At 63.8% G+C, this 102866-nt stretch carries 90 protein-coding genes, 1 tRNA gene and 3 pseudogenes; 53 read left to right on the top strand and 41 right to left on the bottom strand.

Annotated features, from left to right (window positions below; all coding sequences use genetic code 11):
• Nucleotides 1–235: 235 nt before the first annotated feature.
• The 4 genes from F1735_RS06105 to F1735_RS06090 all read left to right on the top strand — a co-directional run bounded on the left by F1735_RS06105 (nt 236) and on the right by F1735_RS06090 (nt 5349).
• On the top strand, nt 236–694 hold the full coding sequence (locus F1735_RS06105; RefSeq protein WP_167236093.1) for a hypothetical protein: 459 nt from the start codon (nt 236–238) through the stop codon (nt 692–694).
• A 12-nt stretch (nt 695–706) separates the two neighbouring features.
• Nucleotides 707–2485, top strand: coding sequence for a PAAR-like domain-containing protein (locus F1735_RS06100; RefSeq protein WP_167236092.1), 1779 nt, complete (start codon nt 707–709; stop codon nt 2483–2485).
• 26 nt (nt 2486–2511) lie between these two features.
• Nucleotides 2512–3486 carry a hypothetical protein gene (locus F1735_RS06095; RefSeq protein ID WP_167236091.1) on the top strand — a complete coding sequence of 325 codons (975 nt, stop codon included), beginning with the start codon at nt 2512–2514 and terminating at the stop codon, nt 3484–3486.
• Between the two features lie 504 nt (nt 3487–3990).
• On the top strand, nt 3991–5349 hold the full coding sequence (locus F1735_RS06090) for a hypothetical protein (RefSeq protein WP_167236090.1): 1359 nt from the start codon (nt 3991–3993) through the stop codon (nt 5347–5349).
• Between the two features lie 394 nt (nt 5350–5743).
• On the opposite strand, the gene hemL is transcribed toward F1735_RS06090, so the two are convergent.
• Both hemL and thiD read right to left on the bottom strand, forming a co-directional pair.
• On the bottom strand, nt 5744–7033 hold the full coding sequence (gene hemL / locus F1735_RS06085; RefSeq protein WP_167236089.1) for a glutamate-1-semialdehyde 2,1-aminomutase: 1290 nt from the start codon (nt 7031–7033) through the stop codon (nt 5744–5746).
• Nucleotides 7030–7866 (bottom strand): bifunctional hydroxymethylpyrimidine kinase/phosphomethylpyrimidine kinase, encoded by an 837-nt coding sequence (gene thiD, locus F1735_RS06080; protein WP_167236088.1) that lies wholly within the window; start codon nt 7864–7866, stop codon nt 7030–7032. The genes hemL and thiD overlap by 4 nt, the downstream gene beginning before the upstream one ends.
• A 108-nt stretch (nt 7867–7974) precedes the next feature.
• Here thiD and F1735_RS06075 point away from each other — a divergent pair, with 108 nt between their 5' ends.
• The 6 genes from F1735_RS06075 to F1735_RS06050 all read left to right on the top strand — a co-directional run bounded on the left by F1735_RS06075 (nt 7975) and on the right by F1735_RS06050 (nt 17828).
• The gene (locus F1735_RS06075) at nt 7975–8127 is read left to right on the top strand and encodes a rubredoxin (RefSeq protein WP_054268606.1); all 153 of its coding nucleotides are present in this window, start codon (nt 7975–7977) and stop codon (nt 8125–8127) included.
• 105 nt (nt 8128–8232) lie between these two features.
• Entirely contained in the window at nt 8233–8634 is a 402-nt protein-coding gene (locus tag F1735_RS06070; protein WP_126076625.1) for a response regulator, read from the top strand.
• Nucleotides 8635–8649: 15 nt separating this feature from the next.
• On the top strand, nt 8650–9021 hold the full coding sequence (locus tag F1735_RS06065; protein ID WP_166871988.1) for a response regulator: 372 nt from the start codon (nt 8650–8652) through the stop codon (nt 9019–9021).
• A gap of 3 nt (nt 9022–9024) precedes the next feature.
• On the top strand, nt 9025–9558 hold the full coding sequence (locus tag F1735_RS06060; RefSeq protein ID WP_368737892.1) for a chemotaxis protein CheW: 534 nt from the start codon (nt 9025–9027) through the stop codon (nt 9556–9558).
• Nucleotides 9559–9602: 44 nt separating this feature from the next.
• Nucleotides 9603–11924 (top strand): methyl-accepting chemotaxis protein, encoded by a 2322-nt coding sequence (locus F1735_RS06055; RefSeq protein ID WP_229505647.1) that lies wholly within the window; start codon nt 9603–9605, stop codon nt 11922–11924.
• 27 nt (nt 11925–11951) lie between these two features.
• Entirely contained in the window at nt 11952–17828 is a 5877-nt protein-coding gene (locus F1735_RS06050) for a hybrid sensor histidine kinase/response regulator (protein WP_167236087.1), read from the top strand.
• A 120-nt stretch (nt 17829–17948) separates the two neighbouring features.
• On the opposite strand, the gene F1735_RS06045 is transcribed toward F1735_RS06050, so the two are convergent.
• Nucleotides 17949–19397 (bottom strand): cryptochrome/photolyase family protein, encoded by a 1449-nt coding sequence (locus F1735_RS06045; RefSeq protein WP_167236086.1) that lies wholly within the window; start codon nt 19395–19397, stop codon nt 17949–17951.
• 191 nt (nt 19398–19588) lie between these two features.
• Here F1735_RS06045 and F1735_RS06040 point away from each other — a divergent pair, with 191 nt between their 5' ends.
• The 6 genes from F1735_RS06040 to F1735_RS06015 all read left to right on the top strand — a co-directional run bounded on the left by F1735_RS06040 (nt 19589) and on the right by F1735_RS06015 (nt 24302).
• Nucleotides 19589–20245: a YqgE/AlgH family protein gene (locus F1735_RS06040; RefSeq protein ID WP_167236085.1), complete on the top strand. Its 657-nt coding sequence runs from the start codon at nt 19589–19591 to the stop codon at nt 20243–20245.
• A gap of 89 nt (nt 20246–20334) precedes the next feature.
• Nucleotides 20335–20676 (top strand): Holliday junction resolvase RuvX, encoded by a 342-nt coding sequence (ruvX, locus tag F1735_RS06035; protein WP_222852953.1) that lies wholly within the window; start codon nt 20335–20337, stop codon nt 20674–20676.
• Nucleotides 20660–21196, top strand: coding sequence for a bifunctional pyr operon transcriptional regulator/uracil phosphoribosyltransferase PyrR (gene pyrR, locus F1735_RS06030; RefSeq protein ID WP_167236084.1), 537 nt, complete (start codon nt 20660–20662; stop codon nt 21194–21196). Before ruvX ends, pyrR begins: the two co-directional genes overlap by 17 nt.
• Nucleotides 21189–22154: an aspartate carbamoyltransferase catalytic subunit gene (locus F1735_RS06025; protein ID WP_167236083.1), complete on the top strand. Its 966-nt coding sequence runs from the start codon at nt 21189–21191 to the stop codon at nt 22152–22154. Before pyrR ends, F1735_RS06025 begins: the two co-directional genes overlap by 8 nt.
• 2 nt (nt 22155–22156) lie before the next feature.
• On the top strand, nt 22157–23467 hold the full coding sequence (locus tag F1735_RS06020) for a dihydroorotase (RefSeq protein WP_167236082.1): 1311 nt from the start codon (nt 22157–22159) through the stop codon (nt 23465–23467).
• A gap of 94 nt (nt 23468–23561) precedes the next feature.
• Entirely contained in the window at nt 23562–24302 is a 741-nt protein-coding gene (locus F1735_RS06015) for a lysophospholipid acyltransferase family protein (RefSeq protein ID WP_167236081.1), read from the top strand.
• Here F1735_RS06015 and F1735_RS06010 read toward each other — a convergent pair.
• Nucleotides 24299–25144 carry a symmetrical bis(5'-nucleosyl)-tetraphosphatase gene (locus F1735_RS06010; RefSeq protein ID WP_167236080.1) on the bottom strand — a complete coding sequence of 282 codons (846 nt, stop codon included), beginning with the start codon at nt 25142–25144 and terminating at the stop codon, nt 24299–24301. The genes F1735_RS06015 and F1735_RS06010 overlap by 4 nt on opposite strands.
• A 282-nt stretch (nt 25145–25426) precedes the next feature.
• On the opposite strand from F1735_RS06010, the gene rfbC reads away from it, so the two are divergent.
• The 8 genes from rfbC to F1735_RS05970 all read left to right on the top strand — a co-directional run bounded on the left by rfbC (nt 25427) and on the right by F1735_RS05970 (nt 33020).
• Entirely contained in the window at nt 25427–25972 is a 546-nt protein-coding gene (rfbC, locus tag F1735_RS06005) for a dTDP-4-dehydrorhamnose 3,5-epimerase (protein WP_167236079.1), read from the top strand.
• Nucleotides 25969–26859 (top strand): dTDP-4-dehydrorhamnose reductase, encoded by an 891-nt coding sequence (gene rfbD, locus F1735_RS06000; RefSeq protein ID WP_167236078.1) that lies wholly within the window; start codon nt 25969–25971, stop codon nt 26857–26859. The genes rfbC and rfbD overlap by 4 nt, the downstream gene beginning before the upstream one ends.
• 219 nt (nt 26860–27078) lie before the next feature.
• Nucleotides 27079–28173: a glycosyltransferase family 4 protein gene (locus F1735_RS05995; RefSeq protein ID WP_166887087.1), complete on the top strand. Its 1095-nt coding sequence runs from the start codon at nt 27079–27081 to the stop codon at nt 28171–28173.
• An 81-nt stretch (nt 28174–28254) separates the two neighbouring features.
• Complete coding sequence (locus F1735_RS05990; protein ID WP_166887084.1) at nt 28255–28563, top strand: H-NS histone family protein; 309 nt, start codon at nt 28255–28257, stop codon at nt 28561–28563.
• A 206-nt stretch (nt 28564–28769) separates the two neighbouring features.
• Complete coding sequence (locus tag F1735_RS05985; RefSeq protein WP_167236077.1) at nt 28770–30152, top strand: phosphomannomutase/phosphoglucomutase; 1383 nt, start codon at nt 28770–28772, stop codon at nt 30150–30152.
• A gap of 22 nt (nt 30153–30174) precedes the next feature.
• Nucleotides 30175–31155 carry a lipopolysaccharide heptosyltransferase I gene (gene waaC, locus F1735_RS05980; protein ID WP_167236100.1) on the top strand — a complete coding sequence of 327 codons (981 nt, stop codon included), beginning with the start codon at nt 30175–30177 and terminating at the stop codon, nt 31153–31155.
• Nucleotides 31155–32417: a lipid IV(A) 3-deoxy-D-manno-octulosonic acid transferase gene (gene waaA / locus F1735_RS05975; RefSeq protein ID WP_167236076.1), complete on the top strand. Its 1263-nt coding sequence runs from the start codon at nt 31155–31157 to the stop codon at nt 32415–32417. The genes waaC and waaA overlap by 1 nt, the downstream gene beginning before the upstream one ends.
• Before the next feature lie 45 nt (nt 32418–32462).
• On the top strand, nt 32463–33020 hold the full coding sequence (locus tag F1735_RS05970; protein ID WP_229505646.1) for a YcxB family protein: 558 nt from the start codon (nt 32463–32465) through the stop codon (nt 33018–33020).
• A gap of 18 nt (nt 33021–33038) precedes the next feature.
• On the opposite strand, the gene F1735_RS05965 is transcribed toward F1735_RS05970, so the two are convergent.
• The 11 genes from F1735_RS05965 to miaB form a co-directional block, all read right to left on the bottom strand.
• Entirely contained in the window at nt 33039–33971 is a 933-nt protein-coding gene (locus F1735_RS05965) for a M48 family metallopeptidase (RefSeq protein WP_167236098.1), read from the bottom strand.
• A gap of 14 nt (nt 33972–33985) precedes the next feature.
• Nucleotides 33986–34726: a lysophospholipid acyltransferase family protein gene (locus tag F1735_RS05960; RefSeq protein ID WP_167236075.1), complete on the bottom strand. Its 741-nt coding sequence runs from the start codon at nt 34724–34726 to the stop codon at nt 33986–33988.
• Nucleotides 34727–34757: 31 nt separating this feature from the next.
• Complete coding sequence (gmhB, locus tag F1735_RS05955; RefSeq protein ID WP_167236074.1) at nt 34758–35330, bottom strand: D-glycero-beta-D-manno-heptose 1,7-bisphosphate 7-phosphatase; 573 nt, start codon at nt 35328–35330, stop codon at nt 34758–34760.
• A 9-nt stretch (nt 35331–35339) separates the two neighbouring features.
• Nucleotides 35340–37427 (bottom strand): glycine--tRNA ligase subunit beta, encoded by a 2088-nt coding sequence (glyS, locus tag F1735_RS05950; RefSeq protein ID WP_167236097.1) that lies wholly within the window; start codon nt 37425–37427, stop codon nt 35340–35342.
• Nucleotides 37428–37444: 17 nt separating this feature from the next.
• Nucleotides 37445–38356: a glycine--tRNA ligase subunit alpha gene (gene glyQ / locus F1735_RS05945; RefSeq protein WP_167236073.1), complete on the bottom strand. Its 912-nt coding sequence runs from the start codon at nt 38354–38356 to the stop codon at nt 37445–37447.
• Between the two features lie 104 nt (nt 38357–38460).
• On the bottom strand, nt 38461–40017 hold the full coding sequence (gene lnt, locus F1735_RS05940) for an apolipoprotein N-acyltransferase (protein WP_167236072.1): 1557 nt from the start codon (nt 40015–40017) through the stop codon (nt 38461–38463).
• Complete coding sequence (locus tag F1735_RS05935) at nt 40017–40895, bottom strand: HlyC/CorC family transporter (RefSeq protein ID WP_166887064.1); 879 nt, start codon at nt 40893–40895, stop codon at nt 40017–40019. Before F1735_RS05935 ends, lnt begins: the two co-directional genes overlap by 1 nt.
• Nucleotides 40896–41135: 240 nt before the next feature.
• Nucleotides 41136–43430: a hypothetical protein gene (locus tag F1735_RS05930; protein WP_167236071.1), complete on the bottom strand. Its 2295-nt coding sequence runs from the start codon at nt 43428–43430 to the stop codon at nt 41136–41138.
• A gap of 149 nt (nt 43431–43579) precedes the next feature.
• Entirely contained in the window at nt 43580–44044 is a 465-nt protein-coding gene (gene ybeY / locus F1735_RS05925; RefSeq protein WP_167236070.1) for an rRNA maturation RNase YbeY, read from the bottom strand.
• Entirely contained in the window at nt 44028–45077 is a 1050-nt protein-coding gene (locus F1735_RS05920; RefSeq protein ID WP_167236069.1) for a PhoH family protein, read from the bottom strand. Before F1735_RS05920 ends, ybeY begins: the two co-directional genes overlap by 17 nt.
• Nucleotides 45074–46435 (bottom strand): tRNA (N6-isopentenyl adenosine(37)-C2)-methylthiotransferase MiaB, encoded by a 1362-nt coding sequence (gene miaB, locus F1735_RS05915; protein WP_167236068.1) that lies wholly within the window; start codon nt 46433–46435, stop codon nt 45074–45076. Before miaB ends, F1735_RS05920 begins: the two co-directional genes overlap by 4 nt.
• Nucleotides 46436–47041: 606 nt before the next feature.
• Between miaB and F1735_RS05910 the strand changes: the two genes are divergently transcribed.
• The gene (locus F1735_RS05910; protein ID WP_167236067.1) at nt 47042–47383 is read left to right on the top strand and encodes a hypothetical protein; all 342 of its coding nucleotides are present in this window, start codon (nt 47042–47044) and stop codon (nt 47381–47383) included.
• Between the two features lie 204 nt (nt 47384–47587).
• On the opposite strand, the gene F1735_RS05905 is transcribed toward F1735_RS05910, so the two are convergent.
• A complete protein-coding gene (locus F1735_RS05905; protein ID WP_167236066.1) occupies nt 47588–48430 on the bottom strand; it encodes an HDOD domain-containing protein in 843 nt (280 codons plus the stop codon).
• The gene (locus F1735_RS05900) at nt 48427–48768 is read right to left on the bottom strand and encodes a hypothetical protein (protein ID WP_167236065.1); all 342 of its coding nucleotides are present in this window, start codon (nt 48766–48768) and stop codon (nt 48427–48429) included. The genes F1735_RS05905 and F1735_RS05900 overlap by 4 nt, the downstream gene beginning before the upstream one ends.
• 171 nt (nt 48769–48939) lie before the next feature.
• Between F1735_RS05900 and F1735_RS05895 the strand changes: the two genes are divergently transcribed.
• From F1735_RS05895 to F1735_RS05885, 3 genes are all read left to right on the top strand, one after another.
• Nucleotides 48940–50505, top strand: a complete 1566-nt coding sequence (locus F1735_RS05895; protein WP_167236064.1) for a sensor histidine kinase — start codon at nt 48940–48942, stop codon at nt 50503–50505.
• 123 nt (nt 50506–50628) lie between these two features.
• Nucleotides 50629–51237: a glutathione transferase GstA gene (gstA, locus tag F1735_RS05890; protein ID WP_167236063.1), complete on the top strand. Its 609-nt coding sequence runs from the start codon at nt 50629–50631 to the stop codon at nt 51235–51237.
• Between the two features lie 7 nt (nt 51238–51244).
• Nucleotides 51245–51799 (top strand): DUF1697 domain-containing protein, encoded by a 555-nt coding sequence (locus tag F1735_RS05885; RefSeq protein WP_167236062.1) that lies wholly within the window; start codon nt 51245–51247, stop codon nt 51797–51799.
• A gap of 74 nt (nt 51800–51873) precedes the next feature.
• Here the strand turns inward: F1735_RS05885 and F1735_RS05880 are convergent, their stop codons facing one another.
• Together F1735_RS05880 and F1735_RS05875 are read right to left on the bottom strand one after the other, a co-directional pair.
• Nucleotides 51874–52137 (bottom strand): PEP-CTERM sorting domain-containing protein, encoded by a 264-nt coding sequence (locus F1735_RS05880; RefSeq protein ID WP_167236061.1) that lies wholly within the window; start codon nt 52135–52137, stop codon nt 51874–51876.
• A gap of 249 nt (nt 52138–52386) precedes the next feature.
• On the bottom strand, nt 52387–52524 hold the full coding sequence (locus F1735_RS05875) for a hypothetical protein (RefSeq protein WP_167236060.1): 138 nt from the start codon (nt 52522–52524) through the stop codon (nt 52387–52389).
• Nucleotides 52525–52977: 453 nt separating this feature from the next.
• Between F1735_RS05875 and F1735_RS05870 the strand changes: the two genes are divergently transcribed.
• On the top strand, nt 52978–54939 hold the full coding sequence (locus tag F1735_RS05870; RefSeq protein ID WP_167236059.1) for an AAA family ATPase: 1962 nt from the start codon (nt 52978–52980) through the stop codon (nt 54937–54939).
• Nucleotides 54940–55056: 117 nt separating this feature from the next.
• Here the strand turns inward: F1735_RS05870 and ybaL are convergent, their stop codons facing one another.
• Together ybaL and F1735_RS05860 are read right to left on the bottom strand one after the other, a co-directional pair.
• Nucleotides 55057–56781 carry a YbaL family putative K(+) efflux transporter gene (ybaL, locus tag F1735_RS05865; RefSeq protein WP_167236058.1) on the bottom strand — a complete coding sequence of 575 codons (1725 nt, stop codon included), beginning with the start codon at nt 56779–56781 and terminating at the stop codon, nt 55057–55059.
• Nucleotides 56782–56844: 63 nt separating this feature from the next.
• Entirely contained in the window at nt 56845–57480 is a 636-nt protein-coding gene (locus F1735_RS05860) for a TetR/AcrR family transcriptional regulator (RefSeq protein ID WP_167236057.1), read from the bottom strand.
• 102 nt (nt 57481–57582) lie between these two features.
• Between F1735_RS05860 and F1735_RS05855 the strand changes: the two genes are divergently transcribed.
• From F1735_RS05855 to F1735_RS05840, 4 genes are all read left to right on the top strand, one after another.
• Entirely contained in the window at nt 57583–58767 is a 1185-nt protein-coding gene (locus F1735_RS05855) for a lipid-transfer protein (protein ID WP_167236056.1), read from the top strand.
• The gene (locus F1735_RS05850; protein WP_167236055.1) at nt 58767–59921 is read left to right on the top strand and encodes an acyl-CoA dehydrogenase family protein; all 1155 of its coding nucleotides are present in this window, start codon (nt 58767–58769) and stop codon (nt 59919–59921) included. Before F1735_RS05855 ends, F1735_RS05850 begins: the two co-directional genes overlap by 1 nt.
• 9 nt (nt 59922–59930) lie before the next feature.
• Nucleotides 59931–61082 (top strand): CaiB/BaiF CoA transferase family protein, encoded by a 1152-nt coding sequence (locus F1735_RS05845; RefSeq protein WP_167236054.1) that lies wholly within the window; start codon nt 59931–59933, stop codon nt 61080–61082.
• 89 nt (nt 61083–61171) lie between these two features.
• Nucleotides 61172–61504 carry a putative signal transducing protein gene (locus tag F1735_RS05840; RefSeq protein ID WP_167236053.1) on the top strand — a complete coding sequence of 111 codons (333 nt, stop codon included), beginning with the start codon at nt 61172–61174 and terminating at the stop codon, nt 61502–61504.
• Nucleotides 61505–61513: 9 nt separating this feature from the next.
• On the opposite strand, the pseudogene F1735_RS05835 reads toward F1735_RS05840, so the two are convergent.
• Nucleotides 61514–62118 (bottom strand): annotated as a pseudogene (locus F1735_RS05835) (substrate binding domain-containing protein).
• A 118-nt stretch (nt 62119–62236) separates the two neighbouring features.
• Between F1735_RS05835 and F1735_RS05830 the strand changes: the two are divergent.
• On the top strand, nt 62237–62440 hold the full coding sequence (locus tag F1735_RS05830) for a hypothetical protein (RefSeq protein ID WP_187364164.1): 204 nt from the start codon (nt 62237–62239) through the stop codon (nt 62438–62440).
• Nucleotides 62441–62497: 57 nt separating this feature from the next.
• Nucleotides 62498–62710: a hypothetical protein gene (locus tag F1735_RS05825; protein ID WP_167236052.1), complete on the top strand. Its 213-nt coding sequence runs from the start codon at nt 62498–62500 to the stop codon at nt 62708–62710.
• Nucleotides 62711–62795: 85 nt separating this feature from the next.
• Here F1735_RS05825 and F1735_RS05820 read toward each other — a convergent pair.
• The 5 genes from F1735_RS05820 to F1735_RS05800 form a co-directional block, all read right to left on the bottom strand.
• Nucleotides 62796–62872, bottom strand: a tRNA-Met gene (locus F1735_RS05820).
• A gap of 51 nt (nt 62873–62923) precedes the next feature.
• Nucleotides 62924–63868 carry a tRNA (adenosine(37)-N6)-dimethylallyltransferase MiaA gene (gene miaA, locus F1735_RS05815; protein ID WP_167236051.1) on the bottom strand — a complete coding sequence of 315 codons (945 nt, stop codon included), beginning with the start codon at nt 63866–63868 and terminating at the stop codon, nt 62924–62926.
• A 16-nt stretch (nt 63869–63884) separates the two neighbouring features.
• Nucleotides 63885–65111: a multidrug effflux MFS transporter gene (locus F1735_RS05810; RefSeq protein WP_167236050.1), complete on the bottom strand. Its 1227-nt coding sequence runs from the start codon at nt 65109–65111 to the stop codon at nt 63885–63887.
• On the bottom strand, nt 65108–66976 hold the full coding sequence (gene mutL / locus F1735_RS05805; protein WP_167236049.1) for a DNA mismatch repair endonuclease MutL: 1869 nt from the start codon (nt 66974–66976) through the stop codon (nt 65108–65110). Before mutL ends, F1735_RS05810 begins: the two co-directional genes overlap by 4 nt.
• Nucleotides 66977–67246: 270 nt before the next feature.
• A complete protein-coding gene (locus F1735_RS05800) occupies nt 67247–68179 on the bottom strand; it encodes a peptidylprolyl isomerase (protein ID WP_167236048.1) in 933 nt (310 codons plus the stop codon).
• 184 nt (nt 68180–68363) lie between these two features.
• Between F1735_RS05800 and F1735_RS05795 the strand changes: the two genes are divergently transcribed.
• Both F1735_RS05795 and F1735_RS05790 read left to right on the top strand, forming a co-directional pair.
• The gene (locus F1735_RS05795) at nt 68364–69008 is read left to right on the top strand and encodes a VTT domain-containing protein (RefSeq protein WP_167236047.1); all 645 of its coding nucleotides are present in this window, start codon (nt 68364–68366) and stop codon (nt 69006–69008) included.
• A 109-nt stretch (nt 69009–69117) separates the two neighbouring features.
• Complete coding sequence (locus F1735_RS05790; RefSeq protein ID WP_167236046.1) at nt 69118–70179, top strand: carbonic anhydrase; 1062 nt, start codon at nt 69118–69120, stop codon at nt 70177–70179.
• A 4-nt stretch (nt 70180–70183) separates the two neighbouring features.
• Here F1735_RS05790 and F1735_RS05785 read toward each other — a convergent pair whose 3' ends face one another.
• From F1735_RS05785 to tsaE, 3 genes are read right to left on the bottom strand one after another with little or no spacing between them, the layout of a single operon-like run.
• The gene (locus tag F1735_RS05785; RefSeq protein ID WP_229505645.1) at nt 70184–71002 is read right to left on the bottom strand and encodes a D-hexose-6-phosphate mutarotase; all 819 of its coding nucleotides are present in this window, start codon (nt 71000–71002) and stop codon (nt 70184–70186) included.
• Entirely contained in the window at nt 70999–72483 is a 1485-nt protein-coding gene (locus F1735_RS05780; protein WP_229505644.1) for an N-acetylmuramoyl-L-alanine amidase, read from the bottom strand. The genes F1735_RS05785 and F1735_RS05780 overlap by 4 nt, the downstream gene beginning before the upstream one ends.
• Nucleotides 72483–72968, bottom strand: a complete 486-nt coding sequence (tsaE, locus tag F1735_RS05775; protein ID WP_167236044.1) for a tRNA (adenosine(37)-N6)-threonylcarbamoyltransferase complex ATPase subunit type 1 TsaE — start codon at nt 72966–72968, stop codon at nt 72483–72485. The genes F1735_RS05780 and tsaE overlap by 1 nt, the downstream gene beginning before the upstream one ends.
• A gap of 160 nt (nt 72969–73128) precedes the next feature.
• On the opposite strand from tsaE, the gene queG reads away from it, so the two are divergent.
• Nucleotides 73129–74226, top strand: a complete 1098-nt coding sequence (queG, locus tag F1735_RS05770; RefSeq protein ID WP_167236043.1) for a tRNA epoxyqueuosine(34) reductase QueG — start codon at nt 73129–73131, stop codon at nt 74224–74226.
• A 95-nt stretch (nt 74227–74321) separates the two neighbouring features.
• On the opposite strand, the gene F1735_RS05765 is transcribed toward queG, so the two are convergent.
• From F1735_RS05765 to F1735_RS05750, 4 genes are all read right to left on the bottom strand, one after another.
• The gene (locus tag F1735_RS05765) at nt 74322–74696 is read right to left on the bottom strand and encodes a DUF3052 family protein (protein ID WP_167236042.1); all 375 of its coding nucleotides are present in this window, start codon (nt 74694–74696) and stop codon (nt 74322–74324) included.
• A gap of 33 nt (nt 74697–74729) precedes the next feature.
• Entirely contained in the window at nt 74730–75197 is a 468-nt protein-coding gene (locus F1735_RS05760) for a DUF2061 domain-containing protein (RefSeq protein WP_167236041.1), read from the bottom strand.
• Nucleotides 75198–75316: 119 nt separating this feature from the next.
• Nucleotides 75317–75901, bottom strand: coding sequence for a response regulator transcription factor (locus F1735_RS05755; RefSeq protein WP_167236040.1), 585 nt, complete (start codon nt 75899–75901; stop codon nt 75317–75319).
• Nucleotides 75902–75926: 25 nt separating this feature from the next.
• Complete coding sequence (locus tag F1735_RS05750; protein ID WP_373888478.1) at nt 75927–77915, bottom strand: sensor histidine kinase; 1989 nt, start codon at nt 77913–77915, stop codon at nt 75927–75929.
• A gap of 126 nt (nt 77916–78041) precedes the next feature.
• Here F1735_RS05750 and F1735_RS05745 point away from each other — a divergent pair, with 126 nt between their 5' ends.
• The 6 genes from F1735_RS05745 to F1735_RS05720 all read left to right on the top strand — a co-directional run bounded on the left by F1735_RS05745 (nt 78042) and on the right by F1735_RS05720 (nt 83084).
• The gene (locus F1735_RS05745; RefSeq protein WP_167236038.1) at nt 78042–79034 is read left to right on the top strand and encodes a TRAP transporter substrate-binding protein; all 993 of its coding nucleotides are present in this window, start codon (nt 78042–78044) and stop codon (nt 79032–79034) included.
• An 87-nt stretch (nt 79035–79121) separates the two neighbouring features.
• A complete protein-coding gene (locus F1735_RS05740; RefSeq protein WP_167236037.1) occupies nt 79122–79691 on the top strand; it encodes a TRAP transporter small permease in 570 nt (189 codons plus the stop codon).
• The gene (locus F1735_RS05735; RefSeq protein WP_167236036.1) at nt 79688–80968 is read left to right on the top strand and encodes a TRAP transporter large permease; all 1281 of its coding nucleotides are present in this window, start codon (nt 79688–79690) and stop codon (nt 80966–80968) included. Before F1735_RS05740 ends, F1735_RS05735 begins: the two co-directional genes overlap by 4 nt.
• 316 nt (nt 80969–81284) lie before the next feature.
• The gene (locus tag F1735_RS05730; RefSeq protein WP_167236035.1) at nt 81285–81806 is read left to right on the top strand and encodes a methylated-DNA--[protein]-cysteine S-methyltransferase; all 522 of its coding nucleotides are present in this window, start codon (nt 81285–81287) and stop codon (nt 81804–81806) included.
• Nucleotides 81779–82684: a site-specific tyrosine recombinase XerD gene (gene xerD / locus F1735_RS05725; RefSeq protein WP_167236034.1), complete on the top strand. Its 906-nt coding sequence runs from the start codon at nt 81779–81781 to the stop codon at nt 82682–82684. The genes F1735_RS05730 and xerD overlap by 28 nt, the downstream gene beginning before the upstream one ends.
• Nucleotides 82685–82919: 235 nt before the next feature.
• Nucleotides 82920–83084, top strand: a complete 165-nt coding sequence (locus F1735_RS05720) for a hypothetical protein (protein WP_167236033.1) — start codon at nt 82920–82922, stop codon at nt 83082–83084.
• A 93-nt stretch (nt 83085–83177) separates the two neighbouring features.
• On the opposite strand, the gene F1735_RS05715 is transcribed toward F1735_RS05720, so the two are convergent.
• The 3 genes from F1735_RS05715 to F1735_RS05705 all read right to left on the bottom strand — a co-directional run bounded on the left by F1735_RS05715 (nt 83178) and on the right by F1735_RS05705 (nt 88097).
• A complete protein-coding gene (locus tag F1735_RS05715) occupies nt 83178–83636 on the bottom strand; it encodes a nuclear transport factor 2 family protein (protein WP_167236032.1) in 459 nt (152 codons plus the stop codon).
• A gap of 95 nt (nt 83637–83731) precedes the next feature.
• Nucleotides 83732–86857 (bottom strand): efflux RND transporter permease subunit, encoded by a 3126-nt coding sequence (locus F1735_RS05710; protein WP_167236031.1) that lies wholly within the window; start codon nt 86855–86857, stop codon nt 83732–83734.
• Between the two features lie 4 nt (nt 86858–86861).
• A complete protein-coding gene (locus F1735_RS05705) occupies nt 86862–88097 on the bottom strand; it encodes an efflux RND transporter periplasmic adaptor subunit (RefSeq protein ID WP_167236030.1) in 1236 nt (411 codons plus the stop codon).
• Nucleotides 88098–88438: 341 nt separating this feature from the next.
• Here F1735_RS05705 and F1735_RS05700 point away from each other — a divergent pair, with 341 nt between their 5' ends.
• Nucleotides 88439–90916: a sensor domain-containing protein gene (locus F1735_RS05700; RefSeq protein ID WP_167236029.1), complete on the top strand. Its 2478-nt coding sequence runs from the start codon at nt 88439–88441 to the stop codon at nt 90914–90916.
• Here F1735_RS05700 and F1735_RS05695 read toward each other — a convergent pair.
• Nucleotides 90913–91884 (bottom strand): endonuclease/exonuclease/phosphatase family protein, encoded by a 972-nt coding sequence (locus F1735_RS05695; protein ID WP_167236028.1) that lies wholly within the window; start codon nt 91882–91884, stop codon nt 90913–90915. The two genes, F1735_RS05700 and F1735_RS05695, sit on opposite strands and share 4 nt — an antisense overlap.
• 38 nt (nt 91885–91922) lie before the next feature.
• Between F1735_RS05695 and F1735_RS05690 the strand changes: the two genes are divergently transcribed.
• Nucleotides 91923–92414 carry an aminoacyl-tRNA deacylase gene (locus F1735_RS05690; protein ID WP_167236095.1) on the top strand — a complete coding sequence of 164 codons (492 nt, stop codon included), beginning with the start codon at nt 91923–91925 and terminating at the stop codon, nt 92412–92414.
• Nucleotides 92415–92654: 240 nt separating this feature from the next.
• Nucleotides 92655–95099 carry a M66 family metalloprotease gene (locus F1735_RS05685; protein ID WP_167236027.1) on the top strand — a complete coding sequence of 815 codons (2445 nt, stop codon included), beginning with the start codon at nt 92655–92657 and terminating at the stop codon, nt 95097–95099.
• 188 nt (nt 95100–95287) lie between these two features.
• On the opposite strand, the gene F1735_RS05675 is transcribed toward F1735_RS05685, so the two are convergent.
• Nucleotides 95288–96538, bottom strand: coding sequence for a TerD family protein (locus tag F1735_RS05675; protein WP_167236026.1), 1251 nt, complete (start codon nt 96536–96538; stop codon nt 95288–95290).
• 273 nt (nt 96539–96811) lie between these two features.
• Here F1735_RS05675 and plsY point away from each other — a divergent pair, with 273 nt between their 5' ends.
• The 6 genes and pseudogenes from plsY to F1735_RS05650 form a co-directional block, all read left to right on the top strand.
• The gene (gene plsY, locus F1735_RS05670; RefSeq protein WP_167236025.1) at nt 96812–97429 is read left to right on the top strand and encodes a glycerol-3-phosphate 1-O-acyltransferase PlsY; all 618 of its coding nucleotides are present in this window, start codon (nt 96812–96814) and stop codon (nt 97427–97429) included.
• 60 nt (nt 97430–97489) lie between these two features.
• The gene (locus F1735_RS05665; protein WP_167236094.1) at nt 97490–98164 is read left to right on the top strand and encodes a DsbA family oxidoreductase; all 675 of its coding nucleotides are present in this window, start codon (nt 97490–97492) and stop codon (nt 98162–98164) included.
• A gap of 1 nt (nt 98165) precedes the next feature.
• Complete coding sequence (locus F1735_RS05660) at nt 98166–98456, top strand: DUF427 domain-containing protein (RefSeq protein ID WP_167236024.1); 291 nt, start codon at nt 98166–98168, stop codon at nt 98454–98456.
• A 204-nt stretch (nt 98457–98660) separates the two neighbouring features.
• Nucleotides 98661–99308 (top strand): annotated as a pseudogene (locus F1735_RS36365) (CmpA/NrtA family ABC transporter substrate-binding protein); the annotation flags it as partial.
• A complete protein-coding gene (gene ntrB, locus F1735_RS35480; RefSeq protein ID WP_373888479.1) occupies nt 99288–100058 on the top strand; it encodes a nitrate ABC transporter permease in 771 nt (256 codons plus the stop codon). The pseudogene F1735_RS36365 and the gene ntrB, both read left to right, overlap by 21 nt.
• A gap of 1 nt (nt 100059) precedes the next feature.
• A pseudogene (locus F1735_RS05650) lies at nt 100060–100678 on the top strand (ABC transporter ATP-binding protein); the annotation flags it as partial.
• A 29-nt stretch (nt 100679–100707) separates the two neighbouring features.
• Here F1735_RS05650 and F1735_RS05645 read toward each other — a convergent pair.
• Together F1735_RS05645 and tsaD are read right to left on the bottom strand one after the other, a co-directional pair.
• Entirely contained in the window at nt 100708–101553 is an 846-nt protein-coding gene (locus F1735_RS05645; RefSeq protein ID WP_167236022.1) for an endonuclease/exonuclease/phosphatase family protein, read from the bottom strand.
• Nucleotides 101554–101660: 107 nt separating this feature from the next.
• Nucleotides 101661–102701 (bottom strand): tRNA (adenosine(37)-N6)-threonylcarbamoyltransferase complex transferase subunit TsaD, encoded by a 1041-nt coding sequence (tsaD, locus tag F1735_RS05640; protein WP_167236021.1) that lies wholly within the window; start codon nt 102699–102701, stop codon nt 101661–101663.
• Nucleotides 102702–102866 lie beyond the last annotated feature (165 nt).

The raw sequence follows: 102866 nt of genomic DNA, 5'->3' as shown, positions 1-102866 counted from the left end.
ACCGCCGGCTCTGCCAACCGAAGCCGGAATCAACATGCCCAAAATGGACATTGGCACCAACGAGCAGACCGAAGAATGCTCCCTAAACAATCTGTAAATACTGTCTCAAATAGTTTGACACGCTCCGGATTCTCTGCTCGACGCTGGCGCGATTGAGCAGTATCTCGCGGATGAGCGCATTTCCACTAAGGACAATGCTGACGGTTTTATTCCTGCCGAGGGAGCGGGTGCGGTCTTGCTCAGTCGCGATGCGAGCGACGCGCCAGGCCTGTGGATTGAAGCGGTCGCAACCGCTCAAGAGCCCTGGCGCTTCGAATCCGATTTGCCTGTCCGCGCACTTGGCCTGACCCAAGCGATCCGCAGTGCAGCACAAGCGGCCGGTACGGAAATCGCATCGCTCGACTTCCACGCCAGCGGGATGACAGGCGAGGGCTGGTACGCCAAGGAAGTTAATCTGGCACTATCGCGCTGCCTGGAACGCAAGAAGTCTGATTTTCCGCACCTGATCGTTACCCGTAGCGTGGGCGAAACCGGCGCTGCTGCGCCCTTGTTGTCGCTCGCGTGGCTGGCAGCGCTGATGGGTCGTACCACGACAGGGCCTGGCAGCGCCGGACTACTCCATTTCGCTGGCGATGACGGGCAGCGCTCGGCGCTGGTCGTACGCCACCGCACAGCTTCTTCTCTCGCGAAATAGACAGGAAAATTCATGCAAACCCACGTTTATGCGAACGACCAGGAGATCGCGTGTAAAGCAGCCGGTCAAGACGGTATCTCGCCACAAGCTTTCCCCGATCCATGCTGGAGTCCAGCGGGGCCGCCCGCCGGGCCGGTCGTCATTCCTTATCCAAATACGTGTTTTGCTGAAAGCATTTCCAATGGCACCAGCACGATCCGCATCTGCGGCAAGGAAAGTGCTATCGAAGATCATTCGTATTTTGCAACCAGTACCGGAAATGAACCGGCGACCCAGGCGTTTGGCAAGGGTGTGGCTACCAGTGTAATCACTGGCAAAGCGTATTTCACGCAATGGTCGTTCGATGTGGTGTTCGAAGGGTTTGGGGTGCCCAGGCACACCGACATGGTGAGTCACAATCACGGGTCAATGCCAAGCAATACACCGCTGTTTCCCTACTTGTCGCGCAGCTGGGGAGGGCATGCTTGCGATGACGAACAAGACCGTATTAAACGCGCTTGCCGGCCTGAAAAAGATGAGTCGGAAGCGAAGAGAGAAATCAAGGGGAAAAGCAAGCTAGGTGGACTTCTCAAAGACGCCAGAAAGGCAAGCAAAATCAGAAAGGAGCTAGCCAAAGCGGCGAAGGCCAAAAGCAAACTCGACAAGGAAAAAAACAATCCCAAAGACGGCAAAAAAACGGCACCCGTCAAAGAAAAGGAAAAGGTGCGCGACAAGGATGGATGGCATTGGACCGACGATCATTGTGATGGTCTGGATACTGCTATCCCCAGCCTGGAAGAAGGCGTGGCTTATGCCAAAGAGATGGAAAAGGTGTTTGAAAGTTTGCCGAGCGAACTGAACATTCTTAATGGACTCAAATCGCAACTGCAGGAAATGGTGACCGATGCGGCGGGCAAGGCGGCCGGGAAGTGGCTTGGCAAGGCAGCGTTAAAACAGGCTGGCGGAAGCGCTGTACCGGCCGTAGGTAACATCTTGATGGGAATTTGGTCGGTTGTTGACGCCGCCGTGGCAGTTGGTGACATTATGGAAATCAAGAAGGTTGCCACTGAATCGCTCGCGAAGCTCGACGTGTTGAAAGCCAAGCTGGACGATTTGAAAAGCTTGACTCAAAGGTTTGCCGATTTCAAGAAGCTAAAACCCGAGGAACAACTTAAAATTGGCCAACGCCTCGCAAGCGATGGTCAAGACATGCTGGCAACGGTGAATGACTGCACACGTGCCCGCAAGTGCAATCTCGTCCCCTATTCCGGGGAAGGATTGGGCAACACGTTTCGCGTTGAGGAAGTAGTTAAGCAGAAAGGGAAGCCGCCGATTGAAGTAGTCAACCCAGAGACGCGTATCGTTCGCGTCACCGCCAAAAAACATCCAAACAAGGTGGAGCCATCCGATAATGGCGGGTGCTGCGACGGTCAGACTGGGCATCATCTGGTATCGGGGGCTTCGGTAAAGGCAGACTGTCCGGCCTATGACCACGATGCGGCGCCGACAGTCTGCGCTGAGGGGACGAGCCAACATATGGGTAGCCATGGTCGTGTACATGATGAACTTGCTCGTGCACACAACGTGTTGGATAAGAAAGGCAAAGTAGCAGGCGATGGTACGATGAGCATGAGTGACGCTTTGGACAGCGCAGCCGATTCTCATGAAAAAGCATTTCCGCTCTCGAAATGTTCAAAAAAATGCATTCGGGCCCAATTGGAAGCCTACTATCAGGCTTGCAAAAATACCCGTCCAAAGATGGTGGACAAAAATGCCACGCCGGTCAAAATGCCGAATACTGGACGAGAATAATCACCTCAGCTTATAAGGAGTTAATTTTGGCACCATTTTTAGATAAAGAACGTTGGGTCGAAGTATTCGAAGGGTTTGTAATCGTCGACTTGGCAATTCAAGAAAAAGGCGTGTTGAAAATATGTGCTAGAAAGGATATCCCTCAGCGTGAGGCATCATTGATGTTCGATGCAGACATCCCTACGCGCATTATCGGCCTGTTCACTGAATTCCCAGCCGGAGACAATTGTGGTTTCCAAGAGTTAGAAGGGATGACGTTACCGGTTGTCGGTGTATCGCGTGCGCCATTTTCGCACCCCACCGGCTTGGTCGCTTCAAAAAACAGAAATGGCGATGTTTGGCCGCGTGGCAATGGGAATGGTCCGATGGAGCATATTGCGCCTGGCATGTCCCCGTTCCCTGAGAAACTTAAGTGTATTGAAGGAACTACGTATTCGGTTGGTGCTTGCCGTTGTATATACAAGCGCGTTGAAGCCGGAAAATGGGTGCCATTTCAAGATGGTTTCCCGACGGTCGAGCCTTCCACGAATCTAGGTTTCCGTGATCTAGACGCGTTTTCCCCCTCCGACATGTATGCAGTCGGGGGCCATGGCGATGTGTGGCACTATGACGGCACGCAATGGCGTCAGATGGGCTTTCCCAGCAATGTGCAACTTGCTACTGTGACTTGTGCGGGCGACGGCAACGTTTACATCTCTGGCGAAGGTGGAAGTCTGTGGGTGGGCGAAAAATCGACCTGGAAATCGATCTACCAAGGTACCTCTAGTATTCATTGGAATGATGTGTTGTGGTTCCAGAACCGGCTTTGGTTATCCTCCGATTATCAATTCCGCCAGTGGCATCGCAACAAACTCATTCCTGTCGAGCACGAAGGGAAAATCGTCCCGATTGCCGGGCATATGGACGCTTTCGATGGCTTACTTGCCATCGCGAGCCTGGATTCAGTCATGAGCTTCGATGGTCAAAAATGGACTGATCTTGTGTCGCCCTATATTGACTAAGCTCACAGGCGGGTGATGCACGTCTGACGACGTTGCCGATTCCCGTTTTTTTCGGGCATTACGTTGGCAACAAGCTAGCAGCGTCGTACTACAGGCCTAATGCCGGCTAGTTAACCGCGAATGAGCCAGAATGCCGAGCCCATTTGCCGATTAGCGCGCCCTCACCGCTCCGGATTTAGCGCCTGAAATCAGTCATGAAATTCGATTTTCAGCAATCGTCCAAATTGGTTTTTCTGCATGAATAAGCGCACCTACCCATCGGCCGATTCAGGGCTGCCCTATAAAGCCCTGGCATTGTTGTTCAATTATCCGAGGGTTTAGTGAAGATGTCGCGTTTTCGTGCAAAACTGTGGACGAGAATGCTTCTCCTGCATCGTCAGGTACTGAACCGTAATTATCTCATCAGCCATCGCGAATCCCTATTCTGTCAAGAGCTTCGACGGCCAGAAATGGTCTACTTTGGTTTCTCCCTATGACTAAGCACATTTACCCGTCGGCCAATTCATGACTACCCTGTCCATTCCCAGGATCATTGCTCCACTTATTCGACGGCATAGCGAAGATGCTGCGTTTTATTGGGGGTTGATTGATGCCTCCATCAATGCCCCACGCCTGAGTTTGGATACTGTGGCCCGGTTTGGGGACATGCTCGACGCCCATCTCGAAGGCTTGAAGGTGGCCGGCCCTGACGGCTGGGGACCGTGCCTGGCATCCCTGGAACGGTGGCGAAAGCCTGCGGATGCGTTCGTTTGCGCTCATCAGGCATTTACCTTGGGCGACGCTGCGGCGATCGATGCATTGCTGATGCAGATTCGCCAACGTCCAGATGAACTGCTACGCGGCGTTATCAGCGCTCTCGCCTGGCAAGCGCCGGTGCACGCAGCGGCAATCATCCGCCAATGGACCGGCACCAATAGTGAAATTATCCAGCAAGTAGCGGCATTACGGGCGGCGGCACTGGTCGACACCGATGCTGCGGGTTTGCTCGGCCAACCGATCGAGCATTTTCTGGACAGCCCGGATAGCCATGTCCGTACGGCTGCATGCCGTTTTGCTGCTACAGTGCCACCCGGTGTCGCGCCTGACGTGGCATTGACCCGATGCTTGGCCGATTCCGCCGTTATTGTCCGGGCCGAGGCATCCATCGCGCTCCACGCGCTCGGCCGCCAGAAAGCCAAAGTCGACGAAGAAAAAGGCATCGACCTCGCAAACACCCTCTGGCAGTGCGTGGTCGGTCAGGTCACTGCGGTGAACGAATCCACAGGCTGGTACCGGCACCAGGCTGTACGCAGGCTCCAGCGCTGGGTGCGCAATCTGGCGACAATGGTCCCGCTTGGGCACGACAAAATTTCCGAGCTGCTGGACTTCGTGCCAGCGCGGATCGGCTTGCGCTTTATCGCCTGCCACGGCGACCCGGCATACCTGCCTTACGCAATCGCGCGCATGGCGAACCCGGACACCTGCCGTTACGCGGGCTGGGTATGGGAGACCATCACCGGCATTGATCTCGAATCGGCAGCGCTGAGTTTGCCTGAGCCTCCGCTGGCGCCGGAAGACGATGGAATAAGCGACGCGCGTGTCGATGCCGATCATGATTTGCCGCTGCCAGACATGGATGCAATCGCACGCTATGCGACGGCGCATCTGGCGCCCGGCCAGCGTACGCTGGCCGGGCAGGCCTTGACACCGGCATTTGCCGTCGCCGTGCTGGAAACAGCGCCGCAGGCCACGCGCAGTCTGGCTTGCCAGTTCCTCCGTCTATCCTATCCGCAGTTAAAACTGTCGTCCCGGGCTCAGATCGGGGTTCAACGCGCCGCCATCGAGCGGTTGCGGCGCGTGTTAGTCGAAGAGGCATTGCGCTGAGCCCTGCACTTTATCCATTGGGCGACGCGAGCTTGTTGGCCAAGCGCATACGGTGCCCCAAGGCCCGCGTTCACATTTTTATCGGTGCGACGCAATGGTGCGCTCGCAATTCGGCCATGATGCCGGCAATGCACTGCTCAACCTCGAGCTCGATTGAGGGCTTGGCCACCCTTGGCCCTGCCCCTGAAGGTCGCCTCTGCCTTCTCCCCGGTCTGGTATTTCCAAGGCGCGGCTGGCGCAAGTAGGGTGGGCACCAGTGCCCACCTGCACAGTCCGGGACGCGGCGCGGGTACGCTGATGGGCAAAATTGCCCACCCTACGTCGGGCATGTATCAGCGTCGGGTGGGCGGGGCCGCTGCGGCACGACGTGCCCACCAGCATAGCCCGAAACTTCTCAAGCCAGCTTGGCAAACACCCGGCGCGCCGCCGCGATGGTTTCTTCGATCACCGCGTCATCGTGCTGCGCCGACACAAAACCCGCCTCGAACGCGGCCGGCGCAAAGTACACGCCTTCGTCGAGCATCGCGTGGAAAAACGCATTGAAACGCGTTTTGTCGCCCGCCATCATCTCGGCATAGCTGCCCGGCACTTCTTCGCTGAAGTAAATCCCGAACATCCCGCCCACCGCATCGGCGCAGAAAGTCACGCCCGCCTCCTTGGCCGCTTGCGCCAGTCCGGCCGCCAGCTTTGCCGTCTGCGCCGTCAGCTTCTCGTAGAAACCCGGCTGCTGGATCAGTTTGAGGGTGGTCATGCCGGCCGCCACCGCCACCGGATTGCCCGACAAGGTTCCGGCCTGGTACACCGCCCCGATCGGCGCCATGTTCTGCATCAGTTCGGCGCGACCGCCGAAGGCCGCCACCGGCATTCCACCGCCGATGACCTTGCCCAGCGCGGTCAGGTCCGGCACGATGTCGTACAGCGCCTGCGCCCCGCCCAGCCCGACGCGGAAGCCGCACATGACTTCGTCGAAAATCAAGACCGCGCCATGCTTGGTACACAGCGCGCGCATGGCCCGCAGGAACTCCGGCGTGGCCTTGATCAGGTTCATGTTGCCGGCCACCGGTTCCACGATCACGCAGGCGATGGTGTCGCCCATCGAGGCGAACGCGTCTTCCAGCTGGGCCACATTGTTATAGTCGAGCACCAGGGTGTGCTTCACAAAATCTTCCGGCACGCCGGCCGAGGTCGGGTTACCGAAAGTCAGCAAGCCGCTGCCGGCCTTGACCAGCAGCGAGTCGGCGTGGCCGTGGTAGCAGCCTTCGAACTTGACGATCTTGTCGCGCCCGGTGGCGCCGCGCGCCAGGCGCAGCGCGCTCATGGTCGCCTCGGTGCCGGACGAGACCAGCCGCACCTGCTCGATCGACGGCACCAGGCGGCAGATTTCTTCGGCCATCAGGATTTCGCCTTCGGTCGGGGCGCCGAACGACAGGCCGCGCGCGGCCGCGTCCTGCACCGCTTTGACCACGTCCGGATGGGCGTGGCCGACGATGGCCGGCCCCCACGAGCCGATGTAGTCGATATAGCGCTTGCCGTCCGCGTCCCAGAAGTAGGGACCTTCGGCGCGGGTGATGAAGCGCGGCGTGCCGCCCACCGATTTAAAGGCGCGCACCGGCGAATTGACGCCGCCGGGAGTGGTTTTCTGGGCGCGCGCGAACAGCGTGTTGTTCAGGGAGTCTGTGGTCATGGCTTGCTCGATAAGGAAATGGGGTGGGCGAAAAATTTGTTGGGCACCAGCTTGCCCATGCCGAAGCGCTGCGCGTTGGCCAGCGCGCCGACGGTGAACTCCTGGGCCGCCTGGATGGCGTCGATCGGTTCGAACTGGCGCGCCAGGAACGCGGCCAGCGCGCCCGACAAGGTGCTGCCGGCGCCGACAAACGGGCCGGGAAAATGCTGCCAGTTGAAGGTGCCGATCACGCCGTTCTCGTCGAACAGGGTGTTGGCCAGCTGCGCCCCGGCGCCCGTGCCGCTGGTGCCGGTACACTTGACCAGCACGTACTGGCAGCCCATGCCGGTCAGTTCCAGCACGTCTTCCTTGAGCATGTCGCCGCCGCCGTCGCGCCAGGTCTCGGCCATGCGCGCCAGTTCCACCTGGGTGAGCAGCAGCACGGTCGCCTGCGGCACCAGGATCTGGCGGATCGCGCCGAGCATGTCGTCGTCGGCCAGGCCCGAATCGGGCAGGCTCGACAAGAACGGGTCGAGGATCAGCGGCACGTCCGGATAGTCGGAGACGATTTCGGCAATCGCCGAGGCTTGCTCGATGCTGGTCAGCGCCCCCACCTTGAAGGCCGCCACCGGCATGTCTTCGAGCACCACGCGGGCCTGGTCGCAGACCCAGTCGGCGTCGACTTCCTGCACGTCTTCGACCCGCGCGGTGTCGGAAATGAGAATGCCGGTCATGACCGACAGGCCGTGGCAGCCGAGGGCCGAAAAACACGCCAGGTCGGCCTGGATGCCGGTAGCGCCTATGGGGTCGGACACGCCGAACGTTAAGATCAGAGGAGAAGTTTGGATTTGCACGGCCGGTAGATTAAGATGCCTGATTCGGCATTTTACTAGATAGAAGGGTAGTCCAACGTGAGCAGCAATGAATCAACCGGCGCAGCAGGCGCCGCTTTCCAGACCTGGATGTGCCTGATCTGCGGCTGGGTCTACGACGAAGCCGCCGGCATCCCCGAAGAAGGCATCGCCCCCGGCACCCGCTGGGCCGATGTGCCCATGAATTGGACCTGCCCCGAGTGCGGCGCCCGTAAAGATGACTTCGAAATGACAGTTATCTGATTGGCATGAGGCTTATTGCCGACACATGTTGATCAGCCGCAACATTAAGGGGACAAAAGGGTTGCCCTATGATATCGTTCATGCTCATGCCGAGTGAAACTGAATATGACGACATTGCCGCAACCGAACGTACTGAAAATCATGGTGATCGACGACAGCAGCACGATTCGTCGTTCGGCCGAGATTTTCCTCACCCAGGCGGGCTATCAGGTGGTGCTGGCCGAAGATGGCTTCGATGCCCTGGCCAAGATCAACGACCATCATCCGTCGCTGATCTTCTGCGACATCCTGATGCCGCGCCTGGATGGCTACCAGACCTGCGCGCTGATCAAGCGCAGTGCGCGTTTTCACGCCACCCCGGTGTTGATGCTGTCGTCGAAAGACGGCCTGTTCGACCGGGCGCGCGGCCTGATGGTCGGTTCCTCCGCCTACCTGACCAAACCTTTTAGCAAAGACAGTCTGCTTAGCGCGGTGCGCGAGCACACTGCCGATACCGTTTCAAAATAATTACTGGAGCCTCCCGTGGCCATACAAAAAATCCTGATCGTTGACGATTCCCCGACCGAGCGTTACTACCTGACCGACATCCTGGTCAAAGCCGGCTTCACCGTGACCACCGCCGAAAACGGCGAGGAAGCGCTGCTCAAGATCAAGGACGACAAACCTGAACTGATCCTGATGGACGTGGTCATGCCTGGCGCGAACGGCTTCCAGGTTACCCGCACCATCGCGCGCGACCCTGAGCTGGGCGACGTGCCGATCATCATCTGCAGCAGCAAGAACCAGGAAACCGACCGTGTCTGGGGCCTGCGCCAGGGCGCGCGCGACTACATGGTCAAGCCGGTCGACGCCGAACTGCTGCTGGCGAAGATCGCCGCCCTCGGCGGCGCCTAAACCGTGAGCGACGTCGATTTCGCCCCAGTCGCCTCCGCGCCTACCGATGGCGCCGGCCGCCGCACCCGCCTGCGCCAGTACCAGGTGCAGCTGCTCGAACGCATGCAGGCGGCCCGTACCAACAGTGGCGCGCGCGTCAACCAGCTGGGGGTCTTGATCGGCGCCGAGCGCTTCCTGCTCGACCTCACCCAGGCCGGCGAAATCGTGCCGGTGCCGCCGGTGACGGTGGTGCCGCTGACGCAGCCGTGGTACCTGGGCCTGGCCAATATCCGGGGCAATCTGGTTGGGTTGATCGATTTCGCGCGCTTCCAGGGAGGCTCCGAAACGGTGGCCGGCCCGGACAGCCGGATCGTCACCCTGGCCACCCACCTGGGCTTTAACTGCGGCCTGCTGGTGGCCCGCGTGTACGGCCTGCGCCACGCCGGTGACATGGAAGTCACCGGCGACAGATTACGCGATACCGACGCGAACGAATGGATCCCGCTCGACCTGGCGGCCCTCGTCACCGATGCGCGGTTTTTGCACGTTGGATTTTAAGCCGCAGTCATAAGTGGCCATACCTTAAGAAACTGGGAGCTGGAATGGGATTTGCATGGAAGAGTACGCCAAAGGGTGAGCCGGTACCGGATACTGAATTCGGTCCCGACCTGGAGGCTGCGGCCTTGAACAAGGACGATGCGCCGGCGCTGGCCGGCGCGCAGAACGTGATCGACGACAGCCATCGCGCCGAACTCGATCAGCACGACGAGCTGCGCCTGGCCAATATCATGGGCCGCAAGCGACGCGACGACGATGACGACGGCGAGGTCGAAGCGCGCCTGCCGCTGATCGGCCATTTGTCGTTGCCGCGCCAGCTGCGTATCTTGCTGATGGTGTTCGTGGCCGGTATTCTGGTCACCGTGGTGGCGCTGTGGCGCAACGCGGCCAGTAGCTCCGACGCATCGGCCCAGACGCAGATCGCGTCGGACGCCCTGATGCACTCCCAGCGTATCGGTAAAGCGGCGCCTAACGCGATCCAGGGTAACCAGGAAGCGTTCGTGCAGCTCGAGCAAAGCCGTGGCCAGCTCAAGGCCGACCTGGACGCGCTCCAGCGCGGCGGCAAGATCGGCGGCGTCCAGCTGCCGACCCCACCGGCCAGCATGAACCGCTTGATCAGCGCGGCGAAAACCAAGTGGGTCAGCACCGACAACGCCGCCGGCACCATCATGCGCATGAAGCCGGAATTGACGGGCTTTGAAAAGACCCTGCGCCAGCTCGACACCCTCTCGCCAGAGCTGTTGACGATGACCGAAGAACTGCTCAACGACAAAGTCCAGCGCGGCGGCACGCCCCGTGAACTGGCGGCGATCGGCCGGTTGATGATGCTCACCCAGCGCCTCTCGCGCAGCGCCAGCGAGTTCCTGACCTCCGGCGGTATTCGTCCTGAAACCGCGTTCCAGCTGGGCCGCGACACCACGACCTTCCGTACCACGGTCGAAGGCTTCCTGAACGGGAACGAGGCGATGCAACTGGCGGCAACGAAGGATGCGGAACTGCGCGTCAAGCTCGAACTGATCAAGTCGAAATTCGACACCTACCAGAAACTGGTCGCTTCGATCCTCGACAACCTGCCGAAATTCACAGCCGCCAAGGGCGCCGAACAGTCGATCTTCTACGAAAACGAAGAATTCAAATCGCTGCTGACCAAGGTGCAGGTGGGCTTTCGTAACGAGCAGGATTCGAACAACGTCTGGTTCTGGGTAATGGCCCTGGCCACCATGTTCACGCTGGGCGTCGGCGTCAGTATCGCCCGCGTCATGCTGCAAGACTCGCGTACCCGGGCTCGCGGCGCCGATGTGCGTCGCCAGGAAGCGGAATCGATGCGCCAGCTGGCGCAGACCAAGGAAGAAGAAGCGAAAGCGACCAACGACCAGAACCAGGCAGCTATTTTGCGCCTGATGAACGAACTTCAGGAAGTGGCCGATGGTGACTTGACCGTACACGCAACGGTGTCGGAAGACATTACCGGCGCGATTGCCGACTCGGTTAACTATACGGTGGAAGAGCTGCGCGGGCTGGTGGAACGCGTCACGACGACGGCCGAACAGGTTACGTCGGCATCGACCAACGCACAGAATATTTCGACCGACCTGCTGGCGGCGACCGAACAGCAGTCGCGCGAGATTCAGGAAGCGTCCGAGACGGTTCTGAAAATGGCGAACGAAATTACCGACGTATCGAAGTCGGCGAATGAATCGGCAGAGGTTGCGCGCCAGTCGGTTGCGGCGGCATTGCAAGGTTCGACGGCGGTGGAAAACTCGATCAAGGGTATGCACGAAATTCGCGAGCAGATCCAGGAAACCTCGAAACGAATCAAGCGACTGGGCGAATCGTCCCAGGAGATTGGCGAGATCACGGAACTGATTTCCGACATTACCGAACAGACCAACGTACTGGCGCTGAACGCGGCGATTCAGGCGGCATCGGCCGGCGAAGCGGGTCGCGGCTTCTCGGTGGTTGCGGAAGAGGTCCAGCGACTGGCGGAACGTTCGGCGGAAGCGGCAAAACAGATCGGCGCGCTGGTGCGTACCATTCAGACCGATACCCACGACGCGGTGGCCGCTATGGAAAAATCGACGCAGGGTGTGGTCGAGGGAGCCAGGCTGTCCGATGCCGCGGGTGCCGCACTGTCCGACATTTCGCGCGTTTCGAACCGTCTTGCGGAACTGATTCAGGGCATTTCGTTTGCAACCGAGCTGCAGGCGACATCGGCGAATGATGTGGCGCACAACATTCAGCACATCCTGTCGGTGACCGAAAATACCCAGGACGGTACGCAACAAACCGCCCAATCTATTCGCCAGCTGTCGCTGCTGGCGCAGGAACTGAAAAACTCGGTATCGCGCTTCCGCGTGGTGGCTTGAGAACCCGGTTGATTTATCAAGGTAAGCATGACCACTACTGACAATTCGCACGTGCCGCAGTTCGACACAGGACCGCTGTCCTGGGTCATGAGCGAGATCCGCGATGCGCTGGGCCGCTCCAACACCGCGCTGTCCGAGGCGGCGGAGCATACGGCGGAAGCCCAGGCAAGTTCGCTCAAACATGCGAAAGCCTATCTGCACCAGGCGCATGGCGCCTTGCAGATGGTCGATGTCGATGGCGCCGGCGCCATGACCGAAGCCGCCGAGAGCGCGCTGGACCGCTTCAAGGATGGCCTGCTCGACTGCACGCCCGAACGCGCGCAAGTCATCGCGCACGCATACCAGGCGGTGATCGAGTATCTCGAAGAACTGCTTTCGGGCGCGCCACAGCAGCCGGCGCGCCTGTTCCCTTACTATCGCGCGCTCAAGGAAATGCTGGGGGCCGACAGGATTCACCCGGCCGACCTGTTTTTCGCCGACCTGTCGGCGCCAGTGTCGCTCAAGCGCCACGTGGCGACCGACGCGGAGCCGGACTACGCGGCCTGCCGCACGCGCTTCGAAAAAGCGCTGCTGCCGTTCCTGAAAAGCGCCGACAAGGCCAGCCAGCAGCAGCACGCCCAGGTGTTGCTGGACGCGATCGCCCACGTGGCCGACGCCCAGGACCAGCCTTTGCCGCGCACCTTCTGGATGGCGATGCAGGGCTTCGCCGAACTGGTGGTCCAGGGCCACCTGGCCAGCGACCTGTATGTCAAGCAGCTCTTCGGCCTGATCAATCTGCAGATCCGCCGCCTCTCGCAAGGCCAGGTCAGCCTGCCCGAAACGATGCTGCGCGACGCCCTGTTCTTCATGGCCGCCGTGCCCAATCCACCGCCGACGGCGCTGGCCCTGCGCCGCGCCTATCATCTGGACGGCATGGTGCCGGCCGATTACGATACGCGCCGCTACGGCCGCATCGACGCCGACGCGCTGAAAACCGCCAAGGAAGCCCTGGCCAAGGCCAAGAGCCACTGGGACCGTCTGTCGGTCGAACCGCTGCCGGCGCTGGAAGCCGAATTCGTCGAACTGCTCGGCACCATGGCCGCCGCGGGCGACAAGCTGGGCGCCCCGGCGCTGGCGCGCCTGCAGCGCCAGATGGTGCATGTGGCCACCGCCACGGCGGCCACAAAGCACAACAGCGTGTTCAGTCTCGAAATGGCGACCGCCATGCTGTTCATCGAGAACAGCCTGGATAAGATCCGCCAGTTGCCTGACGATTTCGACGCCCACGCCGACATCATCGGCGCGCGCCTCGGCGCGATTGGCGCCGGCGAAACGCCGCCGGAAGCGCCGCAATGGCAGGGCGAACTGTCGCGCCGCATCCAGCACGAGCAAACCGTCGCCGTGCTGGCCGCCGAAATGAAAAATGGCTTGCGCCAGGTCGAAAAAGTCCTCGACGACTATTATTCCGACACCAGCAAGCGCGCCACCCTGGCCCAGATCGATCCGGTCCTGCACCAGTTGCAGGGCGCCGTCGCCATCCTCGACCAGGAAGACGCGATGCGCGCCGCCCTGCACGTCAAGGATGCGGTCCGCACCCTGGCTGCGGCCGAAGGCAATCCGGAACACGAAACGGCCTCGCTGCAGAACATCGCCCAGAACATCGGCGCGCTGGGCTTTTTTGTCGACATGCTGGCCAAGAACGTCGACGAGGCGCGCGAGCGCTTCACCTTCGACAGCGTCGAGGGCATGTTGCGCGCCGTCCCGTTCGAAAAACCGGCGCACGGCGAATCGCAGTTCGACCAGGAACCGGTGCTCGAGATCGAGCCGGTCCCGATGATCGACCCGCCTGCGCCAGCCGCGCCGGTGGAGCCGGAAGCGCAAGTCAAGGCGCCAGTCGTGGTGGTGGCAGCGCCCGCGCCGCCGGGCGACGACGAAATCGAAGCCGAACTGCTCGAAATTTTCATCTCCGAAGCGCAGGAAGTGCTGGCCTTCGTCGGCTCGACCCTGCCGGCGGCGCAAAGCATGCCGAACAACCTGGAGACGCTGACGATGTTGCGGCGCTCCTTCCACACCCTCAAGGGCAGTGGACGCATGGTCGGCCTGAACAACTTCGCCGAAGGCGCAGCCGCCGTCGAAAAAGTGATGAACCTGTGGTTGTCGGAAGAACGCGCGGCCGACGCCAACCTGCTGGCGTTGCTCACGCGCTCCACCACCGACATGACCGCCTGGGTCGAGCAGCTTGCCGCCACCGGCAGCTCGCAGCGCACCAGCGACGCGCTGGTCGCCGCCGCCGAACGCGTGCAGCATGGCGAAACCTTCGCCATGGATGCGGCGCCGGACGACGCGCCAGCGGCGCCAGTGGTCGAGGAAATCGTGGCCGCCGCTCCCGTGGACGAGCATCACGACGACCACTTTGCGATCGACGATTCGTTCGAACCGATGATCCTCGACGACATCATCGCCCTGCCTGCGACCACAAGCGCAGCGCCTGGCAATGTGATCGAGTTCCCGGTTCCGGGCACCATCGCCGCGGCCGACGACAACACCAAGCGTATTGGCGAACTCGAAATCCCGCTGCCGCTGTATAACATTTACCTCGCCGAGACCGACGAACTGGTTCGCCTGTTAAGCCAGGACTTCGCCGAATGGCGCCACGAACCGCAGCGCCAGGTCACGCCGGCAGCCGAAAAAGCCGCGCATACCCTGGCCGGCACCTCGGCCACGGTGGGCTTCCACGCCCTGCGCGAAATCGCCTACGAAGTCGAAATGGTGCTCAAGAGCCCCGCGCCGGTGTTCGACGAAGCCCAGCGCGACCTGCTCGACGAAACCATCGAGCGCGTGCGCCACATGCTGCAGCGCTTCGCTTTGGGCGAGCTTGCGCCGGCCGAGCCAGGCCTGGTGGCGCGCCTGCACGTTCTGCGCGAGCAGCTTGCGGCGCAGGAAGCGGCCGCCGTGTTTGCGGGCGCCGACGAAGACCTGGCACGCCGTCTGGACGGCCTGTTCGCCGAAACGCTCGACGAGCTGGTGGCATCGCCGCCGGTGATGCCGGAACGCGAAGCGGCCGTGGCCGACGCCCGGTCCGAACCGGAAATCGACGCCATCGACGCCCTGTTCGGCGAGGACGATCCGTTCGATATTCCACTGCTGGATAATCCTGAACCGGCGCAGCCGGTGGCGCAAGACGCGCAGCAGCCATTGCTCGAAGCTGAAGAAGTCATCGAAGCTGAAGAAATCATCGAAGCCGAAGCAGTCATCGAAGCTGAAGCAGTCATCGAAGCTGAAGCAGTCATCGAAGCTGAAGCAGTCATCGAAGCTGAAGCAGTCATCGAAGCCGAAGAAGTGATCGAGGCCGAGCCGGTATTCGAAGAGCCAGCGCTGGAAGCCGAGCCAGTGGCCGAAGAAACGGTCATCGAAGCCGAACCGGTTCTTGAAGCCGAGCCAGTCATCGAAGAACCGGTATTCGAAGAGCCAGTGCTTGAAGCCGAGCCAGTCGTTGAAGAACCGGTCATCGAAGCCGAACCAGTGCTTGAAGCTGAACCAGTGCTTGAAGAACCGGTTGTCGAAGAGCCGATCGCCGCAGCCGCGCCGGAACCGGCGCCTATGCAGCCGATGACGGCGCACGTGCCGCTGCTCGAAGCGTTGCTGCAGCCGGAGTCCGACACGGCCGCCGTGCCGGTGGCGCCGGAAACGGCCTTCGCCGATGACCTTGACGTCGACTTGCTGCCAGTGTTCCTGGAAGAGGGTACCGACCTGCTGCCGGAAATCGGCAACAACCTGCGCAAGTGGCAGCAAAATCCGTCCGATACCAGCCCGGTACAGCAGCTGTTGCGTACCCTGCACACGGTCAAGGGCAGTGCGCGGATGGCCGGTGCGATGCGCCTCGGTCAGCACACCCACGAGATCGAAACGCAGATCGAGAACATGGTCCACGCCGGAACGTCGACGCCAGCCGCGTTCGACGAACTGATGGCCAACTACGATCACGCGCTTCTGCTGTTCGAACAACTGCAGCAGCCTGCCCTCGGCGTCGTGCCGGTGCCGGGCCTGGCCGCGGCAACCGCCGGCAGCGTGGACGATGCTCACGCAGCCCAGACCCGTACGCCGTTGGTGCGGGTACGCGCCGACATCCTGGACCGCCTGGTCAACCAGGCAGGTGAAGTGTCGATCACGCGCTCAAAACTGGAAAGCCAGGTGTCGACCCTGAAGGCCTCGCTGAGCGACTTCTCGGACAACCTGGGTCGCTTGCGGCGCCAGTTGCGCGAAGTCGAGATGCAGGCGGAATCGCAGATTTCGTCGCGCATGTCGATTTCCAGCGAACGCGAATTCGATCCGCTCGAATTCGACCGCTTTACCCGCCTGCAGGAACTGACGCGGATGATGGCCGAATCGGTGAACGACGTTGCGTCGTTCCACGAAAGCCTGACGCGCACGGTCGACGGCGCCACCGACGACTTGAACGTGCAGTCGCGCCTGACGCGCGACCTGCAGCAGGACCTGATGCGGGTTCGGATGGTACAGTTTGCCAGCCTGTCGGAGCGTCTGTTCCGGGTGGCGCGCCAGACCGCAAAAGAAATCGACAAACGGGTCAACCTGGACATCCGGGGCGGCACGGTCGAAATCGACCGCAGCGTTCTGGAACAGATGGCCGCGCCGTTCGAGCACTTGCTGCGTAACGCCATCGTGCACGGTATCGAATCGCGTGCCCGTCGTGGTGCGGCCGGCAAGGCCGAAACGGGCGAGCTGCTGATCCAGGTCAGCCAGCAGGGTAACGAGGTGGTTATCCAGTTCAACGATGACGGCGCGGGTCTCGACCTGGCCCGCATCCGCACCAAGGCGCTTGAAAACGGGCTGCTGGCGCCGAATGCCATCGTCACCGACGCCGAAGCGGCCGACCTGATTTTCGAACCGGGCTTCTCGACCGCCGATGCGCTGACCGAACTGGCCGGCCGTGGCGTGGGTATGGACGTGGTGCGCTCGCAAGCGCAAGCGCTTGGCGGCCGGGTGGCGATTTCCACCGAAACCGGCAAGGGCGCGCGCTTCACGATTCACCTGCCGCTGACCCTTGCGGTCACCCAGGTCGTGCTGACCACCAGCGGTACCAAGACGTTTGCGCTGCCATCGATCCTGGTGGAGCAGGTATTGCAGATGAAAGAAGCGGCAGTCAACGCCGCGCACGCCGAAGGCTTTGTCGAATTTCAGGGCCAGAAGGTCGCGCTGCATTACCTGCCAACCTTGTTGGGCGATACCGAAGCGCGGCCGATGTCGCAGCGTTCGTGCCCGGTGATGGTCCTCAAGAGCGGCACCGACCGCCTGGCGGTACAGGTCGACGACGTGCAGGGCAACCGCGAGGTCGTTATCAAGAATATCGGGCCGCAGCTCTCGCGCATGATCGGTATTTCGGGTGCGACGGTGCTCGGTTCGGGCGATATCGTGTTGATCCTGAACCCGGTGGCCTTGTCGCATCACCTCGACCATCATCCGCAACTGCGTCAGCGGGTGGTGGTGGAAACGGTGGCGGCGGTGCCCGAGACGCGTGCGGCCGACTTTGTGATCATGGTGGTCGATGATTCGCTGACCGTGCGCAAAGTGACCCAGCGCCTGCTGGAACGCGAGGGTTATCAGGTGGTGCTGGCCAAGGACGGTGTCGATGCGCTCGAACATTTGCAGGAGACCGTGCCCGACCTGATGCTGGTCGATATCGAGATGCCGCGCATGGATGGTTTCGACCTGACCCGGAATATTCGCGGTAACAGCGGCACCAACGAGATCCCGATCATCATGATCACCTCGCGTACGGCGGACAAGCACCGCAACTACGCGCTGGACCTGGGGGTGAATGCCTACTTCGGTAAGCCGTTCCAGGAAGACATGCTGCTCGCGGCGATTGCCGGCTTGCTCAATCGCGAGATGCCGGTAGCGCATTAAGCGCCAGGCGGCACAAACAAAAACGCCTTGCACCGGTTAAATGGTGCAAGGCGTTTTTTATGATCGCTAGTTCAATAGCCGTCGTTCCCGCCAAGGGGGCCGCCGATGCCGGGAACGACGTTATACCGCTTTCACCACCGCATAGCGCTCCAGCGTCTTCGCCCGCGCCTCGTCATGCCTGACCAGCGGCGCCGGGTAATCCTTCCCCAGCACGACCTTCTTCTGCGCCAGCACCATCGGCGGCACCGTCCACGGCGCGTGGATCTCCTTGTCCGACAAGCCATCGAGCTGCGGCAGGTAGCGCCGGATGAACTTCCCCTTGGCGTCGAATTTCTCCGACTGCGTAACCGGGTTGAAAATCCTGAAATACGGCTGCGCGTCGCATCCCGACGACGACGCCCACTGCCACCCGCCATTGTTCGACGACAGGTCGTAATCGTTCAGGTGCAACGCAAAATACGCTTCCCCGCGACGCCAGTCGATCCCCAGGTCCTTGATCAAAAAGCAGGCCGTGACCATGCGCAGCCGGTTGTGCATGTAGCCGGTCTGGTTCAACTGCGCCATGGCGGCATCGACCAGCGGATAGCCGGTACGCCCTTCGCACCAGGCGGCGAACATCGCGTCGGCCTCGGGCCCGGTCTCGAACGCAATCGCGTCGTAGGCCGGCTTGAACGCGCGCTCGACGACATGCGGATGGTTATACAAGATCATGGCGTAGAAATCGCGCCAGATCAGTTCCGACAGCCACACCGGCGCGCCTTCGCCGCCGGCCCCGCGCGCAATGAGCTCAGTCACCGTGCGCACCAGGTGGCGCAGCGACAAGGTGCCGAAGCGCAGATGCACCGACAGGTACGACGGCCCCTTGACCGACGGGTAATTGCGCGCCTCGCCATAATCGGCAATGCGGCCGATGAAGTCTTCGAACAACCGCGCCGCGCCGCTCATGCCGGTCGGGATCGACAAGGCCGACAGGTTGGTCGGCTCGAAGCCGATCTCGCGCAAGGTCGGCAGGCGCTCGTCGCCGGCGGGAGGCGCAAGGCGCGCCGCATGCGGCTCCACCGCATACGCCACCACGCAATCCGGTTCGGCCGCCATGCGTTTGAGCCAGGCGTTTTTATACGGCGTGAAGACCGAGAAATTCTGGCCCGCCAAGGTGTGTACCTCGCTCTTTTCGAAGATGACCTGGTCCTTGTAGCTGGCAAGGCGCCGGCCGTCGGCCTCCAGGCGCGCGGCCACTTGCGCATCGCGCGCGATCGCCTGCGGCTCGTAGTCGCCGTTGACGAACACCGTGTCCACCCCGAGTTGCGCGGCGAGTGTTGGAATTAGCTCCACCGGGTCGGCCTGGCGCACGATCAGGCAACCGCCCATCTGACGCAATTGCGCATCGAGTTCGGCCAGGCTGGCGTGAATGAATTCGACGCGGCGGTCCGCACGCGGTAAACTGTCGAGGATTGTGTTATCGTAAATGAAAGCGCAATAGACGCTATTCGACGACGTTAATGCATGATGCAGCGCGGCGTGATCGAAGGCGCGCAAGTCGCGGCGAAACCAGACGAGCGATTTACTCATAATATTGATGGTGTTTGGTGTCAAGAAAGGTGGGCGAATTATCGGCTACCATCGCTTTAGCCGCGCGCGTGATGGCGCTTCCCGTGGTGGCGGCCGCAATTCAGTGTAAACTATCGAAAAATCCATCGTTGCAAGCCCGGATACTAGCAGCAAAGCAGAACACCAGAGAGCGAGCAGAGAGAGTGACGAATATGAAGAAAAGCAAAATCGGCAAAACTCTGCCCGTGCCCGGCATGTCGCAGGACGACGAATTGCGTCCCGACCAAGGTCACGTCATGACATCGACCTTGAATTTAGCAAATCATTTCCTGATAGCGATGCCATCGATGCAGGATCCGATTTTCGGCGGCACCGTGGTCTACATCTGCGAGCATAACGACAAAGGCGTGCTCGGTGTGGTCATCAACAAGCCGACCGACATGACCATGGAAGTGCTGTTCGAACGGATCGACCTCAAACTGGCCGACGGCTTGCGCACCACCGTCGTCAATGAACCGATCATGTTCGGCGGCCCGGTCCAGGACGACCGCGGCTTCGTGCTGCACACCCCCGGCGCGCGCTATTCGTCGTCGCTCACCGTGACCGAGGACGTGGCCTTCACCACCTCGATCGACGTGCTCGAAGCGGTGGCCAACGGCGACGGCCCGCAACGGCTGCTGGTGTCGATCGGCTACGCCGGCTGGAGCCCCGGCCAGCTGGAAGACGAAATCGGCCGCAATGGCTGGCTGACGGTGGGCGCCGACGCGCGCGTGCTGTTCGACCTGCCGATCGAAGAGCGCTACAACGCCGCCATCAAACTGCTTGGCATCGACCCGATGATGCTCGCCTCCGAGGCCGGCCATGCTTGAGCGCTCCCGCAGGAACCGCGCGCGTGGCTGAAGCGGTGATTGAACTCGTACTCGGCTTCGATTTCGGCATCAAGCGTATTGGCATCGCCATGGGGAACACCCTGACCGGTCAGGCGCAGCCGCTCGCGGTGGTCAACGCCATCGACAACGCGGCCCGCTTCAAGCAGATCGGCGACTTGATCGCCGCCTGGGCGCCGGCCCGCCTGGTGGTGGGCGAACCGCGCCACCCGGACGGCGCCGAACACGAGATGACCCTGCGCTGCCGCCGCTTCGCCAACCAGCTGCACGGGCGCTTCAACCTGCCGGTCACCTTGGTCGACGAACGCTATTCGTCGGCCGTGATCAACGCCAGGCGCGGCCAGATCATCGACGACCAAGCCGCCTCCATCATTTTGCAACAATACTTTGACGACCATGCCAACAACAACTAATCAGCTCGACGCAATCAAGCAGTTCGACGCCGAGGCGCTGTACCAGACGCTGCTCGGCCAGGTGCGTGACGGCTTGCACGGGGTGCAGGACGCGGCCATCATCGGGATTCATTCGGGCGGCGCCTGGCTGGCCGAACGGCTGGCGGCGGACCTGGGCCTGAACGAGCGCCTGGGCTTCATCGACGTCTCGTTCTACCGCGACGATTTCGCCAAAAAAGGCCTGCATCCGGACGTCAAGCCGACCCACATCATGTTCAACGTCGACCGCGCCAACATCGTGCTGGTGGACGATGTGCTCTACACCGGGCGCACCACGCGCGCGGCGATCAACGTGCTGTTCGATTATGGCCGTCCGGCGCGCATCATGCTGGCGGCGCTGGCCGACCGCGGCGGGCGCGAGCTGCCGGTGGCGGCCGACTTCGTCGCCACCAGGGTCGCGCTGGAAGCCAATCAGTCGCTTGCGCTGGCGCGTGCCGGCGACGGGCAATTTTCGCTCACCATAGAAGAAGACCATGCTTAATCCGCAACTGAATAAAAATGGCGAACTGCAGCACCTGTTAAGCATCGAAGGGCTGCCAAAATCGATCGTCAACCATATCCTCGACACGGCGTCGAGCTTTGTCGGCATCTCCGACCGTGAAGTCAAGAAGGTGCCGCTCATGCGCGGCAAGAGCGTGTTCAACCTGTTCTTCGAGAACTCCACGCGCACCCGCACCACCTTCGAGATCGCCTCCAAGCGCCTCTCGGCCGACGTCATCAACCTCAATATCCAGGCGTCGTCGGCCAGCAAGGGCGAGTCGCTGCTCGACACCATCGACAACCTGTCGGCCATGCATGCCGATATGTTCGTGGTGCGCCACGCGCAGTCGGGCGCGCCCTACCTGATCGCCAAGCACCTGATCGACACCAGGCAGTCGCACGTCCACGTGGTCAACGCCGGCGACGGCCGCCACGCGCACCCGACCCAGGGCCTGCTCGACATGTACACGATCCGCCACTACAAAAAAGACTTCACCAAGCTGCGCGTGGCCATCGTGGGAGACATCTTGCACAGCCGCGTGGCGCGCTCCGACATCCACGCGCTGACCACCCTGGGCGTGCCGGAAGTGCGCGCCATCGGCCCGCACACCTTGCTGCCGGGCGGGCTGGAACAGATGGGCGTTCGCGTGTTTACCAACATGGACGAGGGCCTCAAGGACGTCGACGTCATCATCATGCTGCGCCTGCAGAACGAGCGCATGAGCGGCGCCTTGCTGCCATCGGCGCAGGAGTATTTCAAGAGCTATGGCCTCACGCCCGAGCGCCTGGCGCTGGCCAAGCCCGATGCGATCGTCATGCATCCGGGGCCGATGAACCGGGGCGTGGAAATCGATTCGGCCGTGGCCGATGGCGCGCAGGCGGTGATTTTGCCGCAGGTGACGTTCGGGATCGCGGTACGGATGGCGGTAATGAGTATTCTGGCAGGAGCGCAAGGGTGAACGTGAACAACCATCTTCATATCAAGAACGGGCGCCTGATCGACCCGGCCAACGGCATCGACGCAGTCACCGATTTGTTCATCATCGACGGCAAGGTCGCCTCGACCGGCACGGCGCCGGCCGGCTTCAATGCCGGCAACAGCATCGACGCCACCGGCCTGGTGGTCGCTCCCGGCCTGGTCGACCTGTCGGCGCGCCTGCGCGAGCCGGGCTACGAATACAAGGCCACCCTCAAGTCCGAGATGCAGGCGGCGATGCAGGGCGGCGTGACGAGCCTCATTTGCCCGCCCGATACCGATCCGGTACTGGACGAACCGGGCCTGGTCGAAATGCTCAAGCACCGTGCCAGCAAACTGCGGCAGGCCAATGTACACCCCTTGGGCGCGCTGACCATGGGCTTGAAGGGCAAGGCCCTGACCGAGATGATGGAACTGACCGAAGCGGGCTGCATCGGCTTTTCGCAGGCCGAGGAAGTCATCGAAGACACCACCGTGCTGCTGCGCGCGCTGCAGTATGCGAAAACCTTCGGCTTTACCGTGTGGGTGCGCCCGCAGGATGCGCACATCGGGCGCGGCGGCATCGCCCACAGCGGGCCGCTGGCCTCGCGCCTGGGCCTGGCCGGCGTGCCGGTGATGTCCGAAACCATCGCGCTGCACACCGTGTTCGAACTGGTGCGCGCCACTGGCGCGCGCGTACACCTGTGCCGCATGTCGTCCGCCGCCGGCCTGGAGCTGGTCAAGGCGGCCAAGAAGGAAGGCTTGCCGATCACCTGCGACGTGGCGGTGCATCATGTACACATGACCGACGCCGACATCGGCTTTTTCGATTCCAATGCGCGCGTCACGCCACCGTTTCGCAGCCAGCGCGACCGCGATGCGATCCGCGCCGCCCTGTACGATGGCACCATCGACGCCATCTGCTCGGACCACACCCCGGTCGACGACGACGAGAAGCTGCTGCCGTTCGGCGAAGCCTCGCCCGGCGCCACCGGGCTGGAACTGCTGCTGTCGCTGGCGATCAAGTGGGCCGACGACTACGCTAGCGTGCAGCACGGCGCCGCTGGTTCGGCCACGCCGCTCGCGCGCGCCATCGCCAAGATCACCACCGACGCGGCGCGCATCGCCGGCCTGGAAGTAGGCCAGCTGGCGCCGGGCGCTCCCGCCGATGTGGTGGTGTTCGATCCGGCCGCGCGCTGGACGGTCGAGGCCCCGGCCCTGGCCAGCCAGGGCAAGCACACGCCTTTCCTGGGCTACGAACTGGCCGGGCAGGTCAGGGCGACCATCGTGGGCGGACGCATCGCGTTCCAGCGCTAGTGCCGAATCAGCACTGACAGTGGCATGCGGCGCGCGACGCCGCATGCACAGCGGGTAGTTCGCACTCCCTGCTTTCCCGTTTTTTTGGAGTCGTTTGAAGATCAAGCTCTATTTCCGGCTGTGCCGCGTGTTTTTCCATCTGTTGACCGGCTTGTCCGCGTGCGCATTCGTGTTCCCGTGGGCCAGCCATGCGCTGCGCGACCGCGTCACGCAAAGCTGGTCGCGCCGGCTGGTGGGCATCTGCGGCGTGACCGTGACGCCATCGACCGGCGTGGCGGCGCTGGCGCACGCGATGGTGGTGGCCAACCACGTCTCGTGGCTCGATATCTTTGTGATCAATGCGCTGTACCCGTGCCGCTTCGTGGCCAAGTCCGAGATCCGCGAGTGGCCGGTGCTCGGCTGGCTGGCCGACAAGGCCGGCACGGTGTTCCTCGCGCGCGGCAACCGGCGCGACCTGCGCCAGATTTTCAAGGGTCTGGTGCATAAGCTCGAGCAGGGCGAGCGGGTCGCCTTCTTCCCGGAAGGGACCACCGCCGCGCAGGGCAGCCTGCTGCCGTTCCACGCCAACCTGTTCGAAGCGGCGGTCGATGCCGGCGTCATGGTGCAGCCGTACGCGGTGAGCTATGTGGACGCCAGTGGCGCGCTGCATCCGTCCATCGAATTCATCGGCGAGATGACCTTCGCCGAGAGCATGGTGGCGATCCTGTCCGGGCCCGCCGTGACCGCGCGCGTGGTGTGCATGGCGCCGATCGACGCCGCCGGCGCGCACCGGCGCGATGTCTGCACCGCCGCCCACGCCGCCGTGGGGATGGCGCTGGGGCACAAGCCCGGCTAGGTTTTTGGCTTGCCCGGTTCCTTGTACTCGGGGCAGTCGACCTGCAGCAGGCTGCGGTCGTTCAGGCACAGCGCGCTCAATTTGCCGCCCCACACGCAGCCGCTGTCGAGGCCGACCACGTCATCGCGCAGCAGCAGGCCGAGGGCCGACCAGTGGCCGAACACCACGGTGGCGCCCAGGCTGCGCCGGCCCGGCAGGTCGAACCAGGGCAGCAGGCTTGACCCGGGCGGCGCACCCGCGCTTTCCTTTTCCTTGAAATCCATGGTGCCGTCGGGTGCGCACAGGCGCATGCGCGTGAGTGCGTTGACGATGTAGCGCAGGCGCGCCAGGCCGCTGAGCGCGTCGTCCCAGCGCGCCGGCTCGTTGCCATACATGTCGCGCAAAAAATCGATCCAGCCCGGCCCGCGCAGCACCGCTTCGACTTCGCCCGCCAGCGACAGGGTTTGCGCCGCGTCCCACTGCGGTGCCACGCCCGCATGCACCAGCAGGTGGCCTTCGGCCATCATCGCCAGCGGGCGATGACGCAGCCAGTCGATCAGTTCAGCGCGGTCGGGCGCGGCCAGGATGGCGTCGAGCGTATCGGATTTCGCGGTCTTTTGCGCGCCCACCGCCACCGCCAGCAAATGCAGGTCGTGGTTGCCGAGCAGCGCCTCGCCGGCGCCCGCGCGTTCCAGCGCGGCCACCCGGCGCAGGGCCTCGAGCGAGGCCGGGCCGCGGTTGATCAGGTCCCCCACGAACAGGACGCGCGCGGGGCCGCCCGCATCGTCTTCGATGCGCTTGAGCAGGACAGCGGTTTCGTGGGCGCATCCTTGCAGATCGCCGATGACATAAGTTCTTAACAATTCAATTCCAGTACGGGCAGGGTTCACATAAAATCAGGGTGCCGCATTTCCAGGCCCGGCGGATACTAAATCATTTTTGTAAGCAAGGGTGCCGGTTTGGGCTGTAACATGCGTTGCTGTCATGCCAATAGCCGTCGTTTGAGCCTGATCAATATGGGTATCGATTGCGCGCGCGTATTTGCGTATCATATGCTGGTGCGGGCCGATCCGGACCGTCCCGGCCGATAAAAGATAATGCTCACCGGCAGTATTTGATGCACTCTTCGATGATAGGATTTTCTGATGAAAGTCACGCCCACCGCCATTCCCGAAGTCCTGATCCTGGAGCCGCGCGTGTTCGGCGACGACCGGGGCTTTTTCTTTGAAAGTTTTAACGAGCGAAAATTCGAGCAGTTGACCGGGGTCTGCGCGCATTTTGTCCAGGATAACCACTCCAAGTCGGCCAAGAATGTGTTGCGCGGCCTGCATTACCAGATCAGCCAACCGCAAGGCAAACTGGTGCGCGTGAGCGCCGGATCGGTGTATGACGTGGTGGTCGATTTGCGTAAATCGTCGGCCTTCTTCGGACGCTGGATCGGATTGGATTTATCCGCCGAAAACCAGCGTCAGCTATGGGTGCCGCCCGGTTTTGCGCACGGTTTCATGGTCACCAGCGATAGCGCCGAAGTCCAGTATAAAACCACCGATTACTGGGCGCCCGAACTGGAACGGGTGATTCTATGGAATGATCCCGACATCGGCATCGAATGGCCCTTGCCCGGTTTGCCTATGCTCTCTGGAAAAGACAGCAAGGGTGCGCTGCTGGCGCAGTCCGATGTATTTCCATGAAAATTTTACTCACCGGCGCCAACGGCCAGCTCGGCCATGAACTGGCGCGCAGCCTGCGCCCGCTGGGCGAGCTGGTGGCGCCTGCGCGCGCCGCTTGCGACCTGGCCGACCTCGACCAGCTGCGCACCGTGCTGCGCGCGCTGCGGCCGGACCTGATCGTCAACGCGGCCGCCTATACGGCCGTGGACCGCGCCGAGGACGAGCCCGCGTTGGCGATGCGCATCAACGCCGACGCGCCGGCCCTGATGGCGCACGAGGCCAGGGCGCTGGGCGCGGCGCTGCTGCATTATTCCACCGATTACGTGTTCGACGGCAAGGCGGCGGGCGCCTATGCCGAGACCGACACCCCCGCGCCGCTGAGTGTCTACGGGCAGAGCAAGCTTGCCGGGGAGCAGGCCATTGCCGCCGCCGGCATCCGGCACCTGATCCTGCGTACCAGCTGGGTGTACAGCTTGCGCGGCAATAACTTCCTGTTGACCATGTTGCGCCTGGGAAGGGAACGCGGGCAGTTGCGTATCGTTGCCGATCAGCATGGCGCCCCCACCTGGAGCCGCACCCTGGCCGACACCAGCGCGCATTTGCTGGGCCTGGCGCAGGCGGGCGGCGCCCCGTGGTGGGAGCGGCATGGCGGCCTGTACCACCTGAGCAGCCAGGGCCGCACCAGCTGGGCCGGCTTTGCCGGGGCGATTTTCAGCGCCGCCGGCCTCGCTTGCGAGGTGGTGCCGATCACTGCGGCGGAATACGGCGCCAAGGCGGCGCGGCCGGCCAATTCCAGCCTCGATTGCGGCAAGCTGATGGCGCTGTGCGGCCCCTTGCCGGACTGGCAAACGGCCCTGGCCGACTGCCTTTCTTCCGCAGACGCCAGCAGGGGTCTTGTCCAAGACTGAGCAAAAATGCCGCAACAGGCGTCGAAAGCGCTCTTTTTTGCATAAAACCGGCGTAGCGCCGCCCGCTGGCCCCCATCCTGGCGTATTTGGGGGGCGGGTAATCCGGTACAATCATGGATTACCTTCATACCAGATCATGGCGACCGCAACACTCACCGCATGCGTTGGTCCGCCGGGTAGGGCACGAGCCTGCCCGCGTTTTAGCATATATAAATAATAATGTTTTCATTTCTCGTGAGTTTCGTCGCTTCCGCCTTGCTGACCCTGCTTGTGATCAAGCAGGCCAGGCTGCATGGTCCCGCGCTCGATGCCGATTTCTTCGGCGTGCAAAAAGTCCATTCGCATACGGTGGCGCGCATTGGCGGGCTGCCGATTTTCATGGCGGTCGTGATCAGCGCGCTCATCTCGATCTGGCGCGTGCCGGCCATGGCGGTCTGGCTGATGTCGCTGATGCTGTGCGCCGGGGTGGCCTTTGTCGGCGGCATCGTGGAAGACTACACCGGCAATGTCAGTGCGCTGCGGCGCCTGATATTGACGATGGCGGCCGCCTTGCTCGGCTATTTCTTGCTCGGCGCCAAACTCGACCGCATCGATTTTCCGTTCAGCTCGTGGCGCATCGTGTATATCTGGGTGGCCGTTCCGCTGACCGTGCTGGCGGTGGCCGGTATCGCCAACGCGATTAACATCATCGACGGATTTAATGGTCTGGCCAGCGTGGTAACCATCTGTATGCTTATCTCGCTCGGTTATGTGGCGTGGCAGGTGGGCGATGTGTTCGTGCTGGTGGCGGCGCTGATGGTGGCGGGCGCCACGGCCGGCTTCCTGATCTGGAATTACCCGGTCGGCCTGATATTCCTGGGCGACGGCGGGGCGTATTTTATCGGCTTCATGCTGGGCGAGCTGGCGCTGCTGCTGGTAATGCGCAACCCCGACGTGTCGACCTGGTATGCGGCTTTGCTGTTGATATATCCGGCCTTCGAAACGATTTTCTCGGCCTATCGCCGCATGTTCTTGCGCGGAAAATCACCGGCTATGCCGGACGGGATACACCTGCACAGCCTGATTTTCCGGCGCATTGTGCAATGGGCGGTGGGCCGCAAAGAAGCGCGCGCCCTGATGCGCCGCAATTCGCTAACATCACCGTACCTGTGGATGTTTTCCCTGATGGCGGTAATCCCGGCCACGGTGTTCTGGAAAGATACCGGAGTATTGATTTTCTTCTGCTTATTGTTCGTCGTCAGTTATGTGTGGCTGTATGCGCGTATTGTTCGATTTAAGTCACCCCGGTGGCTCATTCTTCGCAAGAAGGACTAGCATTAATGCGCGGATGTAGTATATTGCGACAATTGGTGAGATTTCACTTAATCTGTTTCAACCCACTTTGAAGGAACGATGATGGATCTGTCAAATATGTCGATCGGTGATCTGCGCAACCTGCAGGATCAAATCAAGCAAGAAATGAAGAAGCGCGAGCACCAGGAAGTCGCCAAAGCCCGCGAACAGATCCTGGCAATTGCCCAGAGCGTTGGCGTGCCATTAAAGGACCTGATCGGTACCGGTATCCGCGCCAAGACCGGCAGCGTCGCCGTGCGTTATCGTCATCCGGACAATGCAGCCCAACAATGGACCGGCCGTGGCCGTCAGCCGAAATGGGTCAAGGAATGGGTCGAAGGCGGCAAGGATATCGACAAGCTGCGCGTGTAATCGATTTTCATGTAGCGGCAGGATCGGCGGGCAATTCCCAAAGGCCCCGCTTGCCGCTACAATATCAGGCATTCCCGGTCTTTTTCTTTAATCGCTGTCCCCCATCATCATCCCGACGCACTGTTTGCAAGCCAGGTTGACGCCGTTTTTCGCATGGCGCACGCCAGCATCCTGCCGCGCCGCGACTTACCTGAGGTTTCTACTCCATGCTTCCACTTTCCAAGACGATCTTCAAAGCCTACGACATTCGCGGTGTGATCGGCAGCACGCTCGACGCCGGCATCGCGCACCAGATCGGCCAGGCCTTCGGCGCCGCCGCGCTGGCCAAGGGCGAACGCAGCGTCGTGATCGGCCGCGATGGCCGCTTGTCGGGCCCGGAACTGACGGCGGCGCTGGCGCAAGGCTTGCAGGCTGCCGGCGTCGATGTGATCGACCTGGGCGTGGTGGCCACCCCGATGGTCTACTTCGGCACCAATGTGCTGGGCGCGGCCTCGGGCATCATGGTCACGGGCAGCCACAATCCGCCCAACTACAACGGTTTTAAGATGGTGCTGGCCGGGGAAGCGATCCACGGCGAGACCATTCAGGCGCTGTATCGCAGCATCGCCGCGCACGACGGCAGCGTCGCCGCCATTGCGGGCGCCTACAGCACCCACGACATCCGCGCCGCTTACCTCGAGCGCATCATCGGCGACGTCAAGCTGGCGCGCCCGATGAAGATCGCGGTCGACTGCGGCAACGGCGTGGCCGGCGCCTTTGCCGGCGACCTGTATCGCGGCATGGGTTGCGAAGTGATCGAATTGTTCTGCGAAGTCGACGGCACTTTTCCGAACCACCATCCCGATCCGGCCCATCCTGAAAACCTGCAAGACCTGATCCGCTGCCTGCAAGAGACCGACGCCGAAATCGGCATCGCCTTCGATGGCGACGGCGACCGCCTGGGCGTGGTCACCAAGGATGGCCAGATCATTTATCCGGACCGCCAGATGATGCTGTTCGCGGCCGATGTCCTGTCGCGCAATCCGGGCGCGGAGATTTTGTACGACGTCAAATGCACGCGCCACCTGGCGCCGTGGATTGCCAAGCATGGCGGGCGTCCGCTGATGTGGAAAACCGGCCACTCGCTGGTCAAGGCCAAGCTGCGCGAAACGGGCGCCCCGCTGGGCGGCGAAATGAGCGGCCATATCTTCTTCAAGGACCGCTGGTACGGTTTCGACGACGGCCTGTATTCCGGCGCGCGCCTGCTCGAACTGCTGACCAGGGAAGCCGATCCGTCGGCCATGATGAACGCGCTGCCGCAGTCCGACAGCACGCCCGAACTGCACCTGCACCTGGCCGAAGGCGAGAACGTGGCCCTGATCGAGCGCCTGCGCAATGAAGCGACCTTCCCCGGCTCGGAGCGCATCATCGACATCGACGGCCTGCGCGTCGAGTATGCAGACGGCTTTGGCCTGGCGCGTTCGTCCAATACCACGCCGGTGGTGGTGATGCGCTTCGAAGCGGAAACGCCGGAAGCGCTGCGCCGCATCCAGGGCGAATTCCGGCGCATGATCGTGGCCGTGCGCCCCGACGCCGAACTGCCGTTCTGAGCGCGAGCCCCGCTTGGCGCGCCTGAACATCCTGCTGGTGCGCGTGTCGTCCCTGGGCGACGTGCTGCACAACCTGCCGATGGTGGCCGACATCTTGCGCCACCATCCCGACGCCAATATCGACTGGGTGGTGGAGGAGGGCTATGTCAGCCTGGTGCGCCTGAACCCGCGCGTGCGCCGCATCATCCCGTTCGCCTTGCGGCGCTGGCGCAAGAGCCTGGGCAAGAAGGAAACCCGCGCCGAGATCCGCGGCTTCTTCAAGGCCGTGCGCGAGGAAGAATACGACTATGTGTTCGATACCCAGGGCCTGCTCAAGACCGGCATCATCATGGGCGCCGCGCGCATCAAGAAGGGCGGGCGCAAAGTGGGCCTGGCCAACGGCAGCGAAGGCTCCGGCTATGAAGGCGTCTCGCGCATCTTCCATACCCAAAGCATTCCTACCAACCCGCGCACGCACGCGGTGGCGCGCGGGCGCCTGGTGGCTGGCGCGGCACTTGGCTACGCGCTCGATACCCAGCCCGACTTCGGCCTGCCAGGGCTTGAGCACGCCAACCGCCCGGCGTGGATGCCGGCCGGGGATTATGCGGTGTTCTTCCACGGGACCGCGCGCAACGCCAAGAAATGGGCGCTTGATAACTGGATCGCCACCGGGCGCGCGCTGGCGCCCATGCCGGTGCTGCTGGCCTGGGGCTCGCCCCTTGAGAAAGCCGAAGCCGACACGCTCGCCGCCAGTCTCCCGAACGCCACCGTGCTGCCCAGACTGTCGATGGATGAAGCGGTGAGCCTGGCGCGCAACGCGGCGCTGGCGATCGGCGTCGATACCGGCCTGACCCACATCGCCGCCGCCTTCATGCGTCCCGTGATCGAAATTTACTGCGACTCGCCCAAGTGGAAGACCGAAGGCAACTGGTCGGAGCAGATCATCAACCTGGGCGACAAGGGCGCGCCGCCCTCCGTGGCCGAGGTCCTGGCGGCCGTCAAGCAATTGCGGGGCATGGCCTGATGCGCACCTTCTACAGCGTGATGTGGTACCTTGCCCTCCCGCTGGTGCTGCTGCGCCTGTGGTGGCGCGGCATGAAGGAGCCGGGCTATCGCCAGCACTGGCGCGAACGGCTCGGTTTCTACCGCGAGCGCGCGCCGGGCTGGCACACGATCTGGGTACATGCGGTGTCGGTCGGCGAAACGCGCGCCGCCGAACCGCTGATCGACGCGCTGGTCGAGGCCTATCCCGACAGCCGCATCCTGCTCACCCACATGACCCCCACCGGGCGCGCCACCGGCAAAGCGCTGTTCGCCAAGCATGGCGAGCGCCTGATCCAGGCCTATCTTCCGTACGACACCGTGGCCATGGTGAACCGCTTCATTCGCCAGTTCACGCCGCGCATCTGCATCCTGATGGAGACCGAAGTCTGGCCCAACCTGATCGCCGCCTGCGGCGAGCGCATTCCGGTCGCGCTGGTCAATGCGCGCCTGTCGGAACGCTCGCTCAGGCGCGGCCAGCGCTTCGGTAAGCTCATGACCGAGGCCGGTCGCGGCATCGCCCTGGTGGGCGCCCAGACCGAGGCTGACGCGGCGCGCCTGCGTTCTTTCGGCGCGCCCAAGGTGGAAGTCACGGGCAGCATCAAGTTCGACGTGCTGGTGCCCGCTGCGGCCTTGGCGACCGGCGCCTGGCTGCGTACGCACATCGGCGCGCGCCCGGTGCTGCTGTGCGCCAGCACGCGCGATGGCGAGGAGGCGCTGATCCTGGACGCCTTCAAGGCGATGGCGTGGCCGCATGGCGCCCCGCTGCTCATGATCGTGCCGCGCCACCCGCAGCGTTTCGACGATGTGGCCGCGCTGGTCAAGGAACGCGGCTTTTCGCTGCGGCGCCGCTCAGGCATCGCGCAGCACGGCGTCGACGCTCAGGTACTGCTGGGCGACTCGATGGGCGAAATGTTCGCCTACTACGCCGCGTGCGACCTCGCTTTTGTGGGCGGCAGCCTGCTGCCGCTGGGCGGCCAGAACCTGATCGAGCCGTGCGCGCTGGGTAAACCGGTGCTGGTCGGCCCGCACACCTTCAATTTTGCGCTGGCCACCGACGACGCCATCGCCGCCGGCGGCGCGATCCGCGTACCCGACGCCACCGCACTGCTGAGCGAAGCGGCGCGCCTGCTGAGCGACACCGACGCCCGCGCCGTCATGGGTGCGCAGGCGGCCGCGTACGCGCAACGCCATCGCGGCGCGACCGCGCGCACAGTTGGTTTATTACGACGACTGATTTATTAGGCTTTGGTAACATGTCCCCACAATAAATAATAACTGGGGAAGCACATGTGGTTCAGTCATCCAAAGCAGGTGGGCAGCCGCAAGCCGGTCGCCATGCTGGTTCAACGCCAGCGCCTCGAGCCGGCCAACGGCATTACCGTCGATAAGCCGCTGATGTCGCTGCCGGTCCTCGGCCCCGGCCTGGTGGCGGCGAGCGCGCCCGAAACGGTGCAGTTTTCAGTGCGCTATGCGCTGCCGGAATATGTCAGCTTCATGTGGCAGCACGCCGGATATATCATCCGCCGCCGCCGCATCGGTACCCTGGCCAGCTATTGGATGCAAATCAAAAGTACCTCGTCAGCGGCCCTGCATTTCGTCGCGCAGGGGCGCTCGCGCAATACCTATGAATTCACGATCGATACGCACGGCATCGTGCGCGCCAGCCGCAGCGGCGTGACCCTGGTGCCGTGGGGCGATGTCTGTTCGATCCGGCGCTATTCGCGCGGCTTCATGATGGTACTCAAACGCGGCACCCTGCCGATTCCGTTTCGTTGCCTGAACCAGGCGCAGGGCGAGAGCATGGCGCGCTTCGGCGAATCGGTGCGGGCATTGACGCGGCTCTGAGCCGGCAGGCTGCCCGGTTCAGGCGCTGAACACCACCGGCATCTCCTGCGAGCGCTGGCGCAGCGCCAGCCTGGCGCCGTCATAGTCGGGATACACCGATTCCACCTTGGCCCAGAAGCGCGCGCTGTGGTTCATCTCGAGCAGGTGCGCCAGTTCGTGCGCCACCACGTAGTCGAGCAGCGGCAGCGCGTAGTGGACCAGGCGCCAGTTCAGGCGGATGCGCCCATCGACCGTGCATGAACCCCAGCGCGTGCCCGCCGACGAGAGCGTGAGCGAGGCATGCCGCACCCCCAGTTTTTCGGCATACAGGTCGAGCCGTTCGGCGAACAGGCGCTTCGCTTCCGCCTGGAACCAGATTTTCACCCGCTCCTGCAACTGCCATTCGGCCAGTCCCGCCACCACGCCCACGGTCAGCACGCGCGCCTGCTCATCGAACTCGCAGCGGCTGCGCGGCGCGTCGACCAGGCGCAGGGTGATGTTCGCGCCCAGGTAGGGCAGCTGGGCGCCGTCGACCCACACCACCGGCGCGCGTTCCTGGCGCGTGGCGCGCCGTTCGCCGCGTTCGCGCAGCTTGGTGAGGATCCAGCGCTGCTTGGCGCGGATGGCGTTGTCGATGTCGGCCAGGGCGACGCGCTTGGGGGCCGTGACGCGCAGGCCCTGGTCGTCGATCATGAAGCCGATCGAACGCCTGCTCGAGCGGCGCAGTTCGAATTCGAGGCTATGGGGACCGAGCTGAATGCGCCGCAGCGGCGGCGCGTCCGGTGCGCGCACCGGCGTGGGGAAAACGACTTTGGGCGGCGCCGGCGGCGCCTTGAACAGCGGCTGCGGCGCGCTGGACTGCTTCGCGGCCGGTTCGAGCGCCGCAAAAAAATCCTGGGCAAACAGTTCGAGCTGGTCGCCGTCGATCTTGGGCGAGGACTCGTTCTTTTGCGGCGCCGATGACTGGATCAGGGCGCCGACTCCGCTCAGCCAGCGTTGTAGGCGTGGGGCGAAATGACGCGCATTTCGGATTCTATCCAATTTTCTACCTCTTGCATCAAGCTGTCGGGAGTGTGTCCATCGGGAGAAATCGGTTTGCCGACCGACACCGTGATCACACCGGGGCGTTTCAGAAAAGAGTTCTTGGGCCAGCATTCACCTGAATTATGCGCGATCGGCACCACCACCGCATTCGTTTCAATCGCCAGGCGCGTACCGCCGCTTTTGTATTTACCTGCTTGTCCGACCGGGATGCGGGTCCCTTCAGGGAACATGATAATCCATTGACCGGTGGCCAGGCGTCGTTTGCCATGCGCGACGACGTGCTTGAAGGCGTTCTTGCCCTGTTTGCGGTCGATCGGAATCATGCGCAGCAGCGCCATGGCCCAGCCGAAGAAAGGGATATACAAAATCTCCTTCTTGAAGACGAACACCAAAGGGCGGGTCAGGTTCGGCAGCAGGAAAATCGTCTCCCACGCCGACTGGTGTTTCGACAGCACGATGGCCGGTGCGTCGGGCAGGTTGTCGTAGCCCTTGAATTCGTAGCGGATGCCGCAAATGACCTTGGCGCACCAGATCACGAACACGTTCCAGCGCGAGGTGACCCAGAAGCGCTGGTTGTACGGCAGCGGCGCGGCCAGGAAGCACACGCAGGCCCACACAATGGTGGCTACGACCATGATCACGGTAAACAACAGGGAACGCAGGAACAGGAAGGTATGACGCAAAGAAGTCTCCGGGGATGCGTGAGGGGTGGTGTCAGCTTGCGCCATGACCGGCTGGCGCGGCCGGGGCATTGACCTTGAGCAGCGCGCTGACCATCGTCGCCAGGTCGGGGAAGACCTGGGTGCCGGGAGGCAGGCCGCCGGTCTCGCGGGTCTTTTCGCCTTTGCCGGTCAGGACCAGGTAGGGCGTGCAGCCGCTGATGAAGCCGGCCTGCAGGTCGCGCAGCGAGTCGCCCACGGTCGGCACGCCTTTCAGGCTGACCTTGAAGCGCTTGGAGATTTCTTCGAACATGCCCGACTTGGGCTTGCGGCAGTCGCAGTTGTCGATGGCCGCGTGCGGGCAGAAGAAGATGGCGTCGATGTCCGCGCCGACCTGCTGCGCGCTGGCGTGCATCTTCTGGTGGATGGCATTCAAAATCGCCATGTCGAACAGTTCGCGCGCAATGCCCGACTGGTTCGACGCGATGACCACCCGATAACCCGCCTGGTTCAGGCGGGCGATCGCTTCGAGCGAGCCGGGGATCGGAATCCATTCGGCCGGCGACTTGATAAACGCCGGCGAATCGTGGTTGATGACGCCGTCCCGGTCGAGGATGATCATCTTCATGCGCTTCTCCTAGGCCGCCAGCTTGGAAATGTCGGCCACGCGGTTCATCATGCCGTGCAGGACCGACAGCAGCGCCAGGCGGTTGTTGCGCAGCGCCAGGTCTTCGTCCATCACCATCACGTCATCGAAGAACCTGGCGACGTCGTCGCGCAGCTGGGCCAGTGTTTTGAGCGTGCCGGCAAAGTCGCGCGCCGCAAAGGCCGCGTCGATCTCCGGGCGCACGCGCGCAATCGCCGCGAACAGGGTGCGTTCGGCGTCTTCCTTGAGCAGCGCTTCGGAAGGTTCGTCGGCCACGGCGCCGTTTTTCTTGAGGATGTTGGTGATGCGCTTGTTCGCTTCGGCCAGGGTAACGCTTTCCGGCAGGGCGGCAAAGGCTTGCACCGCTTCCAGGCGTGCGACGATGTCGTGCAGGCGATCGACGTGCGAGGTGAGCACCGCTTCGACTTCGTTGGCGGAGAAGCCGCGCTCGCGCAGCACGCCGCGCAGGCGCTCGAACATGAAGGCGCGCACGTCCAGCACCGGATCGGTGAAGTTGGCGACACCCTCGAAACGCGCGTTGGCGAATCCGAGCAACTCGATGATCGACACGTCCATGCGTTTTTCGACCAGCATGCGCAGCACGCCCAGCGCGTGGCGGCGCAGTGCGAACGGATCTTTTTCGCCGGTTGGCTGCAGGCCGATGCCCCAGATGCCGACCAGGGTTTCGAGCTTGTCGGCCAGGGCCACGGCGGTGCCGGTGTCGGTCGATGGCAGGCTGTCGCCGGCAAAGCGCGGCTGATAGTGCTCGGTCGCGGTCAAGGCCACTTCTTCCGGCTCGCCGTCGTGACGCGCGTAGTAGGTGCCCATGATGCCTTGCAGCTCGGGGAATTCGCCCACCATGTCGGTCAGCAGGTCGGCCTTGGACAGTTGCGCCCCGCGCGCGGCCAGTTGTTCGTCGTAGCCCATGGTGCGGGCGATGTCGGTGGCAATGGCCACCACGCGCTGCGAACGCGCGGCCTGGGTGCCCAGCTTGTTGTGGTAGACCACATTGGCCAGCAGCGGCAGGCGCGATTCGAGCGTTTTCTTCTTGTCCTGCTCGAAGAAGAACTTGGCGTCGGACAGGCGCGGACGCACCACGCGCTCGTTGCCGCCGATGATGTGCTGCGGGTCGTCGGTTGCAATGTTCGAGACGATCAGGAAGCGCGAACGCAGCTTGCCGGCGGCATCGGTCAGCGCAAAATACTTCTGGTTGGTCTGCATGGTGAGGATCAGGCATTCCTGCGGCACGGCCAGGAATTCTTCTTCGAAGCGGCACTCGTAGACCACCGGCCACTCGACCAGCGCCGACACTTCGTCCAGCAGCGACTCGGGCATCAGCACCTGGTCGGCGCCGGCCGCTTGCAGCAGGGCGGCGCGGATTTTTTCCTTGCGCGCCTCGACATTGGCGATCACCTTGCCGCCCTCCTCGAGCGTGGCCGCGTACTGGTCCGCGTGCGCGATCGTCAAGGGCGCGCCATCGGTCAGGAAGCGGTGGCCGAGGGTCTGCTGGCCGGCGGCCAGGCCCAGCAGGGTCAAGGGTACGACCTCGGCGCCATGCAGCGCGACCAGCTTGTGGGCCGGGCGCACGAACTGCACGGTGGCGCCGTCCGGACGCTGGTAGCTCATGAGTTTTGGAATCGGGAGCTTCGCGGCGGATTCTTCCAACGCGGCTTGCAGGCCAAGGTAAAGCTGGCTGCCTGGTACGCTACGGGTATAGAACAGGCTGTCGGCCTTGCCATCGAGCTCGCGTTGAAGCTCGTCGATATGCAAATCGGGCACGCCCATTGCAGCCAGTTTTTTCTTCATCGGAGCGGTGTAGTTGCCGTCGGCGTCCAACGCGACGCTGACCGGCAAGACTTTTTCGCGCACCGATTTATCGGGCGAGATGGCGCGCACGCCGGTGATCGAGACGGCCAGCCGGCGCGGCGAGGCGTAGCTGGTCGCCACGCTGTCGTCGCCGAGGAAGTCGCGCGATGTGAGTCCGTTCACAATGCCGGCGGCGAAAGCGGCGCCCAGTTTGGCCAGCGCTTTCGGCGGCAGTTCTTCGGTCAGCAGTTCGACGAGTAGGGTTTGAGTCATCATTCTGTTTTTATCTTTCAGGCGGCGAGCGGCGCTTTGGGAGCCATCGGGAATCCCAGCTTTTCGCGCGAGTCGTAATAGGCTTGGGCGACCAGGCGCGACAAGGTGCGCACGCGCCCGATGTAGGCGGCGCGTTCGGTGACCGAAATGGCGCCACGGGCGTCGAGCATGTTGAAGCTGTGCGACGCCTTCATGATCTGTTCGTAGGCCGGCAGGGTCAGTTCGAGTCCGATCAGGCGCTTGGCTTCCGATTCGTGGTTGGCGAACTGGGTAAACAGCAGGTCGGTGTTGGCGTGTTCGAAGTTATAGGTCGATTGCTCGACTTCGTTCTGATGGAACACGTCGCCGTAGCTGAGCGACTTCCTTGTCCCGTTTTCTTCCCATTCGGTCCAGACCAGGTCGTACACATTCTCGACGCCCTGCAAGTACATGGCCAGGCGTTCGATGCCGTAGGTAATTTCGCCGAGCACCGGCTTGCAGTCGAGGCCGCCCACTTGCTGGAAATAGGTGAATTGCGTTACTTCCATGCCGTTCAGCCAGACTTCCCAGCCAAGGCCCCAGGCGCCCAGTGTCGGGCTTTCCCAGTCGTCTTCGACGAAGCGCACATCGTTTTTTTGCAGGTCCAGGCCGAGCGCCTTGAGCGAACCGAGGTACAGGTCGAGGATGTTTTCCGGCGCCGGCTTCAGGACCACCTGATACTGATAGTAGTGCTGCATGCGGTTCGGGTTGTCGCCGTAACGGCCATCTTTCGGGCGGCGCGAAGGCTGCACGTAGGCGGCGCGCCAGGGTTCCGGTCCGATTGCGCGCAGGAAGGTGCCTGTGTGAAAGGTGCCCGCGCCGACTTCCATATCGTATGGCTGGAGCAAGGCGCAGCCCTGCTTGTCCCAGTAGGTTTGCAAGGTCAGGATAATTTGTTGAAATGTGAGCATCTTGGTGGCTGTCGCGCGGCTGACGGCGCGAACGAATGAGTTTGCTAAAACGACCAATTTTAGCGGGTTTTAGCGGGACGCTGGGGGGCAAGTGATTGACAACGTCATGTTTGCTGCGTTTTTGCAAAGTTACGGCCCGAGAAGCAGGCGACGCCGAACGCCAGCGCTGCCAGTGCCAGGAACAGATAATTGCCCATGCGGATGAACGGCGTCATGCCGCCCATGCCCTGCACCTGGGCCGCCAGCACGCCCTTGCTGTACATCGGCAGGGAATGGACGATCTTGCCGCGCCCGTCGATCACGACCGTCGCGCCGGTGTTGGTGGCGCGCAGCATCGGCCGCCCGGTCTCTAACGAGCGCATTTGCGACATCTGCACATGCTGGGGAATCGCCACCGATTCGCCGAACCAGGCCAGGTTCGACACGTTCAGCAGCATCGTGGCGGGACGCGGCATGGTGCGCAGTTGCAGGGCGATTTCTTCGCCGAACACGTCTTCGTAGCAGACATTCGGCAGCACCAGCTGGTCCTTGACGGCAAACGCCGGCTGGACTTCGGCGCCGCGGCTCATGTCGCCCAGGGGAATGCGCATCATGTCGACGAACCAGCGGAAGCCCGCCGGGACGAACTCGCCGAACGGCACCAGGTGGTGCTTGTCGTAGCGGTAATCCTGGCCGGACGGGTTGATGCCGATCACGCTGTTGGCATAGCTGCCGGGTCCGTCGGACATGGGAATGCCGGACAGAATGTGGCTGCCGGTGGCGGCGGCATAGTTCTTGAGCGACGGCAAATAATCGGGCGGCAGGTACTGGGGCAGGCTGGCGATCGCCGTCTCCGGCAGGGCGATCAGGTCGGCCGGCTGGGCGGTGATCATGCCGCGATACATCTCCAGCGCACGCAGTACATGGTCAGGATCGAATTTTTTCTGTTGCTCGACGTTGCCCTGCAACAGGCGCACGCTGATCGGCTTGCCTTGCGGTGCGGTCCAGGCCACGAAGGTGAGCGCGTAGCCGGCCGCCAGGATGGTGCCCAGCAATCCCATGCCCAGCCAGCGCGCGCGCTGGGTCAGCATGACGATGCAACTGGCGCACACGGCGGCAATCACGCCGATCCCGTATACGCCGACGATGGGGGCGTAGCCGCCCAGCGGGCTGGCGTTATGGGCGTAGCCGGTGGCCACCCAGGGGAAACCGGTGAGTATCCAGCCGCGCATCCAGTCCGACAGGCCCCACATCACGGGCAACACCAGCAGCAGGAAACTGGCGACCGGCAGCGACCAGCGACGCCGCAGCCAGGTGGAAAAGCCGCTGGCGAACGCCCCGAACAAGCCCATGTAGGCGCCCAGCAGGCACACCGCCGCCACCGCCATCGGTCCCGGAATGTTGCCGAAGCGATTCATGGTGATGTACAGCCAGTGCATGCCGGCAACCGACCAGCCGAAGCCGAAGGCCCAGCCGATCAGCGTGCTGCGGCGCACATTGGTATCCATGCCGAGCTGGTAGAACAGGAAGGCGAGCGCCAGGATTTGCAGCGGCCACCAGCCGACCGGCGCGAACGCCAGCACGCAGGACGCGCCCGCGAGGGCGGCGAACAGCATGGGCAACAGCGTGGTGCGGGGAGCGCGCAGCGCCGGATCGAGCGGAACGGTCGAGCGGCGCAACATCAATCGTGTTCGTCTTCGGGTAGCGGAAGTTTTTCCACCAACAAGACATGCACCTGGCGCGCGTCGGCACGCAGCACTTCGAAGCGCAGGTTGGCGACGTCGAAGGTGTCGCCCTTGTGCGGCATGCGCCCGAGGTGGCTGGCAACGAGCCCGCCGATGGTGTCGACGTCGTCTTCGGGCAGGTTGGTGCCGAGTTCTTCGTTGAACTGGCTGATCTCGGTCAAGGCCTTGATGCGCCAGCGCGGGCCGAGCTGGCCTTCCTTGATCGACAGGATGTTGTCTTCTTCTTCATCGAAATCGTATTCGTCCTCGATGTCGCCGACAATCTGCTCGAGCACGTCTTCAATCGTGATCAGGCCGGCAACGCCGCTGTATTCGTCGACGACGATGGCCATGTGATTGTGATTGGCGCGGAAATCGCGCAGCAGCACATTGAGGCGTTTCGATTCGGGAATGAAGATGGCGGGACGCAGCATCTCGCGCACGTCGAACGTTTCTTCGGCGTAGTAGCGTAGCAAGTCCTTGGCCAGCAGGATGCCGATCACCTTGTCGCGTTCGCCCTCGATGGCAGGGAAGCGCGAGTGGGCTGTTTCCAGCACTTGCGGCATCCATTCCTCGATCGGCTTGCTGATGTCGATGACGTCCATCTGCGAGCGCGGCACCATGATGTCGCGCGCGGACAGGTCCGAGACCTGGAACACCCCTTCGATCATGGACAGCGCATCGGCGTCGATCAGGTTGCGTTCATGGGCGTCGTGCAGCACTTCAAGCAGCTCGGCGCGGTTTTCGGGCTCGGGAGAGATCAGTGCGGTCAGGCGTTCAAACAGTGACCGGTGGGTCTTGGCGTCCGTTCGGACGTCATTAGGGTGCTCTGGCATAGTTGGCGTGAGCCGTTGTTGCGATAGGCGTAGGATACACCAAAAGCGCGGTTGCCTGTTTTTTAAGCGGAACCGGGGCCGGTTTATGGGACACGATGGCGCTGGCCCGGCCTTCTTCGCCTGCATCGGCCACCGTCGGCGCGCTTGGTGGACATCAACGGGCAGTTGCGGGGAAGACGCGCTGGCGGGCCATGCGCTCGCGCGGCTGCGGCAATAGCATGCACCTCTGGCCGGCGCCGCTTACGCCATCGCGCCCGACTTCCATGCGCTGACCAGTTCCGGCGGCCAGAAGGCGTGCGGCGCGATCATCAGGCACAGGGTGTCCGGGTGGGTCAAGACCGGGAACCAGGCACCGTGCAGCACGTCGGCCGGCATGTGCTTGCGGATCGCCAGGAAGGACGAGATCATCACGCGCCGGCGCGTGAGCATGTCCGGCACCGCCATGTCCTGCGGGCGTTGCTGTTCGCCGGCCAGGCAATGGGTGATGTGCTGCAGCGCGGCCGGCGCCTCCTTGCCCTTGTACGCGGACAGCTCTTGCGCGATGCGGTGCAGCGCTTGCGGGCGCGCTTCGAAATGGCGCTCAAGGCTGTACGCCAGCAGCGCCGGCATGTCGTGCGGACCCTGCGCGAACAGGGCCTTGTCGGCCTGGACCAGCGCGGCCCACACCACCATGCCTCTTTCGAGCAGCAGATGCTGGCGGCGGTAGATCTCGGCCAGGTTGTCGCCGCCCCGCCAGCCCGGGTTGTCGGCGCAGGTGGCGGCGTAGTCGGCCGGCGTGGCCGTGCGGCGCCACTTCATGACGGCGTTGCGGACCTGGTCGAGCGCCAGCGCCATCGCGGGGGCGGCCGGCCATTGTTCGATCTCGCCCGGCGCCAGCGGCCCGGCGCGCTCGTCGGCGGCCTGCGGCAGCAGCTTGCGCGCGTAGTCCTGCAGCGATTCGGCGCGCGCGTCGGCCAGCAGCGTGGCGACCGTGGCCAGCGGGTAGGTAGTGTGTTCCGCGCTGTCGAGAAAAGCCATGAAGCCGCGCGCGCGCGCACGCTGGCGCGCAAAGGCCGGATAGGCGCGCACCATGTCGTCGTAGTTCATCCATTGCCACTGGCTGCGGTCCGGCGTGTTGCCGCGCACGACTTCACCCAGATAGGCGCCGGCCGCGTCGATCACGCGCTCGAGTTCCGGCGCAGGCACGGCCGCGCCCTGCTGGCGCAGCTGCCCGAGCCAGGCGTCGAGATGGCGCAGCGAGGCCACGCTGTAATCGAGCTGTTCGCGCGCCAGTTGCGCGGCGAGCGGCAGGGCGGCGGCGTCGCCCCCGAGCAGCAGCGCGCACAGCTGCGGGATGCGGGCGGCGATATCGTCGGCGCGCGCGCAGGCGCTGGCGTCGCTCACGGCAAGCCGGGCGTACCAGTGCGCCACGCTGTCGCCGGCGCCGTTGACGATGTGGTCGAGCACTTGCAGGTGCGGATGGCAGATGCGCCCGCGATGGGTGCGCACCACCGCCAGGCGCTGTCCGGCGCGCGTAATGGCGCCCCACTGGCCGCCGATCTGGCTGGCGATGACGCAACCGAGGTAGTCGCCGGCGCGCAGCGCCCAACTGGCGGCGAGCGGGCTGCTGAAGGCGGCGTTGGCCGGCAGCTTGCTGCGTTCGAGCAGGTACCAGGCGTGCAGCTTGTCGAGCAGGGCCGACAGCGCATCGATGCTGGCGCCGCCGCCGTCGAGCGTGAGCTGGTATTTGGCGCGCACGAAGGCGACCAGCCTGGCCTGTTCGGCGCGGGCGCCGGCATCGGTCTGGCGCTCGCTGGCAAAGCCGGGGCGGTGCGTGGACAGGCCCGGGCCGGGGCTGATCATGGTGGCGCTGTGGGCCAGCGGCCCCAGTTGCGCCGACGCCAGGAACAGGCGCGCGCTGTCGTCGTGGTCGAAGCGGTAGAACGGCTGGTAGCCCGGATTGGCGCCAACGGCGGCGTCCACGCGCGCGGTCAGGTTGCGCAGCACGCGCAGGGTGGCGGCGTTGCAGGCTTCGGGGCGCAGCGCCAGCTCGATCGTCATTTCCTTGGCGCTGAAGTCGCCCTCGTCGAACAGTTGCAGGCCGTTGGCATAGGGCAGGCCGGGAGGCGCCACGTCCGGCAAGCGCGTTTCCAACTGGCCGGGCCAGAGCTGCTGGGCGCTGTCGACGCGGCGCACGCCGTTGGCGCAGGCGGCGATCATTGCCGGCGGCAGGGTGCAGTCGCCGTGCAGCGGGGTGTACACCATCTCGAGCGCGTCATCGAACACGGCGCAGCCCAACTCGCGCATGCACTCCCACACCAGTGCGCGCAGCGGCGCATCGAAGCGCGGGCGTTCGAAGCCGACGCACAGGGCACCGCCGGTGCGCGCGCCGATGATGGTGGCGCCAGCCGCCAGCTCGTTGGCGAAGGTGATTTCGGTGTCGTGCGCGCCGCGACCGGGTTTGCCGTGGCGCGCGAGGATGGAAAGCAGGACATCGAAAGGCATGACAGCGCTTTCGCCGTCGGCGAAGCGCTGCAGGTAAAGAAAAGTCGTCACGAAAATCCCGGAAAGGTGCAAAGGCACGTCAGCGCCGCCGTACATACGATTTATACAGTGCCGTATGGTACTTCAGAGCCCCGTTCCGGGTCCATCAAAGCGTTAGCATTGTGGAAAGAAAGTGACAGGTGCGCGCGTCGCCGGAGGTTTCAGGACGCGTACGGATCGGGGTAGCCGAGCGTGGCGAGGATGTCGCGTTCGAGCTGCTCCATCTCGTTCGCTTCGTCGTCGTCGTCATGGTCGTAGCCTTGCGCGTGCAGCACGCCATGCACGATCAGGTGTACGGCATGCTCCTCCACGGTCTTTTTCTGTTCCAGCGCTTCTTTTTCGAGCACGTCGGTGCACAGGATGATGTCGGCGCGGGTTGGCTCATCGTGTGCGAGGTCGTCGCCTTCGTTGTAGGCGAAGGTCAGCACATTGGTGGCGTAATCCTTGGCGCGGTAGTCGCGATTGAGCACCCGGCCTTCTTCGGCGTCGACGAAGCGGACGGTCAGTTCGGCCGGCGCCAGCAGCGCCGCCTGCACCCAGCGCCGCACTGACGGGCGCGTGATCGATTCCCGCAGGCGGGGGTCGGGATACTGGACCGACAGCGACAGCTTATTTTTTGCGGACATTTTTAGCGATAACAGGTTTTGGCAGGGCGGCCAGGTCGTCGACCGAGGCGGCCGATTCGTACGCATCGACGATGCGCGCCACCAGCGGATGGCGCACCACGTCGGCGCTGGAGAACTGGGTAAAGGCGATCCCGCGCACGTCTTTCAGCACATGCACGGCGTCGCTCAAGCCGCTCTTCTGGGTCTTGTGCAGGTCGACCTGGGTGACGTCGCCGGTGACCACGGCCTTGCTGCCGAAGCCGATCCGGGTCAGGAACATCTTCATCTGTTCGACCGTCGTGTTCTGCGCTTCGTCGAGAATCACAAACGCGTGATTGAGGGTGCGTCCGCGCATGTAGGCCAGCGGGGCGATCTCGATCACCTGTTTCTCGAACATTTTCTGGGTGCGGTCGAAACCGAGCAGGTCGTACAGCGCGTCGTACAAAGGGCGCAGGTACGGGTCGATCTTCTGGGTCAGGTCGCCCGGCAGGAAGCCCAGGCGCTCGCCCGCTTCCACCGCGGGACGGGTCAGGATGATGCGCTTGACGGCGTCGCGCTCGAGCGCGTCGACCGCGCAGGCCACCGCCAGGTAGGTCTTGCCGGTGCCGGCCGGACCGACGCCGAAGCTGATGTCGTGTTCGAGGATCGAGCGCAGGTACTGGATCTGGTGCGGGGTGCGTCCGCGCAGGTCGTGGCGGCGCGTTTTCAGCGTCGGGCTGTTGATCTCGATGTCGGGCAGCGCTTCGGTCGGCGTGCTGTCCGGGCTTTGCTGGCTGTGCAGGCCGGAGCGCTGTTCGACCAGCGCCAGTTGCACTTCCTCGATCGGAACGATCTTGTTGGCGACGGCGTAGAAACGCTCCAGGATCCGGACCGCGTGTTCGGCGTTATGGCCGCTGACGATGAATTTTTCGCCGCGCCGGAAAATGGTCACGTCGAGCGCCGACGAAATCTGGCGCAGGTTCTCGTCGAGCGGTCCGCACAGGTGGGCCAGCCGCGTGTTGTCGAGCGGCTCGGGAATGAAATAGTGGGGCTGGATAGGGGTCTTGGTTTTCAACTGGCGCAGGCTAAAGTGTCACCGCGCGCAACGAGTTCGCCGCGCAGGGTGTAGTTAAAACTCTCGGTGATGCGCACGTCGGCCATCTGGCCGATCAGCGCGCTCGCATTGATGCCGGGTTCGAAATTGACGACCCGGTTGTTTTCGGTGCGGCCCTGCAGTTCGGCGGCGTTCTTGACCGACGGCCCTTCGACCAGGATGCGCTGCACCGAGCCGACCATGGCGGCGCTGTACTTGCGCGTGTTGGCGTCGATCGCCGCCTGCAGCTGCTGCAGGCGCGCCAGCTTGACGTCGTGCGGCGTATCGTCGGCCAGGTTGGCGGCCGGGGTGCCGGGGCGCTTGCTGAAGATGAAGCTGTAGCTGGTGTCGAAACCGACATCAAGAATCAGTTTCATCATCGCGTCGAAGTCCGCTTGCGTCTCGCCCGGGAAGCCGACGATGAAGTCGGACGAAATCGACATGTTCGGGCGTACCGCGCGGATGCGCCGGATGATCGACTTGTATTCGAGGCCGGTGTAGCCGCGCTTCATGGCGGCCAGTACATTGTCGGCGCCATGCTGGGCCGGCAGGTACAGGTGGTCGACCAGTTGCGGGATCTTGGCATACGCGTCGATCAGGCGCTGGGTGAATTCTTTCGGATGGCTGGTGACGAAGCGGATCCGTTCGATGCCGGCAATAGCGGCCACGTATTCGAGCAGCAGGGCGAAATCGGCGACGTCGCCGCCTTCCATCACGCCACGAAAAGCGTTCACGTTCTGGCCGAGCAGGGTGATTTCCTTCACGCCCTGGGCGGCCAGGCCCGCCACTTCGGTCAGCACGTCCTCGAAGCGGCGCGAGACTTCCTCGCCGCGCGTGTACGGCACCACGCAGTAACTGCAGTATTTACTGCAGCCTTCCATGATCGACACAAAGGCCGAGGCGCCGTCCACCTTGGCCGGCGGCAGGTGGTCGAATTTTTCGATTTCGGGGAAGCTGATGTCGACCTGGGCGGCGCCGCTGGCGCGCCGTTCGCGCATCATCTGCGGCAGGCGGTGCAGGGTTTGCGGGCCGAACACCATGTCCACATACGGGGCGCGCTTGACGATGGCGGCGCCTTCTTGCGAGGCAACACAGCCGCCGACGCCGATCAGCAAGTCGGGACGCGCCAGTTTGAGCTCGCGCAGGCGGCCGAGGTCGGAAAAGACTTTTTCTTGCGCTTTTTCACGGACCGAGCAGGTGTTGAGCAAAATCACATCGGCATCTTCCGGCGTGTCGGTGCGAACCAGGCCGTCGGACGCGCCGAGCACGTCCGCCATTTTGTCCGAGTCGTACTCGTTCATTTGGCAACCGAAGGTTTTGATGAAGACTTTTTTCTGCATGGAATGATCAACGTGGCGCTGCAGCCTGGTTTCAGGCGGGGTTGCCAGTTTATCGTAAATCAGCGGGGGCGGCCATGTTCGCGAGGGCAAGCTCGGCACAGCCCGGAATTGCGCCTGTTCAACGGCCGGCTTAGCCGTCCGTCATTTTTCCATATCGTCTGGAAAAGTTTCGAGTGGAAATGTTTCACAATTGCCCGATGGGGTCTTGGCTATTTCTTCTTGTAAATCAAAGAGTTCCGAGGGAATTCTATGAACGGACTGAGCACAAGAAAAGTTCTTGCGTGCGCCACAATTTATCTCGCTGTGTTGAAATGACGATGTGACAAGCTTTCCGGCGGATAGCTTGATTTCAAACAATGTCACCTATGCACAGGTAAGTTGTACTTATGGCATATGAGTCTAATAATGTGTTTGGAGTTTCAAGTGCGTTGGAAGTGAGTAGCGCAGAGCGCATACGATCCGGGAACGTGCTTTTAAGCCAGTTATCAGATTTGTTCTGTTTAATCACGCTCAAGGGCGATTTTCCGGGAACTTATTGAGACACGTATGGGTCTCTAACATAGTTCGTAACGGCATTATTTCAACCACTCACCACGAGGTAAAATCATGGCACACCATGCTCTGGCATCACAGGAAAGTTATAACCCCAACCATCTGCTCGACATTTTGCTTGGCAAGATGCAACTGAAAAACGATGCGGCGCTGTCGCGCATGCTCGAAGTCGCGCCACCGGTCATCAGCAAGATCCGCCACCACCGCCTGCCGGTCGGCGCCTCGCTGCTGATCCGCATGCATGAAGTGACCGGCATGAGCATCCGCGACCTGCGCGACCTGATGGGCGACCGCCGCACCAAGTATCGCCTGTCCGATGCCCAAGGCCGCCCCAAAGCAAGCGAAGAAAAGCCGGCGGCACCGGACGCATCGACGTCCGGAAACTATGCGCACTAAGTCCTCCGGCATGGCGCTTCCACGGGAACGCCGACAAACCTACTGCGCGGCACAATGTTTGCCCTGCGATGCTCACCGTACAGTCGTACGGCTGCGCGTCTCGGACAACACTTGTGCCGCTCGCTACGGTTTTTCGGAATTCCCGGCTGTCATGCCAGCGGAACGGGGTGCCTGAGTCCGCCTCTGCATGCAGAGGCGGGTCGGTCAGCCCATCAGGATCATCGTGATTTCTTCGTACTGCAGTTCGGTTTCGCGGAACACTTGCAGGTAGCATTCTTCGTTCAGTCCCAGTGCGGTCCACGCCACCGGCGACACGGCCGGCACCAGATCGTCGCTTTCGCGCCCCAGGTCGAGCGCATGCACAATGGCGTTGGCCACATGCACGATAGTGGCCAGCAAGCCTGCGTCCGGCGCGCCCGGATCATGGTGGAAGGCGATCGTCATCTTCATCGTATCCGAAAAATTCCAGTGTTCGGCCAGCGCCACGCCGGCCTGCACATGGTCCACACCCATCACCGCCAGCTCGGCATCTTGCACATACGTATCGTTGGCCGCGCGGTATTCCAGCACTTGTTGATACAAATCAGGGTAGCTACTGACCAGCACCAGGCGCCCGATGTCGTGCAACAAGCCTGCCGTGAAGGCGTAATCCTGGTTGAAGCGCACCCTGCGCGCCAGCACCTTGGCGCAGCAGGCGCTGCCGATCGAGTGGCGCCAGAACGCCTTGTGGTCGAAGGCGGCGCAGCGGCCCTCGGCGAAACAGCCGGTCAGGGCCGAGGCCGTGATCAGGTTGCGCGTGGTCTGGAAGCCGAGGTAGGTGATCGCCTGCTGGATGGTGGTCACGCGCACCTGCAAGCCGTACAGCGAGGAATTGGCCAGGCGCAGGGTCTTGGCGGTGAGGGCCTGGTCGTGCGAGACTTTTTTGGCCAGCACCGTGATGTCGATGTCTTCCTGGTCGATGCTGGTGAGCAGTTCCATCACCACCGCCGGCAGCGAGGGCAGGTCGGCCAGGCGCTTGAGGACGTCGTCGAGCACAATGGCGCTCATAAGGCGGCCTCGCGCGCGGCGCGGTAGTCTTCTATATAGCGGCGCAAGGCGCTGGTGGCCCAGTCGTGCGGTTGGTCCGGCTTGTGCTTGCGAAACAGCAGCGCCAGGCGCTGCACGCTGGCGGCGTGGTCGGGCGCGCGAGTGGCGGCCGGCGCGGCGCCGCTGCGCAGCACGGGGACGGCGTCGATGCCGTGGCTGGGCAGCAAGGCAATGGTGCGGTCGGTCAGGATTGCTCCCTTGGGCAACAGGATCTGTCCCTGCCGGTCGAGCAGATCGTCGGACAAGACCATTCCCGGTGCCACCTCGGCCAGTGCCAGGTGCTGGTAAGCTGCGCTCATAGGCATCCTCCCTCGTAAGGCTACGATCTTACCATTGCTGTCCGGGCCTGTGCGCTATGTAAAAAGCTTTACTTTTTGCATACGCGTACACGGCAATTTCTTGCCAACGAGAAGGGCTTACCGTACATTCGGAGATGCATCGCGCACATGCTGTTTTTCGGGAGGAATCGGATGTTCGGTATTCAAAGCCGGCTGAAACTGCTGTTCGTGGTGATCGTCACCCTGGTGCTCACCATTTCCGGCAGCTACACCCAGTATTCGCTGGGCAAGGCCCTGGAGGAGAGCAACCAGCGCCTGCGCAAGGGCGTGATCACGCGTTTGCAGATCAGTTTGCCATCTGCCCTGTGGGACCTGGACAAGTCCAAGGTCGACAGCATCGTCGAGGCCGAGATGCTGCCGCCCGAAGTGGTGGCGATCCGCGTCTACGACAGCTCGGTCGGCCTGTTCGCCGGCAAGCTGCGCGCGCCTGACGGCAAGCTGGTCACGGTCGACGGCGCGCCCGAGCCGGGCGGCCAGGCGGTCGACGCCACGCTGGTGTTCCACGAAGGCGGCAGCGCCAGCGCCTCGATCAAGCCGGTCTCGGTGGGGCGGGTGGTGATCAATTTCAGCCGCGCCCAGATCGACAAGGCGCTCGCTTCCGAACTGATACGCAAGGTGATCGAAGTGCTGCTGCTCGACCTGATCCTGGTGGCGGCGCTGGCGCTGTCGCTGCGGGTGGTGTTCGAGCCGCTCAAGCAATTGCGCGACGGCTTGTTCGACCTGGCCACGCGCGGCAGCGACGAGGTGGAAGAGTTGCCCGAGAACCGGCGCGACGAGCTCGGCGAGGTGATCCGCGGCTTCAACCAGATCCAGCGCCGCCTGAAATCGACCATCGGGCGCATCCGCGAAGCCGAGGATGCGGCGCGCCGCTCGTCCCAGCAGACCGCCCAGGCGATGCACGACTTGCGCCAGACCCAGGAATCGCTGCTCCAGGCGGAACGGCTGGCCTCGCTCGGGAGCCTGGTGGCCGGGGTCGCGCACGAAATCAACACCCCGGTCGGGATCGCCCTGACCAGCGCCTCGGTGCTCAAGGCCGCCACCGACGAGCTGGAAATCGCCGTCAAGGGCGCCGGCCTGAAAAAGTCCGACATCCTGCGTTACGTGGAAACGGCCAGCGAAAGCGCGCGCCTGATCATGAACAACGCCTACCGCGCGGCGCACCTGATCCACAGCTTCAAGCAGATCGCGGTCGACCAGACCAGCGAGGCGCGCCGTCCCTTCGGCCTGCACGAATACATCGAAGAAATCGTCTCCAGCCTCCAGCCCAAGCTCAAGAAAACCCCGATCGCGCTGGTGCTGAACTGCCCGGACGACATCGTGCTCGACAGCTACCCCGGCGCGTTCGCCCAGGTCATCACCAACCTGACCCTCAATTGCGTGGAACACGCCTTCGAGGTCGATACCGCCGGCGAAATCATGATCAGCGCCCGCCTCGACGGCGAGGTGGTCGAACTGCACGTCAAGGATGACGGCAGGGGCATCGCCCCGGACGTGCTGGACCGCATCTTCGACCCGTTTTTCACCACCCGGCGCGGGCAGGGCGGTACCGGACTCGGCCTCAATATCGTGTACAACCTGATCGTCAAGCAATTCCTCGGCACCATCGCCGTGAGCAGCACCTTGGGCCAGGGCACCCATTTCACCTTGCGCATTCCCAGGGTGACGCCGGTCGATGGCGCGCCCGATGGCGCGGCATAGTCACCGTCCTTGCGTGTACCCAAGCGCAAGCGCTCGTTTTATTGTACGCTTGCCATTCTTTCGACGCGCCGCCGTCGCGCGCGCCGGTTTCCTCCGTACCCCTTTCATCCTCAAAGGACCATCATGAAACTGTACTTCAGTCCCGGTGCTTGTTCGCTTTCTCCCCACATCGTCCTGCTCGAAGCAGGCTTGGCATTTACCACCGAAGCGGTCGATCTGCGCAAGAAGATCACTGCCAGCGGAGCCGACTTCAGCGCCATCAATCCCAAGGGCTACGTGCCGGCGCTCGACACCGGGCACGGCATATTGCTGACCGAAGGTGTCGCCATCGTACAGTACCTGGCCGACCTGGCCCCCGAGAAAAAACTGGCGCCCGCCGCCGGCACCCCGGAACGCTATGCGCTGGCCGAGTGGCTCAACTTTATCGCCACCGAGCTGCACAAGAATTTCAGCCCGCTGTTCCGTCCCAACATCGGCGAAGAGCTGGTCAATTATGCGCACGGCAACCTGAGCACGCGCCTGGCCTATGTCGAACGCATGCTCGACGGACGCGACTACCTGACCGGCGCCCAGTTCACGGTGGCCGATGCGTATTTGTTTACGGTGCTGAACTGGGCTGGCGTGCTCAAGTTCGACCTGTCCGGCTTTCCTCGGGTGCAAGCGTTCCAGCGGCGCGTGAGCGAGCGGCCGATGGTGCAGCAGGCGCTGCGCGACGAAGGCTTGCTCAAGTAAGCGCCGGATGAACGGCGCATGCTGTATCGCCCTGTTGCGGGGCATTAACGTCGGGCGCGCCAAACGGGTCGCCATGGCCGACCTGCGCCAGCTCGTTAGCGAACTGGGCTGCACGGATGTCCGCACTCTGCTCAACAGTGGCAATGTGGTGTTCCATGCGCCACCCAAGTTGCGAGCGGGCATGGCCGCCCGCATCCAGGATGCGATGGTGGTCAGACTGGGTGTGGCGGCCAGGGTGATGGTGCTCGGCAGCGACGACCTGGACCGCATCGTCGCCGCCAACCCCTTGCTGGCGCTGGCCACCGATGGCGCACGCCTGCTGGTGTTCGTGTTCAGCGACCCGCAGGCGCCGGCCTTGCTGGCGCCGCTGGCCGCGGGCGACTGGGCGCCGGACATGCTGGCCGTGGGCGAGCACGCCGCCTATGTGTGGTGTCCGGACGGCGTACTGGAAAGTAAAGTGGCGGGCGCGATGGGCAAGCTGCTCGGCGACGGCCTGACCGCGCGCAACTGGAATACCGTGTGTAAATTGCAGGCGCTGTGCGCCGACGGGGCCAAGGCCTGACCCGCCTGGCATGCAGGATTGGGCAGGCAAAAAAAATCCCGCGCTCGGCGGGATTTTTTGATGCGATTCTTTGATTACTGGAATTTCTCGCCACTTTCGCGGCGTGCGCGGTAACCGATCAGCACCAGGCCCAGCAGCATCATGGCGAAGACTTCAGGCTCGGGCAATTCCGACATCTGCGGGGCTGGCATCGCAGCCATCTGCATGGCGTTCATCTGCGGATGGCTGTCCATGGTGGCGGCGCCCGCCTGCTGGTTGTCCAGTACCTCGATAGCGCCCGCTGGCGCGGCGGCCACCAGGGCGAGCATGAAAGCTGCTGCGACTGCGTATTTTTTCACGGTGTTTCCTCTTCTTTTTGGTTTCCGCAAGAGCATGATTACTCATGCTGCATTGCAACCAGATGAGCACTAAATGCGAATCACCCAGCCTTGTATTTAACCACGCTCACCACCGAATTCAAAGTCATTCCGCTCTAAACGTCGTTTTTTTGATGTTTTATTGATCAGAGGAATTAACATTTCTCGGTAAATGCTGCGCCGCATCAAAACGCAAGGAAACTGTCAAAAAGACACGATGCTTGCCACTCGTTACAGCTCGCTGTCGCGCGAGAGCAAGCCGTGGCAGTAGGCGGTATCGGACAGGTCGACCGCGCCGGTCAGATGGTCTTCGGCGGCGGGGGAACGGGCGCCGAACAGGCTGGCGACATAAGCGAAGAGGCGACGCATATCAAATGATCCATTCGTGGGTTTTAAGGATCATCTAATGATCGCGATTTACCATCAAGGGCTGATACGAAATGTTACGAACATACCGGGGTTACCCACGCGGACCTTGAGCTGGCGCAGGTCCCCCGCCAGACGCATTGTCGAGTTGATCAGAGGTGTTGCGTCGCAAAATTTTTTCAGCAGATCAAGGTATACCTGGCTTTTTTTTGGCGGTATAGTCTCCCTAATCCATTGCCTTCAAGCATCAAATTGATGGCAAAGGAGCATGCATGGGCCACATCGCCCGTCGTGCGGATGTACTGTCAGGCGACATCGATCGGCCACATGGTTTGCGGAAATTATCATGGTCACATATCGAACGTCGCTGTCACTGCCGCTCCCCGCCATTGCGCGGCAGAAGAACGATGTTTGCGTAGTAATTCCTTCCGCAGCAACCATTCATAGAGTAACCACATGCCCAATCTTGCCAAGCTCCAGCTCGCCCTCAAGAATGTCTACGTGCGCATCGGCGCCGGACTCCTGTTCGTCCTGCTCGTCGGTTTGGTCATCTACAACGCCGATGTGGTGCAGGACACCAGCCCGCTGGTCCATTCGCAGGATATTTCGCGCATCACCGCGCTGGCCTCGCAGAAGGACAAGCTGGAATACCTGATGGTGGCCAAGCCGCTGTCGGAGTCGCCGCGCTACATCTTCAAATTCAAGGATGCGCCCCAGCTGCACGTGATCAAGGTGCCGAGCACCTCGCATCTGAGCCTGGAGCGCGAAGTGCTGCTCAAGAACGCGATTCCGTACTCGATCGCCAAGGAAGACTACCTGGCCTCGCACAAGGCGGTGCTGCTGGACGAAGGCCAGAACGCCGCCAGCGCCGAAGCGGTGGCTTTCCTGAAGCATCACGCGCTCGATATTTTCCTGATCCTGCTCATTGTCTACGCGATCAAGTTCGGCATCCCCGGCATGGGCATGAGCGCCGCCGTCATCATGCCGGACAAGCTCAAAGGCAGCATGGATGACCTGATCGGCATGGACGACATCAAGCAGGAAGTGCTGCACCTGGAAGACATGATCCGCAACCGCAGCGAATACAAGTCGCACAATATCGACAAGCCGTTCAACGTGATGCTGACCGGCCCGGCCGGCACCGGCAAGACCAAGCTGGTTGGCTACCTGGCCAAGAAACTCAATGTGCCGCTGATCCAGGCATCCGGCTCGGCGCTCGAATCGGGCTACGTGGGCGGCGGTTCCAAGGCTTTGAATGCCCTGTACCGCAAGGCTTGCGCACGCGGCAGCTGCATCATTTTCCTGGACGAAGCGCAAACCCTGTTCATGCCGCGCGGGCGCGGCGAGAAGAAGTGGGAAGACGACACCGCCAACACGCTTCTGGGCCTGCTGGACGGCGTCAAGAGCGACAAGGGCGCCGGCGTGATCTGGGTGGTGGCTTCGAACTTCGACGACGCGTCGGTCGAGATGGATGAAGCGATGCTGCGCCGTTTCTCGGTCAAGATCAACTTCCGCCTGCCGAACAAGGGCGAGCGCGGTGCGCTGCTCAAGAGCTTTTTGGGCCGCAAGAAAGAGGGCCTGGTCGACTGGAACGACCTCGATCTGGGCCAGGTCGCCGAAATGACCGCCAACCTCAGTCCCGCGCTGCTGGAAACCGTGGTCGAACGCGCCAGCATGATCTCGATCCAGGAAAAGGCGATCATCAACACCGATTTGATGTTCCGCGCGTTCGAGCGCGCCACCCTGGGCCTGACCGACCGCGCCACCACCGCCGAAAAGCACAAGCAGCGCGAACGGGTGGCGCTGCACGAACTGGGGCACTTCTTCATGCAGATCGACCCGTACCTGCGCCAGGGCCTGAGCCTGGCCGAGGTGAAGGAAAAATCGCACCTGCTCAAGATCAGTACCGAGTCGGTGTCCAAACTGGGCGCGCTGGGGTATGTGCTGCAATCGGGCGATGACGTGTCGCTGCGCACCCTGGAAGAACTGGAGCAGGACGTGATCCAGTTGTACGGCGGCGTGGCCGCCGAGGAGCTGTTTTACGGAGCGCGCGGGATTTCGGTGGGCAGCCAGAACGACATCGAGAAAGCGACCAAGATGCTCAATTTGATGGTCAATCGCCTGTCGATGTATTCGCACTCGAAGATCGATTACACGCAGTTGAAGAACGAAGGCAGCGGCGAGCACACGATCCGCCAGGTGGAAGAGAAGTCCGATGAGCTCTACACGTACACCCTGGGGGCGATCCGCGATTACAAGGCGGTGATCGAGTCGCTGAAAGACACTTTGCTGGACCAGTACGTGCTGTCGAAAGATGCCGTGTTCGCGCTGCTGGAAGAGCGCCGCGACCTGCTGGCGTTTCATGTGGCCGGCCCGCGCTTGGGCAATCTGAAGCTGTGTACCGAGGTGGCGGTTTAAGACCACCGGCCTCCAGACCGTCGTTCCCGCGAAGGCGGGAACCCAAGTCCTTAGCTTGGCCTGTGACTGCAGCACGAACTTGGGTTCCCGCCTTCGCGGGAACGACGGGGATGGTTGCTAATGCTCCCCACTACCCTGCTTGACCGCCGCCAGATCCACGCTGATCCGCTCCGCCATGCTGCGCGCCAGCTCCCTCTCCCCGACGAACACCTGGCTGCCAGTATCCTTGCGCAGCAACTCCGCTTCTTCCTCGTTATGCGTGCGCACCAGCGTACGGATCCCCGGATTGAGCGCGCGCGCCGTTTCGATCATGGCGCGCACATGGAAGGTATCGGGCGTGGCAATCACCAGCAAGGCCGCGCGCGCGATGTGCGCCTGGATCAGCACCGCCGGTTCCGCCGCGTTGCCCGCCACCGCCGCAATATCGCGGCGGCGCAGCTGGTCGACCAGCTCGCGGTTCTGCTCCGCCACCACGATATGCACGCCCTGCGCCATGAGCGCATCGGCGATCATCCGGCCAACCCGTCCGTAACCGACCAGCACGACCTGCCCGCTCAGGCGCTCCTGCGGCACCGACATCGGCAGCTCGGCCAGCGGATCGGTCGAGCGCTCCACCTTGCGCGCCGCGTCCGAGCGCGTGCGCAAGGCACGCTGCAGCGGCTCGATCGCCTTGAACAGCAGCGCATTGAGCGCGATCGAAATGATCGCCCCGGCCAGGATCAGGCTCTGGCCTTCTTTCGGCAGCAAGCCAAGCGACATGCCGAGCGCCGCCAGGATGAACGAAAATTCACCGATCTGCGCCAGGCTGGCCGACACCGTCAGCGCCGTATTGAGCCGATAGCGCAGCGCGATCACCAGCGCAAAGGCCACCAGCGACTTGCCGAACATGATCACGGCCACCACCGCCAGCACGCGCAGCGGGCTCTCGACCAGCACCATCGGATCGGCCAGCATGCCCACCGACACAAAAAACAGTACCGAAAACGCATCGCGCAGCGGCAGCGATTCTTCGGCCGCGCGGTGGCTCAGGGGCGACTCGCGCAGCACCATCCCGGCAAAGAACGCGCCCAGCGCGAACGACACGCCAAACAATTCCGACGAGCCGTAGGCAATGCCCACCGCGGTGGCGACCACGGCCAGCGTAAACAACTCGCGCGAACCGGTGCGCGCCACGCGCCACAAAAACCACGGGAACAGCTTGCGCCCGACCACCAGCATGAAGACGATAAAGGCGGCCACCTGGCCCAGGGTGAGCCCCAGGGTTGTCCAGATGTTCGCGCCGTCCCCGGCGGCGACGCCGTCCGGCCCTGTTCCGCCCAGCGCGCCGGCCAGCGCCGGCAGCATCACCAGCATCAGCACCGTCACCAGATCCTCCACCACCAGCCAGCCGACCGCGATGCGGCCGTTGATCGAGTCGAGTATGCCCAAGTCCTCCAGCGCCCGCAGCAGCACCACCGTGCTGGCCACCGACAGCGCCAGCCCGAACACCAGCCCCGCGCCCAGGCTCCAGCCCCAGAAATACGCCATGCCGATGCCCATGCCGGTGGCCGCGCCGATCTGCAGCACCGCGCCAGGCACGGCGATGCCGCGCACTTCCATCAGGTCGTCCAGCGAAAAGTGCAGGCCGACGCCGAACATCAGCAGCATCACGCCGATTTCGGCCAGTTGCCCGGCCAGCGCCACGTCGGCCACGAAGCCCGGCGTGGCCGGGCCGATCACGATCCCGGCGGCCAGGTAGCCGACCAGCGCCGGCAATTTGAAGCGCACGGCGATCATGCCGAATAGGAGGCCGAAGCCCAATGCGGCGGCGATGGTGGTAATCAGGCTGATGTTGTGGTGCATACGGACGCTCTCCTCGCGATGGGCGGAGCCCCCAGTATAGGTGAGACGGGCCTGTACGGACGCCTACGGAATGGTGGCCAGCGCCAGCAGCGCCTTGCGCAGCGAGGCGCGCACCGCCAGGAATTCGTCGCGCCGCCCGGCTTTATCGAGCCGGAACAGCATCAGGCCCTCGATCTGCGCCACCATCAGGATGGCGCGCTGGCGGTATTGCTCGTCGCCGATGGCGGGATTGAGGCCGCGAATGAGCTTGAAGATGGCCTTGCGCTCGCGCGCCATCATGGTATCCATCAGGTTCGAGGCGAAGGCGTTGCGCGAGGCCAGGGCCCAGATCTCGAAAAAGATCGCGTGCGTCACCGGGTCGGTGATCTCGTCCAAAAACATGTCGCAGGTCGACAAAAACTGGTCCAGGCGCGGCTCGCTCGTCATGGCCGCCGAAATCGAATCCATCTTCGACTGGAATACGTCCATCGTATAGAGCAGCAGCGCTTCGAGCAGCGCATCCTTGCTCTGGTAGTAGTGCTGCACGTTCGACAGGCTGATGCCCACGTCCGCCGCCACGCGCCGCATCGACAGCCCGGCGTAGCCTTCGGCCGCCAGCACGGTGCGCGCCGCGCGCAAAATGTCGTGGGCCCGCCCCAATCCTTTTTCGGTGGTGACGGAGGCTTTGTGTTTGAGGGCGCTGGCAAGGGTCGGGGACATGGGCGCGATTATCGCATGGCGCTATGCAAAGCAGGTCGGCTGACCTATAATCGGCGCACTAGGTCGAGCGACCTAGTTCATAAAAATATCCAGGAGACGCGCATGAGCCGCAAAGTTTTTGTCACTGGCGTGGGCATGATCCCCTTCGCCAAGCCGGGCGCCAGCGCGCCTTACGACCAGATGGGCGCGCTGGCCGCGCGCCAGGCGCTCGACGATGCGGGCGTGGCCTACGACGACATCGAGCAGGCCTACGCCGGCTACGTGTATGGCGACTCCACCAGCGGCCAGAAGGCGCTGTACCAGGTCGGCATGAGCGGCATCCCGATCGTCAACGTCAACAACAACTGTTCGACCGGCTCCACCGCCTTGTTCCTGGCGCGCCAGGCCATCGCCAGCGGCGCCGCCGAGTGCGTGCTGGTGCTCGGCTTCGAGCAAATGAGCCCGGGCGCGCTCGGCGCCGTGTTCGCCGACCGTCCCAGCCCGTTCGAGCCGTTCGACCGTGTCACCGATGAACTGGTCGGCATGCCCGAGCTTCCGCTGGCGCTGCGCTACTTCGGCGGCGCGGGCCTGGCCCACATGAAAAAATACGGCACCCCGTTCGACGCCTTTGCCAAGATCCGCGCCAAGGCCAGCCGCCACGCCGTGAACAATCCGCTGGCGCTGTTGCGCAAGGAGGTCACGCCCCAGGACGTGCTGGACGCACCCATGATCTGGCCCGGCGTGATGACGCGCCTGATGGCCTGCCCGCCGACCTGCGGCGCCGCCGCCGCCGTGCTGGTGTCGGAAGACTTCGCGAAAAAGCATGGCCTCAAGGCCGACGTGTACATCGCCGCGCAAGCCATGACCACCGACCGCGCCAGCACCTTTGAGTCGGGCGACATGATGCGCCTGGTCGGCTACGACATGAGCCGCGATGCCGCCGCCAAGGTGTACGCGCAGGCCGGCATCGGCCCCGACCAACTCGATGTCGTCGAACTGCACGACTGCTTCGCCCACAATGAGCTCATTTCCTACGAAGCCCTGGGCCTGTGCCCGGAGGGCGGCGCCGACAAATTCATCAACGATGGCGACAACACCTACGGCGGCAAGGTCGTCACCAATCCGTCCGGCGGCCTGCTCTCGAAAGGGCACCCGCTGGGCGCGACCGGCCTGGCCCAGTGCTTTGAGCTGACCCACCAGTTGCGCGGCAGCGCCGGGGCGCGCCAGGTCGCCGGCGCGCGCGTCGCGTTGCAGCACAACCTGGGCCTGGGCGGCGCCTGCGTGGTCACCATGTACCGGGCCGCATGATGGAGATGAACGTGTGCGGCGCCTCGCCCTGGATGAGCCCCGAACTGGAAGGCTTTCGCGATAGCGTGCGCCGCTTCGCGGCCAGCGAAGTCGCGCCGCACCAGCAGCGCTGGCGCGAGCAGCAGCACGTCGACCGTGAGCTGTGGCACAAGGGCGGCGCCATGGGCATCCTGTGCGCCGACATCCCCGAGCGGTACGGCGGCTCCGACGGCAGCTTTGCGCACCAGGCCATCGTGTTCGAAGAACTGGGCTATTGCGGCGACATGGCCTTCGGCATCCACGTGCATGCCATCGTCGCCCACTACCTGCTCAACCAGGGCACCGAAGCGCAAAAACGCAAGTACCTGCCCAAGCTGGCCAGCGGCGAGATGGTGGCGGCGATCGCCATGTCGGAGCCCGGCGCCGGCTCCGACCTGAAAGGCATCCGCACCACCGCCGTCAAAACGGCCGGCGGCTACAAGGTCAATGGCTCCAAGACCTTCATCTCGAACGGCTACCTGGCCGACCTGGTCGTGGTGGTGGTCAAGACCGATGCCGAAGCGGGCGCCAAGGGCGTCTCGCTGCTGTTGATGGAAACCAGGGACAACCCCGGCTTTCGCGTCGGCCGCATCCTGGAAAAAGTCGGGCAAAAGGGCCAGGATACCTGCGAACTGTTCTTCGATGACGCCCATGTGGCGCTCGACAACGTACTCGGAGGCGTGGAGGGCCAGGGCTTTGCCCAGCTGATGACCGAGCTGCCCTACGAGCGCACCATCCTGGGCGTGGCCGGCGTGGCCGCGATCGAACGCGCGCTGCGTTTGACGATCGACTACACGCGCGAACGGCGCGCCTTCGGCCAGGCCCTGATCGAGATGCAGAACACCCGCTTCGTGCTGGCCGAAATCAAGACCGAGGCCACGATTGCGCGTATCTTCATCGACCGCTGCATCGGTGAGACCATCAAGGGCAATATGGATACCGTGACCGCATCCATGGCCAAATACTGGATCTCGGACCTGCAATGCAAGGTCATCGACCAGTGCGTGCAGCTCTTTGGCGGCTACGGCTACATGCTCGAGTACCCGATCGCCCAGATGTACGTGGACGCGCGCGTGCAGCGCATCTACGGCGGCGCCAATGAGATCATGAAAGAAATCATCGCCCGTTCACTGTAGGAGAAGCGCATGGCAGGACCGCTGGCAGGAATCAAGGTGATCGAAATGGCCGGCCTCGGACCGTGTCCGTTCGCCGCCATGATGTTGGCCGACATGGGCGCGCAAGTGATCCGCATCGAGCGCAAGAGCGCGCCCGGCGCGGCCACGCCGTTTCCCATGCTGGGAACGAAATACGACGTGCTGGCGCGCGGAAGGCGCTCGCTGGCGCTGGACCTCAAGCAGACGGCCGCGCAAGCGGTTGCGCTGGACCTGATCGCCCAAGCCGACGCGGTGCTCGAAGGCTTTCGCCCCGGCGTGATGGAGCGGCTCGGGCTCGGGCCGGACGCGTGCCTGGCGCGTAACGCCGCGCTGGTGTACGGGCGCGTGACCGGCTGGGGCCAGAGCGGGCCGCTGGCGCAGGCGGCGGGGCACGACATCAACTACATCGCGCTCACCGGCATGCTGCACGCGATGGGCCGCGCCGCTGCGCCGCCGGCGCCGCCCCTGAACCTGGTGGGCGACTTTGGCGGGGGAGCGATGATGCTCGCCTTCGGCGTCGTCTGCGCGCTGCTGGAGGCGCGCGGCTCGGGCAAGGGCCAGGTGATCGACGCCGCCATGACCGATGGCGCGGCGCTCCTGGGCGCCATGATGTACGGCTTGCGCGCGCAGGGCGGCTGGAGCGGCGGGCGCGAAGCGAACCTGCTCGACGGCGGCGCCCATTTCTACGACACCTATGCCTGCGCCGACGGCAAATTTGTCTCGGTGGGCGCGATCGAACCGCAGTTCTACGCGCTGCTGCGCAAGCTCACCGGGGCCGAAGACCCGGCCTTCGACGCCCAGATGGAGCCGGCCGGCTGGCCTGAGCTGAGTGACAAACTGGCGGCCTTGTTTGCGCGGCGCACGCGCGATGAGTGGTGCGCGCTGCTGGAAGGGACCGACGCCTGCTTTGCGCCCGTGCTCGACCTGGACGAAGCGCCGCGTCACGCGCACAACGCCGCGCGCGCCACCTTCGTGGAGGTCGACGGCGTGATGCAGCCGGCGCCGGCGCCGCGCTTTTCGCGCACCGTGCCGGAACTGAGCGGCGCGCCGGCCTGGCCCGGCCAACATAGCGCGGCGGTGCTGAAAGACTGGGGCTGGGATGATGATGCGATTGCCGGCCTCGCGGCGCACGGAGTGATTTAGGCCGATGTTGCGCATGTGTGGCCCGATTAACCAGCGCTTGGGCCGATCAGGAGTAAGATCGTCACAGTCAAACACCATGCGGAGGCACTATGCAAGATACCCTGAGCGGCCCTGAGTCCTTCCCGGACGACGGCACGGCCGAAGCCGAGGCGATTCCGGGGCGCGACCTGTTCATCGTCGCCAAGTTCTTCACGCCGACCGAGGCGCACCTGGCGCGCAGCTTCCTGGTCGCTTCCGGCATTCCAGCGGTGGTGGCCGATGTCAATCACGCCCAGGCCGACCAGTTCCTGCTGCCGGCGATGGGCGGGGTGCGCGTGCTGGCGCCCGAAGAATACCTGGAACAGGCGCGGCAACTGCTGGCCGCGCGCGAGCACGGCGACTTTGCCTTGAGCGACGATGCCGATGTGGGCCAGCCCGAGTAAGCACGCGCCCTACCCGTCGATGGTCGAGGTCCATCCCGGCAGGGCGCCGATGCGCGCCGCCAGGAAGTCCATGAACAGGCGCGCGCGCGCCGGCTGGTAGCGGCGCGACGGATACACCAGCGCCACCTGCTGCGGCGTGCCGCTCCACGCGGGCAGCACGCGCACCAGCCGGCCCGCTTGCAGCATGTCATGCACCAGCCAGTGCGGACACAGGCCGATTCCGGCGCCTGCCAGCAGGCTGTCGCGAATGGCCAGCGCGTTATTGACCCGATAGCGCCCGCGCGTCGTCACCGTTACCGCTTCCACCCCGGGTTGCAGTGTCACTTCGTCGCCGTCCGCCAGCCAGGCAAAGCGAATGAAATCGTGCCGCGCCAGGTCGTCCGGCCGCTCAAGGCGGGCATGTGCCGCCAGGTAGGCCGGCGCCGCCACCAGCGAGCGCGGTGAGAGCGCAATCGAGCGTGCTACCGCAGCGGACCGCCCAGGCGCACCGCCACGTCCACGCCATCGCCGGCCAGGTCGACGAAGCGGTCATTCAAAACCAGCTCGATCCCGATGTCCGGATGCAGCGCCAGAAATTCCTGCGCCAGCGCGTTCAGGTGAAACTGGCCCAGCACCACCGGCGCGTGTACGCGCAGCAGGCCGGTTGCCTGGCGCGCGTGGCCGCGTACATCGGCCAGCGCATCCTCGTATTCGTCCAGCAGGCGGCGGGCGCGCTAAGCCGTGCGCCAGTGCGTGAACCGCTCGATTGCGGGCAGCGGCCAGTTCGATGCGGTGTTCGATGCCGATGCCGTGCTGCGCGACCCGGCGCGGCCGTCGCGCATGCAGGCCGATTACGACTCGGGCGACCATCTGCATCCGGGCGACGCCGGCTACCGCGCGCTGGCAAAGGCGCTCGACCTGGGCCAGCTGATGGGGAAAAAGCCGGTGCGGCACTGAACCAGATGGCGGCGGGCGACGTCCAAGGAGGTGAGATCACCTGCCAAGGAGTTGTCCATGAACGATTTTTTTGACGCACGCAACAAAAAGCTGATGCGCGACCTGCAAGCGGCCGCGCTCAATGTGCTCGACCATAACCAGACCGAAGCGCTGTGCATTCCCATCGACGGCACCGATCCGGTGCTGTACGTGTTCGTGGGCGACTCCGCCGCCCTGGCGCGGGTGTGCGCGATTATCGGCAGCGAGGGTAGGCCGATGAATTTTACCTAGCAAGCCACGCTGCCACGACGTAAAAAAACCCCTGAGCGTTTGAATTCTCAGGGGCTTTAAGGCAAATCGCTGTTTGCCGTGTTCGTGGTGGTGATAGGTGGACTTGAACCACCGACCCCAGCATTATGAATGCTGTGCTCTAACCAACTGAGCTATATCACCCGACAGACCAAGATTATAGAGATCTCATTTTTCCATGTCAAGGCTGTGCGATTATTTTTTCTGCCTGGCCACCATCAAGTCCAGCATCTGCCCGGCCGGGTTGTCACTCAGACAATCAATTACCACCCGTTCCGGCATGGAACGCAGCCAGGTCAGCTGGCGCTTGGCCAGCTGGCGGGTGGCGATGATGCCGGTTTCGCGCAGGGCGGCGCGATCGATCTTGCCATCGAGATAATCCCATGCCTGGCGATAACCCACGCAGCGCATCGACGGCAGGCCCGCATGCAGGTCGCCGCGCGCGCGCAAGGCCGCCACTTCGGCCACGATGCCCGCATCGTCGCGCGTACCCAGCATCTGGTCGAAGCGGGTCGCGATGCGTGCGTGCAGCACGCTGCGGTCCGATGGCTCCAGCCCGAACGACAGCAGATCGAAGGGCAGCGCGGTTTTTTCGCGTTTGGCCAGCAGCTCCGACATCGGCTTGCCCGAGAGGGCGATGATTTCGAGCGCGCGGTTGATGCGCTGGGCGTCGTTGGGCGCGAGCCTGTCGGCCGTTGCGGGATCGAGCGCGCGCAGCTTGTCGTGCATGCCGGGCCAGCCGATGACGGCCGCTTCGGCGTCGAACCGCACGCGCAGGGCAGGATCGGCCACCGGCAGGTCGTCCAGGCCATCGGCCAGGCCCTTGAAGTACATCATGGTCCCGCCGACCAGCAGCGCCAGTTTGCCGCGCCCGTTGATCTCGGCCACCAGGCGCAGCGTATCGTCGCGGAACTGGGCCACCGAATACGATTCGGTCGGCTCGATGATGTCGATCAGGTGATGCGGCGCGCTGGCCAGTTCCTCTTGTGTCGGCTTGGCGGTGCCGATATCCATCTCGCGGTACACCAGCGCCGAATCGACGGAGATGATTTCGGCGGGGATGGCGCGCGCAATCGCCAGCGCGGCGGCGGTCTTGCCCGACGCGGTCGGGCCCATGATGGCAACGGCCATTGGTTTCATTGCGTGATCCTTGCTTTCATTGCGTGACCGTGAGTGGCGTGGCGGTCAGGCGCACCGACGCGAACACGCCCAGGCCGAGGGCGCACGAGACCAGCGCCAGCGGATACAGGGTGCCGTCGAAGCTCGCGCCGACCACGCTGCCGACCGCGAACGCGACGCACATATATAAAGCCCCCATCAAGCCGGCGGCGGTGCCGGCCTGCTGCGGGAAGGGCGAGACCGAACCCGATTGCGACACCGGAAAATTGATGCCGTGCGCGCCCATCGTCATGAACATGGCCAGCACCACCACGCTCCAATGCGCCAGGCCGGCGCCGACGGCGGCCAGGAACACGGCGCCGGCGGCCAGCGACACGGTGCTGCCGATGCGCAGGGTGACGGCCGCGCCGAACAAGGGCAACAGGCGGCGGCACACGATGGTGCCGGTCAGGTAGCCCGACACGCCGAGCGCGAAGCAGTAGCCGAACCACGCGGTCGGCACGCCCAGCACGCAGATCAGCACCAGCGAGGAACCGGAAATGAAGGCGAAGATGGCGCCGTACGACAGCGCGCCGGGCAGCGCATGGGCCCAGAATTGGCGCGCGCCCAGCACCAGCCGGTAGTTCCGCAGCAGGCCGCGCAGCGCGGTCGCCTTGGGGTTTTTATGGACATTCGTCTCCGGCAGGCGCAGCACCACCGCCGCCAGCAGCAGCGCCGACAGGATCGACAGCGCCACGAAGGCGGCGCGCCAGCCGAAGGCTACCTGAAGATACGAGCCGAGAATCGGGCCGCTCAGCGGCGCCAGCGAGAGCCAGGAGCTGGCGCGCGCGATCACCCTTGCGCTGTCGTCCGGCGCATACGCATCGCGCACGATCGCGCGGGCGATGATCACGCCCGAGCAGCAGCCTAGCGCCTGCAGGAAGCGCGCCACGATCAGCAGCGTGATATCCGGCGCGGCCGCGCACAGCAGGCTGGCGGCCACGTAGAGCGACAAGCCCCAGATCAGCACCGGGCGGCGTCCGAAGCGGTCCGACAGCGGGCCGACGACCAGCTGCGCGCCGCCGAAACCGATCACGAACATCGACAGCGTCAGTTGCACGGTGGAGGCGGGCGCGCCGAAGCCGCTGGCCAGGCTCGGGAGCGAGGCCAGGTACAAGTCGGTCGAGAGAGGCTGCAGCATCAGGAAGCCGATGATCAGCAGCAGGATGGGCGCGTGCGCGTACTGCGCCAGCGGAGCGATGGAATCGCGCTGGCGCATCGTCATTGACCGCGCAGGAACAGCTTGTCGAGCGACGAGATATCGAGCTGCACCCAGGTCGGGCGCCCGTGGTTGCACTGGTCGGCGCGTTCCGTGCTTTCCATCTGGCGCAGCAGGGCGTTCATTTCGGGCTGGTTCAGGATGCGGTTGGCGCGCACCGCCGTGTGGCAGGCCAGGGTCCCAAGGAGCTCGTTGCGGCGCTCGATCAGCACGCGCGAGCCGCCGAATTCGCGCACGTCGCGCAGCACGTCGCGCGCCAGCGTTTGCGCGTCGGCGTTCTTGAGCAGGGCCGGCACCGAGCGCACCGCCAGCGTGGTGGGCGAGAGCGCCGCGATGTCGAAGCCGAGCGCCTGCAAGGTGTCGCGGTTTTCCTGGGCGGTACCCACTTCGATCGCGTCGGCGAAAAAAGTGACCGGGATCAGCAGGGCCTGGACCTGCATCTCCTGGCCGCCGACCTGCGCGTCGAGCGCGTTTTTCAGCTGCTCGTACAGAATCCGTTCGTGCGCGGCGTGCATGTCGACCAGTACCAGGCCCTTGGTGTTCTGGGCCAGGATATAGATACCGTGCAGCTGGGCCAGGGCGAAGCCGAGCGGGTATTCATCGTTCGACATCGTCTGCGTTGGCGCGGTGTAGGGCGTGACCGGAGCGCTGGCCGCGCTGGACGAAGCGGCGAACAGCGCGCCGTAGCTGTCCATGGTCTGCGCCACGCCGGGGCCGTCGTAGCGGCTGCCGGGCGGGTAGGGCGATGGCGAATAGGTGGCCGAGAGCTGGGCGCCGAAACTGGTTTGCTCATGTTCGCGGCGCCATGACGACACCCCGCCCACCTCGGCCGCCATCTGCGGCGCCGGCGCGTTGCCGTGGTCCGTGGCCGAAGTCTTGGCCAGCGCGCGCTGCACCGCGTGGAATACAAACTGGTGTACCGCGCGGCTGTCGCGAAAGCGCACCTCGATTTTGGACGGATGCACGTTGACGTCGACCAGCGCCGGGTCGAGGTCGAGCGCCAGCACGTAGGACGGGAAGCGGTCGCCGTGCAGCACGTCCTGGTAGGCGGCGCGCACCGCGTGTACCAGCAGCTTGTCGCGCACATAGCGCCCGTTCACGTAGAAAAACTGGCCGTCGGCGCGCGCCTTGGAAGCGGTCGGCAGGCCGGCGTAGCCATGCACGCGCAAGGGGCCGGCGCTTTCGTCGATGGCCAGGCGCGCCTCGGCGAAGTCGTTGCCGAGGATATGGGCGCTGCGGCGCGCCATCTCGCTCACGTTCCAGTGATCGATGGTGCGGCCGTTGTGCGACAGCGAAAACGCCACGTCCGGGCGCGCCAGCGCGATGCGGCGCACCACTTCCGCGCAATGGCCGTATTCGGTCTGTTCCGACTTGAGGAATTTACGCCGGGCCGGCGTATTGAAGTACAGGTCCTGGACATCGATCGTGGTGCCGTGTACGCCGGAGGCTGGCGCGACGGCGCCGAGATGGGAGCCGACGATTTCCCAGGCGTGCGGGGCGTCGGCGGTGCGCGAGGTGAGCGAGACGGCGGCCACGGCCGCGATGGAGGCGAGCGCCTCGCCGCGAAAGCCGAGGGTTGCCACGTTTTCCAGGTCGGTCAGGGACGCGATTTTCGAGGTGGCGTGGCGGGCCAGGGCGAGCGGTAGCTGGTCGGGGGCGATGCCGCGGCCGTTATCGGTGATGGCGATGCGTTTCACGCCGCCTTCTTCCAGGCGCACGGTGATCTGGGTGGCGCCGGCGTCGAGCGCGTTTTCGAGCAACTCCTTGACCACGGCGGACGGTCGCTCGACCACCTCGCCGGCGGCAATTTGCGAAATCAGCTGGTCGGGGAGGGCCTGGATCGGGCGGTGCGCGGAAATAGGAGCGTTCATGCGCGAATTATATCCCCAGTGCCCGCGAATGCCGCAGCGCGCCCCCAACTTCCCACCGGGGTCAGAGCTTTAACTCGCAACATTGTAAAACCCGGAACCCCAATACTGTGAACAGCCCTGATTTCGACGACATGGAAGAATGAGCGTCGCGAAGTGTGGCGCCAATGTACCAGCACCGGGTCCGATAACGATTCTTTAACAAAACAATTGCAAGTAAAAGCTCTGACCCCGGTGGGAGGTTGCGGGCGGGGGCTGGCCTCGCTGTGGATGTTATTGTTGTTCGCGCACGGGGATGGGGGCGTTGCAGAGGTCGACGTGGCCGGCGGCCACTTTGGTCCAGGGGCCGCCGCGGTTGCGCTGGGCTTCGACCGCCGCTTTGTAGGCGGCGCTGTCGGTGCGCATGACTTCCCATTTGCTGCGCTCGGCCTCGGGCACGTCGGCCGCGACCTTGAACGAGGCGATCGGGACGTGCTGCTCTTTCTTTTCGTAGAAACCCATCGGCGCCGGGCCGCGCGGCAGCGTCGACAGCAGCGGCATGCCGGCAACCACCCGCCCCACCACCGTGATGTTGCGGTCCAGGTGGCGCGGGGCGTGCCCGATCACCACGTACAGCGAGGAGCCGCCACCACTGTCGGCGCCATTGTCGCGCCCCACCCCAACCATGCCGTAGCAGTGGGCCAGCCAGGCCTGGCCGCTTTTCGGGTCGCGCGCCGACGGGAAGCCGTTCGAGTGCCCCACTTGCCGCGCATAGCCGTCGCGGTCCGGCAGACGCGTGAAACGGGTGTCGCTTTTCATCGGGACCGTGAATTCGGCGGGCAAGGTGGCCTTGGCGGTTTTTATCGGGCGCGGGTGCTTTTCATCCGGGTCGCCCCATTGCACCACCCAGTTGTCTTGCGAACGGATGATCGCCAGGCCGTCGAAATAGTTCTCGCGGGCCAGCATTTTGATGTTGACGGCGTGCTGTGGAGCAAATGTGGGCGCCAGTTCGATGACCACCCGTCCGCCCGGCACCTCCATATATAGGGTATTGTCGGGATCGAGCGCGCGCCAGTCCGATGCCTTCGATGCCTTGATCACGTCGGCCACCGTGCTCTTCGATGGCAGTTCCCTGGCTACTGCGGCGCCGTGCGCGGGCAGCGCCAGGCCGCCGGCCAGCACGGCCGCCGCGATGCCGGCCTTGTTTATTCGGTGTTGTACATCCATCTGTTGTCTCCAGGTCGGTTGGCTCGCATGGCGTCCGCTGCGCCGCTCGACACAATTGTAAACCGCAAGATAGCTGGTCAGGGAACTTCCGATGCGGCGCAATTTTCTTGCGGGACCCCCTGTGGCGGATACAAATTTTGACTCCGAGTGATGTTATTATGCGGCGCTACCTTTTAGGATATTTATGGATCTGATGCAATTCTTCGACATGATTCTGCATGTCGATAAGACGCTGGGGGTGTTGCTGGCCCAATATGGTGTCTACGTGTACGCCGTCCTGTTTGCCATCGTGTTCTGCGAGACCGGCCTGGTGGTGTTGTTCTTCTTTCCTGGCGATACTCTCTTATTCATTGCGGGCGCAGCCTGCGCCACCGGCCAGCTCGATCCCTGGATCTTGACCGCCTTGCTGGTCACCGCCGCAGTCACCGGCAACACACTCAATTACTGGATCGGCGAAGCCATCGGGCAGCGCGTATTTACCCATAATTACCGCTGGCTCAACAAGGATGCCTTGCACCGCACCCACGATTTCTTTGAAAAGCACGGCGGCAAGACCATCATCCTGGCCCGTTTCGTGCCGGTCGTGCGCACCTTCGCTCCGTTCGTGGCGGGCGTGTCGGACATGACCCATACCCGTTTCCAGCTCTATAACATCACCGGCGCGCTGCTGTGGGTGGTCACCCTGGTCACGGCGGGCTTTTTCTTTGGCAACATGCCTATCGTGCGCGACAACCTGACCCTGATCGTGCTGCTCGGCGTGGGCGCGGCCATCATCCCGCTGCTGCTCGGCGGCGTGTACAAAGTCAGTCGAAAGATGCTCAGCCGTTAAGCACTTCCCCCATCGGCGCGACATTTTCGCGCCGATGTTGCTTTGCGGACTCAAGTTTCCGCACCTACCCGCCGATAACCAGACTGTATTTCTTACTTTCTGGAACATCATGCGCAACTTGATCGCCCTCTTCGCTTGCACGCTGGCCATCTCGACGGCAAGCGCCAACGATCCTCACGCCGCCGCCAAACCGGCCGCTGCCGTCCCTGCCGCCGCTGCCGCCAAGCCCGGCGCGTCCAAGGCCGAGCCGGTCAAGCTGGCGGCGCTCGAGACGCCCAAGCCGGCGCCGCCGTCGGCCAAGGCCGCCGCCGCCCAGGCCCTGAGCGAAGCGGACGCCGAAGCCGAGCTGTCGGCCAAGATCGCGGCGCGCCTGGCCCTCATGCGCGCCAACCAGGCAGCCCGCCTGGCCGCCGCCGCCAAGGCGAAAAAAGTGTCGGTGACACGCCGCGAAGCGGTCGGCGCGATCACCCAGCCGGCGCCGGCGCGTCCCTTCCATAGCGACCACTGGTCGTACGAGGGCGAGACCGGCCCGGCCAACTGGGGCAAAATCAACGCGGCCTGGAGCAAGTGCGATACCGGCACGCGCCAGTCGCCGATCGACCTGCGCGATGGCATGAAGGTCGACCTCGAACAGATCACCTTCGATTACAAGCCGACCGGCTTTAGCGTGGTCGATAACGGCCACACGGTGCAGGTGACGGTCGGCGGGGGCAACTTCATCACGGTGCAGAACCGCTCGTACGAACTGCTGCAATTTCACTTCCATCGCCCGTCCGAGGAACGCGTCAACGGCAAGGGTTTCGAGATGGTGGTGCACATGGTGCATAAAGACCCGGAGGGCAAGCTGGCGGTGCTGGCGGTGCTGCTCGAACGCGGCAAGGGAAACAGTATGATCCAGACGGTGTGGAACAACCTGCCGCTCGAAAAGCTCGACGTGGTCAATCCGAATGTGGTGCTGGACGTGGCCGAGATGCTGCCGCAGCGCCGCGATTACTTCACGTTCATGGGCTCGCTCACCACGCCGCCCTGCAACGAGGGCGTGCTGTGGCTCGTGATGAAGCAGCCGATGCAGGCCTCGCCGGCCCAGATGGCGCTGTTTTCGCGCATGTATCCGCTCAACGCCCGGCCGATCCAGGCCAGCTCGGGACGCATGATCAAGGAATCGAACTAAGTGCTTATACGTCGATGCTGACCGTGTGCGTGCCGCGCCAGGCCGCGCCCGGGGCCAGGGTCAGTGGTGCGATCAGGGCCGGTTCGATGCACACGAAGCGCTGGTACTCGGCGTCGAGCATGTCGCCCAGCGCGGCCGCGTCGAGCGCTCCGGGGTTCCACACTACCGCGTCGGTGAAGCCGCTTTGCGCAAGGCGCAGGGTGGACTGGCCGTCGGACAGCAGCATGCCGCCTTCGATGCCCTGGTAGATGCGGTCGACCTTGTCGTCGATGAGCAGGTCGCCTTCCTGCACGCCGCCGATGCGCACGCGCGCCAGCACGCCGACCGCAAAGTAAGTGTGCAGCGCGGCCGAAAACGCAAACGCATCGGCGCCCGTGTTGCGCACCTCGAACGCCAGTGCCAGCACGCCGCCGTGTACTTCCACCCGCAAGGTCAAGGCGAAGCCGTGCGGCCACGCTTGCGCCAGCGCGGGCGCCAGGTCGCCCTGCGCCAGCGCGAAGACGGCAAAGCCCGCGCCGCTCTCTTGCAAGCGCCAGGTGGCCACGCGCGCAAAGCCGTGGCGCATGCCGGCGCCGCGTTCGGCGAACTGGGGGAAGATCAGCGGCACGCCGCCGCGAATCGCGCGGCTGCCGTCAAGACTGGATGCGGCGCTGCAGAACAGGCGTTCGGCGCCATCGGCGCCCTGCCACGACACCAGGTGCGCGCCGTACAAGGTGACGGTGGCCTGGGCGCCGTCGGCGCCGCGGATGCGCACCGCCGGCAACTGGCCGTAGTCGAGCATCTCGACAGTGTTGTTCATCGTGGTGTTCATCGTCTCGCTCATGTCTGGCGGCCCTTGGCCAGCGGCGGATTGGCCGCGAAATAGCGCTTGATGCCCTTGGTGATGGCGGCCGCGATCTGGTCCTGGTAGCCGTTGTCGCGCAGCTTGGCTTCTTCTTCGGGATTCGAGATGAAGGCCGTCTCGATCAGGATCGACGGGATGTCGGGCGCCTTGAGCACCGCGAAGCCGGCCTGTTCGACCGAGCCTTTGTGCAGCTTGGCGATGCCGCTGATTTCGCCAAGCACCGCTTTGCCGAGCTTCATGGAGTCGTTGATCTGGGCCGTCGTCGACAGGTCCAGCAGCACGCTGGCGATCTGCTTGTCGTGGCTCTGGATGTTCACGCCGCCGATGGCGTCGGCCAGGTTTTCCTTGTTGGCGAGCCAGCGCGCGGCGGTCGAGGTGGCGCCTTTTTCGGACAGCACGAATACCGACGAGCCGCGCGCGGTCGGCAGCATGAAGGCGTCGGCGTGGATAGAGACGAACAGGTCGGCCTGCACCTTGCGCGCTTTGTCGACGCGCACGCCGAGCGGCACGAAGTAGTCGCCGTCGCGGGTGAGCATGACGCGCATGTTGGGCTGCTCTTCCAGCTTGAACTTGAGCCGCTTGGCGATGGCCAGCACGATGTCTTTTTCGCGCGTGCCCGAGGCGCCGATCGCGCCCGGGTCTTCGCCGCCGTGGCCGGGGTCGAGCGCGATGGTCATCATGCGCACCACCTTGCCGCCTTTGTCGTTCTTGTCTTTCTCAGCCTTTTGCGCGGCCACGCGCGGCGGGTCGGGACGGATCGGGGCCGGCTCGGGAAGTTCGGGCTTGGGCGCCGGCGCGGCCGGCTGGGCCAGTACCGGGCCGGCCGGCGGCAACGGCGCCGGCTGCTGCGCCGGCGGCACCACCACCACCACCGGCGGCGTGACCACCGCCGGCAGCGCCGGCGTGGCGGCAGGCGGGGGCGTCGCAGTAAGCGGCGGCTTGGGCGCGGGCGTGGGCAGTTCAGGGTTGCCGGGCGGCGCATCGGCGCGCGACCACTCGCCTTTTTCGATCATCGCCGCGATCGGGTCGACCGCCTTGACCGGATACAGGTCGAAAATCAGGCGGTGCTTGTAGTTGCCCACCGGTGCGAGCGTAAACACCTGCGGCTTGATTTCTTCTTTCAGGTCGAATACCAGGCGCACCACCTTGGGCCGGTTCTGGCCCACGCGCACCTGCTTGATGTACGGGTCGCCCGACTGGATCTTGGCCACCAGGCTTTTCAGGGTCGGATTGAGTTCGAGTCCTTCGATGTCGACCACGAGGCGCTGCGGGTCGGGCACGGTGAAGTGCGTGACTTTGAGGTCGCTGTCGTTTTCGAGCGTGACGCGGGTGTAATCGGCGGCCGGCCAGACCCGCACCGCGAGAATTTGCGCGGCGGCGGCGGGCAGCACGGGAAAGACGGAAAGCAGCAGGGTGCCGCCAGCTTTCAGGATGGTGCGCCGGCTTACTGCTCCCGGCATCAAAGGTTTGGTGCGAATGTAAGGCGGTTGAGGCATAGCAAACCCAGGTCAGACAACGCTTGCAATTCTACATCACGGCCGAGCCCGGCAACGTGAAGGAATACACGCAGGTCGGGGGGCGGCAGCACCGGATCGGCTTTTTCGGGCCATTCGACGATGCAAATGTTGTCACCGTTAAATTCTTCGCGAAAACCGGCGTCCAGGAATTCTTCCGCGCTGGCCATGCGGTACAGGTCGAAATGGATGACGTGTACGGCGCGCCCGGCCAGTTCGATGCGGTAGGGCTCGGACAAGGTGTAGGTCGGGCTCTTGACGCTGCCGGCGTGGCCGGCCGCGTGCAGCAGCGCGCGGGTGAGGGCGGTCTTGCCGGCGCCGAGGTCGCCATGCAGGTGGATGGACAGCCCCGGCAGCAGCGCGCGCGCCAGTGCGGCGCCCAGTGCGTTGGTGCCGGCTTCGTCATGGAGGTGGGCTTTGTAGTGCTGCATGGAATAGAATGTACTCTGTGATGTTTGCCAGTCTTCGATTGTACTCCCGCCCAGCATGCTTTCTTCCTACTCCGAACCTGTTGTCGCTACCCTTATCGCCGTCTTCCCCGCCTTGGCGCGGGAAAGACGGTTTTAAGGTTAGCGGCCTTTCGCACGGCTTATGTCAACGGTATTACTATCCGAACCCGATCTGTCCGCTTTGGCGCAGTCCATCAAGCTCTGGGGCCGCGAGCTCGGCTTTGGCGAGGTGCGCATCAGCGACGCCGACCTGTCGCAGGCCGAAGCGGGCTTGCAAGCCTGGCTCGACGCCGGCCGCCATGGCGAGATGGATTACATGGCCAGCCACGGCATGAAGCGCGCCCGTCCGGCCGAACTGGTGCCGGGCACGGTGCGGGTCATCAGTGCGCGCATGGATTATCTGCCGCCCGCCACGCCGGACGACTGGCGCGAGCGCGAGGCGGCGCGCCTGCGCGACCCGGGCGCGGCCGTCATTTCGATCTATGCGCGCGGCCGCGATTACCATAAGGTCTTGCGCAGCCGCTTGCAGCAACTGGCCGAGCGCATCGAGCGCGAGACCGGGCAGCTCGGTTTTCGGGTGTTTACCGATTCGGCGCCGGTGATGGAGCTGCCGCTGGCCGAAAAAGCCGGCATCGGCTGGCGCGGCAAGCACACCTTGATCCTGAATCGCGATGCGGGGTCGATGTTTTTCATTGGCGAAATCCTGGTGGACGTGGCGCTGCCGGTCGATGCGCCGGCCAGCGCCCACTGCGGCCAGTGCAGTGCGTGCATGACCGCCTGCCCGACCCAGGCGATTCTGGCGCCCGGGCGGCTCGATGCGCGCCGCTGCATTTCTTACCTGACCATTGAGTTAAAAAACAGCATCCCGGAAGAGCTGCGAGCGCTGATCGGCAACCGGGTGTATGGCTGCGATGATTGTCAGACCGCGTGCCCGTGGAATAAGTTCGCGCAAAAGGCGGTGGTGCCCGATTTTGATGAACGCAATGCACTCGGCAGTGCCGATATGGTCAGTTTGTTCGCCTGGAGCGAGGAAGAGTTCGGGCGCCGGCTGGAGGGCAGTCCGATCCGGCGCATCGGGCACGAGCGCTGGCTGCGCAACCTGGCGGTGGGCCTGGGTAATGCGGCCGAGGGGAGCAAGGGCGACGCCGCCATCGTGGCGGCCTTGCGGGCGCGCGCGGACCACGCCTCGCCGATGGTGCGCGAGCATGTGGCGTGGGCGCTGGGGCGGCATGCTCAATAGCCCCGTCGTTCCCGCCTGAGCGGGAAGTTATTCCTGGCGCTGCCAGGAAGGACGGTTTGGAATGTAGCGATATAACCTTGATGAATTCTGCTGTGTTACAAGCGCTTCAACCTCACCGCCGACCAGTCGCTGTCCATCGACGCCATCGCCACGCCCGTCACCCCGCGTTCCTTGGCCCACGCAAAAATGCTGTCGCGCGTGAGGTCGGTGGCCTTGGGCGCGCTCGGCTTGAGGTAAGCCACCCATAAGGACCCCTTCTCGCCCAGCCGGCGCAAGGCGGCGGGGAACCATTTTTCAAGTTCAGCCTGGTTCAGCGCGAAGACCAGCACCACGTCGGCCGGCCCTTCTTCCTCGTTGATCAAGCTCTTCGGCAATTGTTCCAGCATGGCCGGATGGACCGCGCCATTGAACACCGCCAGCGACCTGGCAGTCTTCAGGTACATCTTGTCGGCTATCGTCTTTTCACTCATCGGATCGTACCCAGATTGCATTAGGAAGCGAAATTATGCTACCAGTGTTTGACCGGGGTACGCACCATTGCGTTCATTTTCATTTTGATTATTTTGTTCGATTTCTCTGCGGACACCTTTGCCGAAGCGGTCCCACAGGCGGTCGTGCAAGGGCAGGACGATGACGTTGAGCACCGGTTCGATCAGCGCGGCCAGGCCGCCAAAGGCGAGCGAGCCGCTGGCCCAGGCCATCACGCCGAACGCCACCGCAATGTGCAAGCCGGTCTGGCTGAGCTTTTCCAGGCCCAGCGCCAGCATCCGCCCGCGCGCCGTGCGCGCCAGCTTGCCCAGGGCGTGCCAGGCTTTCTCGTGCGCCGGCAGCAAGGCCACGTTGAGGATCGGCTCGATCACGGCGGCCAGGCCGCCCAGCGCGAGCGAGCCGCTCATCAGCCAGGTCAGCGCGAAGGCGATGACCATGTGGGTGGCGATCCTGCTGGTGGTTTGTGCGGCGGCCCTGACCATGCTGCTGTCCTTCGAATGCGTGCTCGATCAGTAAATGATAATCGTTAGCATTTAGAAACAACAGTTGATTGTGCCACTCGGGCCGATAGCGTGGGGCTATGCCAGTGCGTCCTGCCCGGCTATTTCAGCAAGCCGGCCAGCTCCACTGCGGTCTTGACCTGCATTTTGTCGAAGATGTGGGCGCGGTGTACTTCCACCGTGCGCATGCTGATGCCGAGCTGGTCGGCGACGACCTTGTTCATCTTGCCGGCCAGGATCAGGTCGAGCACTTCGCGTTCGCGCGCCGACAGGCTGGCCAGGCGCGCCTGCACCAGCGCGCCGGCGCCGGCCTGGCGCGACAGGGCCAGTGCTTGTTCCACCCGGTCCATCAGGCGGTTGCCGTCGAACGGTTTTTCGAAGAAATCGAAGGCGCCGCGCTTGAGGCTGTCGACCGCCATCGGCACGTCGCCGTGGCCGGTCAGGAAGATGACGGGCAGGCGCGCGGTCAGGCCGCGCGCGATCAGCTGGTCGAACACGGCCACGCCGTTGAGGTCGGGCATGCGCACGTCGAGCAGCAGGCAGTCGCCCTGGGCGTCGAAGCGGGCCGCGGCTTGATCAAGAAAAAGTTGGGCGCTGGCGTGCCCGCAGGCTTCGATACCGCGCGAGCGCGCCAGCCAGACGAGCGAGTCGCGCAGAACGTCCTCGTCATCGACGATATGCAACATGGGAGTCTCCGGTTTTTCGCGTAGTCTACCCCAGCGGGGCCGCTTGCGCCGGCAAGCTGAAGCTGAAGATGGTGCCGCCGCCCGGATTGGCGGCGTGTCTCAGGCTGCCGCCGTGGAATTCGACGGCGCTGCGGCACACCGACAAGCCCATCCCCATGCCTTCGGCCTTGGTCGAGAAGAAGGGCGAAAACAGGCGTGCGGCCACGTCCGGCGCAATCCCGTGGCCCTGGTCGATCACGGCCACGCACACCTGGCCGTGCTCGCAACTGGCGGCGATGCGCAGCAGGCGCCGGCCGGGGGCGATGTCTTGCATGGCTTCGATGCCGTTGCGCGTCAGGTTCAGCAAGACTTGCTCGAGCATCATGCGGTCGGCGCTCACGCACGGCAGGTCGGGCGCGATGCTGGTCTCGACCATCACATAGAATTTGCGCGCCTGCAGTTCGATCAGGGCGTAGATGCCGTCGACCAGGGCATGCATGCCAACCTGCTGGCGCTGCGGTTCGCGCTTTTTGACGAACGCGTGGACGCTGCGGATGATCTGGCCGGCGCGCTGGGCTTGCAGGCTGGCCTGTTCCAGGGCCGGCTGCAACAGGCTGGCGTCGACGCTTTGTCCCTGGGCGCTGGCCCGTCCCAGCACGTTCAGGGCGCCGGTGGTGTAGCTGGCGATGGCCGCCAGCGGCTGGTTCAGCTCGTGCGCCAGCATCGAGGAAATCTCGCCCATGGTGGCCAGGCGCGCGCTGGCCTGCAACTTTTCCTGCTGCTGGCGATTGAGTTCTTCGACTCTTTTCAGGTCCGAAATGTCGAGAATCGAACTCATCCAGCCGGTCTGGCGCGCCTCGCTGTCCACCAGCGGCGCTTCGAAGATGAGCACCGGCACGCGCACGCCGTCGCTGCGCTGGAAGATGGTTTCGAACTGCTCGCTCGCCTGGCCCGCCAGCACGGCGGCGAAGCGCTGCTGGTAGACCGCCATCGCTTCCGGCGCCCAGTAGGGCATGGGCGGGGTCTTGCCCAGCAATTCCTCGGCGGGATAGCCGACCATCTTGCAAAACGCCGGGTTGACGTAGGTGACCCTTCCTTCCAGGTCGCGCGCGCGCAGGCCGGTGACCAGCGAATTTTCCATGGCGGTGCGAAACGCCATCTGCTGGCGCAGCGCGCCTTCGGCCGCCAGGCGGCGCGCGATGTGGCGCCACAGCGCCATCAGGCTGGCCAGCAGGCCCAGCGCCAGCAGCACCACCGAGCCGACCAGCAGATTGGGCAGCAGGCGCGGTTCGCTCTTGACGCTGTCGGTGGCCAGCATGAGCGTGGCGCCGGCCAGGTCGAGCGCGCGTTTGTGGGTGTACACGCCGCGCCCGGGACCGGCGGCGGCGCGCTTGGCCAGCACGCCGTCGTCGCGGTCGACCAGGGAAATGGCGTTATCCTGCGCGAACCACCAGGGTACGGTTTCGTCGAGCAGGATTTTCAGGTCGACCGTGGCCACCAGGCTGCCCACGTAGGTGCCGTCGCGAAACAGCGGCAGGTGGTAGTCGAGCAGGTGCTGGCCGGGCAGGGCGCCGGCGGTCGGTTCGGCGTAGCGCCCGAGGCGCCCGGCGCGCGCCATCTCGGCGGCGTCCCGGGCCGGCGCGCGCAGGGCCGGCGCCCCGGGCGCGGCGCTGGCCGCTTGCAGGCGCAGGCCGGGGTCGAACCAGCGCACCTGCTCGAGCTCGTGGCTGAGCTTGAGCATCTGGGCCAGGCGCGCCTGCAGCGCGGGGGCGGCCAGCTTGCCCTCGGCCAGTTCGGCGCCGAGCGCGGCCAGCGCTTCTTCGTTGCGGGTCAGCTCGAAACGGATGGTTTGCTCGACCCACAGTGTGTCGGCAATCAATTGTTCCTGACGTTCGGTGGTTTCCATCTGGCGCGCCTGCCACGGCAGCCAGAACAGTACCGCTAAAAACAACAGTACCAACAGTAGCGGCAACAGCCAGCGCCAGGGGCCGCCAAGTACAAAGGGAGGCCTTGCGGGCCGCGCAGTTGGATTCATCATCGCACCTTGTCCGTAATTGTCGGTCCTGGCTATTGTGGATATCCACTGTTGCAGTGCAGAATGTAGGTCGGGATTCCGCATTGCGGTCAAGAAACGTTGGTTTTCGTAAATATGGAGATAAGTATGAAAATGAAGTCGTTCGTCGTCGCGCTTGCCGCTACAGTCAGTTTCAATGCATGGGCGCAAGCGCCGATCGTGATCAAGTTCAGCCATGTGGTGGCAACCGACACCCCCAAAGGCCAGGCCGCCGAGCGCTTCAAGGAGCTGGCCGAGAAAGCCACCAAGGGCCGGGTCAAGGTGGAAGTCTACCCGAACAGCCAGCTGTACAAGGACAAGGAAGAGCTCGAAGCCCTGCAACTGGGCGCGGTGCAGATGCTGGCCCCCTCGCTGGCCAAGTTCGGACCGCTGGGCGTGAAAGAATTCGAAGCGTTCGACCTGCCATACATTTTCCCGACCAAGGCCGCGCTGTACAGCGTGACCGAAGGCCCGATCGGCAAGAGCTTGCTGCAAAAGCTCGAGCCGAAGGGCATTACCGGTCTCGCGTACTGGGATAACGGCTTCAAGGTGATGTCGGCCAACAAGCAGTTGCGCGTGCCGGCCGATTTCCGTGGCCAGAAGCTGCGCATCCAGTCGTCCAAGGTGCTCGACGCGCAGATGCGCGCACTCGGCGCCAATCCGCAGGTGCTGGCCTTCTCCGAGGTGTACCAGGCGCTCCAGACCGGCGTGGTCGACGGCACCGAGAATCCGCCGTCGAACATGTTCACCCAGAAAATGCACGAAGTGCAAAAGCACGTGACCCTGTCCAACCACGGCTACCTGGGCTATGCCGTGATCGTCAACAAGAAGTTCTGGGATGGCTTGCCGGCCGATATACGCACCAGCCTGACGACCGCGATGCGCGACGCCACCACGTTCGAAAAAGCCATCGCCCAGCGCGATAACGACATGGCGCTGGAAGCGATCAAGAAAACCGGCAAGACCGCCATCTACACGCCCACCGCCGCCGAACAGGCCGAATGGCGCAAGGTACTGCTGCCGGTGCACAAGCAGATGGAAAGCCGCATCGGCGCTGAGCTGATCGGTTCGATCAACAAGACGGCCGCAGCAGCGAAGTAAACACACAGGTCCCCGGCGCCCGCTGTGTGCAGCGTGCGCCGGCGTGCGCCGCACCCATTTCCCTTTCCTTTTTTTGAAGGATTCGACATGAAATTTCTCGACCATCTGGAAGAGTGGATCATTGCGAGCCTGATGGGCGCAGCCACGCTCGTTGTGTTCGTCGCGGTGGTCCACCGCTACCTGTCCGGCCTGCCCATTCCCGTGATGCAGGACTGGCTGATTCAAGTCAATACCAGCTGGGCCCAGGAACTGTGCATCTACATGTTCGTCTGGATGGCCAAGTTCGGCGCGGCCTACGGCGTGCGCACCGGCATCCACGTCGGCATCGATGTGCTGATCAACCGCCTGGACACCCGCTGGCGCAACAAGTTCATCGTGTTCGGCCTCTTGGCCGGCGCGACCTTTACCGCCATCGTCGGCACCCTGGGCGCCAATTTCGTCTGGCACATGGCGCATACCGACCAGACCTCGTCCGACCTCGAAGTGCCGATGTGGCTGGTGTACCTGGCGGTGCCGCTCGGGTCTTACCTGATGTGCTTCCGCTTCCTCCAGGTGGCCGTGCATTTCATCCGCACCGGCGAGTTGCCCAAGCATGATCACGGCCATGTCGAAGGCCTGGAAGACGAGATCGCCGCGGCGAAAGGCGGTGCCGCATGAGCGCCCTCATCATCTTCAGCCTGCTGATCGTCCTGATGCTCACGGGTATGCCGATCTCGATCTCGCTCGGCCTGACCGTCCTGACCTTCCTGTTCACCATGACCGACGTGCCGATCCAGTCGGTCGCGCTCAAGCTGTTTACCGGCATCGAGAAGTTCGAAATCATGGCCATTCCATTCTTCATTTTGGCCGGCAATTTCCTCACGCACGGCGGGGTGGCGCGGCGCATGATCAACTTCGCCACCTCGATGGTGGGCCACTGGCACGGCGGCCTGGCGCTGGCCGGCGTGGTCGCGTGCGCGCTGTTCGCGGCGGTGTCCGGTTCCAGCCCGGCCACGGTGGTGGCGATCGGCTCGATCATCTTGCCGGCCATGGTGCGCCAGGGCTATCCGCGCGGCTTCGGCGCCGGCGTCATCACGACCTCGGGCGCGCTCGGGATCTTGATTCCGCCATCGATCGTGATGGTGATGTATTCGGTGACCACGAATACCTCGGTCGGCCAGCTGTTCATGGCCGGCGTGGTGCCGGGCATCATGCTGGCCAGCCTGCTGGGCCTGACCACCTGGTTCCTGGCGCGCAAGCATAACTATCCGCGCATGCCGAAGGCGAGCTGGGGCGAGCGCTGGGTGGCCTTCCGCAAGAGCGCCTGGGGCTTGCTGCTGATTGTCATCGTGATGGGCGGGATTTATTCGGGCAAGTTCACCCCGACCGAAGCGGCCGCGATGGCGGCGGTGTACGCCTTCATCATCGCCGTGTTCGTCTACAAGGACTTGAAGCTCAAGCAAGTGGCCAAGGTGTTGCTCGATTCGGCGTCGATGTCGGCCATGCTGCTGTACATCATCACCAACGCGATGCTGTTCTCTTTCCTGATGACCAGCGAAGGCATTCCGCAAGCGATGGCGGCCTGGATTACCGGCCAGGGCCTGGGGGTGGTCAGCTTCCTGCTGGTGGTGAATATCTTGCTGCTGTTGGCGGGCAACGTGATGGAACCGTCCTCGATCGTGCTGATCATGGCGCCGATTTTGTTCCCGGTGGCGATGAAGCTGGGCATCGACCCGGTACACTTCGGCATCCTGATCATCGTCAACATGGAAGTGGGGATGTGCCATCCACCGGTCGGGCTCAATCTGTACGTGGCCTCGGGCATTACCAAGATGGGCATTTCGGAGTTGACGGTGGCGGTGATGCCGTGGCTGTTGACGATGCTCGGCTTCCTGGTGATCGTGACCTACGTACCACAGATCTCGCTGTGGCTGCCTAATTTAATTTACAAGTGAAATATATTTTCCCCCACCGTGAAAAAAAAGCCACATTTTCTTAAATCAAATAAGTTATGATGGGCACCGATCCAGCACCATACTGGTGCGGATGGGGGCGAACGGATTGCAGGTTGGGGGAGTGGGAAGATAGAAGAAACGGTAGTCCATACCGGAGAAATATCGAGGAGACACGCGTTTTACAGAATGCTGTTGGCATGTCCAAACAGCCGGGAACGTGAATAAAATTTGGAACGCACCGCGAGGTGCGTTTTTTTTCGTCTGCCGCAAAGCGCGGCGGATTGGTTTGACGCCGTCTGCGCCTATACTCTCGGGTATGAACCCTCAAGCAGAGAACATTTTTTCCGCCATCGTGGAGGCGCCCTTCGGCGCGGTCGGCATCCGCACCGACGCGGGCCGCGTGCGCGAACTGGTGTACCTGCCGCCCCATTTTGGTGCGAAAGAGGCGGTCGATGCGGTCGGCGCGCTGGCCGCGCAACAGCTCGGGCAGTACCTGGGCGATCCCGATTTCCGCTTCAGTTTGCCGTTGCTGGACGCCGGCAGCGTCTTCCAGCGCAAGGTGTGGGAAGCGATCGCGTCGATCCCGCGCGGCACCGTGCGCACCTACGGCCAGGTCGCCAAGCACATCGGCTCGGCCCCGCGCGCGGTGGGGCAGGCATGCGGCGCCAACTGGTTTCCGATCATCATTGCGTGCCACCGGGTCACCGCCGCGGGCGGGCTGGGCGGCTTTTCGAACCATGACGATGAGCATGGTTTCCACCTGGGCGTCAAGCGCTGGCTGCTCGCGCACGAAGGGGCCGGCAAGGGACCATGGCAACAGCAATCAATCTTCAACTGATCGACGCCTTTTGCGACCAGCTGTGGCTCGAGCAGGGCCTGGCCAAGAATTCGATCGACGCCTACCGGCGCGACCTGCGCCTGTTCGCGCGCTGGCTGGACGTGACGCGCCCGGCGCTGGCCAGCCTGCATGCGGTCGGCTCTGGCGAGCTGGCAGCGTATTTTTCCGACCGCCATGCCGAGTCCAAGCCGAGCACGGCCAACCGGCGCCTGTCGGTGCTCAAGCGCTTTTACCAGCTGGCGCTGCGCAACAAGGAGGTGACGGCCGATCCGTGCTTGCAGATGGCCTCGGCCAAGCAGCCGCAGCGTTTCGTGCATACCCTGACCGAAGCGCAGGTGGAAGCCTTGCTGCAGGCGCCCGACGTGAACACGCCGCTCGGGCTGCGCGAGCGCACCATGCTCGAAGTGATGTATGCGAGCGGTCTGCGGGTGTCGGAGCTGGTGACCTTGAAAATGAGGGAGCTGAGCCTGAACGATGGCGTGCTGCGCATCACCGGCAAGGGCAGTAAAACGCGGCTGGTGCCGTTTGGCCAGGAAGCGCGCCGCTGGATCGAACGCTACCTGAAAGAGGCGCGTGGCGTCATCCTGAACGGCCAGGTGGACGATGCGCTGTTCGTGACCGGGCGCGGGGGACCGATGACGCGCCAGATGTTCTGGATCCTGATCAAGAAGCATGCGGGCACGGCGGGGATCACGGCGCCCTTGTCGCCGCACACCTTGCGCCATGCGTTCGCCACGCATTTGCTCAATCACGGGGCCGACTTGCGGGTTGTGCAACTTCTGCTGGGGCATGCCGATATTTCGACGACCCAGATTTACACGCATGTTGCGCGCGAGCGCATGAAGCGACTGCACGCCGAGCATCACCCACGTGGTTAATTCAAATGCCGAACGCATAACTGCGTCATAATGCTAAGTAAGTGTGCAGAAATTATTGTGATTTTTAGCGAACAGAAGCGGATGCCTTGCAAGGCGCACGCCGCGACGCAGTGCGTGTACTGCTAGCGGTGGGCAACACAGCAAGGCGCCGCTGATGGAAGCTGGAAATTGCAAGAATTTATGTGCACTTACTTAACTTACTACCCCCTTTCTTTTATAACCCAAGAGGTGATCCATGGCTAAAACTAATTTCCAGTACGAAAAGCGGCAGAGGGAATTAGAGAAAAAGAAAAAGGCGGACGAGAAGGCCAAGCGCAAGCTGGAAGCCAAAACGACGCCTGGTGGTGAAGACAATGAGGCGGCCGATGAGGATGACGCCGAGGAAGCGAAGCCCGAATAGGCCGGCCTCTCCCGGCCACTGGCGCAGGCGGGTCCGGCCAGGTTCGCGCCGGGCCGCCAGCCGGCGCAGCGTCTCGGCCAGCGGCCGGCAAACCTACTTTTTGTTCACCTGGCGTGCGGTGTCATGGTATTGCCAGAGCACATTGACGATCTTCCACTCGCTGCGCTGGTTCTTGTACAGGTGCATATAGTCGATCCACTCGTCGGCGCTCAGCTTGACGGTTGCCACCCGCTGGTCGACATCGAGGATCTTGATGTCCACCCGCGGCTGCGCCGGAAATTTTGTACCGTCCCGGTTGTAGGTCCTGGCCACCTTGAGCATGGCGTCGAAGTCGGTCTGCATGATGAATTCAGTGCCGTCGGCCGCCTGCCAGTAGGTGCGCTTGGCGAGCTTGGGATCGAGGCCGCGTTCCATGCGCGCCGGATCGGCCTTGTGTTGCGACTCGATATAGTCGCGCACCGCACGTTCGATCAAGGCATTCTCGGTGGCCTCGGCCGCCTGCGCCATCAGCGGTGCGGTTGCGCACAGCAAAAACAGTAAACAGCGTTGCATGGGTATCCTTCGTTGGCAGGCGCGAGGCGCATGGGAACATCAAACCGGTCCCCACGCCATCGACGCGTGTTGCGATTCAAAAATAGCACGCCTGGTCAAACGCCGAGCGCGACCTTGTCTTCGTCATGCTGGCCCTCATGCTCGTCCTGTTGATCACCCTTGAACCAGCGCGCCGCGCGCTTGCCCAGGCTGTCGAGGTAAGTGTACGCCACCGGCACCACCACCAAGGTCAGCAGGGTTGAGGTAATCACCCCGCCGATCACCGCGCGTCCCATCGGCGCCTGCGATTCGCCGCCGTCGCCCATGCCGATCGCCATCGGCAGCATCCCGAAGATCATCGCCAGGGTCGTCATCAGGATCGGCCGCAGGCGCACTTGCCCCGCTTCCAGGATCGCGTCGTGCTGGTTCTTGCCCTCGCGCTGGCCGTGATTGGTGAAGTCGACCAGCAAGATCGCGTTCTTGGTCACCAGCCCCATCAGCATCACAATCCCGATCACCGAGAAAATATTCAGGGTGCTGCCGGTCACCAGCAGGGCAATGAGCACCCCGATCATCGACAAGGGCAGCGACACCATGATCGCGATCGGTTGCAGGAAGCTGCCGAACTGCGAGGCCAGCACCAGGTAAATGAAGATCACCGCGATCCCCAGCGCCGCGCCGGCCGCGCCCATGGTTTCGGCCATCTGCTCGGCGTCGCCGCCGACGTCGAAACGCACGCCGTCGGGCAGCGCGATGCTCTTCATGGCCAGCTTGACGTCGCCATCCACGTCGCCGGTCGGACGCCCTTCGGCGCTGGCATAGATCGCCACCCGCCGTTCCAGCGCCTGGCGCTTGAGCACCTGGGGGCTGGTCGACGCCACGAATTGGACCACCTGGCGCAGCGGCACCATCACCGGATTGCCATCGGCATCGCGCTTGCTCGAGGCCACCGACAGGTCGGCCAGGTCGGCCACCTTCTGGCGCCCCGACTTGGGCAACTGCACGTTGACGTCGTAATTCTGTCCGTCCGGCGCCAGCCAGCGGCTGATCTGGTCGCCCGCAACAAAAGGCCGCAGCGCCAGCCCGATCTGCTGGGTCGACAGCCCCAGGTCGCTGGCCAGCTCGTTGTTGATCTTGACGATGGTGGCCGGATTGGCGCCCTCCTGGCTGTATTCCAGGTCGGCGATGCCCTTGATGGCGCGCATCTTGTCCATCAGCTGGTGCGCCACGGCGTCCAGTTTCGCTTCATCCTGGCCCAGGATCGCGATGAAGATCGGCTTCCAGCCGACCGACATGGTGATCCCGGCGATGGACTCCAGGCGCGCGCGGATCAGGCGTTCGACTTCCTTCTGCGAGCGCCGGCGGGTCTTGTTCCGGTCGCTCAGTTTCAGGTTCATCTGGGCCGTGTGGCGCCCGTTGTCGGTGCCCACGGTGGTGATCGCGCTATCGATATCCTTGAACTCCTTGAGCGCCGCTTCGACCTGCTGCATCTTCTGGTCGGTGTATTCCAGGCTCGACCCGACCGGGGCCTTGAACTCCATGTGGATATAGCCGTCGTCGGTTTCCGGGAACATCTCGCCGCCGATCAGCGGGGTCAAGGCCAGGCTGCCGACGAACAGGGCGGCCGCCAGCGCCAGGGTGGCCTTGCGCCAGCGCAGCGCCAGTTCCAGCACCTTGCCGTACCAGAGGTGCAGGCGTTCGATGCCATGCTCGATCCTCTCCATGCCGCGCCCGAGCCAGGGCAGGTACTTGAAACGGTCCTTGACCGGGTCGCGCCACACCGACGAGAGCATCGGGTCGAGCGTGAAGCTGACGAACAGCGACACCATTACCGCCACCGCCACCGTGATCCCGAACTGCAGGAAGAAGCGCCCGATGATGCCTTCCATGAAAGCGACCGGCACGAACACGGCCACGATCGCAAACGTGGTGGCCATCACCGCCAGCCCGATTTCGTTGGTGCCGTCGTTGGCGGCCTGGTGGTGGCTCTTGCCCATGCCGAGGTGGCGCACGATGTTTTCGCGCACCACGATGGCGTCGTCGATCAACAGGCCGATGCACAGCGACAGCGCCATGAGGGTGAGGAAGTTGAGCGTGAAACCGAAGAACTTCATGGCGATGAAGCTGGCCATCACCGAAATCGGCAACGTCAAGCCGGTGATGATGGTGCTGCGCCACGAGTGCAGGAACAGGAACACGATCAGCATGGTCAGCAGCGCGCCTTCCATGATGGTGCGCTTGACGTTGTCGAGCTGCTTTTGCACGCGCTCGGACTGGTCTTCGACGATGGCGAGGTGTATATCGGCCGGCAAGGTGGTGCCGAGCGCGGTGACCGCCTTCTTGATCGCGGTACCCACTTCGACCACGTTGGCGTCCTGGATCTTGGTCACTTCGAGCGTGATGGCGCGCTTGCCGTTGATGCGCGAGATCGAGGTTTCTTCCTGCTCGCCGTCGATCACGTCGGCCACCTGGTCGAGGTACACCGGGCCGCTGGCGCGGCGCGCCACGATGATCTTGTTAAAGCCGCGCGCATCCTTGATCTTGCCTTCGATGCGCACCAGCCGTTCGGCCGCGCCATACGCGATATTGCCGGCCGGCAGATTGGTGTTGGTGCTCTGGATTGCGCGCAGCACTTCGTCCACGCCGATGTTCTGGCTGGTCAGGCCGTCGGGCCGGATATGCACCAGGATCTGGCGGTTGGTGGTGCCGTGTACGCGCACCTGGCCGACGCCCGCCACGCCTTGCAGGCGCTTGGTGATGACTTGCTCGGTCAGGGTCGACAGTTCGCGCAGGGTGCGGGTGTCGGACATGAGCGACAGTTCGACGATGGCGCGGCTGTTGTCGCCTTCTTCACGGGCGATGAACGGTTCCTTGGCTTCCTTCGGAAAGCCGGGGCGCGCCAGCCCGATCTTGTCGCGCATGTCGGTCATGGCCTTGTCCATATTGGTCGACAGGTGGAATTCGACTTGCACCCCGGCCCGGCCTTCCCAGGAATTGCTGCGGATTTTCTTCACGCCGCTGACGGTGTTGATGGCGTCTTCGAGCGGACGGGTGATGTCGTTCTCGACCTGTTCGGGCGAGGCGCCGGGATAGTTGACCTGCACGTAGGCCACCGGAATGGCGACGTTGGGCATGCTTTCCACGCCCAGCCGGCGGTACGAGAACAGGCCGAGCACGACCAGCGCCACCATCACCATCGTGGCGAACACCGGATTCTTGATACTGGTTGTTGTGATCCACATGGTGTCAACCTTTCGGGGCGGCGGGGGCCGCCGGCGCCGTGTCGGCGGTGGCGGTGGCGGCCGGCTCGCTGAGCTTGACCTGGCTGCCCGGCTTGACCGCGTCCAGCCTGGCGGTGATCACGCGCGCGCCCGGTTCGATGCCTTCGGTCACTTCGACCATGCCTTCATCCTCGTTGCGCAGGCCCAGGGTGACCGGGCGCGACACCACCTTGCCGGCTTCGACCACGTAGACCACGTCCTTTTCCTTGTCCTTGCGCAGGGCCGCGAACGGCAGCAGCGGGCGCACGGCCGACTTTTGCGTGGTGATCGATCCCTTGGCGAACATGCCGCCGCGCAGGGCGCCGTCGGCATTGTCGACACTGATATAGACCAGCATCGCGCGCGAACCGGTTTCGGTGGTCGGGTTGATGCGCGTCACCTTGCCGGCAAAGGTGCGGGCCGGATAGCCGTCGACCCGGAAGTGTACTTCATGGCCGATTTTTACACGCGGAATGTCGGAGGCCGGCACCTGCGCCTCCAGCGTCAATTGGCGCAGGTTGACGATGGAAAACGCCGCCATGTCGGGCGAGAGCTTGTCGCCGGCCTGCACGTGGCGCTTGCTGACCACCCCGGCCAGCGGCGCGCGGATGACGGTGTCGTTCAAGGCGATGCGCGCCAGGTCGACCTGGGCCTGGGCCGCGCGCACGCTGGCGCGCGCCAGCGCCACGCTGTTGTCGGTGGTGTCGTAAGCGTTTTGCGAAATGTATTTTTGCGCCAGCAAAGCGCCGCTGTTGGCATTGTTCTTGGTGGCCATCGACAGGCGCGCGCTGGCCTCGTCGAGCGCGGCTTGCTGCTGCGCCAGGCGCGCTTTCTGGTCGGCCTGGTCGAGGCGCGCCAGGACTTGCCCGGCGCTCACGTTCATGCCTTCCTGCACGGTCGTTTCCAGCACCTGGCCGGAGACCTTGGACTTGACGGTGGCCTGGGTCAGCGGCGCCAGCGAGCCGGACAGCGGCATGTTGACGCTCAGGGCGGCGCTAGCAACCGCCGCCACGTCGGCCCGCGCCAGTTCGTATACCGGCTCCGCCTTGGCGGCCGCCAAGGCCTCCTGTTTCGCGGTGGCCCCGGCCGGCTTGGGGCCGGCCAGGGCGAACCAGGCGCCGGCGCTGGCGGCGACGACCAGCACGCCGAGCGCGGGGGCGCGCCAGCGTGGCTTGCGAAGGGGAATCTGGGCCGGCGCGCTGGGCAAGGTCTCGAGTTTCATGGTGGCGTGGTCTTCTTCTGGTCGGACGGGTGGCTGGAGGCGATTCGGGAGCGCCGCCGCTCCGTCCTGGGTGCAGGATGGAGGCAGGTGCGCATATTGTCACTATAGAAAATGCGCGTACCGCGCGCACGCCGAATGCGACAGAGCGCCGTTCCGGCACGATGAACTGCAAAAAAACCCGACAAAGCGCAAATTTTGCTAGTAAGAAACAATTCTCCCGGCCTTGGCTTTGCGTGCGCGCAAACGGAACCGAACCCGCGTGGTCAGAATGGGTCTAACTATTGATTCACGATACGGACCGGCCAGCCGCCGGCCTTGGCCAATGAGATGAAGGGATTACCGTGAGTGCTAACAAACCTGCCGAAGCGGGCAGTATCGAACCGGAAGGACCAGGGCGCGACGCGCTCGACGTCCTGTACCGCTTCGTCGCTGCCCTTGAACTGGCGCCGACGGTGGCCGTGCACAGCACCGACCGCAACGGCATCGTGCGCTACTGGAACCATACCTGCGCCGACGTGTTCGGCATCAGCGCGGCCGACGCGGTCGGGCGGCCCCTGACCAGCCTGGCCTCGCACCTGGACCGCGAAGAAGACTTCCGCAACACGCTCGAGACTGTATGGAAGACCGGCCGCACGGCGCCGCCGCGCGACTGGCACATCCGGCGCGAGGACGGTACCGAGCGCTGGCTGTACTCGACCTACTTCCCGGTGCTGCGCGATGGCGTGACGCAGCAGCTGTTCTGCATGGAAGTCGACATCAGCAAGCGCAAGGTCGATGAAGCGAGCCTGGTCGAGGCGGGCGCCAACTTCCGCCAGTTGTTCGAACGCTCGACCGACGCCATCGTGCTCAAGGGCAACGGCATCGTCGACGCCAACCCGGCCGCCGTGGCGCTGTTCCGCTGCGGCGGCAAGCAAGACATCGTCGGCAAGACCCTGCTCGATTTTTCGCCCGCGGTGCAGGCCACCGGCGAAACCTCGGTGGTGGCCGACGCCGCCCTGACGGCGCGCGCTTTCATCGATGGCAACTATCGCTACGAGTGGGAATTTTGCCTGGCGGACGGCACCCATATCTGGGCCGAAGTGCTGCTCACCTCGGTCACCCTGGACCACGAATTCCTGTCCTACGCGGTGCTGCGCGACATTTCCCCGCGCAAGGCGGCCGAGCATGCGCTGGCCATGGCGGCGCGCGTGTTCGAAAATTCGCGCGACGCCATCCTGATCACCGACCGCCATTACCGGGTCATTGCCGTGAACCACGCTTTCACCGTGCTGACCGGCATCGAGGCGGGCGAGGTGATGGGCGGCGAAGTGCCGGGCTTGCATTCGGGCATGCACGCAACCTCGTTCTACCAGCAGATCTGGGATTTTGTCGCCGTCCACGACCACTGGGAAGGCGAGGTCTGCTGCGTGCGACGCGGCGATGAAGATTACCCGGTGTGGGTGGCGGTCACGGCGATCCGCGACAGCGTCGAGCAGGTCTCCAATTACATGGCGATCATGAGCGACATCACCGAGCGCAAGCGGGCCGAGGAACAGACCCGCCACCTGGCCGAGCACGACTTCCTGACCGACCTGCCGAACCGCGTGCTGTTCCTCGACCGCCTGCAGCAGGCGCTGGTGTCGGCGCGGCGCCAGCACAACAAGGTGGCGGTCATGTTCCTCGACCTGGACCGCTTCAAGGGCATCAACGACAGTTTCGGCCACCACGTGGGCGACGCCGTGCTCAAGGAAGTGGCCACGCGCCTGACCGGCTGCGTGCGCGGGGTCGATACGGTCAGCCGCCAGGGCGGCGACGAGTTCGTGGTGATCCTGGCCGACATCGGCGGGGTCGACCAGGCCGCCCACGTGGCCACCAGCGTCATGCGCGCGGTGGCGCAGCCGGTGCGCGGCAATGGCCACACGATCAGCCTGTCGGTCTCGATCGGCATCGCGATCTGCCCGGACGACGGGCTCGACGTCGATACCCTGCTGCGGCATGCCGACGTGGCCATGTATCACGCCAAGCAGAACGGGCGCAACGCCTTCAGTTTTTTCAACGCCGAGATGAACGCGCATGTCATCGAGCGGGTCCAGATCGAGAACGAATTGCGGCACGCGCTGTCGAACCAGGAGTTCTTCCTGGAATACCAGCCCGAGGTCAACATCGCCAGCGGCCTGACCATCGGCGTCGAAGCGCTGTTGCGCTGGCGTCATCCGCAGCGCGGGCTGCTCATGCCGCACCAGTTCATCCCGGTGGCCGAAGAATGCGGGCTGATGGTGCCGATCGGCGAGTGGGTGCTGCGCCAGGCCTGTTCGCAGGCGCGCGCGTGGCGCGATGAAGGCTGCCCGGTGGTGGTGGCGGTCAATCTGTCCGGCGCGCAGTTCCTGCACGGCGGGCTGGTACACAGCGTCGATGAAGCGCTGCGCCTGTCCGGGCTGGCGCCCGAGTTCCTCGACCTGGAAATCACCGAAAGCGTCATCATGCGCGGCGACGAGGCGACCGCGGCCACCGTCGCCGCCCTGCGCGGGCGCGGGGTGCAGCTGACGATCGACGACTTCGGCACCGGCTATTCGAGCCTGAACTTCTTGCGCCGCTACCCGCTGACCAAGCTCAAGATCGACCGCTCGTTCGTGGACGAGATTCCGCAGGACGATACCACGGCCACCCTGATCCCGGCCATCATCGCGGTGGCGCGCAGCCTCAAGCTGCGCGTGATCGCCGAGGGGGTCGAGACGGCCGAGCAGCTGATGTTTTTACAGCAGCACGGCTGCGACGATTACCAGGGCTTTTACGCCAGCATGGCCTCGACCGAGCCGGACCTCAAGCCGCGCCCCCGTTAAGCCCCGCGCGGGCCGTCGAACAGGCGGATGCGCGCCAGCACCTGGCCGTGGTCGGACGCCTCGGGCAGTTCCAGCACCACGTGGTCGTTCAGGTAGACCACGTCCACCACGTCGCCGATGGCGTTGGGCAAGGATGCGTTGAATTCTTCCGACACCAGGATGTGGTCGATGGTCGTGTAGTGGCTGTCGTGCAAGATGGAAAAGCCCACGTGGCGCAGATGGTCTTGCCGTTGCTGCAACTGGTAGGCGTCGAACATGCGCTCGCCCAGAGTGTTGCCGTTACCCAGCACGAGCATGGTGCTCACCGCGTCGGCCACGTCATTAAAGTCGCCCAGCACCACGCGCGGACGGCGGTTTTCTTTGGCTAATTGACTCAACAACACGCGCAGGGCGGCGGCCTCGGTGCCGCGCCGGATCAGCGAGCGCAGGCAGGCCAGCGCGTACAGTTGCGCATCGTCGCTGTTGGCGCCGCTGCTGTTGCCGGTGTTGTAGTCGGGCCGCTTGGACTTGAGGTGTACCACCACCACATCGACCGTACAGTCGGGCGAGACGATCACCGGCGCATGGATCACGGCGCGCGAAAAGCGGTCGGCCTCGCGGCTGCCGGGCGGCAGCGCCACGCCCTCGGGAAACGCCAGGTGTGCCACGCCGGGCGCGGCCAGCGGCAGGCGCGACACCAGCGCCACGCTCGGCGTGAGGCGTTCGGCGGCCGGATCGGGATCGAAGCCGACATGGACGGCGTCGCGGTAGCGGCGGGTGCGCGCCAGCGCGGCAAGCAGGGCGGCCTGCGAAAAAATCTCCTGGAAACCGATCACGTCGGCGTCGAGCAGGTCGATCTGGCGCGCGGTCCAGTCCAGCTTGGCCTCGTACTCCGCCGGGGTGGTGGGCAAGAGATTGTCGTACAGCTTCACGCCCGGTGGGGCGAGGTTGTACAGGTTAAACGTGGCAAAGCGAATTTCTTGCTGCATAATAAGAAACTCCTCATTGAACGTTGAGCGTATCACGCATGGCCAAGAAAGAGCATATTTCCGAAACCCCGGCGACGCAGTTCCTGCGCAAGCACCGGGTCGATTTCTCGGAACACCCGTATCCGTATGAAGAACATGGCGGCACCTCGGTGTCGGCGCGCGAGCTTGGCGTGCCCGAACATGCGGTGGTCAAGACCTTGGTGATGCAGGACGAGGCGGCCAGGCCGCTGATCGTGCTGATGCACGGCGACTGCAAGGTCTCGACCAAGAACCTGGCGCGCGCGATTCCCTGCAAGTCGGTCGAGCCGTGCAAGCCGGAGGTGGCGCAGCGCCATTCCGGTTACCAGATCGGCGGCACCTCGCCATTCGGCACCCGGAAGGCCTTGCCGGTGTATGTGGAGCAAGGCATCCTGGCGCTCGACAAGATCTATATCAATGGCGGCCGGCGCGGCTATCTGGTCGGCATCGCGCCGCAGGTGCTGGTGGCGCTGCTGGCGGCGCGGCCGGTGCTGTGCGCGCTGGAAGAATAGGCCGATACTGCGTCATGGCCGGCCGCACCCGGCAATGGAATACTGTCATTATTGGCGTTGCTGCGCGCCACCATCGTTGTGAAAATGTCCAATTCTCACAAAGATACGTGGTTTTATTGCAAATAGTTCATGGAAATGTGAAAAATCGCGTGCTCAAACGTTAGCACGGTCCAGTCCGGCAGGATAATACGCACCCAAGTTGCATATATATAGATCCTGAAACGCTGAACCGGAGTTGATATGAGACGTCTGTTGAACTACCTGGCAATCCTTGCCCTCACCAGCGGGGTGTTGACCGCATGCGGCGATAACACCGGCGCATCCGGCCCCGGCCGCGCAGCCGGGGCGGACACGCCGCCGCCTGTCGTCAGCGCCGCTGGCGCCGCTGCTCCCGATGTCGCAGTGGCCGGCGTGATGAGCGGAGGCGGCGCCAACGTCGCCGACACCGCTGCCAACGCCACCGCCGAGCCTGGCGTCGCCCCGATCGCCAACGCCACCACCATGGGCGTGGCCGCCGCTGCCTCGACCACGCAATGGACATTTTGCGCCAACGAAAACAGCAGTTGCGTTTTCAATGGCAACCAGACCGTGCGCTATGGCGCGGGCGAGCGCTTCGTCAGCAAGACGCTTGGCTGGGGCGCCGCGTGCAACAGCGCCACCTTCGGCGATCCGGCGCCGGGCGTAGCCAAGCATTGCGACGTCACCAGCGCCTGGAAAGCGTGCAGCGTCGAGGGCGCCCAGTGTACCTTTACCGATACGCGCACCGTGCGCTTCGGTTCCGGCACCAGCTTCATGAGCAAGACGGCGACCGGCGGCGTCGCTTGCAACAGCAATGTCTTCGGCGATCCGACGCCAGGCATCGCCAAGCGCTGCGACAGCGCCCCCGTCACATGGACCTTGTGCGCCACCGAAGGCGGCCGCTGCAATTTCAGCGGCACCAATGCGGTGCTGTTCGGGGCGGAGGGCAAGTATTACACCTATACCAAGACCGATGGCGTCGATTGCGCCGTGGGTCCCGCCATGGCCAACCCGGCCCCGGGCCTGGTGAAAAACTGCTATATCCCCGGCGCACCGCTTGCCGACGCCACGCCACCTGTTGTCGGCGATCCACGCATCGGCAGCATCGAGCTGGCGCAATCGCAGCTGTTCGACAGCAGCGACAGCGCCCTGATCCTGATTAACAGCAAGGCGGTGATGGTCAAGGTCAACGCCCTGAGCAACAATCCAGCGCTGGCCAAGCCGGACGGCAAAATCCAGGTCAAGGATGCGAACGGCAATGTGCTGCGCGAGATCGCCTTGAGCAAACCTGCCGGTGCGCTGCCTGCCAGCGTGCCCGTCGTGCCCGACAGGAACACCTCGTACATCGGCATCGTGCCCGCCGAGCTGGTGCGTCCCGGCCTGCGCCTGAGCGTGGTCCTGTCGAATGGCCAGAGCATGACCATCAATCCAAGGGTGGGCGGCGGCGTGCCGATGGACCTGATCGTGATTCCGGTCCAGATCGGCAGCTCGGTCGGCAAGGTCGTCAGCAATCTGCGCGACTTCGTGCAGGACCGCATTCCGGTGTCGGCCGTGAACCAGAGCGGCCGCGCGCCGTATGTCTCGTCGCGCGTGACCCGCCTGCCTGCCACCGAGGCCGAATGGCGTACCGCGTTCGGCAAGATCCTGGGCGAAATCGGCGATTTGCACCGCCTGGAAGGCGCCAACAATCGCCAGCATTACTTCGGCATCATTCCGAAAGCCAGTTACGGCCTGGCCGGCCTGGCCTATGTGCCGGGCAATGCCGGCGTGGCCGCCGATATTCCGTCGATGAGCGAAGACGGCTTGCGCGGCACCGTCGTCCACGAACTGGGCCACAACTACCGCCTGAACCACGCCGCTTGCGGCGGCGCCGGCTCGCCGGACCCGAAGTATCCCTACCCGAACGCGCAACTGGGCACGGGCAACCATTACACCTGGGGTTATCTGTTCAGCCGTGGGGCGTTCTTCGATCCGCGCAGCCCGAATCTCCATGACATCATGAGTTATTGCGGAGGCAGCACCTTTTCGGACTACAACACCCATTTGATGCAGGCATTCCTGACCCCGGCCGACGCGCTCAGGACGTCGGCGGTGAGCGCCGCAGCGCAGGACCTGGTGCTGATCAGCGGCCAGATCAGCGGCGACAAGGCAAGCCTGTCGCCACTGAAATCGTTCGTCGGCCGTGCCAGCCTGCCGGCCATGGGCGAGTACACCTTGCGCATCGTGACCGGCAAAGGCACGCTCGCGTATCCGTTCGCCACCCTGGTGGTCGACCATGCCGACGAAGCGGCAGCGCACAACTTCAGCTTCGCGATTCCGAATCCGGGTCCGATCGTCAGTATCTCGGTGCTCAAGGGCATGGCCAAGCTGATGCAGGCGAGCGCCCGTCCGGTTCCGGAAAACAGTGCCCAGGGCCAGGCAGCGCTGGTGCGGGTGCGCGAGCAAGCCGGCACGGTGCAACTGAACTGGGATCGCGCGAGCTATCCCTACCTGACCGTGACCGTGGTCAACGATGCCGGGCGCTCGACCCTGGCGCAGGATCTGCAAGGGGGGAGCGCGGTCTTGTCGCTGGGTCCCTTGCCGGCCGGTGGCGCGTTCGAATTGAGCCTGTCCGATGGCGTCAATTCGGTGCTCGTCAAGCAGCCGCGCGCCAGCGGGGCCGAGTAAGGGGCGATTAAGCCCTCGTCACAGAAAACGGCCCGCAAGGGCCGTTTTGCTTTTGCATGTCGAGCGACGAGCTAGCGGTGCTGGCGCAGGCGACAAGACGCTGTTGATGCAGGACGAGGCGGCCAAGGCGCCGATCGTGCCGATGCACGGCGACCGCAAGGCTTCGACCGGGAACCTGGCCCGGCCCGTCAGGAGTATCTGTACGAACTGCCGTTGAAGCCATCAAAGCCTTTTCCCTTGAATACCATCGGGCCGTCCATGGTGACGAGCACGCGCTCGCCGTCCCACTGCAGCCAAGGCGTATTCTCGCTGCCCGGCTCCGAGGTCTGGCCCGACGGCCCCAGCGAAATCTGGTCGCCGTCGATCATCGCCGTGCCGATCACGTAGGTGTACACGCTGCTGCTCGTGGCCGCCTTGCTGCCGTTGAAGTCGAAGGCGCATTCAACCACTTGCTCGCCGTACTCCATGCGCATGATAGGCTTGAGCGAGGCCACCGACACCGAGCCATTGCCCACCGCCGAGTAGACGCTGAACACCAGCGCCACGCGTCCGCCCGAGAGCTGGGCGAGGGCCGGATTGACCTCGACCGTTTCGGTGGCCGGCTGCTTGGCGGAGGCCACCTGGACGTCGCCCATGTGATGCACGTAGGGCGCCTTGTCGAAGGCGCCGGCGCGGTCGGGGGCGGTGATGAAGTTCATGCGGCCGTCGGGCAGCAGCACGCCGACGCGCAGGTCGAGGTCGTCGTTGTTGCTATTGCTGTCGCCGTTGTCCCGCCAGGTGGCGCGCACCACCAGTTTTTTGGGCGCGCCCGCGCCTTTGACCAGCGAGACCACATGCCGTTCGCCGGGCTTGGTCAGGGTGACCTTGGACAGCGACACCTTGGGCGCGGCGGGCGCCGGCGCCGGTGCGGGTGCAGCCGGCGCCTTGGCGCCGGTATCTTCCGCGCCGCCGTAATGGGCGAGCAGGGCCGACAGGCCGCCGGCAAAGCCCTGGCCCACGGCGCCGTAGCGCCAGGCGCCGTCGCGCAGGTACAGTTCGCCCACGATGACCGCTTTTTCGGTGTCGAAGTCGGCGCCGGAAAAACCGAAGCGCGCCGTGCCCAGGGTCATCGCGCTGTGCCCGAGGCGCTTCATGTTGCCCTCGCCGTCGATCGAGGCGGCGAACACCAGGCGCTCGATGGTCGCCGGCAGTTTGGCCAGGTCGATGGCGAAGATGCTGGCGTCGCCGCGCGTGTCGTACCTGACGGCATCGGCCGGGCTGGCCTTCTGGTTAAAGAAGATCATGAAGCGCTCGTCCGACAGGCGGCTGTTGGCGTCCAGCCCGAAGCAAGCAACGTCGATCACCAGCCCGGCCGGCGCCATCTCCACCGTCACGTTGAAGGGGCCGGAGCAGCCTATGTCGGCCAGCTTCCCTTTTTGCCCGCGTCCTATCTCGTTCATGTTCATCCTCAAAAAGTGGTAACGCGAACGGTCAGCACACGCCGCGTGCGGGAATTATAGCGTGCAAAGAAGCCAATATTGCACGGATCGTCGTTTCTTTTGCGCAATAGGCATGCGCTCCGTGCAGCGTCCCGCTGTCGCTGCGCGCCAACTGTTGACGGGGTGGAAGCGATGCCGGCGCGGGCATGCGTTGCGGCCGGGGTAATCGGGCCGCGACTATGGTGTATATTCACGCCCGGCGCGTGGCGCCTGTTCACAACACGAGAGACAATCATGAATACAGCAATTTTCGCCATCGTCGCCTACCTGATCGGCTCGATTTCCTTCGCCGTGGTGATGAGCCGCGTGTATGGCCTGTCCGATCCGCGCACCTACGGTTCCAAAAACCCGGGCGCGACCAACGTGCTGCGCAGCGGCAACAAGGGCGCGGCGATCGCCACCCTGATCGGCGACGCCGCCAAGGGCTGGTTCGCGGTATGGCTGGCGATTTTGCTGGCGCCCAAGTTTGGCGTGGGCACGGCCGGCATCGCGCTGGTGGCCATTGCGGTCTTCCTGGGGCACCTGTGGCCGGTGTTCTTCCGCTTCGTGGGCGGCAAGGGCGTGGCGACCGCGCTCGGCGTGCTGCTCGGGATCAACATCTGGCTGGGCCTGGCGACCGCGCTGGTGTGGCTGGCGGTGGCTTACACCTTCCGTTATTCGTCGCTGGCGGCGCTGGTGGCATCGGTGTTCGCACCGCTGTATGTCGGGGTCATGTTCGGCATCAACGAACTGTTTTTCGCCGTCGTGGCGATGAGTTCGCTGCTGCTGTACCGCCACAACCAGAACATCGCGAACTTGATGGCCGGCAAGGAAAGCAAGATCGGCAGCAAATCGGGCGAGGCCAAAAAATAGGGTGTGCATGTCGCTTGCGTCGCTTGGCGCTAGAATGGAACGCCCGACTGACTGGAGCCCCTGGTGACCAAGCTGAAAATTGATTTTGTATCCGATATCTCCTGCCCCTGGTGCGTGATTGGCCTCAAGTCGCTGGAACAGGCGATTGGCCGCCTGGACGGCGTGGCCAGCGCCGAACTGCACTTCCAACCGTTTGAACTCAATCCGCGCATGGTCGCCGAAGGCCAGGATATCGGCGAACACCTGACCGAAAAATACGGCGCCACGCCGGAGCAGGGCGCGCAGACGCGCGAGATGATCCGCGCGCGCGGGGCCGAGCTGGGCTTTACCTTCGACATGGATGCGCGCAGCCGCATCTACAACACCTTCGACGCGCACCGTTTGCTGCACTGGGCCGAGCAGCAGGGGCGCCAGCGCGAACTGAAAATGGCCTTGTTCGAAGCTTACTTCAGCAAGGGCGACAGCCCTGGCGACCATGCCGTGCTGGCCCGCGTGGCGGGCGAAGCGGGCCTGGACGCGGCGGCGGCGGCCGAGGTGCTCGCCAGCGGCGCCTACGCCGCCGAGGTGCGCGAGCGCGAGCAGTTCTACCAGCAGCAAGGCATCCATTCGGTGCCGGCGATCATCATCAACGACCGGCATCTGATTTCCGGCGGACAGCCGCCGGAAGTGTTCGAGCAGGCGCTGCGCCAGATCGCGGCCGAATCCACAGACCACCTCACGTCAACGGAGCAATAAGATGCCAACAGCCAGCTGGAACGGCGCCGTGATCGCCGAAGCATCGGATGAGCAGGTGCAGATCGTTGAAAACAATGTGTATTTCCCGATGTCGGCGGTGAAGCAAGACTATCTGCAGCCGAGCGCGACCGAGACCAAGTGCCCGTGGAAGGGGACGGCGAACTATTTCAGTTTGCTGGTCGATGGTCAAACCAATCGCGACGCGGTGTGGACCTACCGCGCGCCGTTCGATGCGGCCAGGCAGATTGCCGGGCATGTAGCGTTCTGGAAGGGTGTGACCGTTCAGCGTTGACCTGACAAGCCATCGGTTCCGGCATTGCCGGAACCGGCTTCCCGTTTTGCTGCGCCGTACACTAACGGTACACAAAACCGCCCATCCCGGCGCCTCTGGCCGTTCAATTCACTCTCCCTCACTCTCGTTTCCCGCTGGCACGCCACTTGCTGATGCTGTTGCTAACGGCGCAGGTCCGCGCCTCGCTTGCCAAACGAGGGAACCATGAGCACAGACCGCACCACCAAGCTGTCCCGCCGCACCCTGCTCAAGGCCGGCGCCGTCTCCTTGACCGGCCTTGCCGGCGGCGGCGTGTTCGCCGCCGGTTCCGACAAACCCGAAAAAGAAGAAATCAAGGTCGGCTTCATCCCCCTGAGCGACTGCGCCTCCGTGGTCATGGCCTCGGTGCTCGGCTTCGATAAAAAGTACGGCATCAAGATCATCCTGAGCAAGGAATCGTCCTGGGCCAGCGTCCGCGACAAACTGGTCAACGGCGAACTCGACGCCGCGCATGTGCTCTATGGCTTGCTGTATGGCGTCCAGATGGGCGTGGGCGGCGCCAAAAAGGACATGGCGGTGCTGATGAACCTGAACCACAAGGGCCAGGCCATCACCCTCTCCAAAAAAGTGGCCGACAAAGGCGGCGTGGACGGCGCCTCCCTCGCCAAACTGATGCAAGCGGACAAGCGCGAGTATGCCTTCGCCCAGACTTTTCCGACCGGCACCCACGCCATGTGGCTGTACTGGCTGGCCACCTACGGCATCAACCCGCTCAAGGATGCCAAGGTCGTCACCGTGCCGCAGCCGCAGATGGTGGGCAATATGCGGCTCGGCAATATGGACGGCTTTTGCGTGGGCGAGCCGTGGAACCACCGCGCCATCGTGGACCTGGGCTTGCTGGTGCTGCTGTGGCAGATTTTGTCGCTCAACAATAGCAGCTTTCCATCGCCCGCCGTCACCTTGGCCGAAGCGCTGCGCATGTTCGCCGACCCTTTCTACCGCAACGGCCCCAACGACCAGGGCATCGGCTGGAATATCCTGGCCTCGCTCAAGCGGGTGGCGCTCGGTTTCGGCTTGGCGGCGGCGGTCGGGATTCCGCTTGGCTTCCTGACCGGGCGTTTCGGCTTTCTGGCGGGCATGTTCAATCCGATCATCAGCTTGCTCAAGCCGGTCTCGCCGCTGGCCTGGCTGCCGATCGGCTTGCTGGTGTTCAAGTCGGCCGACCCGGCGGCGATCTGGTCGATTTTCATCTGCTCGATCTGGCCGATGATCGTCAACACCGCTAGCGGCGTGCGGCGCGTGCCGCAGGATTACATGAACGTGGCGCGCGTGCTGCAACTGTCGGAGTGGAAAATTTTCACAAAGATATTGCTGCCCTCGGCGCTGCCCCACATGCTGACCGGCGTGCGCCTGGTCACCGGCACCGCCTGGCTGGTGATCGTCGCGGCCGAGATGCTGACCGGCGGCGTGGGTATCGGCTTCTGGGTGTGGGATGAGTGGAACAAGCTGAACGTGCCGCACATCATCATCGCCATCGTCGTCATCGGCGTGGGCGGGCTGGTGCTCGAACTTGCCCTGGTGACGCTGGCCAAGGCCTTTACCTACGACGAAGCGGGGACCTGATATGAACAAGAAATTCATTGAAGTGCAGCACGCCGAGATGGTGTTCGACACCCGCAAGGGCCGCTTTCACGCGCTCAGCAACGTCAACCTGACGGTGGCGCAGGGCGAGTTCGTCACCCTGATCGGCCACTCGGGCTGCGGCAGGACCATCGCCCGAGCGCGGCGTGGTGTTCCAGAATCACGCGCTGTTGCCCTGGCTGGGCTGCTTCGAGAATGTGTACCTGGCGGTCGAGCGCGTGTTCGCGGGCAAGGAGTCGGGCAGCCAGATGCGCGAGCGCACCACGGCGGCGCTGGCGCTGGTGGGCCTGGGCGCGGCGGCCCGCAAGCGGCCGAATGACATCCCGGGCGGCATGAAGCAGCGCATCGGTATCGCCCGCGCGCTGTCGATCGAACCGAAGGTGCTGCTGATGGACGAGCCCTTCGGCGCGCTCGACGCCCTCACCCGCGCGCACCTGCAAGATGCATTGCTGCGCATCGTGGCCCGCACCGGTTCCACCGTGGTGATGGTGACCCACGACGTGGACGAGGCGGTGCTGCTGTCGGACCGCATCGTGATGATGAGCAACGGGCCGGCCGCCACCATCGGCGACATCGTGCGGGTAGCGCTGGCGCGGCCGCAGGCGGCGTAGGGCAACGGCGCAGCAGCCTGTCAGGCGATATCGAGCACGATCGGCTGATGGTCCGAGGCCGCCGTTTCCGACTGCACTTCCACCTCCGTCACGCGCTGCGCCAGATCGTTCGTGACGAAAAAGTAGTCGAAGCAATCGGCCCGCTCCGGCCACTTGAAGCCATGCAAGCCGGCGGTGGGCGCGCGCGCGATCTCCGGATGGCGCAGGCGCCAGGCGTCCACCAGCGGCAGCGCGATGCTGTCGTCGGGCGCGATCAATTCCTGGTAATCGGGCGAATCGGGCGTGAAGTTGAAGTCGCCGCAATAGATCGCGGAACCGGGGCGGAAACCGAGCTGGTAGGGCGAATCCATGCTCGGGTCCGGTTGAAAGATGCGCGCCCGTTCGCACGCTTCCCAGTGCAGATATTTAAGATGCCGCACCTGCGCCATGCGCTGCAGCGGCGAGTAATATTCCAGGTGCGTGGTCAGCACGCGCACCTTGCCGCCGGGGGCGTCGATGACGGCTTCGATCAGCCCGCGCGGCATGCCGGCCGGACTGTTCGGATCGGGCGGCCACGGCAGCAGGTAGCGGTGTACCTGGTTGATGCGGTATTTGGAGAGCAACATATTGCCGAACTGGCGCGGCAGGTTGTTCTGGTAGATTTCGCTGGTCGGTTCGATCACCGGCTGGTAGCCGCCGAAGGCGCCCGCCAACTGGCGGAACTGGTTGGATGTCGCGTTGCCTTCGAGCTCCGCATGATTTGAGGCAACTTCTTGCAGGCAAATCACATCGGGATTTAATTTGCGCAACACATCGATGATGGCGTGGATGCGGATCCTGCCATCCTTGCCGCAACCCCAGTGAATATTCCAGCTAACAACACGCATACAGCACCTCCGGAAAAACAGAACCGGGCGAGTGTGCCATTCTTTGGAAAAATACGGTACACGGTAGGATCGTCGTCCGCTGCGCGCGTGCGCCGCGCCGGTGTTGGTCAGACCACCTTGATCTCGTCGAGCGGCCAGCGCGGGCGCACATTGAAGCCGTAGTCGCGCGTGGCCGCGGCGGGGTTGATTTGCAGGCGCATGGCGCCGGCAAAGGCGATCATGGCGCCGTTATCGGTGCAAAATTCCAGCTCCGGATAGAACACGCGGAATTTCTTGGCCGACGCCGCCGCGTTGAGCGAGGCGCGCAGTTGCGAATTGGCGCCCACGCCGCCGGCGATCACCAGCCGTTTGAGGCCCGTATGGCGCAGCGCGCTGACGCACTTGGCGGTCAGCACATCGACGATGGCGTCGACGAAGCCGCGCGCGATGTTGGCCTTGTCCTGTTCGCAGATATTGGCGATGACTTTTTCTTGGTGGTTCTTCACCACCGTCAGCACCGCCGTTTTCAGGCCCGAGAAGCTGAAGTTGAAGTCTTTCGAGTGCAGCATGGGGCGCGGCAGCTTGTAGGCCAGCGGATCGCCGAATTCGGCCAGGCGCGAAATCGCCGGGCCGCCGGGGTAGCCCAGGCCGAGCAGCTTGGCCGACTTGTCGAACGCCTCGCCGGCCGCGTCGTCCAGGGTTTCGCCGAGCAGGGTGTACTGGCCGACGCCATCGACCCGCATCAGCTGCGTATGGCCGCCCGAAACGAGCAGCGCGATGAAGGGGAACTGCGGCGGATCGCTCGCCAGCAGCGGCGAGAGCAGGTGGCCTTCGAGGTGATGCACGCCGAGCACCGGCTTGTCGAGCGCCAGCGCGAGGCTGCACGCGATCGACGAGCCGACCAGCAGCGCACCGGCCAGGCCCGGGCCCTGGGTATAGGCGATGGCGTCGATGTCGGCCATGGCCACGCCGGCGCGCGCGAGGGTTTCTTCGAGCAGCGGGATGGCGCGCCGGATATGGTCGCGCGAGGCCAGTTCCGGCACCACGCCGCCGTACTCCTCGTGCATGGCGACCTGCGAATGCAGGGCGTGGGAGAGCAAGCCGCGTTGCGTGTCGTACAACGCAAGGCCGGTTTCATCGCAGGAGGATTCAACGCCGAGAACAATCATGGAGGGTACGGAAGATAAGAGGGAATGCGCCATTGTAAAGCACTGCCCCGTCGTTCCCGCCTGCGCGGGAACGCCGGGGGTGAGGGGGGGGCTTAAGGGCGCAGCCGCCGCGCCGCCGGGGGGGGCGCGCGCAAGTGATGCGGTGCATGCCAGTGCGTGGAGCCC

Origin of the sequence: Massilia genomosp. 1, from assembly GCF_011682185.1 — a bacterium.
GTDB lineage: Bacteria > Pseudomonadota > Gammaproteobacteria > Burkholderiales > Burkholderiaceae_D > Telluria_A > Telluria_A rubra.
Note: the sequence above shows the minus strand (reverse complement) of the source record. Positions and strands in the feature narration are given on the sequence as shown.

Excerpts from the sequence above, each read along its gene's own strand:
- F1735_RS05705 (WP_167236030.1), bottom strand. The coding sequence starts at position 88,097 with ATGAAACTCGAGACCTTGCCCAGCGCGCCGGCCCAGATTCCCCTTCGC.
- F1735_RS05855 (WP_167236056.1), top strand. The coding sequence starts at position 57,583 with ATGAGCCGCAAAGTTTTTGTCACTGGCGTGGGCATGATCCCCTTCGCC.
- F1735_RS05720 (WP_167236033.1), top strand. The coding sequence starts at position 82,920 with ATGGCTAAAACTAATTTCCAGTACGAAAAGCGGCAGAGGGAATTAGAG.
- F1735_RS05995 (WP_166887087.1), top strand. The coding sequence starts at position 27,079 with ATGTTTTCATTTCTCGTGAGTTTCGTCGCTTCCGCCTTGCTGACCCTG.
- F1735_RS05785 (WP_229505645.1), bottom strand. The coding sequence starts at position 71,002 with ATGAGCGAGACGATGAACACCACGATGAACAACACTGTCGAGATGCTC.
- miaB (WP_167236068.1), bottom strand. The coding sequence starts at position 46,435 with ATGCAGAAAAAAGTCTTCATCAAAACCTTCGGTTGCCAAATGAACGAG.
- F1735_RS05740 (WP_167236037.1), top strand. The coding sequence starts at position 79,122 with ATGAAATTTCTCGACCATCTGGAAGAGTGGATCATTGCGAGCCTGATG.
- tsaD (WP_167236021.1), bottom strand. The coding sequence starts at position 102,701 with ATGATTGTTCTCGGCGTTGAATCCTCCTGCGATGAAACCGGCCTTGCG.
- gmhB (WP_167236074.1), bottom strand. The coding sequence starts at position 35,330 with ATGAAGATGATCATCCTCGACCGGGACGGCGTCATCAACCACGATTCG.
- rfbC (WP_167236079.1), top strand. The coding sequence starts at position 25,427 with ATGAAAGTCACGCCCACCGCCATTCCCGAAGTCCTGATCCTGGAGCCG.
- F1735_RS05660 (WP_167236024.1), top strand. The coding sequence starts at position 98,166 with ATGCCAACAGCCAGCTGGAACGGCGCCGTGATCGCCGAAGCATCGGAT.
- lnt (WP_167236072.1), bottom strand. The coding sequence starts at position 40,017 with ATGTTGCGCCGCTCGACCGTTCCGCTCGATCCGGCGCTGCGCGCTCCC.
- F1735_RS05860 (WP_167236057.1), bottom strand. The coding sequence starts at position 57,480 with ATGTCCCCGACCCTTGCCAGCGCCCTCAAACACAAAGCCTCCGTCACC.
- F1735_RS05675 (WP_167236026.1), bottom strand. The coding sequence starts at position 96,538 with ATGAACGAGATAGGACGCGGGCAAAAAGGGAAGCTGGCCGACATAGGC.
- F1735_RS05710 (WP_167236031.1), bottom strand. The coding sequence starts at position 86,857 with ATGTGGATCACAACAACCAGTATCAAGAATCCGGTGTTCGCCACGATG.
- F1735_RS05765 (WP_167236042.1), bottom strand. The coding sequence starts at position 74,696 with ATGAGTGAAAAGACGATAGCCGACAAGATGTACCTGAAGACTGCCAGG.
- queG (WP_167236043.1), top strand. The coding sequence starts at position 73,129 with ATGTCAACGGTATTACTATCCGAACCCGATCTGTCCGCTTTGGCGCAG.
- F1735_RS06090 (WP_167236090.1), top strand. The coding sequence starts at position 3,991 with ATGACTACCCTGTCCATTCCCAGGATCATTGCTCCACTTATTCGACGG.
- F1735_RS05870 (WP_167236059.1), top strand. The coding sequence starts at position 52,978 with ATGCCCAATCTTGCCAAGCTCCAGCTCGCCCTCAAGAATGTCTACGTG.
- F1735_RS05990 (WP_166887084.1), top strand. The coding sequence starts at position 28,255 with ATGGATCTGTCAAATATGTCGATCGGTGATCTGCGCAACCTGCAGGAT.
- rfbD (WP_167236078.1), top strand. The coding sequence starts at position 25,969 with ATGAAAATTTTACTCACCGGCGCCAACGGCCAGCTCGGCCATGAACTG.
- F1735_RS05690 (WP_167236095.1), top strand. The coding sequence starts at position 91,923 with ATGGCCAAGAAAGAGCATATTTCCGAAACCCCGGCGACGCAGTTCCTG.
- F1735_RS06045 (WP_167236086.1), bottom strand. The coding sequence starts at position 19,397 with ATGAGTAAATCGCTCGTCTGGTTTCGCCGCGACTTGCGCGCCTTCGAT.
- F1735_RS05795 (WP_167236047.1), top strand. The coding sequence starts at position 68,364 with ATGGATCTGATGCAATTCTTCGACATGATTCTGCATGTCGATAAGACG.
- pyrR (WP_167236084.1), top strand. The coding sequence starts at position 20,660 with ATGCCAACAACAACTAATCAGCTCGACGCAATCAAGCAGTTCGACGCC.
- F1735_RS05790 (WP_167236046.1), top strand. The coding sequence starts at position 69,118 with ATGCGCAACTTGATCGCCCTCTTCGCTTGCACGCTGGCCATCTCGACG.
- F1735_RS06025 (WP_167236083.1), top strand. The coding sequence starts at position 21,189 with ATGCTTAATCCGCAACTGAATAAAAATGGCGAACTGCAGCACCTGTTA.
- F1735_RS05685 (WP_167236027.1), top strand. The coding sequence starts at position 92,655 with ATGAGACGTCTGTTGAACTACCTGGCAATCCTTGCCCTCACCAGCGGG.
- F1735_RS05900 (WP_167236065.1), bottom strand. The coding sequence starts at position 48,768 with ATGAGCGCAGCTTACCAGCACCTGGCACTGGCCGAGGTGGCACCGGGA.
- F1735_RS05910 (WP_167236067.1), top strand. The coding sequence starts at position 47,042 with ATGGCACACCATGCTCTGGCATCACAGGAAAGTTATAACCCCAACCAT.
- F1735_RS05875 (WP_167236060.1), bottom strand. The coding sequence starts at position 52,524 with ATGCGTCGCCTCTTCGCTTATGTCGCCAGCCTGTTCGGCGCCCGTTCC.
- F1735_RS05750 (WP_373888478.1), bottom strand. The coding sequence starts at position 77,915 with ATGAATCCAACTGCGCGGCCCGCAAGGCCTCCCTTTGTACTTGGCGGC.
- F1735_RS05745 (WP_167236038.1), top strand. The coding sequence starts at position 78,042 with ATGAAAATGAAGTCGTTCGTCGTCGCGCTTGCCGCTACAGTCAGTTTC.
- F1735_RS05905 (WP_167236066.1), bottom strand. The coding sequence starts at position 48,430 with ATGAGCGCCATTGTGCTCGACGACGTCCTCAAGCGCCTGGCCGACCTG.
- F1735_RS05850 (WP_167236055.1), top strand. The coding sequence starts at position 58,767 with ATGGAGATGAACGTGTGCGGCGCCTCGCCCTGGATGAGCCCCGAACTG.
- F1735_RS05735 (WP_167236036.1), top strand. The coding sequence starts at position 79,688 with ATGAGCGCCCTCATCATCTTCAGCCTGCTGATCGTCCTGATGCTCACG.
- F1735_RS06040 (WP_167236085.1), top strand. The coding sequence starts at position 19,589 with ATGAAGAAAAGCAAAATCGGCAAAACTCTGCCCGTGCCCGGCATGTCG.
- F1735_RS05695 (WP_167236028.1), bottom strand. The coding sequence starts at position 91,884 with ATGCAGCAAGAAATTCGCTTTGCCACGTTTAACCTGTACAACCTCGCC.
- F1735_RS05715 (WP_167236032.1), bottom strand. The coding sequence starts at position 83,636 with ATGCAACGCTGTTTACTGTTTTTGCTGTGCGCAACCGCACCGCTGATG.
- miaA (WP_167236051.1), bottom strand. The coding sequence starts at position 63,868 with ATGAAACCAATGGCCGTTGCCATCATGGGCCCGACCGCGTCGGGCAAG.
- F1735_RS05730 (WP_167236035.1), top strand. The coding sequence starts at position 81,285 with ATGAACCCTCAAGCAGAGAACATTTTTTCCGCCATCGTGGAGGCGCCC.
- ruvX (WP_222852953.1), top strand. The coding sequence starts at position 20,335 with ATGGGGAACACCCTGACCGGTCAGGCGCAGCCGCTCGCGGTGGTCAAC.
- glyS (WP_167236097.1), bottom strand. The coding sequence starts at position 37,427 with ATGACTCAAACCCTACTCGTCGAACTGCTGACCGAAGAACTGCCGCCG.
- F1735_RS06075 (WP_054268606.1), top strand. The coding sequence starts at position 7,975 with ATGTGCCTGATCTGCGGCTGGGTCTACGACGAAGCCGCCGGCATCCCC.
- F1735_RS05760 (WP_167236041.1), bottom strand. The coding sequence starts at position 75,197 with ATGGTCAGGGCCGCCGCACAAACCACCAGCAGGATCGCCACCCACATG.
- F1735_RS06070 (WP_126076625.1), top strand. The coding sequence starts at position 8,233 with ATGACGACATTGCCGCAACCGAACGTACTGAAAATCATGGTGATCGAC.
- F1735_RS05985 (WP_167236077.1), top strand. The coding sequence starts at position 28,770 with ATGCTTCCACTTTCCAAGACGATCTTCAAAGCCTACGACATTCGCGGT.
- F1735_RS06055 (WP_229505647.1), top strand. The coding sequence starts at position 9,603 with ATGGGATTTGCATGGAAGAGTACGCCAAAGGGTGAGCCGGTACCGGAT.
- F1735_RS05970 (WP_229505646.1), top strand. The coding sequence starts at position 32,463 with ATGTGGTTCAGTCATCCAAAGCAGGTGGGCAGCCGCAAGCCGGTCGCC.
- xerD (WP_167236034.1), top strand. The coding sequence starts at position 81,779 with ATGGCAACAGCAATCAATCTTCAACTGATCGACGCCTTTTGCGACCAG.
- F1735_RS05935 (WP_166887064.1), bottom strand. The coding sequence starts at position 40,895 with ATGCCAGAGCACCCTAATGACGTCCGAACGGACGCCAAGACCCACCGG.
- ybeY (WP_167236070.1), bottom strand. The coding sequence starts at position 44,044 with ATGTCCGCAAAAAATAAGCTGTCGCTGTCGGTCCAGTATCCCGACCCC.
- F1735_RS06050 (WP_167236087.1), top strand. The coding sequence starts at position 11,952 with ATGACCACTACTGACAATTCGCACGTGCCGCAGTTCGACACAGGACCG.
- tsaE (WP_167236044.1), bottom strand. The coding sequence starts at position 72,968 with ATGCAGCACTACAAAGCCCACCTCCATGACGAAGCCGGCACCAACGCA.
- F1735_RS05755 (WP_167236040.1), bottom strand. The coding sequence starts at position 75,901 with ATGTTGCATATCGTCGATGACGAGGACGTTCTGCGCGACTCGCTCGTC.
- F1735_RS05645 (WP_167236022.1), bottom strand. The coding sequence starts at position 101,553 with ATGCGTGTTGTTAGCTGGAATATTCACTGGGGTTGCGGCAAGGATGGC.
- F1735_RS05825 (WP_167236052.1), top strand. The coding sequence starts at position 62,498 with ATGAACGATTTTTTTGACGCACGCAACAAAAAGCTGATGCGCGACCTG.
- F1735_RS06100 (WP_167236092.1), top strand. The coding sequence starts at position 707 with ATGCAAACCCACGTTTATGCGAACGACCAGGAGATCGCGTGTAAAGCA.
- plsY (WP_167236025.1), top strand. The coding sequence starts at position 96,812 with ATGAATACAGCAATTTTCGCCATCGTCGCCTACCTGATCGGCTCGATT.
- F1735_RS05810 (WP_167236050.1), bottom strand. The coding sequence starts at position 65,111 with ATGACGATGCGCCAGCGCGATTCCATCGCTCCGCTGGCGCAGTACGCG.
- F1735_RS05780 (WP_229505644.1), bottom strand. The coding sequence starts at position 72,483 with ATGCCGGGAGCAGTAAGCCGGCGCACCATCCTGAAAGCTGGCGGCACC.
- F1735_RS05885 (WP_167236062.1), top strand. The coding sequence starts at position 51,245 with ATGAACGGCGCATGCTGTATCGCCCTGTTGCGGGGCATTAACGTCGGG.
- F1735_RS05800 (WP_167236048.1), bottom strand. The coding sequence starts at position 68,179 with ATGGATGTACAACACCGAATAAACAAGGCCGGCATCGCGGCGGCCGTG.
- F1735_RS05895 (WP_167236064.1), top strand. The coding sequence starts at position 48,940 with ATGTTCGGTATTCAAAGCCGGCTGAAACTGCTGTTCGTGGTGATCGTC.
- mutL (WP_167236049.1), bottom strand. The coding sequence starts at position 66,976 with ATGAACGCTCCTATTTCCGCGCACCGCCCGATCCAGGCCCTCCCCGAC.
- glyQ (WP_167236073.1), bottom strand. The coding sequence starts at position 38,356 with ATGCTCACATTTCAACAAATTATCCTGACCTTGCAAACCTACTGGGAC.
- gstA (WP_167236063.1), top strand. The coding sequence starts at position 50,629 with ATGAAACTGTACTTCAGTCCCGGTGCTTGTTCGCTTTCTCCCCACATC.
- F1735_RS05845 (WP_167236054.1), top strand. The coding sequence starts at position 59,931 with ATGGCAGGACCGCTGGCAGGAATCAAGGTGATCGAAATGGCCGGCCTC.
- hemL (WP_167236089.1), bottom strand. The coding sequence starts at position 7,033 with ATGACCACAGACTCCCTGAACAACACGCTGTTCGCGCGCGCCCAGAAA.
- ybaL (WP_167236058.1), bottom strand. The coding sequence starts at position 56,781 with ATGCACCACAACATCAGCCTGATTACCACCATCGCCGCCGCATTGGGC.
- F1735_RS05840 (WP_167236053.1), top strand. The coding sequence starts at position 61,172 with ATGCAAGATACCCTGAGCGGCCCTGAGTCCTTCCCGGACGACGGCACG.
- waaA (WP_167236076.1), top strand. The coding sequence starts at position 31,155 with ATGCGCACCTTCTACAGCGTGATGTGGTACCTTGCCCTCCCGCTGGTG.